Below are 86,953 nucleotides of genomic sequence, written 5' to 3' on the forward strand. Positions count from 1 at the left end.
TGTGATTGCCCAGCGTGCGGACGTTGCGCCAGTGCCGGTCCAACCCGGCGACGCGAAGGGTGGCACCGCCGCTCAGTGCATCGAACAGGGCGGTCGTGGCTTCGAGCACCAATGGCAGGATACGGTCCTGAACCTGCCAGACTTCGAGTTCGGCACGTGCAACCGTGAGGTCGAGCTCCGGAGCGGGGCTGTCCGCGACGGCCTGAATGGCGCGGGCGGCGCGTTCGACGGCAGCCCCAGCAATGTAGGCACCACTGAAGACATGCCCCACGACTTCAAGGATCTGCGGGTCTTCGGCGGGAAGGTCCGCATTGCCGTGGCTGAAGGTGCGCTTGCGGCGACGGACGGCATCCGCAACGTCTGTTGCGGCAGCGCGGGCGATGCCGGCCACTGTGGCCAGATGATAGAGCTGGAAGAAGGCCTGTGAATACGGGAAGGCCGTGTTGCCGTAGCGCAGGTCGTCTTCTTCCGTATGGACATTGCGGAAATGCGCGGTGCCGCTGGCGGTCAGTCGCTGGCCGATGCCATCCCAGTCATCGACGATCTCAAGGCCGGGATCGTTGCGCGCAGCGAGCGTCTTGACGGTCTGTCCGTCTTCGGTGGTGCCGGTGACGGTCAGCCAGTCGGCATAGAGGGAGCCAGTGGTGAAGAACTTGGAGCCGTTGATGACCCACTGGCCATCCGTCCGGGACAGGGTCGTGCTGAACAGATCGCGTTTGGAGGCCGGCCCTTCCGCGGCGGCGGCCCCTGCGGTCTGTCCGGCGCCGAGGCGGTCGAGCCATTTTGCCCGGTATGCGCCAGCGGGTTCTGACAGGAGATGCTCGACGAAGCCAAAATGGGCCCGGAGCGCCTGCGCGACGTTTGAATCGGCCGTGGCCAGCGCCGTGATGAGGGAGAACAGATCTTCAAGGCTGGCGCCCAGACCACCATGGGCGACGGGAACACGAAGGGCCGTAAAGCCACTCTCCTTAAGGAGGCGGATCTGTTCGAAAGGCAGTTCGCGGTTCAGTTCGGCGTGCAGTGCCTGCCTGCGGATCTGCTCGAAAACGGGAGTGAAGCGGTCGTGAAACGGAGTGGTTTCACGGGCATCCTGTCCCCAGAGAAGGGAAAGGTCAGGAAGCGGAGCGGATATGTAGGTCATGGTATCTGCCTGTGGCGTGCGGTCCGAACAAAGGAGATGAGAGCAGGAAGGAACCTGGCATCATCGGAGGACAGGAACAGAGCAGCGTTGCACACATAAAACTAAACCGTTTCGTTTTATTGATAATATAAGAATTATTGTAGTGATTCTTTTGTTCCGTCAACAACATAGTTATTTAGTTAAATAACTATAAAAATAAGTATTTTAAATTGGGCGTTGTGCCTCTCGCTGTATGATCGGAGCGGGCGTTCAGAAGTAGCTGAAACCGGTACGGTTCAAGGCGGGTGCAGGGCCGATACGGCATCTGCGCAGCATGGGGAGAATGTGACCTGGACCCCATTCGCAAACGCTGGCGGCAGGCGGATCATCTGTTCGTGAGTGGAAGCTGATGATCACACGTATTTTTCTGGAAAGCCCGATATGCACCTGTGCCTTGGGCTGGGCTGTATCCTGGGCAGTACTGGCCAGGCGACGGCCAGCACTATTCCCAGCACTATTCTTCGTGACGCCTGTTCAGTTCTTCGTGACGCCTGTTCAGTTGCAGGCGTGGCAGTGTTCCGGAGTGATGCTGCGCAGATAGGCTGCGAACTCGCGGAAGACCGGGGCACGGGGGTCGGAGGCGCGCCAGGTCAGGCCGATCGTACGGCGTGCTTCGGGTTCGGGCAGGCTGCGGACGGTGATCAGATCTTCGAAATCCGCGCGATTGCGGAGTGCGATCTGCGGGATGAGGGAAAAGCCCTCGCCGGCACCGATCATGTACCACAGCATCTCGAGACTGGTGGCCAGACGCTGCTCGCCTTCGCGGGGTACCGTCGGGCAGATGGACAGGGCCTGATCGCGCAGGCAGTGCCCGTCCTCAAGCAGAAGCAGGTCCGGGCGGCCGAGCTGGCTCAGGGAAAGTTTCGGTTTGTGCGCCAGTTCATGTGTGCTCGGGAAAACGGCGAGGAAGGCCTCCTCGAAAAGTGGCGCACATTCCAGCGCGTCCGACGGCGCGGGCAGCGCCATGAGGGCCACATCCAGTTCGCTGTTGCGCAGGGCGTGGACAAGCGTGTCCGTCATGTTCTCGCGCAGGCGCAGGCTGAGGGATGGATAATGTTCCCGCAGGCGGGGCAGAAGGCCGGGGATGTAATAGGGGCCGAGCGTGGGGATGACGCCGAGACGCAGGGGACCTTCCATCGGTCCGGTCTGGGCGCGGGCGACTTCGAGCAGGTTGCGGGCGGCCGCCAGAACCTCGCGGCCGAGCGCAAGGAGCCGTTCACCATCGGGCGTCGGGGCGACATGGCGCCGGGAGCGTTCGAAAAGCGTTACGTCCAGAAGCTGTTCGAGCTTGCGGACCTGTTCGGACAGTCCGGCCTGGCTGACGCCGCAGCGTTCTGCCGCGCGGGAGAAGTTGCGCAGGTCATCGACCGCAACCACATATTCGATATCGCGCAGGGACAGGCCGGAAAGGGGAACATAGCTCATGTCCCATAGATAAGACCGAATATCTCAATGGGGAAGTGCGGTTCTGCCTGTCAGGAAAAAATAGCGTTGAAACAGGCCGGCTTCAGGAAAAAGCTCCACGTTTTCTGATCGGGAGTCTTGATATCTTCATCTCGTCAATTCGGTTTTGGCGATCAGTCATATTGACAGGAACTGTTTCCTGTCCCTCTCTTTCTGTGGGACACAGAGTCCGCAACACAACTTCAACCCAAGGTCAGGAGACAGTCTGATGGTTCGCATCAACTCCCCGCTGAAGCCCTTCTCTACCGATGCTTTCCGCAACGGTGAGTTCCTCACGGTCACGGACTCCGACGTTCGCGGCAAGTGGTCCGTTTTCTTCTTCTACCCGGCTGACTTCACGTTCGTCTGCCCGACGGAACTCGAAGATCTCGCTGACAACCAGGCCGCTTTTGACAAGCTGGGCGTGGAAATCTATTCCGTCTCCACGGACAAGCATTTCACGCACAAGGCCTGGCACGACACGTCGCCGGCCATCGGCAAGATCAAGTACACGATGCTGGGTGACCCGACGGGCACGATCGCACGCAATTTTGATGTGCTGATCGAGGAAGCCGGTCTGGCCGATCGCGGCACGTTCCTGATCGATCCGGAAGGCAAGATCCAGTACATCGAGATCACCGCTGGTGGCGTTGGCCGGAGTGCTGCCGAGCTGCTCGACAAGATCCAGGCTGCCCAGTACGTCGCCACGCATCCGGGTGAAGTCTGCCCGGCCAAGTGGAAAGAAGGCGGCGAGACGCTGAAGCCGTCCCTCGACCTCGTCGGCAAGATCTGATCCGGCACCGGATCTGATGATGGTGGGGCCCTCGGGTTCCACCAGCCCCGCCTCCTTTGTGGAGGCGGCTGCACCGGACAGTCTTCCGGTTCGAATTCCAAACCCCGAAATCCGGAGAAAAACAATGCTTCAGGATGACCTGAAAACCCAGATGCGCGCCTATATGGAGTACCTGCGTGATGCGGTCGTGCTTGAGGCGACCCTTGGCACGGATGACCGCTCCAATGAGGTGCGCGGTCTGCTGGAAGATATTGCCAGCCTGTCTCCCAAGGTCACGTTCTCGGACAAGGGGCAAGGCACCCGCATCCCGTCCTTCGTGATCCGCCGGCCGGGCACGGATGTGCAGGTCTGCTTTGCCGGTCTGCCGATGGGGCACGAGTTTACGTCCCTGGTGTTGGCGCTGCTTCAGGTCAGCGGGCATCCGCCGAAAATCGAAGCGGATGTGGTTGCGCAGATCCGCGCGCTGGACGGGGACTACCATTTCGAGACGTATTTCTCCCAGTCCTGCCAGAACTGCCCGGATGTGGTGCAGGCGCTCAATGCCATGAGCGTGCTGAATCCGAAGATCCATCATACGGCCATTGATGGCGCGGATTTTCAGGATGAGGTGGAGCGCCTTGGCATCCGCTCGGTCCCGCAGGTCTATCTGAACGGTGAGCCCTTTGCGTCGGGCCGGATGGAAGTGGCGGATATCCTGGCCAAGCTGGACACGGCTTCCGTGGCCCGCTCGGCGGAGAAGCTGAATGATATGGCCCCGTTTGACGTGCTGGTGCTTGGTGCCGGGCCGGCCGGTGATGCGGCGGCGATCTATGCCGCACGAAAGGGTCTGCGCACGGGCCTCGTGGCCGAGCGGTTTGGCGGTCAGGTCATGGACACGGCCGGGATCGAGAACTTCATTTCCGTGCCGGAAACGGACGGTCCGAAACTCTCGGCAGCACTTGAGGCGCATGTGCGGCAGTATGACGTGCAGATCATTGCCTCGCAGCTGGCGGCGAAACTGATCCCGGCGGAGCAGACCGGTGGGCTGCACCAGATCGTGCTGGAAAGTGGCGCAACCCTGCGCTCGAAGACGGTCATCATTGCGACGGGTGCGCGCTGGCGGCATCTGGGTGTGCCGGGTGAGGACGAGTATCGCACCAAGGGTGTGGCGTACTGCCCGCATTGCGACGGTCCGTTCTACAAGGGGCGTCCGGTTGTGGTGACCGGCGGTGGCAATAGCGGCGTGGAAGCGGCGATCGACCTTGCGGGGATCGTCTCGCATGTCACGCTGTTGCAGCGCGGCGCGCATCTGAAAGCCGACAAGGTGCTTCAGGACCGGCTACTGAGCCTGCCGAATGTCACGGTTCTGACGAACGCCCTGACCACCAAGATCGAGGGTGACGGCAAGGAAGTGACCGGCCTGACCTATAGCGATGGCGATGGTGGGCTGCATCAGATCAAGACGGATGGCGTGTTTGTACAGATCGGTCTGCTGCCCAATACGGAATGGCTGAAGGGTACGCTGAAGCTCAGCCCGTATGGCGAGATCGTTATTGACGACCACTGCGGGACGTCTGTTCCGGGCGTGTTTGCGGCGGGCGATGCGACGACCGTGCCTTACAAGCAGATCGTCATTGCCATGGGCGAAGGCGCGAAGGCGTCCCTGTCGGCATTCGATTATCTGATCCGTCTGCCGGTGGCGGCGAAGGCGAACTGAGAAAAGAAGGATTGGGGGTTTTCGGGAGGCGGTGTAGGTCTTGCGCATGCATCCTTACCTGATCCCCCTTCTGACGTTTGCTGCCGCGGCGGCTGTTTTCACGATTACGCCGGGCCTTGATACGGCCATGACATTGCGAACGGCCACGACGTCCGGCTGGAAGGCCGGTCTGGCGGCCGTTACGGGGATCTGCCTCGGGCTGGGCATCTGGGGACTCGCGGCGGCCTTTGGGCTGACGGCGCTGCTGGCGGCCTCCGAGACGGCGTTTACGGTCGTCAAATGGGCTGGCGCGCTCTATCTCGCCTGGCTTGGGATCGGATTGATCCTGCATCCCCGGGCTTCGCTTGGGATAGCGGAGACGGTCCCGGTGCATGACGATGCCCGTGCGGCATTTCGCCGGGGCCTGCTGACCAATCTGCTCAATCCCAAGGTCGGCATTTTCTACATGACGCTCATGCCGCAGTTCATTCCGCCGCATGTGAACGTAAAGGAGTTTTCGCTCCTGCTGACGGCCATTCAGGCCATCCTGTCCTTCTCGTGGCTGGCGCTTCTCGTCGCCCTGACCGTGCCGCTGGGACGGTTTCTTTCCAGCCCCGTGGTTGTGCGGCGCATGGACAGGCTGACGGGCGGGATTTTTATCGCGTTCAGTCTCAAGCTTGCTCTCAGCCGCCGGGCCTGACGACAATAGCTCATGGCATCAGCCATCCGACGTGCCTTTCAGGCAATAATAAAGCCGCCTGGGGAGGGCCTGATCTTTTCCGACTCTCCCTTCATCCCAAACTCTGGCATGTTGCCGAGTGTGAATGGAGGGGCAGATGAAGACGGCTGTTGGGATATTGGCCCTATTGGCTTTGGCAGGAGCAGCAGAAGCCTCTCCCTCCGACCAGGATGCGCTTTCTGCTAAATTAAGCGGTGATACTACCTGCCAGGAGTTGGCGCATTTCTCTCGGGGCCACCAACCAGCTACAACGCTTCAGGTTCAGCATAACCACCAATTCTATCTCCATTTGATGGAAGATGATGGCCGTTTCCCCAAGAAATTTGCTGAAGAACACTATTGGGAAATAATATCTGATTTTCAGCAAGAATGCGCTCAACGGCCCGATGATCCCATTGGACTGGATATGAACGATATTGCTGTGAAAATGGGAGTATTCGGTAACCAATAGCGCAATTTCGACCTGTGTTCCCCGCCTTGACGGGGATGAGCTGGGGTTTGAACCGCCGCCGATTGTCCAGACGGCGTATTCCCCGCTTTTGCCGGAATTGTGGGCCATGGAGGCGCTGGTTGTTCTGAAAAAAAGAGTGTGACGCACCGGCCGGGCCTCACGGTAACCCGGCATGGCACTCCCTTCTAAAACGAGGGTGTTACGACTGTGAGAGTTTCACCGTGTCACAGTGCATCACGCTCCTGAATTGGCGGACTGGAAACATGGGGCCCACGCTTTTTCAGTCTGCTGAGGCCATTCCCCGCAGGACGTAGGGCAGGATGCCTCCGTTGCGGTAATATTCCGCCTCATCGACCGTATCGACACGGCACAGCAGCGGGACGTCCTGCGTGCTGCCATCCTGACGGGTGACCGTCATGGTCAGGGTCTGGCGTGGTGTCAGGGTTTCGATGCCGTGAATGGCGATCGTCTCCGTGCCGTCCAGTCCCAGCGTCTTGCGCGTCGTGCCTGGCTCGAAGGTCAGGGGCAGGACGCCCATGCCGACGAGGTTGGAGCGGTGGATGCGCTCGAAGCTCTCCGCGATGACGGCCTTGATGCCGAGCAGGCGGGTGCCCTTCGCGGCCCAGTCACGGGACGAGCCCATGCCGTATTCCTTGCCGCCGAACACGACGAGCGGCACGCCGTCCTGCGCATAGCGGTTGGCGGCATCGTAGATGGACATCTGCGCGCCATCGGGCTGATGCAGCGTGACGCCCCCTTCGGTCCCCGGCGCCATCTCATTGCGGATGCGGATATTGGCGAAGGTCCCCCGGACCATGACGCGGTCATTGCCGCGGCGGGAGCCGTAGGAATTGAAGTCCTTCACCGCGACCTGATGCTCCTGCAGATACACGCCCGCTGGTGACGATGGTGCAATTGCACCGGCGGGGGAGATGTGATCGGTCGTGATGTTGTCGCCCAGCAGCGCCAGAATGCGTGCGCCAGCGATGTCCTTTGTGGGGGCCGGTTCGGCGGTCAGACCGTCGAAATAGGGCGGGTTCTGCACATAAGTCGAGCCCGGCTGCCAGTCATAGGTCGCCGAAGTTCCGGCAGAGGCCAGCGCCTGCCATTCCTTCGTGCCTTCCGTGATGTGGCTGTAACGCTCGACGAACGCTTCGCGCGTGACGGCGGAGCCGACGAGTTCTGCGATCTCGTGGTTGGTCGGCCAGATATCGCGAAGGGTAACCGGCGTGCCATCGGGGCCATGTCCGAGAACAGCCGTTGTGATGTCCTCGCGCATCGTTCCCAGAAGCGCATAGGCGACGACGAGCGGCGGGCTTGCGAGATAATTGGCGCGGACGTTGGGCGAAATGCGGCCCTCGAAGTTGCGGTTGCCGGACAGGACAGACGTTGCGACCAGACCATTGCCTTCAATGGCGTCCACCAGTTCCTTCGCCAGCGGGCCGGAATTGCCGATGCAGGTCGTGCAGCCATAGCCGACCGTCTCGAAGCCCAATGCGTCCAGATCGGCGCTCAGATTGGCGCGATCCAGATAGTCTGTCACGACCTGCGAGCCCGGTGCGAGCGACGTTTTTACCCAGGGCTTCGGCATCAGGCCGAGCGCTCTGGCTTTGCGGGCCACCAGTCCGGCTGCGACCAGAACGGCCGGGTTGGACGTGTTGGTGCAGGACGTGATGGCGGCGATGACGATGGTGCCATGCCCGATCGCATAATCCGTGCCAGCGACGGGGGCGCTCTTGTGGATATCGTCCGGTTTGACGCCGAGCGTTTCCGTCAGGGCTTTTTCGAAAGCCGGGGTGGCGGCAGAGAGTTCGATCCGGTCCTGGGGGCGCTTGGGGCCGGAAATGCAGGGCGTGACTGTGCCCAGATCCAGCGTCAGAACGTCCGAGAATACTGGCTCGGGCGTGGAGGCGTCGCGGAACATGCCTTGCGCGCGCAGCCAGGCCTCCGTCAGTGCAATGCGATGCTCGTCACGGCCGGTCTGGCGCAGATAGTCGAGCGCCAGTGCATCAACCGGGAAGAAGCCGCAGGTCGCGCCATATTCCGGGGCCATGTTCGCGATGGTCGCGCGATCCGCGACCGGCAGATGATCCAGCGCCGGGCCGAAGAACTCCACGAACTTGCCGACCACGCCCTTGGCCCGCAGCATCTGCGTGACTGTCAGAACCAGATCGGTTGCGGTCGTCCCTTCCGGCAGACGTCCTTCCATCCGGAAACCCACGACATCGGGGATGAGCATGGAAATCGGCTGTCCGAGCATGGCAGCTTCGGCCTCGATTCCGCCAACGCCCCAGCCCAGAACGCCCAGACCATTGACCATGGTCGTGTGGGAATCCGTGCCATACAGCGTGTCGGGATAGGCGTAGGTGACGTCGCCGACTGTGCCCGTCCAGACCACCTGGGACAGATATTCCAGATTGACCTGATGGCAGATGCCAGCCCCTGGCGGGACGACCCGGAACTGGTCGAACGCTTCCTGACCCCAGCGCAGGAACGCATAACGCTCGCCATTGCGCTCGAATTCCAGCGAGACATTCTGCTGGAGCGCGTCCTTGCGCCCGGCGACGTCCACCATCACGGAATGATCGATCACCAGATCGACGGGGACGAGCGGATTGACCTTCTGCGGATCACCGCCGAGCGAGACGATGCCATCGCGCATGGCCGCCAGATCGACCACGGCCGGGACGCCGGTGAAGTCCTGCATCAGAATGCGGGCGGGCTTGAACGGGACTTCCTGCGTGGAGTGGGCGTTCTTCGTCCAGTCCACGATCGCCTGTGCGTCCTCGACGCGATAGGTCGAGCCATCTGTAAAGCGCAGGACGTTCTCGAGCAGCACTTTCAGGCTGACGGGCAGGCGCGAGATGTCGCCCAGTTTTTCAGCCGCGACGGGCAGGGAGAAATAGCGATAGGAGCGCCCCTCGATCGAGAGGTCGCGCTGGCAGTCCAGAAGGTCGTGTCCAACCTGTTTCATGATGGGAATGTTCCTTGGAGGGCTGTCAGGAAATTACTGGATGGCGCGCAGAAGGGCCTGCGTGACGTCCTGCGTGGTGGCCTTGCCGCCCAGATCGCGGGTGCGGAGGCCCTCGACCTGAAGGATCTGCTTCATCGCACCGTCCAGACGCTGGGACAGGTCCTGCCGTCCGACATGGGCGAGCATCATGCTGCCCGCCATCATCAGTGCCAGCGGATTGGCGACGCCCTGTCCGGCAATGTCCGGCGCGGAGCCATGGACGGCTTCGAAGATTCCCATTTTCTCGCCGATATTCGCGCCCGGTGCCATGCCCAGGCCGCCTACGAGACCCGCCGTCAGATCAGACAGGATATCGCCGAACAGATTGGTCGTGACGATGACATCGTAATTCTCCGGACGGATCACAAGCTCCATCGCGCAGGCGTCAACGATGCGCTCTTCCAGCGCTACCTGGCCTTCATATTCCGCAGCGACCTTGCGACCTTCATGCAGGAACAGGCCGCTCAGAATTTTGAGGATGTTCGCCTTGTGGACGAGCGTCACCTTCTTGCGGTTGTTCTTTACGGCATATTCGAAAGCGAAGCGGACGATCCGGTTGCATTCCGCGCGGGTATTGAACCCCGCACCATAGGCCACGGCTTCGGGATCCCCGTCCACGGCCATGTAATGCTCCATCGCGGCATACAGGCCTTCGATGTTCTCGCGGACCACGACCAGATCGACGTTTTCATAGCGCCCGCCAGGGACGATCGTCTGGGTCGGGCGGACATTGGCGTACAGGTCGAACGCCTGACGCAGCGTGACGTTGATGGAGCGGAAGCCCTTGCCCACAGGCGTGGTCAGCGGCCCTTTCAGCACGAGGCCGGTGCGGCGGATGCTGTCGAGCGTGGCCTCGGGCAGAGCCGTACCGTGCTGGTCGAATGCGCCTACGCCTGCGCTCTGGTGATCCCAGAGGAAGGGGGCGCCGAGGGCCTCCATGACGGTCGTGACCGACTGCATGATTTCCGGGCCAATTCCGTCACCGGCGATGAGTGTGGCGGGAATGGTCTTGGTCATGGCGCGTTCCTGTTCGGTCAAAGGGTGGGTCTGTGACGCGGCGGACCTTAAAGAAGTTTCATGTGCGAACCAATGTTTGCAGCAGGGTTTCATCATACTTTAAAGGTATGGAATGATTGAGCTCAGACATCTCCATGCCGTCATCGCCATTGCCGAAGAACGCAACCTGACCCGTGCCGCCGAGCGTCTCGGAATCCAGCAGCCTCCGCTGACCCGGCTGCTCAAGGGTATGGAACAGGAGTTGGGGGTTCAGCTCTTTGAACGTCATGCCCGCGGCATGCGCCTGACCTCGGCCGGGCGCAGCATGCTTAAAGGGGCGTATGATGTCATCGAGCGTATGGATGAGACGGTCGAGGATGTCCGCCGCATTGTGCGGGGTGAGGCCGGAGAACTGTCGATCGGGTTCACCAACTCCGCGCTGTGTCATCCCAGTCTGCCCGATCTGCTGGGGCAGTTCCGCGAAACCTGGCCGGATGTGGGGCTGACGCTGACGGAAGGCAATTCCAGCCAGCTTCTGGGGGCGCTGCGGGAAGATACCGTGGATGTTGCTTTCGTCCGGACGTCCATTCCCTATGTGTCGGATGTGGTGGTCGAACTGATCGTGGAAGAGCCGATGGTGTTGGCAGTGCCAAAGAGCCATCGTCTTGCAAAAGAGGCCCCGGCTGCGGGTCTGAAACTGGCTGAACTCGAGGACGAGGACTTCATCCTGTATCAGAGCCAGTACAATAACGGCCTGTACAAGACGATCGTGGATGCCTGTCTGGGCGCGGGCTTTACCCCGCGGATCCGCCAGAAAGGTCCGCAGCTTCTGGCAGCCTTGAACCTTGTGGCAGGAGGATTGGGCATTTCACTCGTGCCCCAGTCCATGCAGCAGCATCATGCGGGGCAGGTGGTCTATATCCCGCTCTCGTCCCGCACGGCTTTGACAGCGCCGCTTTATCTGGTGTTCCGCTCGGTCCGGATGACGGGGGCCAAGCTGTATTTCATCCATCAGGCCCGCCGTATCCGGCAGGCCTATGGCGCGGTCGCGGCGGAATGAGGGTTCAGGAGTCCAGAGGCGTTGAAACGGATGGGGGTGTCTGGCGGGAGTCACTGATCCAGCTCTTGGTCAGCGTATAGGCCACGGACAGGATCAGCGGGCCGATGAAGATCCCGACCAGTCCCAGTCCGCCGAGCCCGCCAATCACGCCGAGCATAATGAGAATGAGCGGGATATCGGCCTGCTTGCGGATCAGGAACGGGCGCAGGACGTTATCGATGATGATCGTGATGATGGTGACGACCAGCAGAAGCGCTGCCGGGGCAAGACCACGATCAAAATAGACCCAGATCACGGCAGGGATCAGGGTGACGCCCGGGCCGGCCTGAAGCAGGCAGACCATGAAGGTCACGGCGGTCAGGATACTGACCCAGGGCGCACCTGCGAGTTTCAGCCCGATGCCGGCCACAGCGGATTCAACGACTGCGGTGACGGTCACGCCAAAGGCGACCCCCCGGATCGTATAGGCGGCAAGCTGGAGCATTTCCTTGCCGCGATTGCCCGCCAGAATGGTGACGAGCGTGTCCGCAACCGCAATCGCTGATTCCGCGCGCATGAGGAGCACGCCGAGAATGACCAGCGTGAGGATGAACTGCAGGGCCAGAATGCTAAAACTGCCCGCATAGGCCAGAAATGTGTGGATGAGGGTTTCCGGGGCGGGAATGACCTGCCGGACCATTTCGGGGAACTGCATGCGCTGCATGCGGTCCCAGAATGGCGCGATATGCGGACCGACCAGAGGAAGCCGGCCCATCCATGGCGGCTCATCCGGGATGTGGAGCGTGGAAGACGAGGAGACCAGCGCGATGATATCGCCGAAATGGCTCGAAACCGTCGTGATGGCGAGCCAGAGCGGCAGGATGAACACCAGCATCGCAATCAGGATGGTGAGGGAAACGGCCACCCGGCGGCTGTTTCCGACGAAGGTCTGAAGCCGTCGCAGCATGGGCCAGGTTGTTACCGCGATCGTAACGGCCCAGATCGTGGCGGGAAGGAACGGCTTGAGGATCCAGATGGCGCTGATGACAATGCCGCTCGCCAGCAGGGCAACCAGAACGGACCGGGTATTGTCCTGAGAGCCGTTCTGGAAAAGGTCTGGCATTGAAGGCTTGGCTTTCCGTGGAAATAAAATCAGCAGTGCTGCGCTGGGAAAGATAGGCCGATCTGCCCGCAGGAGAAAGTAGGGGTATCTGAAATCTGCGAATGCTTAGCCTGGTGAGGCGGCTGACGGATCGGGCTTCCAGAGGCGGTATCCGTTGACGGCGAGCAGGACGAAGCCGGCATACAGGACTGCCGTCGGGTAAAGGCCGCGGCTGATGAACAGGGCGACATAGGCGCTGTCCACCACGATCCACAGGGACCAGGTTTCGCGATAGCGCATGGTATCCCAGCATTGGGCGAGGATGCTGTAGGCCGTGAGGGTAGCATCCGTGACGGGCATAGGATCGTTGGTGAAGCGCGCGAGGACGAAGGCCCAGACTGCGCTTCCTGCCGCGCCGCAGAGTAGTCCGTTCAGAAGAGTACGGCGTGTCGGGCGGCGGACGCGGATCCGGCCATCCGGTTTTTCCATCCGGCGCCAGTGCCGCCATCCGTAAATGACGTAGAGGCTGAAGGCGATCTGAAGTCCTGCATCGGCATAGAGCCGCGCTTTGAGGAACACCCAGCAGTAAAGCCCCGCTGCTGCCAGCGAGACGGGCCAGCAGATCATGCTGCGTCGTGACGTCAGCCAGACGGCGAGTGCGCTGAGGATGGCGCCCAGAATTTCGATCAGGGACATGAGGGGGCCTGAAGAGTCCGGGTCAGCCAGCGCAGGAACTGCTGCCCGGAGGGCGAGGCGAACCAGTGCGCGTGGCCCAGAAGATAGTCCGTATAGGCTGCTTTCACGCCCGCCCGGTCGTGGACCAGCGTCTCGTAATAGGCGACCTCGGACAGGGCATATTCGACGTGCACAAGCGGAAGGAAGAGGGGTACCAGACGGCGTTCTTCGCGGGAGAGCGCATATTGCGCCAGATAGCCCGACAGGAACGCTTCGAGCCGTTCATGAATGACAGGGCAGTCGTTCTGGGGTTCGAGCCATGCGATGGCGGTGCGTTCGATGGCGACCGCAAGATCATAGGCGGCGCAGGTCCGGTCCGACATGCCGAAATCGAGAATACCACAGACCTGTGCATCGGTGCCCGTCCCGCTCCAGAACAGGTTGGAGGGATGCCAGTCGCCATGGCCCCAGCGGGGCTGGATCGTGCCGAGATGGGGTTTCAGTCTTTCATGAAACGGCAGCAGGGCGGCGGGGATATCCTCACGCCAGGGATGACGGGTCAGGGCCTCTGTCAGCCCGGCCTGTTGCGGGATCCAGCGTTCCAGCCCGGTCATCAGGTTGGGGGATGTGATGACCTCGAACGTGGAGAGCAGGGGGCGTCGGGAAGGGCGGGCAGGGGCATCGAAATTTCTGGCCGCGTCGTGAAGCCGCCCCAGATGCAGGCCGCCCGAAAAGGCCTGTCTGACGTTATGGAAGGGCTCCCACGACTGCACGGTTTCGTACAGATCGTGGCCCGGCATAATGGAAAAGACCTCATAGGCTGACCCATTGAGATCAAGGGCCGCCTGGCCGGTTTTCGTACGCCATGTCTGGCCGACCGGAACGCCCTGTTCGGCCAGATGCGTGATGAAGCGGTGCTCTTCCCCAAGAGCTGTGGCATCGCGGAGGCAATGGTCATGACGTTTGACGAAAACCCGACTCCCATCTTCCAGCGAGACGACGCCCGTTGAGGAAAACGGTCGCCGTCCGTGCCAGACGACCTGTCGGGCTGGGGCGGGGAGCGGGAAATGGGACAGGACCTCGCAGGCTTCGGCATCGGACAGTGCTGGCCAGTCCCGTTTGTTTTCGGGACCGTTGATGCCGAACTGTCCGGAGGCCTCTGCCATGCTCAGAATCCCGTGGAGGCGGTGAACAGGGCCGCGAACCCGCCACCGATATAATAGCTCGGGGCACTGCCGGCGATGGTGGTGCCATAGACGCCGGTCGTGTCCTTCGCGTTCAGGGTGGGGCTCGCCACGCCGGAAAGATAGTGCTCGTTCGTGATGTTGATGAAGTTCATCCGCAGGGTCGGCTGATGCAGATGGACGTGATCCGAAAAGCGGTAGCCGATGGCGAGATCACCCGTCGTATGATCCGAGACGCGCTCGTCATTCATAAACGTAGCGTACTGGTGGCCGGTGTAATGCACGGTGGCGACGCCGAAGATGTGTCCGTCATCGTAGCTCAACCCGGCCGCGGCCTGAAGGGTGGGGCTGCGGACAGCGATTTTGCCACGGGTCCGCAGAAGGTCCCCGCCGGACATCAGGTCATTGTCGATGGTGGCGTGCAGGTATTCACCTGACACATACGGGCTGAAATGATGCCAGGGGCGCAGGCCGATTTCCACATCCACGCCACGTGACGTCTGGCCGCCGGCATTCATGGTCGTGCTGACGATGGAGCCGTTCTGCACGGCCTGCGTGGAGATCTGGCGGTTGGTGAAGTTGTAGTTGAACAGCGTCAGGCTGCCGATGATCCAGCGCCCCGTCCGGCGATATCCCAGTTCTTCGGAAATGGAATATTCGTTGCGGACATCCGTGGAACCGGTTCCGTACATTTCGCCCGAAGAGGGGTCATAGGTGTTGTAAAGCGCGGTCTGATCGGGTGCACGGAAATTGGTCGTGGCGTTGAAAAAGAGCTGGTTCTCGCCATCAATCCGCCAGCGCACGCCCAGACGGGGCAGCGGCTCCATGCTGTTGGACGCGACATGATACTGCGGGCCCGGCAGGCTGTTCGTTCCGTCACGGCTCATCATGACGGCCTTGAAGCCGAGATCAATGGCCAGATGGTCGTGCAGCAGGGACATGTGATCGCCGACGAACAGGGCATTGGTCTGGGAAATGGTGTGGAAACTGCCGCCCAGAAGCCGCTCGCCGTTTGACAGGCGGATCACGTCCTTGCCGTTTTCCGCCCAGATGTCCGGGGCATATCCATTGGTCTGGACGGCTGTGAACGGCTGCTGCTCGTTGTCATCGCCGTAATCGTACCAGTACCCCAGGACGAAATCGTTCCAGCCGGTCTTGTAATGCAGGGCGCTGGTAAAGCCGGAGCGGTAGCTGCGCTGGGTATAATCCGCGCGGACCACGCCGACGCCGTCCTGCGCGCCGGGCAGGTTCAGCGTGTCGGACAGGGCCTGCGTGCCCTGATAGAGACCGGACGTGGACATCGTGCTTCCACCCGGCCAGTTGCCATAGGCGAACTGGGCGTAAGGCGTGACGTCCAGGGACAGGCGGTCTGTCAGCGTCAGATGAACGGGCGCTCCGCCATAAAGCGTGCGCTCGCCGTCCCGCCACAGTCGCCAGTAATTCGCGCCGTTTTCGGGATTGCTGCTGTCATAGTGGGCCAGAAGGTTGTTCTGGCCTTTGATGCCGTCCGATTTCCAGCTTTCCATCGTCGGTTCGGGATACCAGCTTGTGATGGTCGCGTTGAAGGACCCCAGGAGACTGGCGCGGTTACCCTGCCCCCATTCCTTGAGGAACTTGAAATCGACGTGCTGTTTCTCGTCGCGTCCGGGGCCGCGCCAGTTGTCGGTTGCGCCATGGGAATAGGATACGAAGCCACGGATGCCGGTATGGGCGATGTCGCCGGTATCGAGACGGATGAATTCGCGGTTGGTGTTGTAGGAGCCATAAGACACGCTGGCATCGCCACCGGCCTTTTTGGCGGGGTCGCGGAATGTCAGGTTCATCAGGCCGCCGGCCGCGTTCAGGACCGGGCTATCGAGATCGGCCGATCCCTGAGCCAGGGCGATTTCCTGATAGTTTTCACTGTCCGCGAACTGGCTCGGCGTGCCGGAATAATAGGCCACGTCATTCAGCGGCATGCCTTCGAGCACATAGCCGATGGCGCTGTTATCGAGACCGCGGACGGTGATGTTCGTATTCGGGGAAAAGCCCATCGGATCGGACGAGGCGACATTGGCGCCGGGCAGCATGGAGGCAAGCTGGAAAGCCGTTGCCATCGGGGCCTGTTTGGAAATGAAATCCTGACTGACCGTACTGACGGATTTCACGCCGTCCTGCAGATGGATCAGTCCGCCCCCCGGCTGGTTGCCGGGAGCGCTGTCCGGAATCCGGTGCACGATGATGTGCTCGGCCCTGAGGGGCTTAACTGCATGCGTTTGGACGGCCTGCGTCTGGGATGCTGTCTGCTGGACCGGTGGCTTGGTCGTAGCCGGCGTATCGGCGGCACGCGCGACCGAAAAACAGACCGTTGTGCCGAGCAGGACGGGCAGAAGACTGCGATATCGCGGACGCAAGACGGGAGACGCAGGTGTTTCCCGGGTCGTGGGGCAGTATGGTCTGACAGACGCTGGGGCCGGAAGGGCCGGAGGTTGTCTGTGTGCCATGATGAGAGACTCCTCGCCTGCAAGCAATGAGATCTCAGCTCTGACAGGAAAGGTTCAAGCTGCTGGCTGCGTTGTGCATGGGCATACGTCGGGCAGACAGCGACCACCATCCCTCCGCCAGTATGAACTGGATCAGGTTCAATGGGTCACTGCGCCGCATGACTTTTAAGGGTCACACCAGCAGAATCTCAGCCCCATGTCGGAGCCCCCCACGGTGAAGCGTCACAAATCCTCTCTGGAAGAGAAATTGTCAACATGACGGAGCCGCCCGAAGCTGTGTGTCGCATATGGCCAGGGGTATGTTGCGAACAGCTTTGAGGAGAATGTTCATTTTTTATTAATAACGATGGTATAAATTTACAAACACTCATGCCCCTCCCTGAACATAGCGTGAGACCAGAGGTCAAAAAGGCTCTCATGCTGAACTGGATTGAAAAAACCGCCTATGTCCGCCAGAAAATCAAGGTGCTCTTTGCCGTTCTGATTCTGGTTTCTGTGCTTCAGTTCATGGTTGAACAGGTTTTTCAGCATCTGTTCGTGCATTACCGGCATGAACAGACCCTGTCGCAATGTGCGGGACTGCTGTTCCAGATTGCCCTGACGCTCCTGATCGCCAGATTTGCCATCCGTATCGTCGCGGTTCCCTTCGAGCAGATTACGGCGGCCACGGAAAAAGTGGCCGGGGGCGCGCTCAACATCACCATTCCGTGCCTTCATCATCAGGACTGCGCCGGGCGTCTGGCCCGGTCCCTTCAGTCCTTTCGGGAAAACAGCCAGAACCAGCTGAAGCTTCAGGAAGTTTCGGCCACCGAGGCGCGGGAGGCCGCGCGTATCCAGAAGGAGCTCTCCGGAAAGAGCGAAAGCATCCGTCGGCTGCAGAGCGAAACGATCGGGACGATCTGCGCCGGGATGGAAATCGTGAAGAAGGGGGACCTGACCTTCACGTTCCAGGAGCATTTTCAGGACCGGTTTGAAGAGTTCAGGCGGAATTTCAATACACTCATTCACATTTACCGCATGGCGATTGCCAGGATTTCCGATGCAACGTCCATGATTGCCAACGGGACGTCGGAAATCGCTTCGGCTTCCGCGGAACTGAGCGAGCGGACAGAACGGCAGGCCGTCAATCTTGCCCAGTCCGCTGCGTCCCTCAACAGCATCACGCAGACAGTCGGCAAAACCGCCCGCTCCGCGGTGCAGGCGCGTGAGACGTCTCTGGAAACACGGGCCCAGACGGTTGTGATTTCGGGGGTCATGCATTCGGCCAATACGGTCATGGGAGAGATCCGGGCTTCCTCGCGGCAGGTCGAGAGCATTCTGGGCCTGATCGAGGAGATCGCGTTTCAGACCAATCTCCTGTCGCTGAACGCGGGGATCGAGGCCGCGCGGGCGGGTGAGGCGGGCCCGGGATTTGACGTGGTCGCAAAGGAGATCAGGGCTCTGGCCCAGCGTTCAGCCAAGTCCGCCCAGGATATCCGCAACATCATCATCTCCTCGGGGCGTCAGGTGGAAGAAGGCGTTCATTTCGTCGGCGAGGCGGATCGGTCGATGAAGGTCATCAGCCAGCATGTGGACGGGATCACGTCGCTGCTTGAAGAGATTTCCCGGTCCACGACGGGTGAGGCTGAAAGTCTTGAGACGATCAACAAGGCCATCAATGAAATGGACCAGATGACCCAGCGGAATGCCGCCATGGTGGAAGAGGTCAACGTGGCGTGCCGGAACCTGAGCAACGAGGCGAAGGATCTTTTCGCCGAACTGTCCAGATTCCGTTTTGCTCCCGCGCAGCCGTCCGATGACTGGATGCATCCTGCAAACCGGAGTCTTGCTGCGGCAGAAGGCTGACGAAGACGGTCCTGTCCCGGCCGGGACGGTGGAACATTATCGCGACATGCCTCGACATCGGGCCTGATATTCCCGACACTGGCGGCATGCCGGCTCGTTCCTTGTGCTCTCCTGTCCTGAATGACGGATCCTGCCCATGATGGGGCACGCTTTCCGTTCTCTGGGGAGACGTAATTACCGCATCTGGGCCATGGGGGCCCTGGTCTCGAATATCGGGACCTGGATGCAGATGACGACGCAGGACTGGCTGGTTCTGACGGAACTGACCCGGCATGATGCGACCGCTGTCGGCATCGTCATGGCGCTTCAGCTGGCGCCACCGCTCCTGCTGATTTTCTGGACCGGGAAAATCGCCGACAGGGTGGAGAAGCATCGCTTTCTGCTGCTGACGCAGGCTGCACTTGGAACTCTGGCCATTGCGCTGGGAGTTCTGGTGGTGACGGGCCTGATCCGGTTGTGGGAAGTGGACCTGTTTGCGTTTCTGAGCGGCTGTGTGGCGGCGTTCGACAGCCCGGTGAGGCAGATTTTCGCGGGTGAACTGGTGGGCGAAGCGGATCTGGCCAACGCCGTTGCGCTCAATTCCGTCTCTTATAACGCGGGGCGCATGATCGGGCCGGCCGTGGCGGGGTTCTGTATCGCGGAACTCGGTTCGGGCTGGTCGTTCATTCTGAACGGGCTTTCGTTTTATGGCGTGCTGATGTCGCTCCTCTCCCTGCGGACACAGGAACTGCATCGTCTCGCACCCGTCAAACCGGAAAATGCGCATCAGGAAAAACAGGATCTGCTGACAGGCGTGCGCTACGTCTGGAAGCGCGATGACCTGCGGACCATCCTGTTCATGCTGTTTCTGCTCGGGGCGTTCGGGCTCAATTTCCCGATCTATATCTCAACCATGGCCGTCAGCGTCTTTCATGTTGGGGCGCATGGCTATGGGGTCCTGAATTCGGCCATGGCGGTCGGGACGATCACGGGGGCCCTCTTCGCGGCCAGCCGTAAGACCATGCAGTTTTCAGCTCTGCCGCAGGGGGCCGTCGTCTTCAGTCTGGCCTGTCTGCTGGGTGCGCTTTCGCCGGGATACTGGGCTTTTGCCGTCACGCTGGTCATGGCCGGCATGGCGTCGCTGACCTTCACGGCGGTAAGCAACAGCTACATGCAACTGGCGACGGATCCCGGCATGCGCGGGCGTGTGGTGTCGATCCGCTTTGCCGTCTTCGCCGGATCGTCTCCGCTGGGGGCACCGCTGGTGGGCATGGTTGCGAACTGTCTGGGTCCCCGCTGGGCTCTGGGGGTGGGATCGCTCTCCGGCATTCTGGCGGCCGGGGTGGCGCTGCTTTACCTGCACCGGTTGCAGGCTGGAAAAGAGACATGCTCCTGACGTCTCGGGGCATGATCGTCAGAAGGCTGCGTCGGGGACTGGTTGGCGTCGTGGTGCTGGCCGGTCTGTTGCTGCTCTGGATGGGGTGGGTCGCGTTCCGGGGTGTCTCGGCTGTGCCGGTCCGCTCGGAAATGGCGGTTATCCTTGGAACAGCCGTTACGCAGAAGGGGGAGCCGCGACCGGCGCTGCGGGAGCGGCTGGAAGAAGGGCTGCGGCTGTGGCGTGCCGGGTTTGTGCGGACGATCATGGTGAGTGGTGCGATCGAAAGCGGCAACCGTCAGGACGAAGCCCGGATCATGGCGGACTGGCTGATGGCCCGGGATGTTCCGGCTTCGGCAATCATTGTGGATTCGCACGGAAACAACACCTGGCTGACGGCCCTGCATGTCGCCCGGCTGCATCCCCAGGGCGCTGTCGTGGTCACGCAGTGGTTTCATGTCCTGCGGTCGGAATGGGCACTTCGCCGGGCTGGGGTGAAACCGGTCTCGGGGGGGGCGCCGTGCCGCTTCCGGATGGTGGAACTCTGGTACCTGTTCCGGGATTCCGTGGCGCTTCCGGTCTATGTGCTGACGAAAGCGCCCTAGGGCTGGCGGATCAGTAGGGGACGCCGATCTGCTCGATGGCCGTGGCAAGGGACGGGGCGAGCGGCATCATCGGGGCGAGCGTGGCCTGATAGGCGTGGTACAGGTCTCCCTTGCCTTTGTAGATCGTCTCGGTGGGTTCGCCCTCGGGGCTGACTTCGTTGAACCAGCTTCCAAAATCGCGGTCGATCAGGGTCGTGTCAATATAGTCCCAGATCATGCGGTACCAGTGCTCGTAATGGGGATTGCCGGTTCGCTTGTAGAGGTTGATGGCGGCCGTCAGGGCTTCGGCCTGCGCCCAGTGGATGCGGCTGCGGTTGTGCGGGCCGTGCTCCCAGTTGATGGTGTAGAGCATGCCCGGCCGGCCATCGGCGTTCCATCCGGTATTCATCCCGGTTTCGAACAGGGCCTGTGCGTCGTGCAGCATCCATTCCGGCGTTGCGAGGCCGTGACGCAGAAGAGCGGCTTCGAGCTTCAGGGTCAGATGGGCCCACTCCACGAAATGCCCGGGCGTCATGCCGTAGGGGCGCAGATCATCGTTGGGTTTGTCGCTGTGATAGTCCCGCATGAGCGTCCAGTTGCGGTTGAAATGCTCAGGCATCGCGAATCCTTCTGCCGCGGCCAGTTCATGCACGAAGCGCGTGACGATACGCCGGGCGCGATGGAGCCATTTCATGTCTCCCGTGACGTCCGCCAGCGCCATGAAGGCCTCGGTGGAATGCATGTTGCTGTTGGCGCCGCGATAGTCTTCCTCGTCTGACCAGTCCGGGGCGAAGCTCTCGCGCATGACGCCTTCCTCCTCGCTCCAGAAATAGGTTTCGATCTGATCGATCGCATCCCGGAGCAGGTCGCCCGCGCCCTCCGCCCCGATCAGGACGGCCGAGGATGCCGCGAGGGCCACGAAAGCGTGCAGGTAAGCCTGCTTGCGGTCATTGTCCTTGTCCGCGAAATGCTGCCAGCCGCCATGGGCATCATCACGGAAATTCGTGCGCAGGGCATGGATTCCATGGGCGACGAGGGGCGCGCTTCCGGGAAGGCCCTGAAGTTCGGCCACGGCATAGGCGTGAACGCAGCGCGCGGTCAGCGTGGCTTCGGGTTTCGCGTTTTCGGGGAGCGTGCCTTCCAGATCCAGCCCGGTAAAACCGCCGTCTATGCAGCCGCCCTTGCTGAAATCCAGAAGGCGGCGACCCTGCATTTCCAGCCATGCCCGGTGAGAGGGGCGGCGGATCCAGCTGTCGCGGCTGAGGAGGGTGGGTGAAAGGCGGTCGGTCATGAGGCACTCCGGACTGGTCGACAGATGTGGCTATCAGGACGTTTCAGGGACGCCGGGGTTCCGGAAGGGCGTGTGGACAGACATGAACCTCACGAAGATGCGCACGGATGCGGATGTGGCTTGCGTCGCGCGATGGGTTTGCCGATACAGGAGAGTATGACTGACCGGCCCTCGATCATCGTCGCTCCCAGCCTTCTGGCTGCTGACTTTTCCCGCCTCGGGGAAGAGATCGCCTCCATTGCGCGTGCGCCCTGGCTTCATCTTGATGTGATGGACGGGCATTTCGTGCCGAATATCTCGTTTGGCCCTCCGGTCATTGCGGCCCTGCGCAAGCATACGGATGCGAAATTCGACGTCCATCTGATGATCGATCCGGTGGACCCGTATCTGGAGGCCACTGCGAAAGCGGGCGCGGATCACATCACGGTGCATGTCGAGAACGCGCCCCATCTGCACCGTTCGCTTCAGACCATCCGCGCCCTGGGCTGTCGTCCCGGCGTTGCCATCTGTCCGGCGACGCCTGCCGTGGCGCTGTCGGAAGTCATGGATCTGGTGGACATCATCCTTGTGATGACGGTCAATCCGGGCTTCGGCGGCCAGAGCTTCCTCGACAGCCAGCTTTCCAAGATCAGGACGCTCGCGGAAATGATCCGGGAGAGCGGTCGGGACATCACCCTCGCCGTGGATGGGGGCATCGATCCCAGCACGGCACCGCGCGTGGTTGAGGCCGGTGCCACCATGCTCGTTGCCGGATCAGCCATTTTCGGAAAAGAGGACCGGGACGCCGCCATCAGGGCGCTTGAAGGACCGTTCGTGGAACAGATTACCGGATGACAGGCAGTCGCTGGCTTCGAGGTCTTCGTCTATCCCTTGCCCGTCTGCCCTTCGGGGGGCCTGCTTCCGAAGGCCCAGTGCATGCGTTCCGTGATCCCTGGAAAGGCGATCCGGATCAGGGTGCGCGCCTGATTGGTGGCCATTTCCGTTTCGACCGACAGGATTATCCGCTGCCGAACGGAAACTGGGAGCGTGGTCCTTGGCCGGAGCCGGTGCGCGAATGGCTTCACGGCTTCAGCTGGTTGCGGGATCTGCGGACCCTCGGGAGCGACAGGGCCCGTCTGACCGCGCGGGGACTAGTCAGTGACTGGCTGGCGCATCCGCCGACCGATCCGCTGGTTCGCGATGCGTGCGTCACGGGATCCCGCCTGGCGTCGTGGCTGTCCAATCATGAATTCTGCCTGGCCTCTGCCGATCCACGGCTTCAGCAGCGTCTGATGGAACGGATGCTGGTGGAGGGCCGGACCATCGCGGCCCTTCTGCCTCTGCCCCCGCAGGGTGCGCGTGGCCTGATGGCATTCCGGGGACTGCTGGCGGCAGCCATGGCGATGCCTGAGCAGACGGGGTTCATGTCCCGATTCCTGCGGTATCTGCCCGGGGAACTGGAGCGGCTGGTTCTGGCGGATGGCACAGTGGTGGAGCGCAGCCCGGAGGCGCAGTTCCTCGTTGCGCGGGAACTGGCGGAAATGTCCGTCATGTTCCGCACCGCCCATGCCAGTGTTCCGCCCTTTATCGACCGGGCGCTGGATAAGGTCTGTCCCGTTCTGCGGGCGATGCGGCACGGGGATGGCGGTCTTGCGGTCTTCAACGGGGCGAACGAGCGGCACAGTGCGGCTGTGGAAGACGTTCTGGCGCAGGGATCACGACAGAAGCTGATTGCACCTGCCATGCCGCAGGGAAAGTTCACGCGGCTGGTGCTCGGAAAATCGTTGCTTCTCGTGGATAGCGGTCCCCCCGCGCCAGCCGGTTTTGACAGCATGGCGCATGCCGGAACGCTGTCCTTCGAGTTCTCGCACCAGCGTCATCGTCTGTTCGTGAATTGTGGAAGTGCCGTGGTCGCGGCCTGGCGTGATGCCATGCGATGCAGTGCCGCTCATACGGTACTTGTAGCGGATGGTCTATCGTCCGCGGACTTCGGACCGGATGGGGGCATGACGCGCCGACCGGTTACCGTGTCCTGCGATCATCAGACGGACGGTTCCGCGCACTGGCTGGATCTGTCGCACGATGGCTACCACGCGCCGCTGGGCGCAAAATGGACCCGCCGCCTGTATTTCGGCTCCGATGGTGAGGATCTGCGCGGGCAGGAAATCATTGATGGGGAACGCAATATCGACTTTGCCATCCGCTTTCATATCCATCCGGATGTGAAGGTAACACAGGATGATGAGGACATCATTCTGCAGGTTGGCGGAACGATCTGGCGTTTCAGGCAGCGTGACGGCGTCGTGCGGCTGGAAAACGACGTTTATCTGGGGCGCGGAAAGCGCGAAGTCTGCCAGCAGATCATCATTACGCCGCGGGCCCTTCCTGACGTGGCTCCGCCGGAAGGAGAGGCCCCGCCGGCTGATGAAAAAACTGACGCCGAGAAGGCGGTTAAACGGACCCATCAGAGCGTGACCTGGCTGCTCGAACGCATCCCGGAATAGGCTGTTTCGTGTCCGGGATGCGATTGTGAAGATACTTGAAATCACCAACGTGGATTTTGCGCTCAGGCAGTTTCTGCTGCCGCTGATGAGGGAACTGCGTGATGCCGGGCATGACGTTCAGGGGGCCTGTGCCGAAGGCTCCCATCTGGAGCCTGTCCGGGCCGAGGGCTTTACGGTGCATGGCGTTCCGATGGCGCGCTCTTTCTCACCAGTGGCGCAGTATAAGGCATTTGTTGCTCTGGTGCGGCTGATCCGGCGGGAAAAGCCCGATCTGGTCCATGGGCACATGCCGATCAGCGGTATTCTGGCGCGATTTGCCGCGCGGCTCTGCGGGGTGCGTGTCGTGGCGTATACCTGCCACGGCTTCCTGTTCAATCAGCCGGGATCATGGCGGCGGCGGATGCTTTCCCTGATCCTGGAATGGGCGGCAGGGCGCATAACGGATCTGTATATGACGGTCTCCCGTGAAGAGGCGCGGGACGCACGCCGGCTGCATCTGAACCGTAACCCCATTGCCATCGGCAACGGTCGTGATCCCCGGCGCTACCATCCCGATCCGGAGACGCGTGCACGCTTGCGCAGGGAGCTCGGAGTGCCGGAAGACCGGCCGGTGGTCATCGTGGTGTCGCGCCTGGTACGGCACAAGGGTCATCCCGAACTGCTGCGTGCGATGGAAGACGTGCCGGAGGCGGAGCTCTGGGTGGTCGGAGAGCGTCTGCCTTCGGATCATGGCGCGGATCTGACGGCAGCCTTCGCGTGCGCGCGCGACCGTCTCGGTCCGCGTCTGCGGATGCTTGGATATCGGGAAGACGTGCCGGAGTTGCTGAAAGCAGCAGATGTGTTTGCGCTGCCCAGCCATTTCGAAGGGCTGCCCATGTCGGTCATCGAAGCGATGCTGACGGGATTGCCGGTCGTGGCGACGGATGTCCGGGGGCCGAGAGAGCAGGTGCTGGACGGCAAAACGGGATTTCTGGTTCCGCCGGGCCTGTCCAGGCCTCTCGCAAAGGCCCTGCGCACCCTGACGCAGGATACTGCGTTAAGGCAGAAGATGGGTGCGGCCGGACGGCAGGTTGCGCTTGAGGCGTATGACGAACGACATATCCTGAAGCATGTCGTGGCGCTTATGGAAAAAGCCTGTTCCTGAAACCCTGTCAGCCCTGGAAAAGCTTGAGGATCATTGAGGACTGGCCATCCATGATCGAAAGGGACTGCACGGCGAGCTGCTGTTTGGTCTGGGCGGAAAGAAGCAGAACGCTCTGTTTTGCCAGATCGGCATCGGTCAGTGCGGATATTCCGGTGGTGATGGCATCCTGCTGGGCGGCGGTGTTCTTCGTCAGCTGCGAAATGAGGTCGGTGCTGTTGCCAAGGTTGGCGTTGATGGACGTCATTTTCGAAATGGCCGCTGTTACGGCGCCGATCGCGACCTGATAACCGCTGACCTGCTGGCCTGTGATCGTACTTCCAGAAAAATTCCTGCTGTCTGCGGCCAGCAGAAAGCTGTTGGCTGGTACGGACTGGTAGACGGAAAGATAGGTATCCAGCGTACTGTCATAAGGGTGCTGGATGTTGCTGAAGACAGAAGGCGCTGCTGGCGTTGCCCAGACAGGCGTTCCGTCATCGGCGGTAACCGTGCCGGAAGGAAGGGAGCCCGCGATATTCGAACCGCTTGCAACGATGGAAAGCGTGCCGCTGTCGATGCTGCTGGAGGCCGTACTGATGCCCAGGGAGGTCAGCGTGTCGACGATCGGGGTGAACAGACTGTCCTGATACGTGGAAGGGGACGTCATGTCGGGTGTGACGTTCACGGCCACGATATTCTGCGTCTCTCCCTGCGGAAAGTTGGAAGACGACGAGACGGCATAGGTCAGATTGCCGGTTGTTCCGTCCTTTTCAAGGCTGACATACATGGGAACGCCTGTGGTGGTCGTGGAGATTGCGAAGACCGTACTCCCACCACTTGGGGAAATGATTTTTGAAGGTGCAGGAATGCCGGTGGCGGCATCCACGGTCATTGCCGGCGTGCTGTCGATCAGGGTCTGGAGACTGCCGGCTATTGTCTGCGAACTGGAGAGCTTTCTGTCGCTGGTCGTCTGGTTCAGGACGAGCTGGTAGCCATCCTTTCCGGCAGCGGTTCCATTCGTATTGAAATCCATCCGGGTGGCAATGGGATCGGCGAGACTGGCCTGGGCAGAGCTCAGGCTGACCTGCTGCCCGTAGGTGGAAACGAAGCTTTCCGTTGAAGGTGTGGTCTTGATGTTCCCGCTGCTGTCGTAAGCCAGGGTGCCATCGTCATTTCTCTGGGCGACGGAGACGGTTTTGGTATCACTCGACACGGCAACGATGTGGCCGGATAGAGGCGTCGTGTTGATGGCGTTGGTCAGAGCGGAGACACTGGGGCTGGAGGACAGGGACGGCGCGTAGATGTTCCCGCCGCTGATGGTCAGTGCGCCATCGGTGCTGCTGCGGTCGACATGGAAACCCTGGCCGGAAATGGCTGTCATGAATGTGTTGGAAATGGCCTCGTCATCCATTTTCCCCGACCCGGCGGATGTTATGGTGACGGGGGTGATCACGCTCTGTGCGGTGGGATTGCCCAACGCATCGAATGCAGACACTCACGGTATAGACCGGATTGCCGTTGCTGCCCTGCGAGACCTGAATGGCTTCGCCGGAATTCAGCGTATAGAATTTCACACCGTTCGGATCAGTGTACTGGGACGTGATAACGGTGTTGGTGCCGGATGTCAGGTCGCCGGTGCTCGGATCCCACTGAAGATCCGCTCCCCCTCCTATGGCGGTATTGATCGTGGCCAGCGTGGATGTTCCCGGATTATTGGCTCCGGTATCGCTTTCCTCGGCGACGAACTGGTACTGGACTGCCGGATCCTGGGCCGTTCCGGTGCCGGTGGCCTGGGCGATATTGTGCAGGGTCAGGGTGGTGGTTTTGGGGCCGGCAATGACCAGGGATTCCGGGTCGAACGGAATGGTGACACCGGCCTGATCGACGTTGAGGCCTGAAAGGCCGAGCCCTGCGGAGGTGGCATTGTTGCCGGCAATCTTGAGCGTCCCGCCATATACGTCCAGCGACGTAGACGCGGTATTGTAATTGACGCCGCTGACGAGGGCGCCCGCCAGAAGATTGACGCCGTTGAATGTGGCGGATGAGGCCATGGAGTCGATCTGGGTCAGTGTCTGGGAAATCTGGGTATTGATGGTGCTGGTGTCGATGCCGGTATTCTGTCCTTCGCTGATATTGGCGGCGAGGGAGGTCAGGGCATTGTTGATGAGCGTGCCCTGGGCACTGGCCGTCTGGACGACCTGTCCGAGAACATTCAGGCCCTGTGAAATGCCGGTCAGGGCAGAGGACTGGGCCTGCATGGTGTTGGCAATGGAATAGATCGCCGGATTGTCCGAGGCGGTGGAGACGCTCTTTCCGGTTGAGACTGCTGTTTCGGCCTTGTTCAGCGCAGTGGTGGCCTGGGACAGGGCCTGGAGCCCGGAGAGAACGGCGGCATTATTCACACTCAGCACGGATCTGTACTTCTCAGAAAACGCAGGATGTTACGAGGATGTCAGCCTCGATATAATTTTCCGTTAATGGCAGGAGTGTCTGTCTTTCAGGGGCGAAAAATTTTTCCGGACATTCTGTATCGAAGGGGTTGGGTATTGGGGATGGAATTGCAGGAGCGGAGCATTTTAATGGAGGCATGAATTAATACTTAAGGATGTGAAATACATTTATTCATTGTAATTTGCAAAGCATCCATAATTCACTATTCTGTTTTGGTGTTATTATCAGGACTAAAATACTCTGGTTATGATGACTTCGATTCTCCCGTAAACTTGTCTTTTGTTTCTGCGCTATTTTCATGAGACTGTCGTCGCACGAGATGATTGAAGACAAAGGTATTCCCCATGAAGGTCGGTCTGTTCGTTCCATGTTATGTGGACATGTTTCACCCCGAGACAGGAATTGCGACTCTGGAACTGCTGGAGCGCTTTGGGCTGTCTGTTGAATATCCCGTTGACCAGACATGCTGTGGCCAGCCCATGACCAATACGGGCTGCGAGCGTGAAGCGGCCAAGACGGAAGAACTGTTCGTCCGTAATTTTGAAAAATACGATTATATTGTCACGCCGTCCGGAAGCTGCACCAATCAGGTCCGAAACAACATGACGGCCATCGAGCAGAGCGACGCCGTCAAACACGTTCGCAGCCGGACCTACGAACTGGTCGAGTTCCTGCATGATGTCCTGAAAGTCGATGCCTTTCCCTGGGCCGAGTTTCCGCATCGTGTTGCGCTTCACAACAACTGCAACACGCTGCGGAACCTGCGGATCGCCAGCATGACCGAGCGCCGTGAGGAGCCGTTTTCCAAGCCAAAAGCGCTCCTGAAGATGGTCAAGGGGATCGAATTCGCCGATCTGACGCGGCCTGATGAATGCTGCGGCTTTGGCGGGACGTTCTCCGTGTTCGAGGAAGGTGTCTCGGCCAAGATGGGTCAGGACAAGGTCACGGACCAGCTGAAATCCGGGGCGGAATATGTCACGTCCTCCGACAGCTCCTGCATGATGCATCAGGAAGGCTGTGCCCGGCGGATGGGCGCCAATCTCAAATACATCCATATCGCCCAGATCCTGAATGGAGCACGCACATGACCGCCGAATTGCATGAAGAACTGACCGATCCGCATGCCGATCAGCTGGATCACGGCGCGGCATCCTCCCGGCCGCTGAAATCGCGGATTTCGGAACCCCAGCCCCGTGGTGCGAAGATCCACGGGAACCGGCCGGTCGATCAGTCCGAGGCGGCAAACCGCTTCATGGCGGCGACCGAACACGAGGCCATGCATGACGCGCGTCTGTGGGACCTGCGCCAGAAGCGTGACAAGGAAATGCATGGGATCGAGGAATGGGAAGAGCTCAGAAACCTAGCCTCGGGCATCAAGGAGCACACGCTTTCCAAACTCGATTACTATCTTGAGCTGTTCGAGAAAAATGCGACGGCTAACGGGATCAAGGTCCACTGGGCCAAGGACGGGCCCGAGCATAACGCCATCGTTCTGGAGATCCTGCGCAGCAAGGGCGTCGAGCGGCTGATCAAGAGCAAGTCCATGCTGACGGAGGAATGTGGCTTCCGGGAATTCATGGCCGAGAACAATGTCGAGGTCATCGAAACGGATCTTGGCGAGCGTATCCAGCAGCTGGATGATGAAGCCCCCAGCCATGTTGTCGTGCCCGCCGTGCACAAGCTGCGGACCGATGTCGCGAGTGTTTTTGCCAAAACAATCGGTTCCGATCCTGACAATGCGGATGCCCATTACCTGACGGAATGTCAGCGCGAAGCCACGCGCCCGCTGATCCTGTCGGCGCAGGCCGGTATGACGGGCGGCAATTTCGTGGTTGCAGAGACGGGGACCTTCGTTGTCTGCACCAATGAAGGCAATGCCGATCTTTCCGCCAACACGCCGCCGTTGCATATCGCGTCCATCGGGATCGAAAAGCTGATCCCCGGACTGGATGATCTGGCCGTGTTTGTGCGCCTGCTGTCGCGCAGTGCGCTGGGATCGCCAATCACGCAGTATACGTCCCATTTCCGCGGCCCCCGCAAAGGGAGCGAGATGCATGTCGTGCTCGTGGACAACGGCCGTTCCGCCCGGCTTGGCATGGAGAAGTTCTGGCCGGGGCTGAAATGCATCCGCTGTGGCGCGTGTATGAATACCTGCCCGGTTTTCCGGCGCAGTGGTGGCCTGAGCTACGGGGCGACCTATGCCGGGCCGATCGGGCTGATCATCGATCCGACCTTCAACGTCCATAAATACCGCAACCTGCCGTATTCCTCGACGATGAACGGCAGCTGCACCAATGTCTGTCCGGTGAAGATCAACATTCACGAACAGATCGCCGACTGGCGCAAGACGCTGGCGGGCGAGGGGGAAATCTCCCCGGTCAAGAAGGTCATGATGAAGGCGGCCGGCGAGGTTCTGGCATCGCCGGTGGTCTATCGGGCAAGCCTGCCTCTGGGCCGCAGCGCGCTGCGGCATCTTCCGCATTTCATGCTCTACAACAAGCTCAATACCTGGGGCCGCAAGCGCGACATTCCCGAGACGCCCAAACAGACGTTCAATGAATGGTATCGCAAGAACCGGAAGCAGCAGGACGAAGGGAAAAAGTCATGAGCGGTTCACGCGAAGCCATTCTGGACACAATCCGGAAAAACCACGTCCAGGGCGACCGTCCCCGACCGACTGTGCCGCTGTTCGATCAGGCTGCACCAGCCGACCTGAAGGCACTGTTCCAGAAGTCGCTTGAGCGCATGGGCGGCAAAATGCTGACCCCCGATGCGGCCGATCCGATGGCGCCCGTGCATCAGGCTATCGTCAAGCCGGGACCTGTCCTGTCCTGCGTGCCGGAATTTCAGGGCGATATGCAGATCACGCCCCAGACGAAGCCGACGGATATCGCACCGGTCGAATATGCCGTTTTGCGGGCGGCATTTGGCGTGGCGGAGACGGGATCGTTGTGCTTCACGGAAAAACAGCTTCTCGTGAACACGACGGGCTTTCTGCCGCAGCATCTGGTAGTCCTGCTGGACCCGACGCAGATCGTGTATAACCTGCACAATGCTTACCAACGCCCGGAATGGATGCAGGCACATTATGCCGTGTTCCAGAGCGGTCCGTCAGCGACGGCGGATATTGAGGGCGTACTCGTGCATGGTGCACAGGGTGTGCGCTCGCTGAGTGTGCTGTTTCATCCAGCGTCCTGATCCGGAGGGGGCATAAACCCTGCACCCCGAAAGAGGAGCAGAAAATTAGCGGGAATCCATACTTTTTATTGGATTCCCGCTTGGGGCTGTCTGTTGTTAAGCCAGCCATGAATATACGGATAAGTGCAGCGTTCAGATTGGAAGAAATCTGGAAAACGAATTTAAAATTGATGGATTTACTTTGGAAAATATTCAGGAGCGTCAGATACGGGCCGTATTCGACCAGAAAACAATCTGTGTCTATCAGGCCTATAGCGATGAAATAGCGGATGCTGCCCTGTCAAACGGTACGTTTCGACCGCCTACATTCAAAATGGAACGTATGACCTGGATTAAACCATCATTCCTGTGGATGATGTATCGAGCGGGATGGGGCTATAAGGATGCGGGGCAACGCCGAATTCTTGCCGTGGATATTACGCGCACAGGCTTTGAGTGGGCTCTCACGAATAGCTGCAACACCCATCGGGATCATTCCATAAGTCCCGAAGAATGGAACAGGCTTAAACTTAAATCGCCTGTGCGAGTTCAATGGGATCCAGAACGGAATTTGCAGCTTGAACCTTTGCCCTATCGTTCTCTTCAAATTGGATTAAGTAAAGATGCTGTCAGTCTCTATACTGGTGAATGGATACAGAAAATCACAGATGTGACAGACCTTGCTCATGACATTCATGCCTGCGTTTTATCTGGCGATCTGGAAAATGCGCGCAAAAAACTTCCAAAGGAATCAGTTTACGGGTTCTCTGTCTGAGTGGGATGCAGAATCACAATGTGACGTGCCATTTACGCTGTAGGTCGTAAAATCGGTCAAGTAATCGTCCCTGAAGTTTATGAACCTGAGGCAACATAGCGGCGGAGGAACGGGGCGGTGATGCTGTGTTCCGAGGCCGCGACGGCCTCCGGTGTTCCTGAGGCCACGATCCGGCCGCCCTTGCGTCCTGCACCGGGGCCGAGGTCGATGATCCAGTCACTGGCCGCTGCCACGCGCATGTCATGCTCGGCCAGCACGACGGTGTTGCCCTGATCGACCAGAGCCTGAAGCTGGAGCATCAGCCGGTCCACATCGGCCGGATGCAGGCCGGTTGTGGGTTCGTCCAGAACATAGAGCACATGTCCGCTGCGCTGCTTCTGAAGCTCGGTCGCGAGTTTGATGCGCTGCGCTTCGCCGCCTGACAGTTCGGTGGCGGGCTGTCCGAGACGGAGATAGCCCAGTCCCCCGCGGCACAGGGTATCGAAGCCGCGCGCCAGAGCCGGCACATCCGCAAAGACGTCACAGGCATCGTCAATGCTCAGGCCCAGCACGTCCGCAATACTGTGCCCGTTCCACAGGACTTCCAGTACTTCGGGTTTGTAGCGGCTGCCGTGGCAGACGGGGCAGGGTGTCTGCACGGTTGGCAGGAACAGAAGCTCCACATCGACTGTTCCCACGCCCTCACAGCGCGGGCACCGTCCCTTGGCGACATTGAAAGAGAACCAGCCGGCATCGAAATGGCGTTTCTTCGCGTCCGGCGTTTCAGCAAACAGGCGGCGGATCGTGTCGAACAGGCCGGTATAGGTTGCGGGATTGGAGCGCGGGGTCCGCCCGATCGGCTTCTGGTCGATCATGACCATGCGTTTGATCGGGCCGGTTCCACCCGAAACGTTCCCCTTGGGCTCGCGGGGCGGGGTATCATCCGTGCTGTCGTCGTCGGGGTCGATGTCCACTTTCTGGCCCAGAGTGCGGGCCATGATGGAGACGAGGGCCTGCCCGACGAGACTGGACTTTCCGGACCCTGAGACCCCCGTTACCGAGACCAGTACGCCGAGCGGGAGTGTCAGGGCCAGATGGTCCAGATTGTTCCAGCAGATATCGGTCAGTTCCAGCGTACCGGTTGGCTTGCGGACCGGTGTGGTGCGAGGCTGGACTGTACCGAACAGATAGGGGCGGGTGCGGGAGTCTTTCACGTCCCGCAGGCCGTCGGGCAGGCCACTATAGAGGACGCGGCCGCCCCGTTCCCCGGCATCCGGGCCGACATCCACCAGCCATTCCGCACGGCGGATTACGTCCGGATTATGCTCGACGACGATCAGCGAATTGCCCGCGTCGCGCAGTCCGTCCAGTGCCCGCAGAAGGGCCTGCGTGTCGGCAGGATGCAGGCCGGAACTGGGTTCATCCAGCACATAGACCACGCCGAACAGGTTCGAGCGGATCTGGGTGCCGAGCCGCAGGCGCTGGTATTCGCCGGGCGAGAGTGTCTGCACGCCCCGGTCGAGCTGGAGATAGCCCAGCCCCAGATCCAGCAGCACGTCGATGCGCTCGATCATGGCTTCGACCATGCCGCGCGCGGCTACGGCCGTGGCGTCCTTTCCGTTCGCAAGGGTTTTGGCGGATGTGCGGAGCGAGGCGGCGATGTCTTCGAGCGTGCGGTTTGAAAAGTCGGCGATATTCAGCCCGTCGAATGTCACGCGCAGGGCATCGGGGTTCAGGCGTTGTCCATGACACACGGGGCAGGGTGCGGAGACCATGAAGGATGCCGCACGTTTGCGCATCTTCTCGCTCTGCGACTGCGTGAAGGTGTGCAGGACGTAGCGGCGTGCGCCACTGAACGTGCCGTTGTAATCAGCCGGGATGCCGCGTTTGATGGCCTCCACGACCTGAGCGTGGGTGCGTCCCGGATAGACGGGTTCGGTCGGGGTTTCCTCGGTGAAGAGGATCCAGTCCCGCGTCTTTTTCGGCAGGTCTCGCCAGGGGCAGTCCACATCCACGCCCCGGGTGATGAGAATGTCGCGGAAGTTCTGTCCCTGCCATGCTGTGGGCCAGGCTGCGACGGCGCGGTCGCGGATGCTCAGGCTGTCATCGGGGACGAGCGTCTTTTCCGTGACGTCATAGATACGCCCCAGCCCGTGACATTTCGGGCAGGCGCCCATGGGCGTGTTGGGGGAAAAGGACTCCGCCTCCAGCCGTGAGAGGCCGGGGGGATAGGTGCCGGCGCGGGAATAGAGCATCCGCAACAGGTTCGAGAGTGTCGTCAGGCTGCCGACGCTGGATCGGCTGCTGCTTCCGCCGCGCTGCTGCTGGAGGGCGACGGCCGGTGGAAGTCCGTCGATGGAGGCCACGACCGGAACCGGCATCTGGTCGAACAGGCGTCTGGCATAGGGGGAGACGGAGTCCAGATAGCGCCGCTGCGCCTCGGCATAGATTGTCCCGAAGGCCAGCGAGGATTTGCCGGACCCGGATACGCCTGTGACGACGACGAGCTTGTCGCGCGGCAGGTCCACATCCACGTTTTCCAGATTGTGTTCCCGCGCCCCTCTGACGCGGATCATCTCATGGGGCGAGGGCGTCTGGGACATGGGGCACTCCTGATGATGTCCGCAGGAGTGTAGACCCGTCAGACATCATAGTACACAAACCACGCTTCAGAAGCCGCGGCTGAGGCGTGCTTCCTGAAAAGCGGCGTTGATGATCTGCGTTTCGCGCATCGCCAGTTCGCGGATTTTTTCTCCCATCGCGCCGACCTTGTCCGGATGGTACTGCCGGATCAGATCGCGATAGGCGCGCTTGATGTCGTCGGGCGATGCAAATTCGCTGACGCCGAGGACTTCGAACCACGTCCGGTCCGCAGGGGGCTCATCGACCGGGTCTTCCGCTGTTTTCTGATCGGTGTTTCCTGCATCCTTTTTCCCCGGGATCATCTGCATCACGATGCCCAGAATGACCAAGGCTCCAAGCGCAAGGATGATGAACTTCGCGAAAGCAAAGATGAGCCCGAACACAAGTCCCAGATGCGTCAGGACCCAGTAGACAAGAAACGCTGCTCCGATGAGCGCGAGAAGCTGCATGAAAAGTCTTCCGCCAGTAGTTGCAGGCTATCCTATCATGGCCGGGTGGACTTCAGGGAGCGACTTCTTTCTCCGGACTGTCCTTCCTGTCCCTGTTAGAGCCAGCCGTTTGCCCGGGCGATCCGGCCGGCCTCGATGCGGTTGCGGGCATCGAGTTTCTGCACGATTTCCGAGAAGTAGTTACGGACCGTGCCGGAAGAGAGGGACAGTTCCTCGGCGATTTCGCGGTTGGTGCGTCCTGCTTCGGCGAGGCGGAGCATGGCGCGTTCGCGTTCGGAGAGCGGGTCGGGCAGGGCGTCCCACACGGCTTCGGCCAGATCGGGGGCGATGGCCCGGCCGCCTGCTGCGACCTTGCGGATGGCGGCGGCGAGCTGCGTGATGGGGGCGTCCTTGAGCATGTAGCCGCGCACGCCGGCCTGAAGCGCGCGGCGCAGATAGCCGGAGCGGCCGAAGGTCGTCACGATCATCACCCGGCTGGGCAGGCCTTCCTGAAGGATCTTTTCCGCAAGCTCGATGCCGGTGACGTGGGGCATTTCGATATCGGTCAGGACGACATCGGGGCGGTGTTCGCGGATCAGGTCGAGCGCCTCGCGCCCGTCGGTCGCCCGGCCGACGATCCGGATGTCGTCTTCGAGTTGCAGCAGGGCCTCGAAGGCATCGAGGAGCATGGTCTGGTCTTCGGCGAGGATGAGGCGGATCATGGGAGTGTCGTTGCAGTCAGCTTGAAGCCCTGGGGCTGGGGGGAAAGGGTCAGCGTACCGCCCGAGGCGGCAAGCCGGGCACGCATGCCGCGCAGGCCGTTGCCTTCGACGATGCTGCGGGCTGGTTGTGGGGCCTGGAGCGGGCCGTCGTCTTCGAGGGTGAAGGTATGGATATGGCCTTCCGCGTTCTGCTGGAAGGTCAGGGTACAGGTCCGGGCGTCGGAATGGCGGATGACATTTGTGACGGCTTCGCGCAGGGCTAGGGCGAGCACGCTGCTCTGCGGCTGATCGGCGGAGGGGGCGTGACCGTTCAGAACGAGCGTGATGCCTGCCGTATTCAGGGCCTTGCGGGCACGGTCCAGTTCGCGCTGAAGCGACGCACCGTTCATGCCGGCGACGGCCTCGCGGACTTCGCGCAGGGACGTGCGGGCGATCTGGCTGATTTCCGCGACTTCCTGCCGCGCACGGGGGGCATCGGACGTGAACAGACGGTCGGCCAGTTCGGCTTTCACGGAAATGACCGTGAGGGAATGACCCAGAAGATCATGCAGGTCACGCGCGATGCGTTCGCGCTCGGCGGTCGTGGCGAGGGTGCGGATCTCGTTCTGGGCCTCGCGCAGTTCGAAATTGCGGATGCCGAGCTGCCACTGCACCAGCGTGCCCATATAGGTGATGATGCTGAAAAAGGCGCCTGGGATGACTTCCAACGTGGTCTTGTGGCGGAAGTGCCCGGAAATGATCAGGACGACCTGAAGCAGGATGACCATCGTGATGGACTGCCGCTTTCCGGGAAGGCGGGCGCACATTCCGGCGGCGAAAATGCAGTAGACCTCCCAGTCGCCATGCGTCCAGGCGCAGGCATAGCCGATCAGGTCGGTCAGGATGATCTCGCCGTAGCCGTAATACCGGTCTTTGCGGTAGGGCGCGAAATAGACCAGCAGGAAAACCAGCATGGCGGCTGTGGAGAACAGGACGCCCGCAAGGGTGGGGCGGTGATAGCCCAGCAGCCACGGGACGGGATAGAACAGCAGGTAGCTCAGATAGGCCACCAGATACTGGTTGAAATGGGGCCACGGCGTCTTGCGGTCCGCCAGATGGCGGGAGAGGGAATCTGCGGCCATCAGGCGAGGGTGGTTGAGGACGTGTCCGGGGTCAAGAACGTTCCCGAGTGCCCCAGCCGGACCGCACTGCCGGCCCAGATGGCGAGAGCTGTGCCGAAGCCCGCGACTTCAAGATGCTGCGGTTCAGGCAGGAGCAGGGAGATGCCGGAGATCAGAACGATGGTCCCACCCATGAAGAGATGGACCGGCTCTTTCAGGGCATGGCCCAGCGGGATGTAGGACAGGCCGATGATGGCGCCCATCACCGGATAGAACAGGTCCATCCGGTGATGGGCATGGGTCCATGAGGCGGCGACGAAAATCCCGATGAAGCGCAGGATTTTGATGCGACGTGCCAGTTTCGGATCGAGGGTGGTTTCCGGGCGTCGCAGAATGAGGTCGCGGCGGATGAAGCCGAGGGCGAGCAGGACTGTCGGGAAGGCGATGAGGGCGATGGTCAGTGGAATGGACAACCGGCCTGCCTGAGCGCCGCGTGTGGCCCAGACGGCCGCGAAGATCAGTCCTGCGCAGTCGGTCAGCAGACCGCGCCAGTTTTTCTGTTCCGTCATCATCCGCGCTCCGTTTCCGCTGGGGCAGCCTGCGATGAGGATGCCCGTTCTGGCGCAGAAAAACAGGGTGCAGTGTCAGATGTCGCGGATGACATCGGTCATGGCTGGGGTCATGACGGGGTTCAGACCGGACGGAGCAGGATGTGCTTCTTCTTGCCGGATGAGACTTTCAGAACGCCTTCGCGGAGGTCGTCGAGCGTGAAGGTCTGGTTCTCGTCCGAGACGACCACGTCATTGACGCGACCGCCGCCGCCACGGATCAGGCGGCGCGCTTCACCACCGCTGGCGGCCAGTCCGGCTTCCTGAAAGACGCGGAAAGCGGGCAGGCCTTCGGCGATCAGGTTGGCGGGCAGGTCGATTTCGGGCAGCGCTGCCTGAACGGAGCCCTGTTCAAAGACGCGGCGGGCCGTCTCGGCGGCTTCTTCGGCAGCGGCGCGACCGTGGCAGATGGCGGTGGCCTCGGTCGCGAGGATCTTCTTGGCCTCGTTGATCTCCGAGCCTTCGAGCGCGCCCAGGCGTTCACATTCCTCAACGGGAAGATCCGTGAAGAACTTGAGGAAGCGGCCGACATCGGCGTCTTCGGTGTTGCGCCAGAACTGCCAGTATTCAAAGACCGGCAGCTTTTCCGGACGCACCCAGGTCGCGCCCTTGGCGGACTTGCCCATCTTGGCACCCGACGACGTGGTGACGAGTGGCGTGGTCAGGCCGAAGATCTGCTTGCCATCCGTGCGACGGGTCAGGTCAATGCCGGAGACGATGTTGCCCCACTGGTCCGAGCCGCCCATTTGCAGAACGGCGCCGTGACGGCGGTTCAGTTCTCGGAAATCATAGGACTGTAGGATGGAGTAATTGAACTCCAGGAAGGTCAGGCCCTGCTCGCGTTCCAGACGCTGGCGCACGCTGTCGAAGCCCAGCATCCGGCTGACCGAGAAATGCACGCCCACATCCTGCAGCAGGTTGATGTAGGAGAGCTTGTCCAGCCAGTCGGCATTGTTGGCGAGGATGGCGCCGCTGGACGGGTCTTCATCGCTGAAGGTGATGAACTGGCGCAGGGATTTTTCGATCCCGGCGATGTTGTGCGCGATCGTCTCGTTCGTGATGAGGGAGCGGGCCTCGTCGCGGAAGGACGGGTCGCCAATCTTGGCCGTGCCGCCACCCATCAGCGCAATCGGGCGATGGCCGTGCTTCTGGAGCAGACGGAGCGCCATGATGGAGAGCGCATTGCCGACATGCAGGGAGTCCGCGGTCGGGTCGAAGCCCACATAGGCGGTGATCGGTCCGGCCAGCATGGCCTCGTCGAGGGCGTCGAGGTCGGTGCACTGGAAGATCAGGCCGCGGGCCTGGGCTTCGAGGAGGAACGGACTCTTTGGCATGGGTCGGTCTTGCTACGCTGCTACAGGGAAGGACAGGACGCGGACCCTAGCATGACCAGCGCCGGAGCGGAAACTCCAGCAGCGGCCATGGCGGCGGGCCAGGTGCTCATTCCGTTTCGTAAGGCCAGTCGGTGCGGGCCATGCGGGACGGGACGACGAAGAAGCAGAGTATCCCGAGGGCGGCGAAGGCCAGTGCGACCGGCCCGAAGATGCGGCTGCCCAGAATGAACGGATTGCAGAATTGCAGCACGAAGGCGGGCGCGACGGTTGCTGCAACGATGACACCCTGCGGAGGCTGCTTCATGACGAGGAAGGGCAGCGGGCAGCAGAACGTCATGCCGAGGGTTGCAACCAGAAATTCTGCGGCGTCCAGCAGGGCATGCGAGGGCGCGAGCGGCTTGAACAGGGTGACCGGCAGCATGAGGCTCAGCGTGCGCAGCGGGGCCGTCATGAAAACCCTGTTGGCCTTGGCGGTGAAAACCGCCCGCACGAAGTCCAGCCGGCTGCCGAAGCGACCCGTTGTCAGAAGCAGCGGCCAGTGTTTGCGGTTGCTGATCCAGGCGTCCTGCAGGGCGATCAGGATGGTCATGCCGGGGGTCAGATGCGCGATCCGGTTGCCGAAACTGCCATGTCCGAGCGGCAGGCTCCCCATGATCAGGACCGCGCAGGCGGGCATGAACAGGCTGGTCAGGAGATCGTTGCGCAGATTGGTCGGCGCTGCGGGAGCGAGGAGCATCTGCCGCAACTGGTAGAAGCTGAGATCCCGCGGGGCGACACGGGGCGTCGTTTCGGGAAGTGCAAAATCCGGGGTCGAGGCAGTGAAGCCGTCCGTGGGGGCCATCATCGCCGGGGAATGCAGACGGTTCGGCAGAGTCATGATGGCGGCCGTCAGGAGGCCCATCATGGCGAGATCGGCCGGGATGGTCAGCAGGGCCGGGCGTGTGAGGGCCCAGAGCGGAAAATCGGTGGCGAAGGTCAGGAGCATCAGGCCGAGCAGCAGGCCAACGCCAATGACCGCCGTGATGCCCTTGATCCGGCGGGAGGCCTGCTGCGGCGGGGCATACCACTGGATGACGGCCGGCACGGTATTGAGAAGCGTGTAGAACAGCGTGTCATGCAGGGGCAGGCCGCTCCAGGCGAGCAGGCCGGAAAGGGCGAGGATGGCCACCATGGACATCAGGGCTGCCGCGCGGGCTTCGGCCTGGAGCAGGCCGGGGATGGCGGGGGCCTGGGATGCGCCGATCTGGTTGCCGGAATGGGTCTGAAGGCAGTTCTGCACGAAGGTCGCGGCGATGGCCGCGTTGAAGACATTGGCGTGTTTGAGCGCCTTTTCCAGACTCTGGGTCAGGAGGGCGGTGTGCAGTTCATGGGCCGTCAGACCCGCCAGCAGGATGAAGATCACAGCCGTGAAAATCATCGGATTGCCGACAAGGAAAATGCGTGTCCCATAGAGCCGCAGCGCGCGGATCATGTCGCTGCGTTCCAGTGCGCCCGAGGGCAGGAAACTCCTCATGCCGCGGCATCCGGGGTTTCAGTCGCAGGTGCCGTGCGCGGCGCCGTGATTTCCAGAAAGGCGTCTTCGAAATCCGGAATGACTGTCAGGGTGCCTTCGGGGAGCATGAGGTCTCCGGTCCAGCCATGCACCAGCAGCGCATCGGGACGCTGGCCGAGGATCTGGAGATCGGCGGGCAGGGCGGCGAGGAGCCGGTCGGGCGTGGGATGTTCGAGCCAGCGTGTGGTGGCGCGGAAGGTCTCGGTCGGGACGTCGAGCACGACATGTCCCTGCCGGACGAAGAGCAGGCGTGAGCACAGGCGTTCGAGATCGGACAGGATATGCGACGAGATCAGGATGCTGGCGCCCGTCCGCTGCGTATAGGTGTCGAGCAGGTTCATGAAGTCGCGCCGGGCGTGGGGGTCCAGACTGGCGACAGGTTCGTCCAGAACCAGGAATTCAGGGCTGTGACGCATGGCGAGGACGATGGCCAGACGCTGTTTCTGGCCGCCGGACAGGGAGCGCACCATCTTCTTCGGATCGAGGTCGGCCCAGGCGATCAGGGCGGGATCGACGGGGGGAAGCTCCCCATAGAACGCGGCGATATAGTCCATGAGCTGGCCGACGCGGAAGTTGCCGAAACCGGTCATGGTCTGGGGGACGAAGCCCGTCCGCGCCCGGATTTCCCGGGGGAGCGCCGCGATGCTGTGACCGAAAATATCGATGCTGCCGCCATCCGCGAGCAGGAAGCCCATGAGGCACCCGATCAGCGTGGATTTGCCTGCGCCGTTGCGTCCCAGAAGGGCCACGGTCTCGCCCTGTGCGATGGAGAAAGACACGTCATCCAGTGCCCGGAAGCTGCCGAAGCTCTTGGTGAGGTGCGAGACCTCGACGGGCAGGGAGGCAGGGGCAGCGGGGTGCAGAATGTTTCGGTCTTGCATGAAATATCCGGTTACATATTTGTCGGAACGGAGCAAGGAATTGTAGCGCCGGAAACAAAAAAGGCTCTCCGGAAGGGAGAGCCATTTTTGAAGTCTCTGACGGGGCGAATGTCCCGGATCAGTCTGCGGCCAGAGCCAGCGCCTTGCGGCCACGCATCGTGTTCACATGGTCTTCGAGGGCTTCGGCAACCCGGTCGGCCTGCTTGGCGAAGATGTGGTCGGCGTCTTCGAAGATGCGATAGTCGACGGTCACGTTCTTCTGGGTGTTCAGCTTGTCCACCAGCTTGCGGATGCCCGGTTCGGGAGCCATTTCGTCCCGGCCGCCGGCAATCATCAGGCCGCTGCACGGACAGGGGGCCAGAAAGCCGAAATCGTAGTCGTTGGCCGGCGGGGCCACGCTGATCCAGCCGCTGATTTCGGGGCGGCGCATCAGGAGCTGCATGCCCACGAAGGCACCGAAGGAATAGCCCGAGATCCACAGTTCCGTGGAGTTCGGATTGACCATCTGCATCCAGTCGAGGGCTGCCGCGGCATCGGAAATCTCGCCGATACCGCCATCGTAACGGCCCTGGGACCGGCCCACGCCACGCGAATTGTAGCGCATCACCGAGAAGCCCATCTTCTCGAAGCTGCGATACATCGTATAGGTGATACGGTTGTTCATGGTGCCGCCGTGGAGCGGATGGGGATGCAGCACCAGGGCAAGCGGAGCGTTGGGTTCGCTGGAGTGGTGGTAACGACCCTCAAGCCGGCCGTCGGGGCCGGCGAACATCACTTCAGGCATGAATACTCTCGCACTGTGTCAGGCAGGATTGGAACTCTGCCGTCCGGTGACGCAGTGTATATCGATTCGCAAAACCCGATTTCCACCAAAATCGACACGGCGTTGCGATTTCCGCCAGTTTGTCCAATCTGGAAAACATGATGACTGCACTCAAGACCGTCTCCGGGACGACCTATCTGGATGCCAACGCCACCGAACCTCTGCGCCCCTGTGCGAAGGAGGCAGCGCTGGAGGGGATGATGCTCTCCGGAAACCCGTCTTCGGTGCATGCCGAGGGACGGGAAGCGCGCCGGTTTCTGGAGGATGCCCGCAGCCGGGTTGCAGCGGGTTTCGGGCGGATTTCCGGCACCTGCGTGTTTACGTCCGGGGCGACGGAAGCCGATGCGATGGCGGTTCATGCTTTCGGACAGGAACGCCGGATTTTCGTTGGGTCTACGGAACATGATGCCATCCTCAGGGCCGCGCCGGAGGCTGAAATCCTGCCCGTGAGCAGGGACGGGATTCTGGACGTGGAACACCTGCGCTCGCGGTTGCAGGACACCGGACCGGCGCTGGTCTGCGTGATGTCCGCGAATAACGAGACGGGGGTGCTCTCACCGCTGGAGGACGTGTTGGCGGTCTGTCGCGACTCGGGAGCACATCTGCATGTCGATGCCGTGCAGAGCGCGGGGCGGGTGCCGTTTGCACTGGGCGGGTGCAGTGTTGCGGTGTCTGGGCACAAGATGGGTGGCCCGAAAGGGGCAGGAGCGCTGCTGCTGGCGGAAGACGAACCCATGGACGCGCTGGTGGCTGGTGGCGGTCAGGAGCGGGGACGCCGGGGCGGGACACAGGCCCTGCCAGCCATTCTGGGCATGGCGGCGGCGTTCGATGCGGCGCGTGCGCAGGACTGGGCACCGGTGCAGCGTCTTCGGAATCGGGTCGAAGCGGCTGCGAAAAGTGTTGGCGCACGGGTTGCGGGAGAGACTGTGGCGCGGTTGCCGAATACGAGCTGTCTGATTCTGGATGGGGTGGCGGCTCAGGTTCAGCTCATGGCGCTGGATCTGGCCGGATTCTGCGTCTCGGCGGGGTCGGCCTGTTCGTCGGGGAAGGTCTCTTCCTCGCACGTTCTGCGGGCGATGGGGGAGACGGAGGGCGCGTCGCAGGCCATCCGCGTTTCGCTGCCCTGGAATGTGCAGGAGACCCAGGTCCAGGCGTTCTGCGAGGCCTATGAGGCCATGGCGCGGCGTTTGCGGAAATGAGACGGGTAAAGGGACGGCGGGCATGATCTATCTCGATTATCTTTCGACAACGCCGTGTGAGCCGGCTGTCGTGGAAGCCATGCTGCCCTGGTTCGGGGAGGATTTCGGAAATCCGCACAGTCCGCATGGGCCGGGGCGAAAGGCGGCGGACGCCTTGGAGCGGGCCCGGGAGAGCGTGGCGCGGCTTCTGGGCGTGGAGACGCGGGAGATCGTGTTTACGTCCGGTGCGACGGAAGCGAACAACCTCGCCATCAAGGGGGCTGCGCGTCATCTGGCGCGGCTGGGCGATCCGCGGCGTCGGATTGTCACGGTGGCGACGGAGCATAAATGCGTTCTGGAATCGGTGCGTGATCTGAAAAGCGGGGGCTTTGAAGCGGTCGTGCTCGGTGTGGACGGCGAGGGACGGGTTGATCCCGAAGCCCTGCGGGAGGCGCTGAAAGTCCCAACGCTGCTGGTCAGCATCATGGCGGCGAATAACGAGACGGGCGTGTTGCAGGATATTCCGCAGCTTGCGGCGATCGTGAAGGAGAGCGGGGCGCTAATGCATGTCGATCTGGCGCAGATGGCGGGAAAGATGCCGGTGTCGCTGCGGGATGTGGATCTGGCGTCCGTCTCTGCTCACAAGATGTACGGCCCCAAAGGGATCGGCGCGCTTTATGTCCGGAGAAAGCCGCGTGTTCGGCTGGAGCCGCTGTTTTCCGGGGGCGGTCAGGAACGCGGGCTTCGGTCCGGGACGCTGCCGATGCCTCTGATTGTGGGATTTGGAGAAGCTGCGGATCTGGCGGCTGCGACCATGGGTGATGAGGCGGCGCGGCAGGTGTTCCTGCGGGATGATCTGTGGGCGCAGCTTCGCGAAGGTCTGCCGGGGATTGCGCTGAACGGGGCTGGGGCGCCGCGTTTGGCAGGGGCAATGAATGTCTGTCTGCCGGAAGGATGTCGGGCGCTGGACGTTCTTGAAGCCTGTCCGGATGTCGCGGCTTCGACCGGATCGGCCTGCACGGCGGCGGAGATTGCGCCGTCCTATGTCTTGACGGCGATGGGACTTTCTGCGGAGAAGGCGTCCCGGTGCTTGCGCCTGTCGGTCGGACGCTCTACCTCCAAGGCCGATATTGACCGTGCGGCCTCTCTTCTGATCGCAGCCGCCCGGGCGTGCCAACCCAACTGAAACCGGAAAAAGCGGACGAACTATGCCCAAGATGACCTTTATCGAGCGTGATGGAACCCGTCGTGACGTTGACGCGCCCGTCGGCCTGTCGGTGCTGGAAATCGCACACAAGCACGACATTGACCTGGAAGGTGCGTGCGAAGGCTCGCTGGCCTGCGCGACCTGCCATGTGGTTGTCGATCCGGAATGGGCCGCCAAGCTGAGCGCGCCGACGGATGACGAGGAAGACATGCTCGACCTGGCATTCGGTCTGGAAAAGACGTCCCGTCTCGGCTGCCAGATCGTCATGACGGACGCGCTTGACGGCCTGACCGTCCGTCTGCCGAAGGCGGGCTGAGCATCATGCGGATCCTCGTTGCCATGTCGGGAGGCGTGGACAGTTCCGTAGTGGCCGCGCTGCTCAAACGGCAGGGCCACGAGGTGATTGGCGCGACCCTCCAGCTTTACGACCACGGACAGGCCGCCAAGCCGGGCGCGTGCTGTGCGGGGCGTGACATCATGGATGCGCGCGCCGTGGCGGACCGTCTGGGTTTCCCGCACTATGTGATTGATGCGGAAAGCCGGTTCCGTGACAGCGTGGTCGAGAGCTTTGCGGACGCCTATGCGCGTGGCGAGACCCCGGTTCCGTGCGTGGCCTGCAATCAGGGCGTGAAATTCACGGATCTGCTGGGCATGGCGCGGGATCTGGGCTGCGAGGCCATGGCGACCGGGCATTATGTTCGCCGTGTTGAAGGTGCGGACGGGGCGGAAATGCACCGTCCCGTCGATGCGGACCGGGATCAGAGCTGGTTCCTGTTCGCCACGACCAAAGACCAGCTTGATTATCTGCGCTTTCCGCTGGGCGAGATGCCGGACAAGGCGCATGTCCGGGCACTTGCGCAGGAACTGGGGCTGGAAATCGCCGCCAAGCCTGACAGTCAGGACATCTGTTTCGTGCCCAGCGGCTCCTATGCCGAGCTGGTCGAGAAGCTGCGTCCGGAAGTGCGTGGCGAGGGTGAGATCGTGGACGAAGACGGCCGCGTGCTTGGCCGTCATGAAGGTGTGGCGCGCTATACGGTCGGGCAGAGCAAGCGCCTGGGCGACATCCACACCGCGACTGGTGAGCGCCAGATGGTGACGCGCATTGATGTGCCGAAGCGGCGGATTGTGGTCGGGCCGCGTGTGCAGGTTTCGGAAGCAGACAGCCGTCGCACCGTGCGTCTGCGGGATATGAACTGGCTGATCGATGCGCCTGCGGAAGGCGTGCGCTGTGGCGTGCAGATCCGGGCGCGGGAGAAGCTGCGCGAGGCTGTCGTGAAGCCGCTGGAGAATGGTGGTGCGCTGGTGGAACTGACCGAGGCTGCGATGCCGGCGCCGGGTCAGGCCTGTGTGCTGTATGATGGAAGCCGCGTTCTGGGTGGTGGCTTCATTACTGCGGGAGACGCCTGATGGCGGGTGTGCTGCTTCTGGGATCGCGCCGGTATTCGTCCTGGTCCCTGCGGGGCTGGCTGGCGGTGCGTCTGGCCGGGCTGGATGTGACGGAAGAAGTCATCCCGCTCAAGGGCGGTGGCAAAACGACTGAAATCCATGCGCGTTCGCCCAACCGGATGGTGCCGTATCTGACGCATGATGGTGCGGATGTCTGGGAAAGTCTGGCGATCTGCGAATACTGCGCGGAAATTGCGCCCTCGCTATGGCCTGAAGACCGGATCGTTCGGGCCCATGCCCGCAGTATCAGCGCGCAGATGCATGCCGGTTTCCGCCCGATCCGCCAGAACTGCTCTATGGACGTGGAGCGCATTCCGGCCCCTCCGCCGGAAATCAGCGAGGAACTGGCGGCCGATGTGGCGCTGCTGAGTCGTACGCTCAAGAGCGCGCTTCTGCGCTCAGGCCAGCCGACACCGTTCCTGTTCGGGGAGCGGATGACGGTCGCGGACTGCATGTATGCGCCGATCGCCATCCGGATCCATACGTTCGAACTGGACGTGGATCCGGTCGTGAAAACCTGGGTGCGGACGATGCTCGATCATCCGCTGATGCGGGAATGGTACGAACTGGCAGAAGCTGAACCGGCGGAGTGGCGTCTGGTCTACTGACGCTCAGTGGGCGCTCTCAGTGATGGGCGAAGCTCATGCCGGTCTGAAGGGCGGTTCTGAGGACTTCGCCCCAGATATTGCCATTGCCCCCCATGCCACCACCCTGATGGCCCCGGACAGTGTAACCGGAATCATCGTCATTGGCGGCGGCTGCCATGTCGGCAGGCGAGGAATGTGAGGCACAGGCTGAAAGCAGAACGAAAACGGTCGCGGCGCAGGTTTTTTTCACGGGGACCGGTTCCTCCTGTTTCCCTGCCGGAAAGAATGCGTCCTGTCTTCATGACTGTCATGTCAGGAACCGTAAGGAAGCGTAATCGTGCCGCCTGCGGGATGGAAACCTGCGCCGTTCTGTAACGCTCTATGTCTGTAACGGGCATGAGGCGTCAGGAATGAGTGCGGCGGACAGTCACGAAACGGATGCGAAAACGCAGGCGTGCAGCGCGGGCCTGCACTATGTGGACCGGTCCATGTCGGGGATTGCGAGTCGCCGGGGCGGCCGCGGTTTTGCGTTTTATGCACCCGATGGCAGGCTTGAATCGGTGCTGACCGAAGAGCAGGTGCCGGGACCGAACGGGCTTTGTCTCTCGCCGGATCTCAAGACACTTTACGTGATTTCCATCGCGCCCGATCCGGGCGTTCGCTATGGTCAATGGCCGCCTGCAGAACGGTCGCGTGTTCTGTGACATGACGCTGGAGGGGCAGAGGCTCGTGCCGGATGGCATGAAGGCGGATGTGTTCGGCAATCTGTGGTGCGGGGCCACTGGGGCGTATGGTCTGTGCGGTGTGTTCTGCTACAGCCCGGGCGGGAAGCTGCTGGGGCGGATCCGGCTGCCGCATGGTGTGTCGAACCTGACATTCGGCGGGCTCAAGCGGAACGAACTCTACATGTGCGCGGCGGGGAGCCTGTACCGTGTCATGCTGAACACGCAGGGCGCGGCATTGTGTTGAATTTTCCCTGTCGGGGAATGGGTCACGGCAGTTTTCACAAGAAACTCCGGAGGGCTGTTGGCAGTTAAGCAGGCTGGATCTGTTCGCCTGCGGTTCGTCACGCTGTAAGGGGCTGCCGGAGCGGACATCGGGGAGGAAAACGCGGACATGAACTCTCTGGGATTGTTTGCTCTGCTGCTGGCTGTGGCAACACTGCTCGGGATCATCAATTACCGGACCCTGAAACTGCCGCTGACCATCGGGATTCTGCTGATCTCGATGCTCATCTCCCTGATTGTCATGATCCTGAACCCGCTATTTCCGGGCTATGACCTGCAACAGGTCCCGCAGTCCCTGCTGGGAACGATCAATCTGCCGCGGACGCTGCTCGATGGGGCGTTGTCCTTCCTGCTGTTTGCCGGAGCGATGCAGGTCGATCTGGGCCTGCTGCTGTCGCGCGGGAAATCGGTTGCGGCGCTGGCAATTCTGGGGACGTCGCTGGCCGTGGGTCTGCTGGCTGTGCCGGCCTGGCTCATCTTTCCCGTGTTCGGGCTGGCGGTCCCCTTCAGCTGGTGCGTGCTGCTCGGAGCGATGCTGGCGCCGACCGATCCGGTTTCAGTGGTGGGCATGCTGCGCAGGCTGGGGCTGCCGCCGGCTTTGCAGGCGACATTCGCGGGTGAAAGCCTGTTCAATGATGGTGTGGGTGTCGTCATTTTCGGGACCATGATCGGGCTGGCGACCGGAGAGACGAGTTCCGTTTCGATCGGGGATTTCGTGCTGCGGTTTCTGGTGGAAGCCGTTGGTGGCGGCCTGCTCGGTGCCTTTACGGGCTGGCTGACCCTGTTGCTGCTGCGGGGCGTGGAGGACACGCAGATTGATCTTCTGGGCTCTCTGGCTCTGGCGACGGGGACGTACAGCTTGGCGAACGGGCTGCACATGTCCGGGCCGATTGCGGTCGTGGTGGCAGGCATGAGCCTTGCGGGCAAGGCGGGTCATCGGGCCATCACGCAGAAATCCCGTGAGGAAATGGTGGTGTTCTGGAACCTGATCGATGAGATCCTGAACGCCCTGCTGTTCCTGCTGATCGGGTTCGAGCTTCTGGAAATCCGGCTTCACCTGGCGCCGCTCCTGACGATGCTGGTGGTTATCCCGCTTTCGGTTCTGGTGCGGGGGGCGAGCGTTTTCCTGTCCACCATGCCTGTTCATCTGCAACCCGGAGAACGGGGTCGTGCTTTGGGCGTTCTGACTTGGGGCGGGTTGCGGGGTGGCATTTCCGTTGCTCTGGCCCTGGGGCTTCCGGCCGGGGAACTGCGCGAGACGCTGCTCCCGGTTTGCTATGGGGTCGTGGTCTTCACGATCATCGTGCAGGGGCTGACGATGGGGCGGGTGGTGCGCTGGCTTTACCCCGAGACGGCTCCGCCATCCTGAAGCGCCATTTCCGCAAAAGGTGTTTGGCGGCCTCTGTGGGTTCTGCCGGGAGGCTGTGATAGATTCGGAAAACAGATGGTTCTGTTGGAGTATTTTGCAGATGGTACGCTTGAGGCATTTCAGGAGTTTTACGATGGCTGCGGCGCTGGGAGCAGGGCTTGTCATGCCTCAACTGGCATCTGCCACGCCGCTTGCGGGTCAGAAGGCGTGCTGGGATTCAAACGTGGGCGAGGACCCGCGCCCTGAAATCAGCTGTCAGAGCCTGTCGCCCGAGTTCCTGCGCAAGCTGGAACATGCGACCCCGGCTCAGGTGAGCAAGTTGTTTGCCGTTCCGGGAAAAGATGGAAAGCCGACCTATTTTGAAGGCGTGGGCAAGATTCCGGGCTTTCACAATGGATATGTCGACCTGGTCTACAGCAAGGGTCATGTGACGAATGTGAGCGCGGTGACAACCGAGTTCCAGAACAATGGTATGGCAGGCCCGGAAATGGATTTCCGCTGGGATGCCGTAAAGGGCGAATGCTCGGATTTTCCCGGCTCGACCCAGCGCTGCAATGCACTTTAATAAAGCCCGATAATCACGGATGAGCCAGGGGGCATCGCGCTAACGCCGCATGATCAGGCGGAACGGCGCAGCCGCCGGGTGGGCGATAGCTGTATCGCGCGTTCTTGAGAACGCATGAAACATCCGATCATGGAATTCTGGCAATAAGGCCTAAGAAATTCCCAGTATTGTTTTCGCAATAAGCTCGGTTGTTGCCAGAGTAGTAATCGTTCCTGTCCGCAAGGCAGCCAGAATGGCTACAAGTTTGGAACTTTCACTGGCAATGGTAATGACGTTGGGAATGCGCCGCAGGTCTTCCAGTGCCAGTCCGATTACGCGACCTTGCAAGGAAATGTCCGCATGCTTTCCTTCAATCGTGATAAAATCATATCCCATCATGTCTCCGACGGTTCCGGCGAGCTTTGCTTCCGCGACTTCCTGGGGTGAAAACCAGCCCATCCGAACCATGTTGCTGTCTTCGCTGACATCTCCAATGCCGATCAGCGCGACGTCCGCACGACGGGCCCTGTGCAGGGTGCGACGAACGACATCATTATCCATCAAGGCACAACGAAGGGCTGCATCAGAGACCAGGGCTGGCGCATAAAGTGTTTCACTCATCCCACCGAAGCGTGCTGCAAGCCGTCGGCAGATGTGATCAGAGCTCATATACTCGCCAGCCCGGGTCGAACCGCCGATTGCCGAAACGAATGTAATCGCGCGTGCAACTGGCATGCCGATCTGGTCTGCGATCGCAGCGACATTGCGTCCCATTCCGACCGCGACAATCATTTCGTCGCGTAATATGCTTTCAAGATGCGCAGCCAGCATGGCTGCTACGGCACTGCGCTGTGCATCGGGATCATTCTGGTTCACCGCCGTAAGCAGGCGTTCTATACCAAAACGTTTTTGAAACTCCTGCTCAAGTTCTGCAGCCGCAGCCGGGCGTGTGCGGACGCGGATCTCGACGATCCCTTCTTCACGCGCCCGTTTCAGGAGTTTGCTGACGGTAGGCCTGGAAAGGGCAAATTTTCTCGACAGTTCTTCCTGAGTGACCTGCTCAAGATAATAAAGTGCCGCCAGTTCCGTGAGTTGATCGGCGGGGAAATCAGACCGACTGCTCCGACGTCCCTCCATGGATGGAACAGAGCTGTCGGCCGAGCCCTTTGAGTGTCGGGAAGTGAGTTGCTCGATACGCTTTTGCGGTTTTTCAAACAGAAATCCGGCCCTCGTAATAGGTAATCCGCTCGACTTTTTCCGCAGATGCGCCGCCGCTGAACTCGGAAGAAAGATATGCATGCACGATGGTTTTGGCAAGTTCCGGCCCAATGACACGGGCGCCCAGCGTAATGATCTGGGCATTGTTGCTCTTCATGGCCCGTTCGGCCGAATAGGTGTCATGTGTTTGGGCCGCGCGTATGCCCGGAACCTTGTTGGCGCTGATTGCAACACCGATTCCGGTTCCGCAGAGCAGAATGCCGCGCTCATGTTTTCCGTTCATGATGGCATCTGCAACCGTTACGGCGATATCGGGGTAAAGAACGGACTTTCCTTCATGGGTGCCGTAATCCGTTACGTCGTGTCCCCAGGATTCCAGGGTAGTCCGGATGATGTCCTTGAGGGTTGTCGCTGCTTCATCGCAGCCAAGCGCGATCTTCATTGTTTTTCTCCATTTTAGCCAGAATGTCTGCCGGGCGATAATCGACTGCATTGATGTGTGTTTTCTTGCACAAAAGAAAAAAATAAAACACATTTGTTAAATCACATATATGTGACTTTCCGGGTTTTGGAATGAATTTTCCGCATAAATCACACGGTAGTGAGATAAATTTCGCTAAAAACGTGTGATAGTGTTTGATGGCTTTCCTGATTGGCGTTATGTTCAGGAACTTTTGTAAGGCGGATATATCAAACGTTCTGCTTTGGGGCCGTGTTGGCTGGAGACGCCGCAAATAACAGCGGTGATGGGTTAAGGAGATATCAGATGAACAACATCGACACGAAACTCCGTTCTGTTCCGAAGCTGGACAGGATCTTCAATAGTCCTGATCATATCGTGGAAGACGGGCTGAGAGGCTATCTGCTGGCGCACCCGAACATCATTGCCGAAACTCAAAATCCGCGTGTGGTGCGTCGGCGCGAGGGGAGCCCCGTGCGCAAGGTCGGCGTCATCACCGGCGGCGGTTCGGGTCATGAGCCGGCTTTCCTGGGCTATGTCGGAACGGGAATGCTGGATGCTGCAGCCATTGGCGAAATTTTCTCTTCCCCGACCGCCGCCAGCTTCCTTGATGCGATGCGTGTCGCCGATATGGGGGCGGGTGTGGCGTGTCTGTTCGGCAATTATGCCGGTGACACGATGAACGTCCGGCTCGCCATGAGCGATGCGGCCAAGGAGGGGATTACGGTTGGCACGGTCGTTGCCAATGACGACGTGGCATCCGCCTCGAAGGATGAGGCCGGGCGCAGGCGGGGTGTGGCCGGCGAGATCCTGATGTGGAAAGCAGGTGGCGCCCGTGCCGAAGAGGGGGGATCGCTGGAAGACGTTCTGGCGGCTGCGCAGAAAGCGATTGATAACACGCGTTCGATCGGCGTTGGTCTCTCCCCGTGCACTATCGTGGCCAATGGGCATCCGAATTTCACGATTGAAGCGGGCACCATGGAAGTCGGTATCGGCCATCATGGAGAACCGGGCGTCGAGATTCGTCAGCTTGAGCGCTCAAGCGATATTGCGCGCATGATGTGCGACTATGTTCTGAATGATCTCCCGTTCAAGTCCGGCGACAATGTCGCGGTCCTGCTTTCTGGCCTGGGTGCGACGCCCATCATCGAACTCTATGTGCTGTTTGCCGATGTGGCGGCGGTCATGAAGGAGAGGGGAATTGAAATTCGGCACAGTTTCGTCGGCAATTATTTCACGTCCCTGGAGATGAAAGGGGTCACTCTGACGGTCATGCGGCTCGATGAGGAACTGGATCGTCTGATGTCTCATCCGACGCATTCGATCGGTCTGACCCGGGTCGGGACATTTTATACGCCGCCACAGAAGGCGGCTCCCGCGATCGTGCGTAAGATTCAGTCCGAAGTGGAGGATGTCACCGTTATCGACAGATATGCCGCCAGAACCGGGATTCCGCTCCAGAAGACAACTGACATCGTTCCGGCGCTCGTCGAAGCCATCGTTGGTGCCCGCGACTGGCTGAGCGAGATCGATGGCAAGATCGGCGACGGCGATCACGGAATCAACATGGCGAAAGGCTTTGAGCGTTGTGGGGAAAGGCTTGGAGCCAATCCGCCGCCTCTGCGCGAAGCCCTGCAGATCCTTTCAGACTCGCTTCTGGCGGGGATCGGTGGGTCTATGGGGCCGCTGTACGGACGCTTCTTTGCCGGGATGGCGCTGCCGCTGGAAAACACCGATTATATCGACGGCAAGGTTTTCGGTCTCATGCTCGATGGCGCCGAGGCTGGTATCCGTTCCCTGGGGAACGCCGATGTTGGCGACAAGACGCTCATGGACACGCTCGTTCCTGCTGTTCGGGCCTGTCATGCCACGGAGGACGGGGATTTTCTGACCTGTCTGAAGGCGACGTCCGAGGCTGCCGAGAAGGGACGGGATTCCACTATTGATCTTGTCGCGCGGATCGGGCGCGCGAGCCGTCTCGGGGAGCGCTCCCGGGGTGTGCTGGATGCCGGTGCTACGTCGTGCTGCCTCATCCTCCAGACGGTAATCGCCAGTCTGGAAAAAAGCCTGAAGGCCTGAGGCCGGCAAGGTCTGCGGAACGGATCAGCCGACAGTCCGGATGATCCGTTCCGACAGGAACTCTACCTCGAATGATCTGTGAGCCTGAAAACTTCGTCACGGCATGATGCGTCATCGTGCGTGCCGTTTTCTGTACCGGGGACAACCATGGCTGGAACAACGTTCAAAAGTCCTTCTTCTGTGGAAGAGGAGATCCCGGTCGAAGAGCGGCCGGCAACGAGACTGGGTCGGCTGCTGCTCAGGATTGGCATGCCTCCCTCCCTCTTGTGGGGGTTTGTCGGTGTTCTGATCTTCATGTCCGGTGATGGGGTCGAGAGTGGATATCTCTCTTCATATCTCGTCAGTCTTGGAAAGACGGAACATGACGTGGCGCTGCTCTTCACGGTTTATGGCCTGAGCGCGGCCGTGTCGGCATGGTTGTCTGGCGCCCTTTCCGATCTCTGGGGCGCGCGTCGCGTCATGATGACCGGTCTTGGCATCTGGGTTGTTTTCCAGATCGGCTTTCTCGCATTCGCCCTGCCGTCGAATTCCTATCCGCTGATGCTCCTCTTTTATGGCATCCGGGGCTTCGGCTATCCGCTTTTTGCTTTCGGGTTTCTCGTCTGGGTGGTCACGACCGTCCATCCGCGTCGTCTGGGATCTGCTGTGGGGTGGTTCTGGTTCTGCTTTACCGGTGGCATGCCAACGCTGGGCTCCGTGTTTGCGCGCTATACAATTCCCTGGATCGGCTCGGTCTACACATTATGGTCTGCGCTTTTCCTGGTGATTCTCGGTGGTGTCATGGCGCTTAGCGGGATCAGGGAGAAGCATGGCGACGAGCATATCCCGGGCGCTGAAAAGCATCCTTTGCGTACGCTGTTCGCGTCTTTGTCCATTGCCTGGGAACGTCCCAAGGTGGGGCTTGGCTGTATCGTCCGTGCCATCGATACATCGGCGGAATTCGGTTTTCTCGTCTGTCTGCCGATCTATTTCATGCACGATCTGCATTTCAGTCTCGGACAGTGGCTTCTGGTCCTGCAGGCGATTTTTATTTCCAACGTCATCTGGAACCTCCTGTTCGGCATTCTCAGCGACTGGCTGAGCTGGCGTGGCACGGTCATGATCGGCGGTGGAGTGGGATCTGCTGTCAGCACCATGCTGCTCTACTGGTGCCCAACATGGTTTGGCCCGGAGCATATCCTGCCTACCCTTTTTGCGGGTGCTCTCTATGGCATGACACTGGCAGCTTATGTCCCGCTGTCTGCGCTCATGCCTTACCTGGCGCCTGATGACAAACCCGCTGCCATGTCGCTGCTCAATCTGGGCGCTGGCGCGAGCGTCTGGATCGGTCCAGCCGTTGTCTATCTTGTTGAGCCGTTTTTCGGAATCTTTGGTGTCATGGTGGTCTATGCGGTGATCTATCTGATCAGCGCTGTCCTGACATGGTTCCTGACACTCGAGCCTGAACTCCAGGCCCAGCTCGATCGTGTGCGACGCAGCAGCCGCAGAACAGATCCCTCTGTTCTTCAGCCCGGCTCCGCTGAATAGCGGTGTCCCACACATCTTCATGATCAATAAGGAACACTGGAAATGAAGTCTTTCTCTGCGCTTTTTTCTCTTGAGAACCGTAGTGCACTCGTGACGGGTGGCGCTTCCGGAATCGGATTTGCCATCGCCCAGCGGCTGGCCGAGCAGGGCGCACGGGTCTGCCTTGTCGATCGCAGCCCGACGGTCAGGGATGCTGCCGCCAGACTTGGAGATGGGCATATCGGAATCGAGGCTGATGTCACCGATGAAACTGCCGTTACCCGCGCCTGTCAGGCCGCTATCGAGCATGCCGGGAAGATCGACATCCTGGTTAATAATGCCGGTATCGCGCTGATTGCTCCGGCAGCAGAACTGACCACCCAGGCGTGGGACACCACCCTGTCCATTAATCTGCGAGCTCCGTTTCTTTTCGCCCGGGCACTCGGGCCTCATATGTGCAGCAATGGTTTCGGGCGGATTGTAAATCTTGCCTCGCAGGCTGCTCTTGTCGCGCTCGAAGGACATATCGCCTATACGGCCAGCAAGGCTGGTATTCTCGGCCTGACGAAAGTTCTCGCTTTTGAGTGGGGCCCACACGGCGTCACGACGAATGCAGTCTCGCCTACGGTTGTGGAAACCGAGCTCGGCAAACAGGTCTGGGCCGGCCCTGTTGGGGATGCCTTCCGCGCGCAGGTGCCGACAGGCCGTTTCGCCCAACCGGATGAAATCGCCTGCGCTGTCACCTATCTCGTGAGCGAAGCTGCTGCAATGGTGAATGGCGAGAACCTGGTCGTCGATGGCGGTTACACGATCCGCTGATTTACAAGGTGCTGGCCCCTGAATCCTGGAGCCGGCACCTCATGGATCCCGCAAATCCTGTTGACCACCTGTTCCTTGAGACCGAAATAGCGTGAGGTGTGTGAGGGGCGCAGTTCTTTTCCGCCTCCGGGAACAGGGAAGGACGAGGATGTTTTTATCTGATGTTGACGTTCCGGTTGTCGACAGGCCTGAAAACTCCTGACAGCCAGTCTATGAAGACTCGGACACGCGGAGACATCTGCCGGTTATGCGGATAAAGCAGTGAGACGGGGGATGGAGCTGGCGGAAATTTTCCCAGTACTTCGACCAGTGTTCCGGACCGGATATCGTGTTCGGCATGATAACGCGGGATCTGGATAAGGCCCAGCCCTGTCCTGGCCGCTGCAATATAGCTCTCCGCCGCGTTGACCGAGATACGAAGCGGCAGGAGAATATGCTGTGCCCTGTCGTCAATAACGAATTCCAGCGGCAGTATCCGGCCGCGCAGACTTGACTGGAAACCGACCATGACGTGGCCTTCCGCCAGGTCGTCTGGATGTGCTGGAATGCCATGCGCTTCCAGATAGGCGGGGGATGCCAGTGTCACTTCCCGCAGGGTGGCGAGATGCCGGACCATCATGTCACTGTCTCGCAGTTCGCCCACACGAAGAACACAGTCCATGCCTTCACGGACCAGATCGACCAACCGGTCGCCTTCGCTCATATGCAGTTCGATGTCCGGATATGCTGCGAAGAATTCCGGCAGGGCAGGCACGATGAAATGACGGGCCAGCGTGCCGTGCACGTCGATCCGGAGTGTTCCTCTGGGACTGACGTTTCCGAACGCCGTTTCAGCGTCTTCGATGTCGGCGACGATATGGCGGCAGCGGCGATAATAGGTTTCGCCTTCCGGTGTCGGACTGACCTGCCGCGTCGTCCGGTGCAGAAGACGCACGCCCAGCCGGACCTCCAGCGTCTTGATGACGTCGGTGGCAGTCGAGCGTGGCAGGTTCATGTCTTCGGCAGCCTGGGTGAAGCTTCCGCGTTCCACGATCCTCATGAACAGCCGCATGATATCCAGCCGGTCCATAAACTGTTCTCACAATCCGGATAATCTATCCGAATTGTGCGGGATTATCAGGCGAACGAAAAGGGCCATTCTTCCTTCAGGGCCATAATGGCCACAGACAAAGGGAAAAGCAGATATGACACAGAACAGGAAAGTCGCGATCGTCACGGGGTCATCGCGCGGGATCGGTGCGGCCATTGCCACGCGGCTGGCGAAGGACGGGCTGGCGGTTGTCGTTAATTATGCGGGAAATGCAGCTTCGGCTGAAGAGCTTGTCGCGAAGATTCGTCAGACGGGCGGTGAGGCAATTGCGGTGAAGGCCGATGTCTCTGACTCTGCTGCTGTTTCCACTCTGTTCGACGAGACGGAAAAAGCCTTTGGTGGCGTTGATGTGCTGGTCAACAATGCGGGCATCATGACGCTGGGGCGGATTGCCGATGTAGACGATGCCGCCTTTACGCGGCAGGTGGATATCAACTTCCGGGGGACTTTCAACACGCTGCGTGAAGCCGGAAAACGCCTGCGGGACGGTGGACGTATTGTGAACCTGTCCACCAGCGTTGTCGGGCTGAAATTCGAGAATTACGGCGTGTATGCTGCAACGAAAGCTGCGGTCGAGACGCTGACGGCGATCGTGGCCAAGGAGCTGCGCGGGCGGAATACGACTGTAAATGCGGTCGCTCCTGGGCCCACCGGTACGGATCTGTTTCTTGAAGGCAAGAGCCCCGAACTGATCGAAAAACTGGCGAAGATGAACCCGCTTGAGCGTCTTGGAACGCCGGACGACATTGCCGCGGCTGTTGCCTTCCTGGTGGGACCGGATGGTTCGTGGATCAATGGCCAGACGCTGCGGGCCAATGGCGGCATGGTCTGAGGGCGGTAGCGGCAGAAGGGGAAAGATCATGGCCAAGCAGGTTATTCTGATTACGGGGGCCTCAAGCGGGTTCGGGGCCATGACGGCCCGGCAGCTCGCGACAGGTGGGCACTGTGTCTATGCCGGCGTACGGAACATTCAGGGAAGCGGCGCGGCTGCTGTCGCGGCTGCTGAGAGTTTCGCGAAGGAGTGGAAGGTCGAACTGCATAGCGTGGAACTCGACGTTCTCGAGCAGGAGCAGGCTGACGCCGCCGTTAGCCGGATCATGACCGAGCAGGGGCGGATCGACGTGGTGATCCATAACGCGGGTCACATGTGTTTCGGTCCGGCCGAGGCTTTTACGCCGGAGCAACTGGCGGCATTGTATGATGTGAACGTCCTGTCCACCCAGCGTCTCAACCGGGCCGCGCTGCCACATATGCGCGACAAGGGGCAGGGGCTGGTCGTCTGGGTGTCATCGTCCAGCACACGGGGCGGGACACCGCCGTTTCTGGGGCCGTATTTCGCCGCAAAGGCGGCAATGGATGCACTGGCGATTTCCTATGCCGGTGAGCTGACGCGCTGGGGGATCGAGACAACCATCGTTGTACCGGGTGCTTTTACGAAAGGCACCAATCACTTTCGCGATGCTGGTGCCCCGGCCGATCAGGCCGTAGCGCTGGCGTATAAGGATGGGCCGTATAAAGGCGTGGAAGAAACCGCGCTTGCAGGGCTGGCGGCGCTTGAACCGGCGGATGCCGATCCGGAGAGTGTAGCGCGGGCGATCGAGACCGTTGTGGATACCCCGCGCGGTAAGCGCCCGTTCCGCGTGCATGTCGATCCGTCGCAGGATGGTGCCGAAGTGGTCAACGGTGTGGCAGACAGGGTCCGGGCAGAACTTCTGCGACGCATCGGGCTTGGGGACCTGCTCCATATCCCAGAAACGGTGTAACGGCCGTCGCGAGACTGACCCCAGTAAGATTTGCAGCAGGCGGATCGTTGGGTGGACGAGGCCCTGATCTGGGCCTCGTCCACCCGCCGGAGCGACCTTTCAGATCTGGCTGTCCGTGGAACAGGAAAGGTCTTTCCATTGCTGGAATTCCGCCTGAAGGGCTAACAGTTTTTCTCCAACAAGTTCCACGGCATCTGTCCCAAGCAGCAGATGGGCGGGCGGCGTTCCGGCTTTCAGGATGTCCAGCATGGCCCTTGCGGCCCGTTTCGGATCTCCCAGTTGAGGAGCGTTATTGGCTGCCCGGCGCTCATGCAGGGTGGCGAAAACCGCCTGATATTCCGGGAGACTGCGTTCCACGCGGATCATGGAACGCCCGGCCCACTCGGTTCGGAAAGCACCGGGCTCGACGGCCGTGACATGAATGCCGAAGCCGGCGACTTCCTTGCCCAATGCTTCGGAAATGCCTTCCAGAGCGAATTTTGTGCCGTGATAGAGGCCGAGCCCAGGCATGGTGATCATGCCCCCCATCGAGGTGATGTTGAGGATATGGCCGGAGTTGCGGGCACGCATATGCGGCAGGACCGCCTGGATGACCGCGATGGCGCCGAAGACGTTGACGTCGAACTGCCTGCGGATCTCGGGCAGGGATGCCTCCTCGATCGTGCCTTCCATCCCGTAACCGGCATTGTTGACCAGGATATCGATCGGTCCGATATCCGCCTCGATCCTGTTGATGGCAGGCTTAATGGCCTCGAAATCCGTGACATCGAGCAGGACGCCGCTTGCGCGGTCGCCGAGAGCTTCGAAGGTCTGAAGTGCCTTTTCCGTCCGAACGGTTCCGATGACATGATGCCCGTCTGCGAGGGCTTCCTCCGCCAGCGCACGGCCCAGTCCGCTACTGACGCCGGTAATGAAGAGGCGTCGTGTTTTCTGTGATGTCATGTTCAGAGTCTCTATTACAGTGTTCATGCAGGTCATGAGTCGATCGTGATGGCCACTTTGCCGAAGGGACGGTCAGAGGCGAAATGCTCATAGGCTGAGGCGGCGTTTTCAAACGAAAAGCGCGTGTCCATAACGGGCCGGATCCCGTTGACTTCGACGAAGCGGATCAGATCTTCCAGCATGGTCCGGCTGCCGGCGGTGATACCGCTCAGACTGCGGCTCCCACCGATGAGTGCGCCTGTTGATATGGGCACATCGCCGCCACCGCTCAGCCTTCCGATCACAACGACACGTCCGCCAACGGCTGTTGCCTTCAGGGAGCGGGGCAGGGTGTGTTCGCCGCCGACCTCGAGTACGAGATCGACGCCTGTTCCCTCTGTCTGGCGCAGGACGTCCTCCTGCCATTCGGGGTTCAGCCGATAATTGACCGTCTCATCAGCTCCCAGGGCCCGTGCACGCTGGAGCCTTTCGTCCTGTGACGAGGTGATGATGACGGACAGCCCCGCGGCTTTTGCCAGAACGAGTGCCATGATGGAGACGTTTCCGGTACCCAGAAGCAGAACGCGTGCTCCGGGTCGGGCGGCGCCTGCGACAAAAAGGGCATTCCAGGCGGTCAGGCCCGCGCAGCATAATGTGGCCGCCTCTGCATCGTCCAGGTTTCGCGGTGCTCTTGTGAAACCGTTTTCCGGTCCGACCATTTCTGTTGTCAGCGTCCCGTCGATCTGGACCCCGAAGGATGTGGCTGTTTTGTGCGGGGATATCCTTCCGTCCAGCCAGCCGGGATAATAGGTGGGAATGACGCGGTCCCCCACCCGGAAACGGGTAACATCCGGACCTGTTTCCACGACTTCTCCGCACCCATCGACCAGCGGCACCACAGGATGGGGTTGCAGTCCGGTGAACTGGCCGCGTGCAACACTCAGGTCCCGGGAATTCAGGGCTGCAGCTTTCATGCGGAGACGCAGACCGTTGGCAGGCAGCGGGAGCGATGTCCGGTTTGTTTTTTTGAGGCTGGACAGGCCGCTTCCGGCCTGGATTTCATAGGCGTCCATCATCTTTTTCCTCGAGAAAGGCAAGGATCAGGCCGTGTAGACGGCATGGCGCAGGGCACGTGGGAAGGAGCCGGACATTCCTGCAACAGCCGTGTTCGTCAGGGCCACGGCGCTCAGTTCGCGCGCCGGATCGACCCAGAACCCTGTTCCATAAAGGCCGGACCAGTTCCAGGAGCCGGGCGAGAGGGGAAGTCCGGCTCTGGTGGGGTCTGTCAGGACTGCGACGCCCAGTCCCCAGCCGAAGCCGGGCCCTGCGGCTCCGACCGGCAGGGTGCCAATGGCATTGGTCGTCATGGCGGCAACACTTTCCGGCTTCAGAACCCCCGAACCTCCAGTCCGGATGGCTTCGGCAAAGCGGAGATAATCTCCCGCCGTTCCCACCATGCCGACACCGCCGGATGGCCATGCGGCGGGATCGAAGGCGCGGGAGGGAGAGTAGACAATATGACCCGGTCCAAATTTGAGCTGGAACGGGTCCGTCATGCGTATGGCTCCGCCAGTGCCCCCGTCGGCATAAGGCACGGCGATTGGCGTGCCTTGCGGGATGCTGAAGGCCAGGGAGGTCAGGCCAAGCGGACCGGTGACGAGTGTCCTGATGGCCGTGGGGAGGGTGAGGCCGGTGACACGTTCGATCACGCCCCCCAGCACATCAATGGCCAGCGAGTAGTGCCAGGCCGTTCCGGGCTCGAAAAGCAGGGGCACGGTAGCGATCCGGGCTATGTTTTCCTGAAGCGTGAGGCGCGCGTGGTCCAGTCCGTCCGAGATGCCCTTGCGATGATAGGGGCCCGTTTCCGGCTCCAGGAAGCCGTAGCCCAGTCCGGCCGTATGCGTCATGAGGTGCCGGATGGTGATGACGGGCTGCCGTCCGTCCGGGAGTGCGGGGCGGAAGTCGGGCAGCCATTGCGTGACTGGTGCGTCCAGGGACAGTTTGCCCTGTTCCATCAGGGCCAGGGCAGCAACGCAGATGACGGGTTTGGTCATTGACGCCAGCCTGAACAGGGTCCCGGTCTGCGTTGCGATACCGGCTTCACGGTCTGCCGAGCCAAAGGCGCGTTCGTAGACGATCTTTCCGCGCTCCGAGACCAGAACCGTCGCGCCGACGAGTGATCCCGAATGCACGGCATTCTGAAGAACGCTGTCGATCGCAGTGGTCCGGGCGGAGGACGTGGATACTTCCGCAGCAGAGGCTGATGATCTTGATGAAAGCCATGCGGCGGCGGGCAGTGTTGTTCCGAGAATGCTGCGCCGGCTGACAGGAGCGGCGGAATGTCCGGTTTCTGTTTTCTGTCGCATGAGAACGTCCTTCGTGTTGCTCATTGGGAGTCACCTGCAGGCGCTATCGTATTCCTGTTCATTTCCGGGCATAATCCGGATGAAACGGGATTCAGTTTGTACTGAAAGTAAAGAATACATGCTTGATCGCATTACCGGCATGCAGCTCTTTGCCCGTGCAATGCAGGCCGGAAGCATTTCGGCCGCAGGCAGGGAGCTGGGTCTTTCACCGGGGATGGCCAGCAGGCATCTGGATGCGCTTGAAAAACGGCTTGGGGTGCGGCTGTGTCATCGCAGCACACGCAGGCTCAGCCTGACGGAAGCCGGCCAGCATTATCTGGAGCTGTGCCTGCGTCTTCTGCCGGAACTGGAAGAAGTCGAGGCACAGATTGCTTCACAGCGCGTCGAGGCGTCTGGCGTTCTGCGTTTCAATGTTCCTCTGTCTTTGGGGGTACGCTACATCGCGCCCCTGCTTCCGGCGTTTCATGAGCAGCATCCGGCGGTGATGGTTGATCTCGGCCTCAATGACAGGGTTGTGGACCTGACGGGAGAAGGGTGGGACCTGACCATCCGGGTCGGGCGTCTGAGGGACAGTCGCCTCATTTCCCGCAGGCTTGCGCATAGTGAACTGATGATCTGCGCGTCGCCGGATTATCTGTCACGACGGGGCAGGCCCCGCTTTTGGACGGATCTGCCCCGGCACGACTGTCTGGGGTTTTCGCTGTCCGGTATCGCCAAGCCGGAAGAATGGCTCTACGGGCGCTTCCGGGACAGGCGGGTTTCCGTTCATGGTCCCATGTGTGCGAATAATGGTGATGCGCTTGTTGCCTGTGCCAGCGCCGGGCTCGGGATCATTTACGAGCCGGACTTCATCGTGGCCGATGCCGTCCGGGCGGGTGCGCTGGAGGTGCTTGTTCTCGATGCGCCGTCAGCAGAACTGGGTGGCGTGCATCTGCTGTATTCTCCTGACCGTGCTCCGCCCGCGAAAGTGCGTGTCATGATCGACTTTCTCGTGGGGGCGTTTGGCAGTACGCCCCCATGGGGTGTGAGGTGAGGGGCCTGTCGCGGGAAGACACGAAACGGCGACGCGCGCTGGAGGTCATGTCATGCGATGGTGCTGATGGTCTTTCAGGACCTCGATGAATGCCCGGAGTGCAGGCGGCACAAGCCGATGGCCGGGGTAATAGAGTGCGTATCCCGGAAAAGTGGGAGTCCAGTCGTTCAGAATGGTCGTGAGTTTCCCCGCTGCCAGGGCTGAGCGTGCCGTGTCTTCCGAAACAAATGCAATCCCCTGTCCGCCAGTGGCCGCTTCGACCATGAGGTCCATGTCGTCCAGCGTCAGCGCCCCGGGGACATCCACGTCATGCTCCTGGCCGTAACGGGCAAATTCCCAGCGGTAGATTTTGCCGCTGGGCAGCCGAAAGCGGATGCAGGCGTGATGCTTCAGATCATCAGGTGTCTGCGGCAGGCCATGCGCGGCAAGATAATCGGGGGAGGCAACCGCCACGAAGCGGCCTTCCCCGCCAAACCTTATGGCGATCATGTCCTGCGGGATGGCCTCCGCCAGCCTGACACCCGCGTCAAATCCTTCCGCCACGATATCAATGAAGCGACCGTTGGTCACGAGGTTGAGGTGGATATCCGGATAGCGTTGTCGAAAAGGGGGTACGATCTCTTTCAGCAGGGTGCGGGCCGCGTTTCTGGAGGCATTGATTCGCAGTGTTCCGGAAGGTTTGGTTTTCAGCATCCCAACCGTGGCGAGGGTCTGGCCGAGGCTGGAAAGAATGGGGCCCAGACTTTCGGAAAACTGGGCCCCTGCTGCTGTTAGGGCGACACTGCGTGTTGTCCTGTGGAAAAGACGCACACCCAGGCGTTCTTCGAGGGCACGGATCATGTGACTGAGCGTTGATGCCGAAAGATCGAGTTCGTCCGCGGCGGCGCGGAAACTCTCATGCCGCGCCACTGCGAGAAACGCATTCAATTCTGGCAGACTGGGAGTCTTATTCATGGCGTTTTTTCAATAGTCCATGCCGCTTTCAACACATAGACCCACCTATCCCGTCAGGCCAGAGTGCATGGCAGTCGCCTCAGGGTTCTGGGGCCATGAATCGGGAACGTACATGATGTCCAGAAACTGGTTTATTACAGGAACATCCTCGGGGTTCGGCCGTATCATGACCGAACGTCTTCTTGAGCGCGGTGACACAGTCGTCGCGACCCTGCGCCGGCGCGATGCGCTCGACGCTCTTCAGGCCCGCTATTCTGACCGTCTGCATGTGGTAGCGCTGGACGTCACCGATACGCAGATGGTCCGCCAGGTTGTCGATCAGGCTTTTGCAAGGCTGGGACATATTGATGTCGTCGTCAGCAATGCCGGTTATGGTCTGTTCGGTGCGGTGGAAGAAGTCTCCGATGCCCAGATCCATGATCAGATCAATACGAATGTCATTGGTTCGATCGCAGTTGTCCGTGCTGCCCTGCCGCATTTCCGTGCCCAGGGTGGAGGCCGTATCCTTCAGCTCTCGTCAATGGGAGGGCAGATCGCATTTCCCGGCCTGGGTCTCTATCATGCCAGCAAATGGGCCATTGAGGGTTTCTTCGAGAGCCTCGTGCAGGAAGTCGCGCCATTCGGGATCGAGGCGACACTGATCGAGCCGGGAGCCGCACGGACGCAATTTGGTCGAGGCAGTATGGTGATGTCCGATCCGCTTGAAGCGTATCAGACGCTTCCCTTCAGTGCACGTCGGGAAGTTCTTGCTCATGAATCCTATACGCCGATCGGAGATCCGGAAAAGATGGTTCATGAGATGATCGCCAGCGTGGATGTTTCTCCCGCTCCCCTGCGTCTGGCCCTCGGCAGCGATGCCTACAGACTGATGCATGAGGCGCTGGCAAAGCGGCTTGAACTGCTTGAAGCTCAGAAAGACATTGCCGTCTCGACGGATGCGAGTTCGTAAAAACGCGTCAGGGTCGACGTATTTTTAATCAATCATCCAGATATTTGCAGGGACAGGTTCGATGAATAATTCTCTTCAGGGCAAAATTGTAGCCATTACCGGAGCCAGCAGCGGGATCGGGGAGGCCACGGCACGTCTGCTCGCGCGGTCCGGCGCGTTCGTCGTGCTTGGCGCACGCCGGATGGACCGTCTCTCTGCCATTGTGGCGGATATCGAGCGCGAAGGCGGAAAAGCCCTTGCGCTTGAACTGGATGTCCAGCGGAAAGAACAGGTTCAGGCTTTCGTTGACCGGACGGTCACTCAATTCGGACGCCTTGACGTTTTCGTCAATAATGCCGGCGTCATGTTGCTGGCCCCACTTGCCGATCGGAAGATCGATCAGTGGGAACGTATGATCGATGTCAACATCAAGGGCGTACTCTACGGTATCGCGGCAGCTCTGCCGGTCATGCAGAAACAGGGTTCTGGCCATGTCATCAATGTTTCGTCGGTGGCGGGACACAAGGTTGGACCCGGATTCACTGTCTATTGCGGGACCAAGTTTGCGGTTCGCGCGATTTCCGAAGGATTCCGTCAGGAAGCTGGCCCCGCCATCCGCAGTACCATCATCTCTCCTGGCGCCGTGACAACCGAACTGCCGACCCATATCAGCGATGGTCCGGCCAAAGATGCGGTAAACGGTATGTATGCTGCGGCCGCGATCAGTGCTGATGCCATTGCCAATGCAATCCACTATGCGATCTCCCAGACACCTGACGTTGATGTCAATGAGATCATTATCCGCCCAACGGCGCAGGAATTCTGATGGCCTATATTACAGATTCAAACAGGATCTGCGGAGTATCTGCTGATGGATGAACTGTGTTGGTGACGGACAAAAGAGCGTCCGTCATCAGACACTTTCCTTCATAAGCCTTCTGGGCGTGCTCGATGGCCAGACTGATGCACTCGAAAAGCTGAGAGGTCAGTCCATACATGGCACAGGCACGGGTTCTGGCAAGATTTCTGTCGAGGGTCTCCAGGGAGTGCCAGATTTCCCGTTTTCCCAATGCGGTCCGAAAGCGAACGGGAATCCCGCGTCTGAAATGGAAACCGGATTGCAGACGAATCAGCACAACAGGGCTCGTTTTGTAGAAGCCCTTTGTAGAAGAGAAGGGGCTTCGGGTTACTGAAAACCCTAAAAGCCATTTATTTTCAATAACTTATATGTGGTGCGAGCTGCGGGACTCGAACAAGAACTGTCCCGGAGTGACGCAATTAAGTTATTGAAAAATATAACTTTTAGAGTGATATTTTTTAGGGAATTGTAGAAGGGCTTTGTAAATTAGTCTACCTTTTATTAGGCAGCGGCAATCCTCTGAATCGTCCTTAATCCGACCCCATATTCTTTGGCCAAGGCACACCCTGTTTCTCTCTCATAAGGTCACTTGATGACATTCTGCGCTTTGGGGGAAAGCTTCTTCTTTCTTCCCAGTATGACCCCACTAGCCGTGGCTTTCTTTCTGTCAGACTGGGGACGTTCGATAATCAGAGCGCGACTGAACTCTGCAAACGAGCCTATAAAGACTCAGGGTGGGACTTCTATATGCCGTTCCTGATGGCCATCAGGCCATTAAACTATTGATAATTATAGTATTTTTAGGATTTAGAAAAAGCCTAAAAAGCTGGAATGTTTAAGCATCCGAGCAAACTGAAGATATTTTTCGGAAACAATTGAAATCGAATAAAAAATTGATTATGTTCATCTTATGGTGCCGCTAGGGCATTTCAGTTTCGTGTTTACACTGTCAAGGTTTCCTGAGTGAACTTTCATAAAGATTTCCATAACTGGAACTCCGATTGTTAACCACCAGCGTGCTTTGCCAGCATACCGGCAATACATAATTGCCAACTGTATGATAACATACACGACTACGTCGAAGATAAACGCAACCGTCTGAACAGCGGGGGCGGGACTGTTAAGGGTTATGCGTTGGCCTGATGTCCTGCCTCCATTCGCAACGGTGGTTATGTCGTCTGATTTCAGGTTTGAACGCTCTGACCTAAAGCAATATCCTCATTTTGATGCACCGATTGCGTTAAAAGAAATTCATCATCTTGTGACTAATCCGGAAAGAGTCGCAAGTAATAGTTTCTATCCGTTTTTTATGTACTTTAAAGAGTGGCAGCCTTTCCGTCTAAAGGCTGCCGGACGTCCCGAAAAAAAACAGCGCCCAATTCGTTATGGTGCACGACGAGATGCGTATATATTTTCGTACTATCGACAGATTTTGTCAGATTTGTATGAAAAAAAGCTTATTGAATACGGAATTGAAGATTGCCCTGTCGCATACCGAAAAATTAAGAAGAAAAGGGGTGGCGGAAAGTGCAATATAGATTTTGCAAAGGATGCTTTCGATGAAATAGACCGATTAAAGGACTGCTTAGTAATTTGTTTAGATATAAAAGGTTATTTTGAGAGCTTAGACCATAATCTTATAAAAAAGGTCTGGTGTGAGCTTCTAAATGTGAAGCAGCTTCCAAAAGACCATTACGCAGTTTTTAAAAACATTACAAAATATAGATATGTTGACCAGAGAGCTGTTTATAAACGCTTAGGTTTCTTTGGAATTGTTGACTCTAAAAAACCTTCTATTGAAGGTCATGTAAAAGATATACCCAAACAGTTATGCTCTCCGTTTGATTTTAGAAATAAAATTTGCGGGAAGGACAAATCATTCGGTCCATCTTTAATAGAAAAAAATGAATTCCATTATGGAATTCCTCAGGGAGCTCCTATATCAGATATTATAGCAAATTTTTATCTTATGAAATTTGATAAAACTTTAAATGAGTATGCTCAAAGAAAAGGTGGAAAATATATCAGATATTCTGATGATATTCTTCTAATTATACCAGGAGGGACCGAAAATCTACACGAAGCTGTCAATCTTGCGATAGAAGATATCAAGAAATACGGAGATGAAATCGAAATAAAAAAAAGTAAAACATGTATAGTAAAATTTTTTCAAGCAGAAGGAAGATTATTATATACTCCTATAGATTTTGATGGAATTAAAAATACAAAGCAAGGTATTGAATACCTTGGATTTAGATATGATGGGAATAAAGTTTATATACGAGAGTCTACAGTATCCCGGTTCTTTAGAAAAATTTCCTCAGCATCGAAAATGCAAGCTAGAAAGCATGTGGAAAAAAATCTTGGAAAGAATCAGTCTCAATTAATCAATAGTTTCGATTACGCGTATTTCTATGGTAAATATGGAAAAGTCCATAAAGAAAAATATATTGAAGACGATTACCGTAGTTGGACCTTTTATTCATATGTGAAAAGGTCTTCTGAAATTTTTGGCGACAAGGGTTCAGGTATTCATGGGCAATTTTCAGGTTTTAAAAAATTTACTGAAAAAAAAGTAAAGCAAACTATTAAAAAAATTGTTCCTGAATGAACTTAATTTTTAGATTTAATTCGTTCTATTGTTCTTAGGCTTACTCCATATTCTCTCGCCAAAGAGGTTCCGGTTTCTTTTCCATAACGTATTTTTATGGATTCTTGAGCTTGAGAAGAGAGTTTAGGCTTCCGACCCATCCGCACACCATTTGCCATGGCTCTCTTCCTGCCTGACTGGGTACGGTCGATAATCAGAGCACGCTCGAACTCTGCAAAGGACGCCAGGAGGTTCATGGTAAGGCTTCCCATCATGTCATCCCTGATGGTCCCCACTCCCTCAATGGTGATGGCAATGCCCTGACCTCTCAGGTTCTGGATGACTGTCAGGATATCGAGAGTAGACCTTCCAAGTCGGTCGAGCTTCATCACGACCAGCTCATCCCCGGCCTGAATCATCTTCAGGAGCTTTCCGAACTGAGGTCTGTCATCTGACCTGATGACACCTGAAATCTTTTCCTTGAAGATATTCGCTTTTGGAACGCCAAGAGCCACCAAGGCATCTTCCTGTTCCTTCAAATCCTGTCCTACTGTGGACACTCTGCAATAACCGTATTTCATATAATTCTCCTTATAATTTTGGCGGAGATTTATGGCGGTTATTTTCTGGCTGTTTTCTGCGGTTCTATAATACCGCCATATTTCTCAATCTATGGCGGTATTGTATCATAATGTGATACTTATGAGGTCCATTATGTTTCTAGGAACGCCTTATGACTAGCGAGCCATCTAAATCTGGTATCGTGGGTAATCTCACAGCCTATGGTTCCAGTGTGAGCGCTTTGGCAGTAATTTTCGCAGGACACCCAGTTTCTGCGACAATAGTAGCATTATGGGCATCTAGGCCGGTGAGAGAGGCTATCTCTCGCTTAATATGTGGCTCATTAGAGATTCCTGAGGCTTGGTTGCGTAATAAAAAGCTAAGTATTGATGCTCAAGGTTTGTCTGAACAGGCAGTTTTAAAAGGATTTTCCGAAAAAGTCACTGAGACTACTTTGAGTTCTGAATCCATCAAAGGACGGGCAGAACATTACGCGCTTACAGTTATTGAAAAGAAGCAAAAAACTAGAGAGAATATATCTCAAAAAACACTAGAATACCTTGCGGAAGGAGAGCCTACAGATGAGGCTTCTGCGCCTTCAGAGGACTTCATGAGATCTTTTGAGGCAGTGGCAGAAAAAACTTCATCTGATGAACTTCAAGATATGATGGCAAGAATATTAGCCGGTGAAATTAGGAAGCCTAATAGTATATCTCGGGCCACATTGGCAGTCGCGGATATTTTAGATAAAGAAATAATAGAGTCAATGATATTTATAAAGCCTTATATTATAAATAAAATATGGGTTTGTGCAGATGCTTGTGATTTTAATGAATTGCGTTTCCATGCAAATTTACTTTCTTCAGTTCGAATAACAAATGAAATTGGGCCGCATAAACATGGTTTTAATGAAGAAGGTTATGCAGTTCTGCAATATCAATCTGGAGCAATATATTTGGAGTTAAAAGACAAGAGCCGAGCTAGAAAATTCACGCCATTTACGGATGGATTTAATATAACCAGGATTGGAAGCGAGCTAATATCAATACTTCCCGATATAAATGAAGTAAAAATTGAAGAAATTGCCAATTCATATAGTAAAAATAAATATATAGAAAATGTTTCTGTTGGGGATGTAGTGGAAGTTGATGGGAATAATTTTTTTCAGGAGAGAAAATAAATTATTGTATATAGAAAACTTTTCTTCTTCCAATACTATAAATATTTCTCTGTCCCAAAAACACCTGATTTGGGAATAGGGTGATTTTGCATGGCTGGGAGTCCGGTTCTGCAATTCTGGTACGGGGATTGCGGGATGGATTTCAGGAGTTCATGGCCCGCCAGGCTGTCATCTTGGAGACGTGCAGGAGTTTCGCCACTTCTCTGGCAGACAGGCCCTGAGCCTTGAGACGACGCGCCTGAGCGATGTCCTCTTCTGTCAGGGTCGGCTTTCTCCCAAGGCGGATGCCTTTGGATTTGGCGGTCTCCAGTCCTGACAGCACACGCTCGCGGATGATGTTGCGTTCGAACTCTGCAAATCCTGCCAGAAGCAGGAGGAACAGCTTGCCTCCAGCGCCTGCGGTATCAATTCCCAGATTGAGAATCCTGACAGAAATCTCCCGCTTTTTCAGCACGTCGATGAGGGTCAGCACATCGAGGGCATTACGCCCCAGACGGTCCAGTTTCACCACCGTCAGGGTGTCCCCCGCCTGAAGTCGTCTGACCAGTCTCTTCAGGGCCGGACGCGATCTCCACGCGGTCGCCCCTGACACTGTTTCCGTCACGATCTGCGTTTCCGGCACGCCCTCTTTCAGAAGGTCCGTGACCTGATTGTCTGTCTGCTGTCGTGACGTGCTTACGCGTGCATAGCCATATTTTCCCATAATCCCTGTCCTGTTCTTGAGGGACACCTTTGTGGGACCTTTTCAGGCCCCTCCGGTCTCCTCCCTGAATCATAACAAAATCAGGTGTTTACGGGATAACCTGGAGACAGGCGGTGAGACGCCAGGGGCGTGGTTTTCCGCGTCCATCACGGGCTGACAGAGGCGTCTTTCCTCTGTTTTCGGGGAGTGTGTGTCCGGATATGAATGTCGAAATTTTTGGAAAAACACTCTGGATTCACGGAATCGAGGGCCAGGTTCATGGCCTGACCCAGTGGACCGAAACCACAACCCAGACCACCAATGGCACCGCCACGCATCTCGGCGGGGGCAATTACGTCATTAACGGGCCTCAGGTTCACACCAATACAACGCACCACCAGAAGTTCTGGGTGGTCTCGCCAGGCGGACGGGAGCGTCAGGACCTCGGAAACTATCCGATGCGCGACGGTCAGACGGCCCGGCTTGTCTGGGTTGGCCTGGAAGGGAGGCAGTCCACCGGACATGTCCTGTTTCACAATCTCTCCACACAGGCAGGCTGGAAAACACCCGTGGGCCTTCCCGCACCCATCCGGCAGAACGGGTTTGGCAGACTGACCCGTCGCTATCTTCTGTGCATTCTGCTTCTGGGAGGGTGTGCTGTTGCGACCAGTCAGGGGCCTGCTTTGGCTCCTCCCTCGACGCTGTGTGTTGTGTCCATTCTCCTTGCGATCGCGCTGATCCCCATAGGCTTCGTTCATCTGTACCGGATGTTCCGGCGCAACGAGCAGACCGCGCTTGGTGCCATTGAACAGGCTGTCCTCAGCAATCCCGCCTTCCTGCAATCGCTGTCCGCATGAAGCCCTTTTCTTCCCATCCCGTAGGACCTCACATGAAAACCACCCTCTTCATCGCTTCCGCCCTGTCCATGGTTCTTGGGGCGATGGTGTCCCCTGTGCAGGCCCAGACCACACCGGACTGTCTTCTGGCTATCAATCAGGGCGTCATCTCTCCGGCCTGCGCCAAAATGATGGGACTGGGCGCACCCGCCTCACAGTCCCCTCCGGACAATGGCGGGCTTCCTCTGCAACAGACCCTGCATTACCAGCCCGTGACAGGTTCTGTGGGAACAGCCAGTATCGTGGGGCTGACACTGGGTATGGGTCTGGCAGACGCCACCCGTGCCATGAAAGCCTATTGCAAGGCAGACCCGCGTATCGCCAACAGTTTCCTGAACACCACCTACAAAGGTGTCGGGGTCAAAACCCAATTCTATCCCCAGCTTCTGCAATGTGACGTCAACGGCGACCAGCTTGAGGTGCATGTGTCTCCTCCTGTGATGGGAAGTGTCGTGACAGCCATCAAGCGCTCCGTCTCCTTTCCTGCGGATGCCTCTCCCCGGTTTGCTGAACTGGCCTCCGACATCCGCCAGAAATACGGGCTGACGCTCCCCGCGATGGTGCGGGATAGCGATTCAGAAACCACGGCCTATGTGACGGCCACCGGGACAATGGCCACCAATGCCCGCTTTTCCTACGCCCAGCCCATGGACAGCAGTTCGTATGATGCTCCGGGTGAAATCGCCTATCTGGCTGTGAGAGCCAGCCCTGTCAGTTCCAATCCGGCCAATGTGTCCACGATGTTTCTGACGCTTGAAGATTTGCGGGCTGAACGTGCGATCAACGCCGAAGTCCTGAAACAGCTCACGGCTTCGGTCGATCAGAAACTGGCCAATAGTCATGTCAAACCTGCCCTGTGAAGGACATCACCCTGTGACGCTCAACGGCACCATCATCAAGGTTCCTGACACCACACCGGGCCTGATTGTTTCTGACGGCACCCAATACAGTTTCGAGCTGGCGGGACACTGGCAGGGAAGCACGGCTCCCGCCCTCAACCAGAAGGTCAGTTTCAGCCCTGATCCACAGGGCCATGCATCGGCCATTCAGGTCGTGACACCTGAAGGTCTCACCCGCGAAAAACTGGACGACATCACACGCAGTGTTCTGAAGAACGGCGAAGGGCTCAGCCAGAAGCTGGGTCCGTATGTCAATGCTCAGGTCTCGCGGATGACGGTGCCGGTTGTTGTCCTGTCACTGGTCCTGCTGGTCTCGTTCCTCGCCCTGACAGGCTGGAGTCTGGATGCCAGCAAGGAAGGTCTGCCCATCACGGTCTCCTGTTCGCTGTATCAGGTGCTGGGAATGCAGTTCACGACAGATGGCGTCAGGACCGGTCTGACACTCTGGAGCTGTCTGGGCCTTGTCATTATGCTGATGCCATGGGTCTCTCCCTGGCTGAAACACCGACATGCTCCGCTCCTGAATGCTCTGCCTCTGCTGGCTCTGGTGCTTCTGGCGGTGGTCGTTCACAGGAAGCTCCACGCTTTTGCAACGTCCCTGACGCAGGCGACAGGTCAGATGTTTGGACGTTTCGGAGCCACGGACAGTTTCCAGCAGTCCATGGAACGCCAAACCAGCCAGCTGGCACAACACGTCATTGAGTCCGCCACATGGGGGTTGGGGTACTGGCTGTGCCTGCTCTGCGCTCTGGGGCTTGGCTGGCTTGGGTTCCGGAAATGGCAGGTCCTGCCCTGACATCCCATTCTCACGCGGGCAGGTCCTGCCTCGGCCTTGCGGGTGACTACACTTCTCTTATCGAACAGGATATTCCATGAAATATTTCAGAATGCCACTTGCCAGTCTTTTTCTGGCAGGTCTCAGTGCGTGTTCGACCGCGTCCGGTGGTAATCAGGCACTGAAAACAGCCACGCCAGCCAGCATCAATCAGACCCTACATAATGGCGTTACAACAGACGAACAGGTCAAGGCCATCTATGGGGCTCCAGACAAGGTCAGCTACACCGATAGTGGCAATGAAATCTGGACATACACCTATGGAAGCTCGTCCGATAAAATCGCGGATGCGGAAGTCTTCGATCCAACCGGGCTCACCACATTTCTGGGGTCGAAGAATAAAAGCCATATCAGGACACTCACCGTGCTTATCCATAACGGTATCGTTATGAAACACAATCTGAATGACAATACCAGCTATGCTGGAACAGGCGTTTTCAAACAATGACGTCCTTTCCTTAAGGAGCGATGTCTTGTCACTGACCTGACAGCATCGGTCGGGTCTGCCGGGAGGGCCGGGGAGGGGGCAGTCAGCATGGCCATCTGCCTGAGGGCTTCCTCCGGATTGTCTCGTGCCAGCACAAGAAGCCTGACATCACGGGTCTGTTCCAGATGCGCCACAAGCCTCTCCATATCCGCTCTGGCTCTGAGGAACGTCTGAACCTCGGGAGACTCTGCCCATGCCGTATGGGCTTTCTCCCGGCCCATCGCATACCAGTCTGCCATCCAGCGAACGGCATAGGTAAACTGCTCATCGTTCTGCATGTCCAGAGTGCCAACCGCATGGCGGTCATAGCCATAGGCGTGAAGAATGGCGGTGAAGGCCTCCTCAGCCTGCCGGATCTCTGCTCTGTTTCCACGGTTCCACATGCTGGCCTTCTGTCTGGCGTCCAGCCATCGGCGTCGGGCAGGAGCAAGTCTGGCATGGTGGGTCTGGTCAATAGACTGGGCGTCACGGCTTTGCGGGTCTGCAAAAGGCTCAGGCGCGAGATGCGACCACCAGGCATCGAACTCCTCCATCATGGCCAAAAGCATGTCTGCAAAGCGTTTCTGGTCCTGTAACAGGTCACGGATCTCCGCCTCGCGTTCTGCCTCTCCCCTGTTGAAGTCGATAACCGACTGGATTTCCGCGTGTGACATTCCCTCCGTGATGACAGCGCGTGGTGACATCTGAAGACTGGAGACAGGGCCAAGCCAGTGGGATGGTGAAGCTGGTCGTGTCAGGGGTATCAAAACGGAAGTCCCGGTCTCTGTCGCGTTGGGTGCGTGTGTTTCCTCTGTCTGGTCGGGTTCGGGGTCAACGGGGGTTTCCCCCTTGCCAGTTGGGTCTCGGGATGTGTCACGAGGGCCAGGGCTGGCTATCCCTTTATTTATCATGGCTTCGGGGTCTGTCCTGAACTGCTGAAGCTCGGCTTTTTTCAGACCCAGCAGACGGGACAGTGAACCCACAAAAACCCCGTTCTGGTCTTTCAGGATGAGGACATCGGGTTTCTTCTGGCCTGCTTCCAGGGTCCATCCCTGATCTGCCACAGCCTGTTCAAAAGCCTGCCAGCTATCAGAACGGGAAAACATTTCCCGCACGGCATATTTGATCTCAAAAGGGCTGGCGCCCTGTCGCTGGGATTGTCTGGACTGCGGGTCTGACAGGCAGGAATTCGGGAGCGGTCCGTCACAGAGCGTCTTCAGGCGGTCGCGAAATTCCTCTGGAACCGCGTGATACACGGACCTGTTGTGACGTCCCTTGGTCAGGTCCAGACCATGCTTCAGCTCAAACAGTCGGGCGATTTTTTCCTGACGTTCATAGCGATGCGAGACATCCAGAACTTTGCCGGTCTCGGCATTCGTCGTGCGAACCAGAAACTGACAGTGGCGATTGTCTGCTTTGCCATCGTGACGGGTTTTGGTGTGAATGACGGCAAGACAGACATCAGACGATGTAAACCCGAACTCTTTGGCGAGCATGGTGATGCAGTCAGCAAACTGTTCATCTGTCAGCTTCTCTTTCGAAGAGATCTGAAAATGCTGAACAGCATTCACGCGATGGAAAGCTGTTGCGTCTGCGATACAGTCATCGACATCCTGGCGTCTGCCTTTCCACAGTAAAATATGTTCGTTCTCGTCTGTCTTCTCCACAAGGTGATGGAAAATGGCTCCTGAACCTGATGACGTTTTGATGGGATTGCTCTTGAGGATCATCGCACCCTCCTCAAAGCCCTGTTGATGCGGGCCTTGATGTCATCAAGCTCGGGAATTCGGGAGGCAATCTCCACCTGTTCCCCTGTGTTCCGGCGTCTCGCAATCTGGTTCAGGTTGTTGCCTATCGCTGACAGTTCCCGACGCAACGCCAGAAGCTCCTCTGCAATCGAAGCCCCTCCTGCCAGTTCGTTCAGCAGGACTTTCCTGCACCAGACAGACAGTCTGCGTGTTCCTGCTGTGGTTTTTAGTCTCTCCCGTTCTTCCGGTTTCACCCGGATATGCAATGTCTCCGTTTTCATAATGCCCCTCGCGCGCGTGAGTCATTATAGCTCTGGCAGATGCAGGGGAGAGAGTTGCTCTGGCGTATTCAGGGAGTAAACTTGAGCCAAATCAGAGTAATCGTATATACAAATGCAAAAAAAATCACTTTTATTGGTATTTATTGAAATAAATCATTGACAAACACAATAACATCAAATATACATCTCCTCAGTCCCCACAAGAGGGGGTATAAGGAATAAGGATATGACAAAATTAAATGACATTTTAAAACAGTTCGAACTTGCTGAATTGAACGCAGTCGAGAGAGTGAAAGCCCTTGGTACGTCAAGGCATATAGGAAATGCTCCCCTGTCAGTGGCAGAGGTCGAGCGCATTGTTTCCTTCATCAGGACAGACCTGAAGGGACAGGAGTTCACAGCAGCAAAACGTGCGAATGCATATGCTGAAACTCTTAGAAAATCTGCATATTTAAAAGAGGTAAAGCCTGACCATCTGCTGAACTTCCTTCTGGACTCACGCATTCCAGCGAGTGAAGTCAGTGCTTTGGGATGGGAACAGGAAGATATCGAGGCGGAGCGTAAAGGTTTCGGTAACGCTCTGTTTGTCGCGTTGGGATTACTGGTTTTCCGGGATTGGGAGCGGTATCATGGACATAGCTGGGATTGCGAAACCCAGTATGTGAAATGGTTTATTCGTTTTGCTCCTGAAGAGTTTAATGCAGGGGCATCAATTGCCCTCCATGCTCATTTCGACCTTGGTTTTTCTCTTCTGGCAGAAATGAAGGGCAAAAAGCCTCTTTCCTGGTCTTATGAAGGACAGGGAGGCCAGCCATGACCCATCATGAAATTGCCATGGCTCAGCTGGATGTAGCCCGTAAATATCTCGAGTGGAGGATTTCCGCTCTGGAGGCTCCCCTGACGGTCCTGCAACAGCAGGGCGATGAAGACAGAGCCAAAGCACTTCTGGATCAATCCTGGATGTTCAAAAACCGCATCCAAAGTGTCGAGGATGTCGTAACGGTTCTGGAAATCATGCAGGAACTGGGGGTGTGTGATGATAACTAAAGCAGACGCCTTCAACCATCTCCTGAATATGGCTCGTGGAACCAGCCGGGGCGAAATCATTGCCCGCGATTTTTTGCTCTGGTGGTGGAATGAGCATCTCTTTGGGGTATTCGACTTCCACCGTCTTGTTTATCTCGACGGTAAGACATTCAAGGCGATCTGTGATCTGTCTCAGGATATCTTTACATCGGGAACCACCTATCCTCTTGTAGACAGCGAGTTTTACAGACGTTTGCAAGAGCTCGTGAACTGGGAACTGGACCGTCAGAACCGCCTGAAGTCCCAATAAAGGGGGCTTCCCGCACCTCGCCTTTTCCCCAACAAGGTGCGGTGCGGGATAGACTTGTTTCGGGTTGTTCGAGGATATCCAATGCCTCGTCTCTCGCCTTAGGAGGAGGTTGCCCTCTGGAGCAAAGCCTCTCCCACCCAAAAGCTAAGGAGGTAACACCTTCTTGGTATACATCTAAACAAGCTGGAACGATGTCAGAATGAAACGCTGTTGCCCTGACTGAAACCTGATGTCTGACTATGGAGGTCTGGCTGACAGGGGATGCATTGAAATCCTTCACTGTTCTGAAATGCATGACATGCACCAGAGCGGTCAGAGTTCTGGGCATCCCTGTGCGGACATAATGGAAATCGGGATGACGGGCTGATATCCGGTTCAGTCTCTCATCGGAAAATCCCCGCATCAGAAGCAGGGCTGTTCCACCAAAGGCTTTGCGCTTTATCAGCCTTTGAGCTGTGGCAACTCTTGCATCGGACAGGGTTCCGTAGCGTTTGCCTGCATGAATGCTCGTATAACGGCTTCGGATGTCTCGGGTCAGTCCAATGAACGTCAGGCTGGTTTCGGGCTTTCCATAGTCCTTGGTGAGATATCGCGAAACAGACAGCACATCGCGGATGTCCTTGATGGCGTCTGCCTGTCGGTCCACTTCATTTGGAAACGCCTGAAGGATCTGTTCCTCAAGCCAGGCTCTCTGTGAGGGGTCTACATAGAGCTGGATATGGTAATGCGGTGTTTCATCGTTCTGGAGTTCCAGCGCTGTCATCCCCAGCAGGAGAATATCCTTCTCCCGGGCTTTGCGTCTGACACTCTTCCAGCGTCTGGAGATTTCGGCTTTGGCCTCTTCATAGGAACAAGCGTGATATGTTCCGGGTAAGGTCAGGGTCAGGAACAGTCCCTGATAGTCCAGAAATCCCGTGGCGAAGTCGTGCAGGCTGTCGGCTATCGCCAGCGTGACTGCATAATGTTTTTTGAGATGCCACTGACGTAAATCATGAGCAGACAGTCCGGTGTCCGGGTTCTGTCTGTCAGGAACGACGATGAACGTTTTGCTGGCTGTCAGTTTCTCGGCGTCAAAAGACTGTTGAATCCTGTCCCGTTTTGGGGAGAGTTCCAGAACCCTGCGGAGATTACGGCGTAATCTGTTGGCTTTGCGTGTGAGAACCTGTCCCGTGATTCGCTGGGTCTGTTTCAGCTCGTCATAAGATTGAGAGAGAAGGTCAAAGCCGGAAACGAGATCTTCGGGCAGGGTTTCAACCCAGGCCACGACGTCCATGGCAACCTGTTCGGTTTCTTCAAAACAGGCGAGAAACTCGCAGTTCTCTGCGATCTTTTGGGTGATTACGTTCTTGTAAAACACATGCAGGGGGAACAGCCTGCGCCAGATGTCTGGTCTGGTGGTTCTTATCCAGTGGTCTATCTCGTCATACTGCACATCATCCTGCATCTTTCCCCGTGTAAGCGTGGAGAGAAGCAGAATGGTCTATAATGGTTTTGTCGCAGATACATGCCTTACTTCCTTCTCCGGACTGGTCTTCGGGATGTTCTCCAGTCCTGAGAGGGAAGTATAGCAGACAGTCTTGCAGTTTTGTTTCGAAGAGGGATTATTGTTTTCCCATTAATCTCTTCAGGTCCCAAAACTCAGGATATGACATGGAATCCGCAACACGTTTGAGGTTCGTGATATCCACGTCATCGAAATAGACGGTATTACCAACCGACTTGTTCAAGCCTTCATGTCCGAGAAAATCATCAATCCATGACTCTCGAAGTCCACCGTCGCCATGTTCATGAATATTGCGGAGCTTGGTTGAGACGTTGTGCCGGAAAGAATGAAAAACCTTCTCCCGGCCAATGCCGAGGCGCGATTTAAAGCTCGAGAAATTTCTCTGGAAGATTCCGGACCGTTTCATGTCCATGCCTGTGAAATCCAGGTCCTTGAACAGATAACGCCGTCGCTGGTTTTTAGCACGTTCGGCCATCTCTACGAGGCCGGTATCCAAGAGGGGCTGACACAGGGGAACAATGCGAGCCCCGGCTTCAGTCTTGGGGTCCCATGCTTCCCAGGGTGCGTCTTTATGAGCACGGTGGACCTGCACCACAATGCACCAGATATCCTGGATCTGGATGATATCCTGCGGTCGCAGTCGGCAGATTTCTTCCTCCCGCATTCCCGTATAGGACGCGATGCCGACAATTAGCCCAAAAGTGGCCTGACTGATGGTTTGGAATGGCCATGGATTTTCGATGAGCGTGATCAGGTCATCGATTGACCAGCGGATACGCTGTGTTTTTGCAGTGGTATCGAACTTCCAGCCTCCGACAAACGGATTGCGGTCAACCTTGCCGATGGGTTCATAATGACGCCAGAGAGCAGACAGTCGTGTGAAATGGTTCTTTGTGGCTTTTCCTGAGATACGCTCCAGATTTTTCCGATTGGCTTCTGAGACCAGTTCAGCGACGGTTCGCGTATCCTTGCGGTTTTTGCCGTAATTGACCGGCAGTTGCTCCATCATTGTTTTGAAGTCGGAGGCGTCTTCTCCCGCATAGTCGCGGATAGGTCTGTCACCACAGATTTCGACAAACCTTTTATACGTGTTGCGATGCTCAGCGATGACGGAGGGTTTGGCTTTCTTGGCCTTGAGGCTCAGGAAGGTTTCAGATGCTTCCGAGAACAGAGGGGAAGGCTTGGGGGCTGGAGGCTGAACAAGTTGTGTCAGCACGGCAACCTGCTCTGCGAGCTTTGTCAAAGCGACCTCGCCCGGGTTCCTTGCAGACTTGCCCAGTTTGTAAATGATATCTGTCAGGGCGTTGATTTCGGGACCAATCTTTTCAAGCACGCTGGAAACCCGTTGGTGGTCTTCCATCCTTGCCAGAAGATGCTCAGCATTCATGGTGTTATAGCGAGCTTTCAGAGCCTGAATCTCACTGTCATAGGTCTGGATAATGGACTGAAACAGGTCCTGCTGGACAGGATGCAGGTCAGATGTGGCCAGAGCGTCCTGAAAGGTCTCAACCGCTTTGTTGAGCGAGGATGTTTCTTCCGATGAAGACATAGCCAGACTGATGCACTCGAAAAGCTGAGAGGTCAGTCCATACATGGCACAGGCACGGGTTCTGGCAAGATTTCTGTCGAGGGTTTCCAGGGAGTGCCAGATTTCCCGTTTTCCCAGAGCAGGCCGAAAACGAACGGGAATCCCGCGTCTGAAATGGAAACCGGATTGCAGACGAATCAGCACGACAGGGCTCGTTTTGTAGAAGCCCTTTGTAGAAGAATGGGGGCTCCGGGTTGCTGAAAACCCTAAAAGCCGTTTACTTTCAATAACTTATATGTGGTGCGAGCTGCGGGACTCGAACCCGCACGCCCTTGCGGACTCGAGATTTTAAGTCTCGTGCGTCTACCATTCCGCCAAGCTCGCACAGCCCTCATGCTGCGCGCAGGAGAGCGGTACCGTTTTCTCTCAACCAGCGTTCCGCTGCAAGACGTCCTGTACGGCCCTGCGGAATAAAACAGTCGACCAGGGCCCAGAAATCGGGGCCGTGATTGAAGTGTTTCAGATGGGCCAGTTCGTGGATGACCACATAATCCCGGATCTCCGTGGGAGCCATCAGCAGGCGCCAGCTGAGCATGATGCGTCCCTGACGCGTGCAACTGCCCCATCGGGTCCGGACATCGCGCAGGTCGAGCCGGGCAGGGTGCAGATCCATTTTTGCTGAATAGGTTTGGAGTGTCTGTGTCAGGCGTTCCTTTGCCATGGCCTGAAGAAAATCGCGGACGCGTCGTTCCGTGTGTGAGGCTTCTCCGCTGACATGCAGTCCTTCCGCATCCAGCCAGCAGCCGCGCTGGGCCGTAGGTTCATGTAGGATAGGGATGCTTCTCCCTTCGATCATGACCTCTGAGCCGTCAGCGAGCGCCTGCTTTTCCGGCAATGCAGCTAGAGCATTGGTGATCCACTCCGTCTGCTGATGGACGAACGCCAGTGCTCTGTCCCGGCTGATGCGCTCGGGAACCGTGATGATGACTTCGCCCCGGACGGGTTCGATCCGCAGTGTAATGCGTCTGGCCCGTGTCGAACGTTTCCAGATAAGTGGAACGGTCGGGGGGAGCATGGTCTCAGCCCTTGCGCTTCAGCGCATGACAGAGCGGGGAGCGGTCCGGCCATTCCCCTGGCCAGTCTTCCAGATGGTCTTCCAGCGGTCCGGCGCGACGCTCGCTGATGCAGCGGTCCTGGACCGAGGCGCCGGAACTGTGCACGCCCTTTTCATTGCCCGTCCGCAGAGGGTGCCAGTCCGGAAGATCAAATCCATCGCGCAGCAGACGATAGGAACAACTGGGGGGCAGCCAGTCGATTTCGGCCAGAAGTTCCGGCGTGAGGGTCACGCAGTCCGGGACCTTGCGATGGCGGTCGGTATAGTCGGTGCAGCGGCAGGTATGCGTGTCCAGAAGGCGGCAGGCGACGTTCGTGTAAATGACTTCTTCAGTGTCTTCGTCGCGCAGCTTGTTGAGACAGCAGCGACCGCAGCCATCACACAGGGACTCCCACTGTTCGGAAGACATCTGGTCCAGAGGGACGGTTTGCCAGAAAGGCGCAGTGGGAGAAGTCATGGGTGGTCCAGCAGGGCGCAGGCGACGCAGAAAACGACCGCGAGCAGAATGGAAAGAAAAGCGGATGGCAGAAGGAGCGGAAACCAGATCAGGCGCAGACGTGTCGGCAGGTCGGCGCCCAGTCCGATGGCAGCGCGTGTTGTACCTGGCGGCAGGGTCAGCAGGGTCGCCCCGGTTGGAAAAACGACCGCCGGCGCAATGAGCATGCCTTCCAGCCAGCCCAGACCGGAATGAATGCTGGCCAGCGCAAGGGCCAGTCCGGGGGCGGGCAGGAGCAGCAGCAATCCGAGACGTCGCACCACCCGAGCGGGCAGGACGCGCATGAGCAGCGCGATCACGGCGCAGGCCCCGAGAAGTCCTGTCAGGATTGCGGGCAGGTTGAGCCGTAATGCGAGCGACATCATGGTGTTTGCGGTGCGAAACGTGCTTCGAACTGCTGTTCGAGCGCTTCACCATGCTGGGACCAGAACGTGTCGCTGACAGTCAGGAATGTCGGCGTGTTTCCCGGCGGAACCGGTCCGGGCATGTCTTCCAGATGGGGAGCGTGCATTCTGAGCTGGGCCAGTGTCCGGTGTGCACTGTCCGCGGGAACATTGGCGGGAATGGCCCAGAAGAGCGGCGTCCGCAGCACGTTCTGGGTGCCGGCAACGAAGAGCGAGCTTGCAGCCCCGGCCTGAACCCGGGAACTGACACTGGTCACTTCCGTACTCGGCGCGCTCAGCATGAGGGCGCTGCTCTGTTCCATGATGCGCGCGGCATCGGCAGCCGTCGTCCACCACACGATATAGGGGCGAAGCAGGTCCAGCTTGCGGAAGGCGCGATCCACACCGGATTGCGTCGAAAGGGTAGGATAGATGTCCTGTGGTGCGACGCCATCGGCCAGCAGGGCGATTTCCAGTGTTGTTCTGGCGCCGAAATGCAGGCCCCGCCGTCCCGGATGGCGCGCCACGTCCCAGAAATCCTGCCAGCCCGGAGCTGTTGCCAGCCGCGAGCGGTCCCAGGTCAGGGCAAGGTCGCTGACACCACCGGGGATGCCGCAGGTGGGGCTGTCGTCCAGTGTATGGACCCATCCGCCCGCGCAGGCCTGCGCCAGCTGCGTGCCCGTGACGAGAATGGCCATCCATGCGGGTTTCGCGGCATGGGAGCCGGTCTGGAGCGTTGTCGTCTGGCCGTCCCATTCCACCAGATGCAGGGTGTTGTCACTGGAGGTGAGGGCGTGCGCTGCGATCGTGCCTTCCGGAACGCCGAAGCCGGGTTCAGGGGCAACGGGCGCCGCCGCGCGACGATGGACAATCCTGCGCCGGTGCCGGCCGTGCTCATGTCCGTGCGCCGACGCGGAGCCGGGCAGGAAGACGGATGTGATGCCATGTCCGACAGACGTGAAAAACGTACTGATGCCGGTGGCATCATGTGACGAACGCGCGGACGCAGCCTGAGCCGCAGGCTCCAGGGATGACAGAAGCAGCAGGGCGCAGAGACACAGAGGGCGCGGGCCACTCCTGCGGGGGACCCGACCGGATGTCCGGAAGACATGTCGCAAGGGGAAAGCGGACCGGGTCAGAACGAAAGGATCCTTGGAAGGGTGGGTTGCTGGAAAAGGAAACTGTTTACAGGCGTCCGGACAGGACAGGCGCACTTTAATACATCCCGATGCCGGGCGGAAAGGCTGTCGCATGGGTAGCGGGCCAGGCGAGTTGCACAGCGGTCCCCGGTGCAGGGATCTTCTGGGCCTGAAGCGGCGGACGGCGCAGCTCGATTTCCGTTCCTTCGGCGCAGCGGACCCGCATGCGGATATGATCCCCGAGATGGGTGCTGTCGGTCAGAACACCGCGGACGGGCGTTTCCTCCTCTTCGTTCATGCCCAGGCCCTGGGCTCCGAAAAAGGGTGAAATCCGGTCGGGGCGGACACAGACAAGACATTCCTGTCCTTCAGCCAGATTTTCGGCGGCCATTGCGTCCACGATGCCGCCACAGGCCAGATGAACGCGGGCCACATCGTCGCCAATATCCAGAACCTGACCCGGCAGGGTGTTGGTCTCGCCAAAGAGGGTCGCGACCTCAACGCAGTCCGGACGGTCATAAAGACGGGCGGCGTCTGCACATTGCAAAAGCCGGTTGTCATGAAAGACGGCGATCTCGCCACCCGAACGCAGGGCATCTTCGCGGCGCGAGACGCTCTGGATCACGCTGAGATTCAGGGCGCGGGAGAGGGTGCCCAGCAGGATCGGGATGCGGCGTGCGGCATGGGGATCGAGCGTATGAAGCGGATCATCCAGCAGGAGCACGTCCGGAGACGTGACAAGGGCGCGGGCCAGCCTGACACGCAGGGACTGTTCCGGGCTCAGCTCCGCAGGCCGCAGGCCGGCGATGCCGTCCAGTCCCAGAAGGGAGATCATCCGTCCGGCCGCCGCACGGGCTTCGGTTCGGCTCTGTCGGCTGGCACGCAGGCTGAAGGCGATGTTGTCCCGAAGGTCCAGATGCGGGAAAAGCGGGTCCCGCGGACTGACGATGCGCATCCGGCGCTCTGCGGGCGGACGGGACGTCACGTTTTCGCCGCTGACCGTGATGGTGCCGCCCAGAGAGGGCAGGAACCCCGCCAGCACATCCAGCAGGCGCGACAGGGCCGGGGGCTGGTTTCCGAACAGGGTCAGGGTCGCGCCGGGCTGGAGCGACAGGTCGACGGGAGGCGCATCAATGGCCGCGCGCAGGCCGGCTACCTCCAGCACGGGCTTCGGGCGGGAGGGGCGGGCGCTCCTCTGCTTGGGAGCCATGCGGGAAACGCCGGACAGGCCTGACATGCAACCTCTGGGAGAATGGATCGTTATAGGCGAAACAAAATCAGGCCAGAACAGATCTGACCGGATATTCAAGAAGGGGTTTGAACATGAGCCGTAAAAGCGTCAAGGATAACATTGAAGTGGCAACCGAGACCACACAGGCTCAGATCGACAGTCTGCGGGACCAGCTGCAGGAACTGCTGAACAACCGCATCAACCCCGCTCTGCTTGATGCGGCTGACCGCACGGACCATGCCGTTGCAAATGCCCGCAAAATCACGGATCATGAAATTGAAAATGTTTCGACGCGTGTGCGGGCGCGTCCGATTGCAGCCGTCCTGATTTCGGCCGTGGTCGGTTTCTTCGCCGGCCGTTTCTCCAAGTAACAGCCCGGTTCTTTCCAGGCGGGGGACGGACGGCATCTCGTCCGGCCCCGTCCTGAAGAAGAGGCAAGCGACTTTCCATGAAGCCTATCGAACTCGGACAGGATGTCCTTTCAGCCCAGGGGCAGATCCTTTCCCGCTCTGCAATGCGAATCGGCCGCAGGGTGGCCTATGGCATCGTCGCGGCAGTCTTTCTGTTCTTTACAGCGATCTCATTTCACGGGTTCCTGTGGGCATTCTTCATTGATGTCGCAGGGCTGAGCTATGTGAAGTCCGCGCTCTGCGTGATCGGCGTAGATCTCCTGTTCGTCGTGATCTTCGGACTTCTGGCTGCCCGTTCCATCCCTGATCCGGTGGAAATCGAGGCCCGTATCCGCCGTGACCGCAAATTCATCGAGTTCAAGCAGTCTCTGGCCATGGCGGCGCTGACGGGGCTGGTCTTCGGACCGGCCGGCCGTTTCACCATCGCCCGTCTGTTCGCCATTGTGCGGAATTTGTTCGGTCTCAGAAAATAAGACATTTTGTGGCTGATATTGATCAAAGCCATATAGTCAGTCTCCGCGTAATGGCGTAAGCACTTCGCCAGTCCACCGACTGCTACTTCACTGAGTGGGAGTCGATGTGGCTGAGCGAGGAGCGTTGTGGACGAATTGGCGTACAGTCTGGCGTGTGGCAGTCTGGTGGTTGACGGTAGGGTCGGTTCCTGATGCTGGCTGAAGTTGACCTGTTTGGCGTTTTCGTTGCACCGCTTTCCATTTATGCCGTAGCGGCGGTCTTTGTGACGTTACTGCTTCGAAGCATCCTGTGGCGCACCGGTGCGCTGGGGTGGTTCTGGCACGTTGCCCTCTTTGAAATAGCGCTCTATGTCTGTGTTCTCTGTCTACTCATCCTTTACGTATAGGAGGGGTCGGCAATGAACTGGACCCGCAGCGTGATCCGTGTCCTGCTGACCCTCATCGTCCTGGCCCTGGCCATCGGACTGGGGCGCACGATGTGGGACATCTACGTCCTCGCCCCCTGGACCCGTGACGGCCGCGTGCGCGTTTACGTCGTAGATGCCGCCCCTGAAGTCTCGGGCACGGTGGTTGCCGTGCCGGTCGTGGACAACCAGTTCGTCCACAAGGGCGATCCGCTCTTCGTGCTCGATCCGGTGCGCTTCCGCCTCGACATCGACGCTGCCCGTGCCCGGGTGGCCGGAGCCGAGGAAGACCTCAAGCTCCGCACCTCCGACGCCAAGCGCCGCATGGGCCTGGGCGGCATCGTCTCGGCGGAAGAACAGGAAGACTTCAACTCCAATGTTGAAACCCAGCGCGCCAAGGTCAACGCGGCCAAGGCCGAGCTAAACACCGCCCTGCTGAACCTGCAGCGCTCGACGGTTTATTCCCCGGTGGACGGCTACATCACCAACCTCAACCTGCGGGTGGGTGACTATGCCCATGCCGGCGTGTCGGGGCTGGCAGTGATCGATGCGCACAGCTACTGGATCAACGGCTATTTCGAAGAAACCAAGATGCACGGCGTGCATGTGGGTGACGAAGCCCGGATCAAGCTGATGGGCTACAAGCAGATCATCATGGCGCATGTCGTCAGCATCGGCCGCGGCATCAACGACCAGAACGGCGTGTCCGACAAGCTGGGCCTGCCGGACGTCAACCCGATCTTCACCTGGGTGCGTCTGGCGCAGCGTATTCCGGTGCGTCTGGAGTTCGACAACGTCCCGCCGGAAATCACGCTGGCGGCCGGCATGACGGCCACGGTGACGATCGGGCGTGAGACGCCGGGCGCGCGCGGACGTCTGACCACCTGGCTGCAGAACCACCTCTGACATGTCACGCACCTCCCTTTCCCGATCGCTGGCGCGGCCCTTTACCCGGGCCGTAGCCCTCCGCAGCGTGGCTCTGGCCCTGAGCACCTGCCTGTCGCTGACGGCGTGCACGGTCGGGCCGAACTTCAAGCCGGACAAGATCAAGGTACCCGACGCCTTCGTCGAGCAGCCCCGGCCTGCCACCGCCGATGCGCTGGCGCAGTCGGCTGCCGACATGAAGGACTGGTGGGCGCAGTTCCACGATCCCATGCTCAACGAGCTGGTGGAGCAGGCGATCAAGGGCAATTACGACCTGCAGATCGCCTCGCAGCACATCATCGCCGAGCGCGCCGTCCGCCGTCAGGCCCAGTCGGCCTGGTATCCGCAGCTCGATGTGGCCGCAGGCGGTGGCGATGACCGCTATTCCATCAACGTGGACAACTGGCCGCTGCGTCCGGGCAACACGGCCAACCGCCCCGAGGCCTCGGTCCTGACTTATGGCGCGCGGGCGAGCTGGGAAGTCGATCTGTTCGGCCACATCGCCCGGCAGGTGGAAGAGCGCAAGCGGATCGTCGAGGAATCGATCGAGAACCGCCGTGGCGTCCTCCTCGCGCTGCTGGCCGAAATGGCGACGGACTATGTGACACTGCGCTCC

The 86,953-nt window shown here is 59.0% G+C and carries 85 protein-coding genes, 1 tRNA gene, 1 pseudogene and 1 riboswitch (1 of these 88 running past the window's edge); of the genes and pseudogenes, 45 read left to right on the forward strand and 42 right to left on the reverse strand.

The genetic code is table 11. The features are described from left to right. Positions 1–1,141 carry the 5' portion of an acyl-CoA dehydrogenase family protein gene (locus HKD27_RS10725; protein ID WP_062495473.1) on the reverse strand. The gene continues 89 nt to the left of window position 1, outside the view, so the window shows 1,141 of its 1,230 coding nt (coding positions 1–1,141); the start codon lies at positions 1,139–1,141; the stop codon falls past the left edge of the window. A gap of 534 nt (positions 1,142–1,675) precedes the next feature. After that, a complete protein-coding gene (locus HKD27_RS10730; RefSeq protein ID WP_194689551.1) occupies positions 1,676–2,605 on the reverse strand; it encodes a hydrogen peroxide-inducible genes activator in 930 nt (309 codons plus the stop codon). A 247-nt stretch (positions 2,606–2,852) separates the two neighbouring features. Between HKD27_RS10730 and ahpC the strand changes: the two genes are divergently transcribed. The 4 genes from ahpC (at position 2,853) to HKD27_RS10750 (ending at position 6,281) form a co-directional block, all read left to right on the forward strand. Continuing rightward, positions 2,853–3,416 carry an alkyl hydroperoxide reductase subunit C gene (gene ahpC / locus HKD27_RS10735; protein WP_011252874.1) on the forward strand — a complete coding sequence of 188 codons (564 nt, stop codon included), beginning with the start codon at positions 2,853–2,855 and terminating at the stop codon, positions 3,414–3,416. Positions 3,417–3,540: 124 nt separating this feature from the next. Further along, positions 3,541–5,112, forward strand: a complete 1,572-nt coding sequence (gene ahpF, locus HKD27_RS10740; RefSeq protein ID WP_194689550.1) for an alkyl hydroperoxide reductase subunit F — start codon at positions 3,541–3,543, stop codon at positions 5,110–5,112. A gap of 46 nt (positions 5,113–5,158) precedes the next feature. Further along, entirely contained in the window at positions 5,159–5,791 is a 633-nt protein-coding gene (locus tag HKD27_RS10745; protein ID WP_194689549.1) for a LysE family translocator, read from the forward strand. Positions 5,792–5,927: 136 nt separating this feature from the next. Next, a complete protein-coding gene (locus tag HKD27_RS10750) occupies positions 5,928–6,281 on the forward strand; it encodes a hypothetical protein (protein ID WP_194689548.1) in 354 nt (117 codons plus the stop codon). Positions 6,282–6,561: 280 nt separating this feature from the next. Here the strand turns inward: HKD27_RS10750 and acnA are convergent, their stop codons facing one another. Together acnA and HKD27_RS10760 are read right to left on the reverse strand one after the other, a co-directional pair. Continuing rightward, on the reverse strand, positions 6,562–9,255 hold the full coding sequence (gene acnA / locus HKD27_RS10755) for an aconitate hydratase AcnA (protein WP_194689547.1): 2,694 nt from the start codon (positions 9,253–9,255) through the stop codon (positions 6,562–6,564). Between the two features lie 33 nt (positions 9,256–9,288). Beyond that, a complete protein-coding gene (locus tag HKD27_RS10760) occupies positions 9,289–10,311 on the reverse strand; it encodes an isocitrate/isopropylmalate dehydrogenase family protein (protein ID WP_194689546.1) in 1,023 nt (340 codons plus the stop codon). Positions 10,312–10,423: 112 nt separating this feature from the next. Here HKD27_RS10760 and HKD27_RS10765 point away from each other — a divergent pair, with 112 nt between their 5' ends. Then, positions 10,424–11,350 carry a LysR family transcriptional regulator gene (locus tag HKD27_RS10765; RefSeq protein WP_194265404.1) on the forward strand — a complete coding sequence of 309 codons (927 nt, stop codon included), beginning with the start codon at positions 10,424–10,426 and terminating at the stop codon, positions 11,348–11,350. 4 nt (positions 11,351–11,354) lie between these two features. Here the strand turns inward: HKD27_RS10765 and HKD27_RS10770 are convergent, their stop codons facing one another. The 4 genes from HKD27_RS10770 to HKD27_RS10785 form a co-directional block, all read right to left on the reverse strand. Further along, positions 11,355–12,452 (reverse strand): AI-2E family transporter, encoded by a 1,098-nt coding sequence (locus tag HKD27_RS10770; RefSeq protein ID WP_194689545.1) that lies wholly within the window; start codon positions 12,450–12,452, stop codon positions 11,355–11,357. 105 nt (positions 12,453–12,557) lie between these two features. After that, positions 12,558–13,127 carry a nicotinamide riboside transporter PnuC gene (gene pnuC, locus HKD27_RS10775; protein WP_194689544.1) on the reverse strand — a complete coding sequence of 190 codons (570 nt, stop codon included), beginning with the start codon at positions 13,125–13,127 and terminating at the stop codon, positions 12,558–12,560. Continuing rightward, on the reverse strand, positions 13,118–14,272 hold the full coding sequence (locus HKD27_RS10780) for a phosphotransferase enzyme family protein (protein WP_194689543.1): 1,155 nt from the start codon (positions 14,270–14,272) through the stop codon (positions 13,118–13,120). Before HKD27_RS10780 ends, pnuC begins: the two co-directional genes overlap by 10 nt. 2 nt (positions 14,273–14,274) lie before the next feature. Next, complete coding sequence (locus HKD27_RS10785; protein WP_228518473.1) at positions 14,275–16,773, reverse strand: TonB-dependent receptor; 2,499 nt, start codon at positions 16,771–16,773, stop codon at positions 14,275–14,277. 92 nt (positions 16,774–16,865) lie between these two features. Next, positions 16,866–16,995, reverse strand: a riboswitch (TPP riboswitch). Between the two features lie 195 nt (positions 16,996–17,190). Here HKD27_RS10785 and HKD27_RS10790 point away from each other — a divergent pair. The 3 genes from HKD27_RS10790 (at position 17,191) to HKD27_RS10800 (ending at position 20,577) form a co-directional block, all read left to right on the forward strand. Then, positions 17,191–18,618: a methyl-accepting chemotaxis protein gene (locus HKD27_RS10790; protein WP_228518472.1), complete on the forward strand. Its 1,428-nt coding sequence runs from the start codon at positions 17,191–17,193 to the stop codon at positions 18,616–18,618. Between the two features lie 136 nt (positions 18,619–18,754). Further along, positions 18,755–19,993: an MFS transporter gene (locus tag HKD27_RS10795; RefSeq protein WP_062495454.1), complete on the forward strand. Its 1,239-nt coding sequence runs from the start codon at positions 18,755–18,757 to the stop codon at positions 19,991–19,993. Next, on the forward strand, positions 19,984–20,577 hold the full coding sequence (locus tag HKD27_RS10800) for a YdcF family protein (RefSeq protein ID WP_194689542.1): 594 nt from the start codon (positions 19,984–19,986) through the stop codon (positions 20,575–20,577). The genes HKD27_RS10795 and HKD27_RS10800 overlap by 10 nt, the downstream gene beginning before the upstream one ends. Before the next feature lie 10 nt (positions 20,578–20,587). Here the strand turns inward: HKD27_RS10800 and HKD27_RS10805 are convergent, their stop codons facing one another. Continuing rightward, on the reverse strand, positions 20,588–21,847 hold the full coding sequence (locus HKD27_RS10805; protein ID WP_194689541.1) for an AGE family epimerase/isomerase: 1,260 nt from the start codon (positions 21,845–21,847) through the stop codon (positions 20,588–20,590). Positions 21,848–22,003: 156 nt separating this feature from the next. Between HKD27_RS10805 and rpe the strand changes: the two genes are divergently transcribed. Genes rpe through HKD27_RS10820 form a run of 3 tightly spaced genes read left to right on the forward strand, consistent with a single transcriptional unit; the run spans position 22,004 to position 25,474 of the window. Then, on the forward strand, positions 22,004–22,681 hold the full coding sequence (rpe, locus tag HKD27_RS10810) for a ribulose-phosphate 3-epimerase (RefSeq protein WP_194689540.1): 678 nt from the start codon (positions 22,004–22,006) through the stop codon (positions 22,679–22,681). Next, positions 22,678–24,330 carry a heparinase II/III family protein gene (locus tag HKD27_RS10815; protein WP_194689539.1) on the forward strand — a complete coding sequence of 551 codons (1,653 nt, stop codon included), beginning with the start codon at positions 22,678–22,680 and terminating at the stop codon, positions 24,328–24,330. The genes rpe and HKD27_RS10815 overlap by 4 nt, the downstream gene beginning before the upstream one ends. A gap of 25 nt (positions 24,331–24,355) precedes the next feature. After that, complete coding sequence (locus HKD27_RS10820) at positions 24,356–25,474, forward strand: glycosyltransferase family 4 protein (protein ID WP_194689538.1); 1,119 nt, start codon at positions 24,356–24,358, stop codon at positions 25,472–25,474. 7 nt (positions 25,475–25,481) lie between these two features. Here the strand turns inward: HKD27_RS10820 and HKD27_RS16765 are convergent, their stop codons facing one another. Beyond that, on the reverse strand, positions 25,482–26,945 hold the full coding sequence (locus HKD27_RS16765) for a flagellin (RefSeq protein WP_194689537.1): 1,464 nt from the start codon (positions 26,943–26,945) through the stop codon (positions 25,482–25,484). Further along, positions 26,854–27,861: a flagellin gene (locus HKD27_RS10830; protein ID WP_062495446.1), complete on the reverse strand. Its 1,008-nt coding sequence runs from the start codon at positions 27,859–27,861 to the stop codon at positions 26,854–26,856. The genes HKD27_RS16765 and HKD27_RS10830 overlap by 92 nt, the downstream gene beginning before the upstream one ends. Positions 27,862–28,245: 384 nt before the next feature. On the opposite strand from HKD27_RS10830, the gene HKD27_RS10835 reads away from it, so the two are divergent. The 4 genes from HKD27_RS10835 (at position 28,246) to HKD27_RS10850 (ending at position 31,853) form a co-directional block, all read left to right on the forward strand. Then, positions 28,246–28,989 carry a (Fe-S)-binding protein gene (locus HKD27_RS10835; protein ID WP_062495551.1) on the forward strand — a complete coding sequence of 248 codons (744 nt, stop codon included), beginning with the start codon at positions 28,246–28,248 and terminating at the stop codon, positions 28,987–28,989. Then, the gene (locus HKD27_RS10840) at positions 28,986–30,509 is read left to right on the forward strand and encodes a lactate utilization protein B (protein WP_194689536.1); all 1,524 of its coding nucleotides are present in this window, start codon (positions 28,986–28,988) and stop codon (positions 30,507–30,509) included. Before HKD27_RS10835 ends, HKD27_RS10840 begins: the two co-directional genes overlap by 4 nt. Beyond that, positions 30,506–31,099, forward strand: a complete 594-nt coding sequence (locus HKD27_RS10845; protein WP_194689535.1) for an LUD domain-containing protein — start codon at positions 30,506–30,508, stop codon at positions 31,097–31,099. The genes HKD27_RS10840 and HKD27_RS10845 overlap by 4 nt, the downstream gene beginning before the upstream one ends. A 181-nt stretch (positions 31,100–31,280) precedes the next feature. After that, complete coding sequence (locus tag HKD27_RS10850; RefSeq protein WP_194689534.1) at positions 31,281–31,853, forward strand: DUF4291 domain-containing protein; 573 nt, start codon at positions 31,281–31,283, stop codon at positions 31,851–31,853. Between the two features lie 77 nt (positions 31,854–31,930). Here HKD27_RS10850 and HKD27_RS10855 read toward each other — a convergent pair whose 3' ends face one another. The 9 genes from HKD27_RS10855 to HKD27_RS10895 form a co-directional block, all read right to left on the reverse strand. Beyond that, positions 31,931–34,435: an excinuclease ABC subunit UvrA gene (locus HKD27_RS10855; protein WP_194689533.1), complete on the reverse strand. Its 2,505-nt coding sequence runs from the start codon at positions 34,433–34,435 to the stop codon at positions 31,931–31,933. 66 nt (positions 34,436–34,501) lie between these two features. After that, positions 34,502–34,924 (reverse strand): DnaJ family molecular chaperone, encoded by a 423-nt coding sequence (locus HKD27_RS16710; protein ID WP_304602344.1) that lies wholly within the window; start codon positions 34,922–34,924, stop codon positions 34,502–34,504. A gap of 95 nt (positions 34,925–35,019) precedes the next feature. Next, the gene (locus HKD27_RS10865; protein WP_141353618.1) at positions 35,020–35,625 is read right to left on the reverse strand and encodes a response regulator transcription factor; all 606 of its coding nucleotides are present in this window, start codon (positions 35,623–35,625) and stop codon (positions 35,020–35,022) included. Next, the gene (locus HKD27_RS10870) at positions 35,622–36,746 is read right to left on the reverse strand and encodes a sensor histidine kinase (protein ID WP_194689532.1); all 1,125 of its coding nucleotides are present in this window, start codon (positions 36,744–36,746) and stop codon (positions 35,622–35,624) included. Before HKD27_RS10870 ends, HKD27_RS10865 begins: the two co-directional genes overlap by 4 nt. After that, a complete protein-coding gene (locus HKD27_RS10875; protein WP_062495434.1) occupies positions 36,746–37,297 on the reverse strand; it encodes a hypothetical protein in 552 nt (183 codons plus the stop codon). The genes HKD27_RS10870 and HKD27_RS10875 overlap by 1 nt, the downstream gene beginning before the upstream one ends. A 119-nt stretch (positions 37,298–37,416) precedes the next feature. Next, positions 37,417–38,667: a tyrosine--tRNA ligase gene (gene tyrS, locus HKD27_RS10880; RefSeq protein ID WP_062495432.1), complete on the reverse strand. Its 1,251-nt coding sequence runs from the start codon at positions 38,665–38,667 to the stop codon at positions 37,417–37,419. Between the two features lie 106 nt (positions 38,668–38,773). Next, a complete protein-coding gene (locus HKD27_RS10885) occupies positions 38,774–40,180 on the reverse strand; it encodes an ABC transporter permease (protein WP_194689531.1) in 1,407 nt (468 codons plus the stop codon). Continuing rightward, complete coding sequence (locus tag HKD27_RS10890) at positions 40,177–41,100, reverse strand: ABC transporter ATP-binding protein (protein ID WP_194689530.1); 924 nt, start codon at positions 41,098–41,100, stop codon at positions 40,177–40,179. The genes HKD27_RS10885 and HKD27_RS10890 overlap by 4 nt, the downstream gene beginning before the upstream one ends. Positions 41,101–41,218: 118 nt before the next feature. After that, entirely contained in the window at positions 41,219–41,884 is a 666-nt protein-coding gene (locus HKD27_RS10895) for an alpha/beta hydrolase (RefSeq protein WP_011252909.1), read from the reverse strand. Between the two features lie 137 nt (positions 41,885–42,021). Here HKD27_RS10895 and HKD27_RS10900 point away from each other — a divergent pair, with 137 nt between their 5' ends. Genes HKD27_RS10900 through HKD27_RS10920 form a run of 5 tightly spaced genes read left to right on the forward strand, consistent with a single transcriptional unit; the run spans position 42,022 to position 46,362 of the window. Then, entirely contained in the window at positions 42,022–43,122 is a 1,101-nt protein-coding gene (locus tag HKD27_RS10900; RefSeq protein ID WP_228518471.1) for a cysteine desulfurase family protein, read from the forward strand. Positions 43,123–43,144: 22 nt separating this feature from the next. Beyond that, positions 43,145–44,287, forward strand: a complete 1,143-nt coding sequence (locus HKD27_RS10905) for a cysteine desulfurase family protein (RefSeq protein WP_194689529.1) — start codon at positions 43,145–43,147, stop codon at positions 44,285–44,287. Between the two features lie 22 nt (positions 44,288–44,309). Then, a complete protein-coding gene (locus HKD27_RS10910) occupies positions 44,310–44,624 on the forward strand; it encodes a ferredoxin family 2Fe-2S iron-sulfur cluster binding protein (RefSeq protein WP_011252912.1) in 315 nt (104 codons plus the stop codon). Between the two features lie 5 nt (positions 44,625–44,629). Beyond that, positions 44,630–45,715, forward strand: a complete 1,086-nt coding sequence (gene mnmA, locus HKD27_RS10915; RefSeq protein ID WP_194689528.1) for a tRNA 2-thiouridine(34) synthase MnmA — start codon at positions 44,630–44,632, stop codon at positions 45,713–45,715. Continuing rightward, the gene (locus tag HKD27_RS10920; RefSeq protein WP_194689527.1) at positions 45,715–46,362 is read left to right on the forward strand and encodes a glutathione S-transferase family protein; all 648 of its coding nucleotides are present in this window, start codon (positions 45,715–45,717) and stop codon (positions 46,360–46,362) included. The genes mnmA and HKD27_RS10920 overlap by 1 nt, the downstream gene beginning before the upstream one ends. A gap of 16 nt (positions 46,363–46,378) precedes the next feature. Here the strand turns inward: HKD27_RS10920 and HKD27_RS10925 are convergent, their stop codons facing one another. Further along, complete coding sequence (locus HKD27_RS10925; protein ID WP_194265420.1) at positions 46,379–46,591, reverse strand: hypothetical protein; 213 nt, start codon at positions 46,589–46,591, stop codon at positions 46,379–46,381. 160 nt (positions 46,592–46,751) lie between these two features. Here HKD27_RS10925 and HKD27_RS16405 point away from each other — a divergent pair, with 160 nt between their 5' ends. The 4 genes from HKD27_RS16405 (at position 46,752) to HKD27_RS10940 (ending at position 49,282) form a co-directional block, all read left to right on the forward strand. After that, positions 46,752–47,045 (forward strand): SMP-30/gluconolactonase/LRE family protein, encoded by a 294-nt coding sequence (locus HKD27_RS16405; protein ID WP_228518470.1) that lies wholly within the window; start codon positions 46,752–46,754, stop codon positions 47,043–47,045. Next, positions 47,005–47,310: an SMP-30/gluconolactonase/LRE family protein gene (locus HKD27_RS16410; RefSeq protein ID WP_228518469.1), complete on the forward strand. Its 306-nt coding sequence runs from the start codon at positions 47,005–47,007 to the stop codon at positions 47,308–47,310. The genes HKD27_RS16405 and HKD27_RS16410 overlap by 41 nt, the downstream gene beginning before the upstream one ends. A 147-nt stretch (positions 47,311–47,457) precedes the next feature. Then, positions 47,458–48,717, forward strand: a complete 1,260-nt coding sequence (locus tag HKD27_RS10935; protein WP_041111765.1) for a sodium:proton antiporter — start codon at positions 47,458–47,460, stop codon at positions 48,715–48,717. 133 nt (positions 48,718–48,850) lie between these two features. After that, the gene (locus HKD27_RS10940; protein ID WP_228518468.1) at positions 48,851–49,282 is read left to right on the forward strand and encodes a hypothetical protein; all 432 of its coding nucleotides are present in this window, start codon (positions 48,851–48,853) and stop codon (positions 49,280–49,282) included. A 150-nt stretch (positions 49,283–49,432) separates the two neighbouring features. Here the strand turns inward: HKD27_RS10940 and HKD27_RS10945 are convergent, their stop codons facing one another. Together HKD27_RS10945 and rpiB are read right to left on the reverse strand one after the other, a co-directional pair. Further along, positions 49,433–50,560 (reverse strand): sugar-binding transcriptional regulator, encoded by a 1,128-nt coding sequence (locus HKD27_RS10945; protein ID WP_228518467.1) that lies wholly within the window; start codon positions 50,558–50,560, stop codon positions 49,433–49,435. After that, on the reverse strand, positions 50,472–50,921 hold the full coding sequence (rpiB, locus tag HKD27_RS10950) for a ribose 5-phosphate isomerase B (protein WP_194689525.1): 450 nt from the start codon (positions 50,919–50,921) through the stop codon (positions 50,472–50,474). The genes HKD27_RS10945 and rpiB overlap by 89 nt, the downstream gene beginning before the upstream one ends. 324 nt (positions 50,922–51,245) lie before the next feature. Between rpiB and dhaL the strand changes: the two genes are divergently transcribed. From dhaL to HKD27_RS10965, 3 genes are all read left to right on the forward strand, one after another. After that, complete coding sequence (gene dhaL / locus HKD27_RS10955; RefSeq protein WP_194265381.1) at positions 51,246–53,018, forward strand: dihydroxyacetone kinase subunit DhaL; 1,773 nt, start codon at positions 51,246–51,248, stop codon at positions 53,016–53,018. Between the two features lie 249 nt (positions 53,019–53,267). Further along, positions 53,268–54,545, forward strand: a complete 1,278-nt coding sequence (locus HKD27_RS10960; protein WP_228120667.1) for an MFS transporter — start codon at positions 53,268–53,270, stop codon at positions 54,543–54,545. A gap of 42 nt (positions 54,546–54,587) precedes the next feature. Next, on the forward strand, positions 54,588–55,343 hold the full coding sequence (locus HKD27_RS10965; protein ID WP_062495406.1) for a GolD/DthD family dehydrogenase: 756 nt from the start codon (positions 54,588–54,590) through the stop codon (positions 55,341–55,343). Between the two features lie 154 nt (positions 55,344–55,497). Here the strand turns inward: HKD27_RS10965 and HKD27_RS10970 are convergent, their stop codons facing one another. Further along, entirely contained in the window at positions 55,498–56,412 is a 915-nt protein-coding gene (locus HKD27_RS10970; protein ID WP_062495404.1) for a LysR family transcriptional regulator, read from the reverse strand. Positions 56,413–56,527: 115 nt separating this feature from the next. Here HKD27_RS10970 and HKD27_RS10975 point away from each other — a divergent pair, with 115 nt between their 5' ends. Together HKD27_RS10975 and HKD27_RS10980 are read left to right on the forward strand one after the other, a co-directional pair. Next, positions 56,528–57,265 carry an SDR family oxidoreductase gene (locus tag HKD27_RS10975; protein WP_194689524.1) on the forward strand — a complete coding sequence of 246 codons (738 nt, stop codon included), beginning with the start codon at positions 56,528–56,530 and terminating at the stop codon, positions 57,263–57,265. Positions 57,266–57,293: 28 nt separating this feature from the next. After that, positions 57,294–58,196 carry an SDR family NAD(P)-dependent oxidoreductase gene (locus tag HKD27_RS10980; protein WP_194689523.1) on the forward strand — a complete coding sequence of 301 codons (903 nt, stop codon included), beginning with the start codon at positions 57,294–57,296 and terminating at the stop codon, positions 58,194–58,196. Between the two features lie 99 nt (positions 58,197–58,295). Here HKD27_RS10980 and HKD27_RS10985 read toward each other — a convergent pair whose 3' ends face one another. The 3 genes from HKD27_RS10985 to HKD27_RS10995 are packed head-to-tail and all read right to left on the reverse strand — an operon-like array spanning position 58,296 to position 61,483. Beyond that, positions 58,296–59,138 (reverse strand): oxidoreductase, encoded by an 843-nt coding sequence (locus HKD27_RS10985; RefSeq protein WP_194689522.1) that lies wholly within the window; start codon positions 59,136–59,138, stop codon positions 58,296–58,298. Between the two features lie 32 nt (positions 59,139–59,170). Continuing rightward, on the reverse strand, positions 59,171–60,193 hold the full coding sequence (locus tag HKD27_RS10990) for an NAD(P)-dependent alcohol dehydrogenase (RefSeq protein ID WP_197436611.1): 1,023 nt from the start codon (positions 60,191–60,193) through the stop codon (positions 59,171–59,173). Positions 60,194–60,217: 24 nt separating this feature from the next. Then, positions 60,218–61,483: a serine hydrolase gene (locus tag HKD27_RS10995; protein ID WP_194689521.1), complete on the reverse strand. Its 1,266-nt coding sequence runs from the start codon at positions 61,481–61,483 to the stop codon at positions 60,218–60,220. Positions 61,484–61,601: 118 nt separating this feature from the next. On the opposite strand from HKD27_RS10995, the gene HKD27_RS11000 reads away from it, so the two are divergent. Further along, positions 61,602–62,516 (forward strand): LysR family transcriptional regulator, encoded by a 915-nt coding sequence (locus tag HKD27_RS11000; protein ID WP_194689520.1) that lies wholly within the window; start codon positions 61,602–61,604, stop codon positions 62,514–62,516. Between the two features lie 45 nt (positions 62,517–62,561). Here HKD27_RS11000 and HKD27_RS11005 read toward each other — a convergent pair whose 3' ends face one another. Further along, a complete protein-coding gene (locus HKD27_RS11005; protein WP_062495395.1) occupies positions 62,562–63,470 on the reverse strand; it encodes a LysR family transcriptional regulator in 909 nt (302 codons plus the stop codon). Between the two features lie 115 nt (positions 63,471–63,585). On the opposite strand from HKD27_RS11005, the gene HKD27_RS11010 reads away from it, so the two are divergent. Then, on the forward strand, positions 63,586–64,419 hold the full coding sequence (locus HKD27_RS11010; RefSeq protein ID WP_197436613.1) for an SDR family oxidoreductase: 834 nt from the start codon (positions 63,586–63,588) through the stop codon (positions 64,417–64,419). A gap of 61 nt (positions 64,420–64,480) precedes the next feature. Next, positions 64,481–65,224, forward strand: a complete 744-nt coding sequence (locus HKD27_RS11015) for an SDR family oxidoreductase (RefSeq protein ID WP_194265373.1) — start codon at positions 64,481–64,483, stop codon at positions 65,222–65,224. A 4-nt stretch (positions 65,225–65,228) separates the two neighbouring features. Here the strand turns inward: HKD27_RS11015 and HKD27_RS16770 are convergent, their stop codons facing one another. Beyond that, complete coding sequence (locus HKD27_RS16770; RefSeq protein ID WP_370544266.1) at positions 65,229–65,534, reverse strand: DUF6538 domain-containing protein; 306 nt, start codon at positions 65,532–65,534, stop codon at positions 65,229–65,231. A gap of 852 nt (positions 65,535–66,386) precedes the next feature. On the opposite strand from HKD27_RS16770, the gene HKD27_RS11020 reads away from it, so the two are divergent. Next, positions 66,387–67,868, forward strand: a complete 1,482-nt coding sequence (locus HKD27_RS11020; RefSeq protein WP_194689518.1) for a reverse transcriptase domain-containing protein — start codon at positions 66,387–66,389, stop codon at positions 67,866–67,868. Positions 67,869–67,870: 2 nt separating this feature from the next. On the opposite strand, the gene HKD27_RS11025 is transcribed toward HKD27_RS11020, so the two are convergent. Further along, a complete protein-coding gene (locus tag HKD27_RS11025; protein ID WP_194689517.1) occupies positions 67,871–68,428 on the reverse strand; it encodes a recombinase family protein in 558 nt (185 codons plus the stop codon). Positions 68,429–68,580: 152 nt separating this feature from the next. Between HKD27_RS11025 and HKD27_RS11030 the strand changes: the two genes are divergently transcribed. Next, positions 68,581–69,588, forward strand: coding sequence for a DUF2806 domain-containing protein (locus HKD27_RS11030; protein WP_194689516.1), 1,008 nt, complete (start codon positions 68,581–68,583; stop codon positions 69,586–69,588). A 142-nt stretch (positions 69,589–69,730) separates the two neighbouring features. Here the strand turns inward: HKD27_RS11030 and HKD27_RS11035 are convergent, their stop codons facing one another. Further along, the gene (locus HKD27_RS11035) at positions 69,731–70,291 is read right to left on the reverse strand and encodes a recombinase family protein (RefSeq protein WP_194689515.1); all 561 of its coding nucleotides are present in this window, start codon (positions 70,289–70,291) and stop codon (positions 69,731–69,733) included. Between the two features lie 200 nt (positions 70,292–70,491). Between HKD27_RS11035 and HKD27_RS11040 the strand changes: the two genes are divergently transcribed. The 4 genes from HKD27_RS11040 (at position 70,492) to HKD27_RS11055 (ending at position 73,348) form a co-directional block, all read left to right on the forward strand. Next, positions 70,492–71,127, forward strand: coding sequence for a hypothetical protein (locus HKD27_RS11040; RefSeq protein ID WP_194689514.1), 636 nt, complete (start codon positions 70,492–70,494; stop codon positions 71,125–71,127). A gap of 32 nt (positions 71,128–71,159) precedes the next feature. After that, entirely contained in the window at positions 71,160–72,026 is an 867-nt protein-coding gene (locus HKD27_RS11045; RefSeq protein ID WP_194689513.1) for a hypothetical protein, read from the forward strand. Further along, on the forward strand, positions 72,007–72,861 hold the full coding sequence (locus tag HKD27_RS11050) for a hypothetical protein (RefSeq protein ID WP_194689512.1): 855 nt from the start codon (positions 72,007–72,009) through the stop codon (positions 72,859–72,861). The genes HKD27_RS11045 and HKD27_RS11050 overlap by 20 nt, the downstream gene beginning before the upstream one ends. A 76-nt stretch (positions 72,862–72,937) precedes the next feature. Further along, entirely contained in the window at positions 72,938–73,348 is a 411-nt protein-coding gene (locus tag HKD27_RS11055; RefSeq protein ID WP_194689511.1) for a hypothetical protein, read from the forward strand. Here the strand turns inward: HKD27_RS11055 and HKD27_RS16415 are convergent. The 3 genes and pseudogenes from HKD27_RS16415 to HKD27_RS11065 all read right to left on the reverse strand — a co-directional run bounded on the left by HKD27_RS16415 (position 73,318) and on the right by HKD27_RS11065 (position 75,395). Further along, on the reverse strand, positions 73,318–74,040 hold the full coding sequence (locus tag HKD27_RS16415; RefSeq protein ID WP_228518483.1) for a hypothetical protein: 723 nt from the start codon (positions 74,038–74,040) through the stop codon (positions 73,318–73,320). The genes HKD27_RS11055 and HKD27_RS16415 overlap by 31 nt on opposite strands. Positions 74,041–74,712: 672 nt before the next feature. Next, positions 74,713–75,096, reverse strand: a pseudogene (locus HKD27_RS16855) (hypothetical protein); the annotation flags it as partial. Continuing rightward, positions 75,093–75,395 (reverse strand): plasmid mobilization protein, encoded by a 303-nt coding sequence (locus HKD27_RS11065; RefSeq protein ID WP_194689509.1) that lies wholly within the window; start codon positions 75,393–75,395, stop codon positions 75,093–75,095. The gene HKD27_RS11065 and the pseudogene HKD27_RS16855, both read right to left, overlap by 4 nt. 226 nt (positions 75,396–75,621) lie before the next feature. Here HKD27_RS11065 and HKD27_RS11070 point away from each other — a divergent pair, with 226 nt between their 5' ends. Together HKD27_RS11070 and HKD27_RS11075 are read left to right on the forward strand one after the other, a co-directional pair. Continuing rightward, positions 75,622–76,212, forward strand: coding sequence for a hypothetical protein (locus HKD27_RS11070; protein ID WP_194689508.1), 591 nt, complete (start codon positions 75,622–75,624; stop codon positions 76,210–76,212). Next, complete coding sequence (locus tag HKD27_RS11075; protein ID WP_194689507.1) at positions 76,209–76,442, forward strand: hypothetical protein; 234 nt, start codon at positions 76,209–76,211, stop codon at positions 76,440–76,442. The genes HKD27_RS11070 and HKD27_RS11075 overlap by 4 nt, the downstream gene beginning before the upstream one ends. Before the next feature lie 182 nt (positions 76,443–76,624). Here HKD27_RS11075 and HKD27_RS11080 read toward each other — a convergent pair whose 3' ends face one another. The 8 genes from HKD27_RS11080 to HKD27_RS11115 form a co-directional block, all read right to left on the reverse strand. Then, entirely contained in the window at positions 76,625–78,175 is a 1,551-nt protein-coding gene (locus tag HKD27_RS11080; RefSeq protein WP_228518466.1) for a replication endonuclease, read from the reverse strand. 157 nt (positions 78,176–78,332) lie between these two features. Beyond that, positions 78,333–79,967: a tyrosine-type recombinase/integrase gene (locus HKD27_RS11085; RefSeq protein ID WP_194689506.1), complete on the reverse strand. Its 1,635-nt coding sequence runs from the start codon at positions 79,965–79,967 to the stop codon at positions 78,333–78,335. A 94-nt stretch (positions 79,968–80,061) separates the two neighbouring features. Continuing rightward, positions 80,062–80,147: transfer RNA gene (locus tag HKD27_RS11090), tRNA-Leu, on the reverse strand. 7 nt (positions 80,148–80,154) lie between these two features. Next, on the reverse strand, positions 80,155–80,838 hold the full coding sequence (locus HKD27_RS11095; protein ID WP_194689505.1) for a M48 family metallopeptidase: 684 nt from the start codon (positions 80,836–80,838) through the stop codon (positions 80,155–80,157). A gap of 4 nt (positions 80,839–80,842) precedes the next feature. Next, entirely contained in the window at positions 80,843–81,334 is a 492-nt protein-coding gene (locus tag HKD27_RS11100; protein ID WP_194265369.1) for a YcgN family cysteine cluster protein, read from the reverse strand. Next, positions 81,331–81,738 (reverse strand): hypothetical protein, encoded by a 408-nt coding sequence (locus HKD27_RS11105; protein WP_194689504.1) that lies wholly within the window; start codon positions 81,736–81,738, stop codon positions 81,331–81,333. Before HKD27_RS11105 ends, HKD27_RS11100 begins: the two co-directional genes overlap by 4 nt. Next, complete coding sequence (locus HKD27_RS11110; protein WP_228518465.1) at positions 81,735–82,874, reverse strand: extracellular solute-binding protein; 1,140 nt, start codon at positions 82,872–82,874, stop codon at positions 81,735–81,737. Before HKD27_RS11110 ends, HKD27_RS11105 begins: the two co-directional genes overlap by 4 nt. A 97-nt stretch (positions 82,875–82,971) precedes the next feature. Continuing rightward, positions 82,972–84,132, reverse strand: coding sequence for an ABC transporter ATP-binding protein (locus HKD27_RS11115; RefSeq protein WP_194689502.1), 1,161 nt, complete (start codon positions 84,130–84,132; stop codon positions 82,972–82,974). Positions 84,133–84,218: 86 nt separating this feature from the next. Between HKD27_RS11115 and HKD27_RS11120 the strand changes: the two genes are divergently transcribed. The 5 genes from HKD27_RS11120 to HKD27_RS11140 all read left to right on the forward strand — a co-directional run. After that, positions 84,219–84,497: a hypothetical protein gene (locus tag HKD27_RS11120; protein WP_024717271.1), complete on the forward strand. Its 279-nt coding sequence runs from the start codon at positions 84,219–84,221 to the stop codon at positions 84,495–84,497. A 77-nt stretch (positions 84,498–84,574) separates the two neighbouring features. Further along, on the forward strand, positions 84,575–85,009 hold the full coding sequence (locus tag HKD27_RS11125; protein ID WP_041111783.1) for a hypothetical protein: 435 nt from the start codon (positions 84,575–84,577) through the stop codon (positions 85,007–85,009). Positions 85,010–85,200: 191 nt separating this feature from the next. Beyond that, a complete protein-coding gene (locus tag HKD27_RS11130) occupies positions 85,201–85,395 on the forward strand; it encodes a DUF1656 domain-containing protein (protein ID WP_041111784.1) in 195 nt (64 codons plus the stop codon). 12 nt (positions 85,396–85,407) lie between these two features. Next, positions 85,408–86,319, forward strand: a complete 912-nt coding sequence (locus tag HKD27_RS11135; protein ID WP_011253626.1) for an HlyD family secretion protein — start codon at positions 85,408–85,410, stop codon at positions 86,317–86,319. 1 nt (position 86,320) lies between these two features. Next, a partial coding sequence (locus HKD27_RS11140) for a TolC family protein (RefSeq protein ID WP_194689501.1) occupies positions 86,321–86,953 on the forward strand: 633 nt, incomplete at its 3' end.

Origin of the sequence: Gluconobacter sp. R75690, from assembly GCF_015244525.1 — a bacterium.
GTDB classification, from domain to species: domain Bacteria; phylum Pseudomonadota; class Alphaproteobacteria; order Acetobacterales; family Acetobacteraceae; genus Gluconobacter; species Gluconobacter potus.

Excerpts from the sequence above, each read along its gene's own strand:
- HKD27_RS10730 (WP_194689551.1), bottom strand. The coding sequence starts at position 2,605 with ATGAGCTATGTTCCCCTTTCCGGCCTGTCCCTGCGCGATATCGAATAT.
- ahpC (WP_011252874.1), top strand. The coding sequence starts at position 2,853 with ATGGTTCGCATCAACTCCCCGCTGAAGCCCTTCTCTACCGATGCTTTC.
- ahpF (WP_194689550.1), top strand. The coding sequence starts at position 3,541 with ATGCTTCAGGATGACCTGAAAACCCAGATGCGCGCCTATATGGAGTAC.
- HKD27_RS10745 (WP_194689549.1), top strand. The coding sequence starts at position 5,159 with ATGCATCCTTACCTGATCCCCCTTCTGACGTTTGCTGCCGCGGCGGCT.
- HKD27_RS10750 (WP_194689548.1), top strand. The coding sequence starts at position 5,928 with ATGAAGACGGCTGTTGGGATATTGGCCCTATTGGCTTTGGCAGGAGCA.
- acnA (WP_194689547.1), bottom strand. The coding sequence starts at position 9,255 with ATGAAACAGGTTGGACACGACCTTCTGGACTGCCAGCGCGACCTCTCG.
- HKD27_RS10760 (WP_194689546.1), bottom strand. The coding sequence starts at position 10,311 with ATGACCAAGACCATTCCCGCCACACTCATCGCCGGTGACGGAATTGGC.
- HKD27_RS10765 (WP_194265404.1), top strand. The coding sequence starts at position 10,424 with ATGATTGAGCTCAGACATCTCCATGCCGTCATCGCCATTGCCGAAGAA.
- HKD27_RS10770 (WP_194689545.1), bottom strand. The coding sequence starts at position 12,452 with ATGCCAGACCTTTTCCAGAACGGCTCTCAGGACAATACCCGGTCCGTT.
- pnuC (WP_194689544.1), bottom strand. The coding sequence starts at position 13,127 with ATGTCCCTGATCGAAATTCTGGGCGCCATCCTCAGCGCACTCGCCGTC.
- HKD27_RS10780 (WP_194689543.1), bottom strand. The coding sequence starts at position 14,272 with ATGGCAGAGGCCTCCGGACAGTTCGGCATCAACGGTCCCGAAAACAAA.
- HKD27_RS10785 (WP_228518473.1), bottom strand. The coding sequence starts at position 16,773 with ATGGCACACAGACAACCTCCGGCCCTTCCGGCCCCAGCGTCTGTCAGA.
- HKD27_RS10790 (WP_228518472.1), top strand. The coding sequence starts at position 17,191 with ATGCTGAACTGGATTGAAAAAACCGCCTATGTCCGCCAGAAAATCAAG.
- HKD27_RS10795 (WP_062495454.1), top strand. The coding sequence starts at position 18,755 with ATGATGGGGCACGCTTTCCGTTCTCTGGGGAGACGTAATTACCGCATC.
- HKD27_RS10800 (WP_194689542.1), top strand. The coding sequence starts at position 19,984 with ATGCTCCTGACGTCTCGGGGCATGATCGTCAGAAGGCTGCGTCGGGGA.
- HKD27_RS10805 (WP_194689541.1), bottom strand. The coding sequence starts at position 21,847 with ATGACCGACCGCCTTTCACCCACCCTCCTCAGCCGCGACAGCTGGATC.
- rpe (WP_194689540.1), top strand. The coding sequence starts at position 22,004 with ATGACTGACCGGCCCTCGATCATCGTCGCTCCCAGCCTTCTGGCTGCT.
- HKD27_RS10815 (WP_194689539.1), top strand. The coding sequence starts at position 22,678 with ATGACAGGCAGTCGCTGGCTTCGAGGTCTTCGTCTATCCCTTGCCCGT.
- HKD27_RS10835 (WP_062495551.1), top strand. The coding sequence starts at position 28,246 with ATGAAGGTCGGTCTGTTCGTTCCATGTTATGTGGACATGTTTCACCCC.
- HKD27_RS10840 (WP_194689536.1), top strand. The coding sequence starts at position 28,986 with ATGACCGCCGAATTGCATGAAGAACTGACCGATCCGCATGCCGATCAG.
- HKD27_RS10845 (WP_194689535.1), top strand. The coding sequence starts at position 30,506 with ATGAGCGGTTCACGCGAAGCCATTCTGGACACAATCCGGAAAAACCAC.
- HKD27_RS10855 (WP_194689533.1), bottom strand. The coding sequence starts at position 34,435 with ATGTCCCAGACGCCCTCGCCCCATGAGATGATCCGCGTCAGAGGGGCG.
- HKD27_RS16710 (WP_304602344.1), bottom strand. The coding sequence starts at position 34,924 with ATGCAGCTTCTCGCGCTCATCGGAGCAGCGTTTCTTGTCTACTGGGTC.
- HKD27_RS10865 (WP_141353618.1), bottom strand. The coding sequence starts at position 35,625 with ATGATCCGCCTCATCCTCGCCGAAGACCAGACCATGCTCCTCGATGCC.
- HKD27_RS10870 (WP_194689532.1), bottom strand. The coding sequence starts at position 36,746 with ATGGCCGCAGATTCCCTCTCCCGCCATCTGGCGGACCGCAAGACGCCG.
- HKD27_RS10875 (WP_062495434.1), bottom strand. The coding sequence starts at position 37,297 with ATGATGACGGAACAGAAAAACTGGCGCGGTCTGCTGACCGACTGCGCA.
- tyrS (WP_062495432.1), bottom strand. The coding sequence starts at position 38,667 with ATGCCAAAGAGTCCGTTCCTCCTCGAAGCCCAGGCCCGCGGCCTGATC.
- HKD27_RS10885 (WP_194689531.1), bottom strand. The coding sequence starts at position 40,180 with ATGAGGAGTTTCCTGCCCTCGGGCGCACTGGAACGCAGCGACATGATC.
- HKD27_RS10890 (WP_194689530.1), bottom strand. The coding sequence starts at position 41,100 with ATGCAAGACCGAAACATTCTGCACCCCGCTGCCCCTGCCTCCCTGCCC.
- HKD27_RS10895 (WP_011252909.1), bottom strand. The coding sequence starts at position 41,884 with ATGCCTGAAGTGATGTTCGCCGGCCCCGACGGCCGGCTTGAGGGTCGT.
- HKD27_RS10900 (WP_228518471.1), top strand. The coding sequence starts at position 42,022 with ATGATGACTGCACTCAAGACCGTCTCCGGGACGACCTATCTGGATGCC.
- HKD27_RS10905 (WP_194689529.1), top strand. The coding sequence starts at position 43,145 with ATGATCTATCTCGATTATCTTTCGACAACGCCGTGTGAGCCGGCTGTC.
- HKD27_RS10910 (WP_011252912.1), top strand. The coding sequence starts at position 44,310 with ATGCCCAAGATGACCTTTATCGAGCGTGATGGAACCCGTCGTGACGTT.
- mnmA (WP_194689528.1), top strand. The coding sequence starts at position 44,630 with ATGCGGATCCTCGTTGCCATGTCGGGAGGCGTGGACAGTTCCGTAGTG.
- HKD27_RS10920 (WP_194689527.1), top strand. The coding sequence starts at position 45,715 with ATGGCGGGTGTGCTGCTTCTGGGATCGCGCCGGTATTCGTCCTGGTCC.
- HKD27_RS16405 (WP_228518470.1), top strand. The coding sequence starts at position 46,752 with ATGAGTGCGGCGGACAGTCACGAAACGGATGCGAAAACGCAGGCGTGC.
- HKD27_RS16410 (WP_228518469.1), top strand. The coding sequence starts at position 47,005 with ATGGTCAATGGCCGCCTGCAGAACGGTCGCGTGTTCTGTGACATGACG.
- HKD27_RS10935 (WP_041111765.1), top strand. The coding sequence starts at position 47,458 with ATGAACTCTCTGGGATTGTTTGCTCTGCTGCTGGCTGTGGCAACACTG.
- HKD27_RS10940 (WP_228518468.1), top strand. The coding sequence starts at position 48,851 with ATGGCTGCGGCGCTGGGAGCAGGGCTTGTCATGCCTCAACTGGCATCT.
- HKD27_RS10945 (WP_228518467.1), bottom strand. The coding sequence starts at position 50,560 with ATGCATATCTTTCTTCCGAGTTCAGCGGCGGCGCATCTGCGGAAAAAG.
- rpiB (WP_194689525.1), bottom strand. The coding sequence starts at position 50,921 with ATGAAGATCGCGCTTGGCTGCGATGAAGCAGCGACAACCCTCAAGGAC.
- dhaL (WP_194265381.1), top strand. The coding sequence starts at position 51,246 with ATGAACAACATCGACACGAAACTCCGTTCTGTTCCGAAGCTGGACAGG.
- HKD27_RS10960 (WP_228120667.1), top strand. The coding sequence starts at position 53,268 with ATGCCTCCCTCCCTCTTGTGGGGGTTTGTCGGTGTTCTGATCTTCATG.
- HKD27_RS10965 (WP_062495406.1), top strand. The coding sequence starts at position 54,588 with ATGAAGTCTTTCTCTGCGCTTTTTTCTCTTGAGAACCGTAGTGCACTC.
- HKD27_RS10970 (WP_062495404.1), bottom strand. The coding sequence starts at position 56,412 with ATGGACCGGCTGGATATCATGCGGCTGTTCATGAGGATCGTGGAACGC.
- HKD27_RS10975 (WP_194689524.1), top strand. The coding sequence starts at position 56,528 with ATGACACAGAACAGGAAAGTCGCGATCGTCACGGGGTCATCGCGCGGG.
- HKD27_RS10980 (WP_194689523.1), top strand. The coding sequence starts at position 57,294 with ATGGCCAAGCAGGTTATTCTGATTACGGGGGCCTCAAGCGGGTTCGGG.
- HKD27_RS10985 (WP_194689522.1), bottom strand. The coding sequence starts at position 59,138 with ATGACATCACAGAAAACACGACGCCTCTTCATTACCGGCGTCAGTAGC.
- HKD27_RS10990 (WP_197436611.1), bottom strand. The coding sequence starts at position 60,193 with ATGATGGACGCCTATGAAATCCAGGCCGGAAGCGGCCTGTCCAGCCTC.
- HKD27_RS10995 (WP_194689521.1), bottom strand. The coding sequence starts at position 61,483 with ATGCGACAGAAAACAGAAACCGGACATTCCGCCGCTCCTGTCAGCCGG.
- HKD27_RS11000 (WP_194689520.1), top strand. The coding sequence starts at position 61,602 with ATGCTTGATCGCATTACCGGCATGCAGCTCTTTGCCCGTGCAATGCAG.
- HKD27_RS11005 (WP_062495395.1), bottom strand. The coding sequence starts at position 63,470 with ATGAATAAGACTCCCAGTCTGCCAGAATTGAATGCGTTTCTCGCAGTG.
- HKD27_RS11010 (WP_197436613.1), top strand. The coding sequence starts at position 63,586 with ATGTCCAGAAACTGGTTTATTACAGGAACATCCTCGGGGTTCGGCCGT.
- HKD27_RS11015 (WP_194265373.1), top strand. The coding sequence starts at position 64,481 with ATGAATAATTCTCTTCAGGGCAAAATTGTAGCCATTACCGGAGCCAGC.
- HKD27_RS11020 (WP_194689518.1), top strand. The coding sequence starts at position 66,387 with ATGCGTTGGCCTGATGTCCTGCCTCCATTCGCAACGGTGGTTATGTCG.
- HKD27_RS11025 (WP_194689517.1), bottom strand. The coding sequence starts at position 68,428 with ATGAAATACGGTTATTGCAGAGTGTCCACAGTAGGACAGGATTTGAAG.
- HKD27_RS11030 (WP_194689516.1), top strand. The coding sequence starts at position 68,581 with ATGACTAGCGAGCCATCTAAATCTGGTATCGTGGGTAATCTCACAGCC.
- HKD27_RS11035 (WP_194689515.1), bottom strand. The coding sequence starts at position 70,291 with ATGGGAAAATATGGCTATGCACGCGTAAGCACGTCACGACAGCAGACA.
- HKD27_RS11040 (WP_194689514.1), top strand. The coding sequence starts at position 70,492 with ATGAATGTCGAAATTTTTGGAAAAACACTCTGGATTCACGGAATCGAG.
- HKD27_RS11045 (WP_194689513.1), top strand. The coding sequence starts at position 71,160 with ATGAAAACCACCCTCTTCATCGCTTCCGCCCTGTCCATGGTTCTTGGG.
- HKD27_RS11050 (WP_194689512.1), top strand. The coding sequence starts at position 72,007 with ATGTCAAACCTGCCCTGTGAAGGACATCACCCTGTGACGCTCAACGGC.
- HKD27_RS11055 (WP_194689511.1), top strand. The coding sequence starts at position 72,938 with ATGAAATATTTCAGAATGCCACTTGCCAGTCTTTTTCTGGCAGGTCTC.
- HKD27_RS16415 (WP_228518483.1), bottom strand. The coding sequence starts at position 74,040 with ATGTCACACGCGGAAATCCAGTCGGTTATCGACTTCAACAGGGGAGAG.
- HKD27_RS11065 (WP_194689509.1), bottom strand. The coding sequence starts at position 75,395 with ATGAAAACGGAGACATTGCATATCCGGGTGAAACCGGAAGAACGGGAG.
- HKD27_RS11070 (WP_194689508.1), top strand. The coding sequence starts at position 75,622 with ATGACAAAATTAAATGACATTTTAAAACAGTTCGAACTTGCTGAATTG.
- HKD27_RS11075 (WP_194689507.1), top strand. The coding sequence starts at position 76,209 with ATGACCCATCATGAAATTGCCATGGCTCAGCTGGATGTAGCCCGTAAA.
- HKD27_RS11080 (WP_228518466.1), bottom strand. The coding sequence starts at position 78,175 with ATGCAGGATGATGTGCAGTATGACGAGATAGACCACTGGATAAGAACC.
- HKD27_RS11095 (WP_194689505.1), bottom strand. The coding sequence starts at position 80,838 with ATGCTCCCCCCGACCGTTCCACTTATCTGGAAACGTTCGACACGGGCC.
- HKD27_RS11100 (WP_194265369.1), bottom strand. The coding sequence starts at position 81,334 with ATGACTTCTCCCACTGCGCCTTTCTGGCAAACCGTCCCTCTGGACCAG.
- HKD27_RS11105 (WP_194689504.1), bottom strand. The coding sequence starts at position 81,738 with ATGATGTCGCTCGCATTACGGCTCAACCTGCCCGCAATCCTGACAGGA.
- HKD27_RS11115 (WP_194689502.1), bottom strand. The coding sequence starts at position 84,132 with ATGTCAGGCCTGTCCGGCGTTTCCCGCATGGCTCCCAAGCAGAGGAGC.
- HKD27_RS11120 (WP_024717271.1), top strand. The coding sequence starts at position 84,219 with ATGAGCCGTAAAAGCGTCAAGGATAACATTGAAGTGGCAACCGAGACC.
- HKD27_RS11125 (WP_041111783.1), top strand. The coding sequence starts at position 84,575 with ATGAAGCCTATCGAACTCGGACAGGATGTCCTTTCAGCCCAGGGGCAG.
- HKD27_RS11130 (WP_041111784.1), top strand. The coding sequence starts at position 85,201 with ATGCTGGCTGAAGTTGACCTGTTTGGCGTTTTCGTTGCACCGCTTTCC.
- HKD27_RS11135 (WP_011253626.1), top strand. The coding sequence starts at position 85,408 with ATGAACTGGACCCGCAGCGTGATCCGTGTCCTGCTGACCCTCATCGTC.